Genomic DNA, 112,481 nt, shown 5'->3' with positions numbered 1-112,481 from the left:
CGTCACCGGCGACTCGGCGGATCCCGCCACGCTGCTCGCTCAGGCCAACGCCTATTTCAACGGCATCAACACCCTCACGGGCAGCTTCATGCAGATCGGCGCCGACGGGCGCCGGATCGGCGGCAAGCTGACGCTGGCCAAGCCCGGCCGCCTGCGCTTCGACTACGACCAGCCCTCGCCCCTGGAGGTCGTCGCCGACGGCACCTCGGTGGCGGTCCGCGACCGCAAGCTCAACACCCAGGACCTCTACTTCATCACCCAGACGCCGCTGAAATTCCTGCTGCGCGAGAAGATCGACCTCGCCCGCGACCTCACCGTGACCGACGTGGCCAACGATCCGGGCGGCGTGCGCATCAGCCTGGAGGACCGCGCCACCCTCGGGGGCACCTCGAAGATCCAGCTGTTCTTCGATTCCGAGATGAAGACCCTGTCGCAATGGCGGATCACCGATCCGCAGGGCTACATCACCACGGTGACGCTCTCGAACCTGCAGAAGGGCAAGAGTGTCGACGGCAGCCTGTTCTTCATCAATTACGGCCGCGCCGAGGACAAGGCGATGCAGCAGCAGATCCAGCAGACGAAGCAGTGACGGGCCGTCACGCCGCCTTGGCGTCGATCCCGCCGGGGGCGGCGCCGCGCCAGCGGTCGAGCTCCCGGTCGATCGCCCCTTCGGTGCAGCGCAGGAACTCCGCGGCCGGCAGGCCCGGGGCGACGGCGGCGAGGTAGCTCACCACCACCGTGCCGGACCGGGTCGCCGTGCCGCCGGGCCAGAACAGTCCGGAATTGAGCGCCACCGGCACCACCGGCAGCCCGAGCCGGCCGTAGAGCAGCTCGACGCCGCGCTTGAAGCGCAGCGGCGCGGCGATGCCGCCGCGGGTACCCTCGGGAAAGATCAGGATCGACCGGCCGGCATTCACGGCGGCGCGCCCCTCGTCGATCATGGTGCGCAGCGCCTGGGTGCCGTTGCCCCGGTCGATGACGATCATCGGCGAACGCCGCAGGAACCATCCGACCACCGGGATCGCCAGCAGCTCCCGCTTGGCGACGATCGCCACGTCCGGCACCAGCACCAGGAAGGCCAGCGTCTCCCAGGTCGATTGGTGATTGGCAACGATCAGGCAGGGCTCGGCCGGCAGGTGCTGGCGGCCCTCCTCGACGTAACGCAGCCCGACGATACGCCGCAGCCCGCCCAGGATCCCGCGCGCCCAGAGCCGCGTCGCCCGGCGGATCGGCCGCTGCGGCGAGCCGGACAGCAGGAAGATCGCCAGCGGCGCGAGGAACAGGGTCGTCCAGGCCGCCCAGTAGACGGCGAACAGGAGCGAACGGGCATGTGCCATGGCAGGGCCTCGTCGAGGGGCCCGGGACAGGGCAAGCCCCGGACATAGCGCCTGCGGGCCAAGCGCGCACGGCCTTTTGCCCCACCGACGGTGAGCGGACTGTCGCGGGCCGCGAAATCGGCTATCGGAACGCAACGCCGTCCGAACCCAAGCGCCGCCCGTGCAACTCACCGTCACCACCTGGAACATCAACTCGGTGCGCCTGCGCATCGACCTGGTGCTGCGCTTCCTGGCCGCGCACAAGCCGGACGTGCTCTGCCTCCAAGAGACCAAGTGCCCCGACGACGCCTTCCCGCTGAAGGCCCTGCGCGGCTCCGGCTACGAGCATGTGATGTTCGCCGGCCAGAAGGGCTACAACGGCGTCGCGATCCTGTCGCGCTTCCCCCTGCACACCCGCAGCGTGATGGGGTTCTGCGAGCGGGCGGATGCCCGCCACATCTCGGCGGTGCTCGGGCCGGAGGCCGGGGCGGCCTCGGGCATCGTGCTGCACGATTTCTACGTGCCGGCTGGCGGCGACGTGCCGGACCGCGACCTCAACCCGAAATTCGCCCACAAGCTCGACTTCCTGGCCGAGCTGCGCGCGTGGGGCGGCAAGCGCGTCTCCGGACCGGCGATCCTGATGGGCGACCTCAACGTCGCGCCGCTGGAGCACGATGTCTGGTCGCACAAGCAGCTCCTCGACGTGGTGAGCCACACCCCCGCGGAGACGGAGGCGCTCGAGATCCTGCGCGGGGAGGCGGGCTGGATCGACACGGCGCGCCATCTCACGCCGGAGCCGGAGAAGATCTACACGTGGTGGAGCTACCGCTCCCCCGACTGGTCGGGCGCCAACAAGGGACGGCGCCTCGATCACCTGTGGGTGTCGCCGGACCTCGTCGGGACCGTCCGCAAGGTCGAGGTGCTGCGCGAGGCCCGCGCCTGGGAGCGCCCATCCGACCACGCGCCGGTGACCCTGACGCTGGAACTCTGATCCTGCGCCCTACGCGGAACCGCGATGTATCCGGCGCATTGCCCGCTCACGAACCCGCGATGCGAGCCAGCCCCGATGCGCAAGATCCTGATCGCCTTCCTTCTCCCGAAGGTCGTGTCCTACCTGCGCCGCCGCTACGGCAACCCGCATCCGGCGCGTAACCGCGCCTTCTGAGCGGGCCGCGCGACAGGGCTGCAGGCGCGGCCGGGCTTCGGCTCCGGCCGCTCTTGAACGCCGGACGACCGAGCTGGCGTGGCGCGGTTTCCGCCCTGCCGATCGGCCGTTCTAGACTTGAGCGACCGGATGGTCGCCGAAGGCCGGAGCTTTATCCGCACGGAGCCGGAGGCGGGGTGCCCCAACTGGGCGTCGATCCGCCGGAAGGTCGCCAGGGCCTGCCCGACGATCTGGTCCATGTTGTAGTAGCGATCGGTCGCGAGCCGGCCGACGAACCACACGTTCCGCTCGGTGAGCGCGAGGCGCTCGCAGCGTTTGAACAGGGCTTGGTTCTCGGGCCTCGGAATCGGATAGTACGGATCACCCTCGGCGCTCGAATACTCGAACGTCAGCGACGTCAGCACGTGCTCCTGCCCGGTGAGATGCTTCGACTCGGTGATCCGCGTGTGGGCCTCGGTCTGCGGATAGTTCACCGCCGCCACCGGCTGGTGACGGGTGACGTCCGGGGTGGTGTGGACGAACCGGAGGCTGCGGTAGGGCAGGCGCACGAACCGGCCGTCGAAATACGCGTCGATCGGTCCGCTATAGATCAGCTGCCGGTGTGGGATGACGTCGCGGAACGCTGCATTTGCAGGCCGAAGGTCTCGCGGACGCGCCCGCCATGGATACCGCGTGAGACGCAACGCGAGTTCGCGCCCGAAGGAAATCCGGCGCCTCGCCCAATGAACATCGCGCGACGCCGGTGTTCCCGGCATCGCCGCCTGGTGCGCGACGGGCAGTTCACACCGTCGGTCCGGTCCCGGCGTCGGGAAGCTGCAGCGCTTCCGGGATGAGATTGATCGCGATAGCGCTCTCGCCGAAAGGCGGCGCCCGGCCCAGATCGGCACGGTCGCCAAGCACCCGGCGCGCCGACAGGATCTTCTGGAACGCCTGCCGGTCGGCCCCTGCGTGTCGCGCCAGATCCTCCAATCGACGCAGCTTCTCGATCGTCAGGGCCGTCGCCGCTTCGGCCGAGGCAGGCCCGTTGATGGCAAGGTGCTGGACGAGCCAAGCCGTCTGATCATCGAGGTCGATGATATCTGTGCTCATGGCGGCAATTCCATCGAACGTCATCTTCGATCCGGGCGTATGCCGAGATCGCGCGCCGCTCATTAACCTAACGAAACAACCGATCGGGATTTCAGGGCGCCGCCGCCGATTTCAGCTTGCCGAACCGCTTGAGGAGACGATCCCGCTTCAGGCGCGACAGGCGATCGATCCAGAACACGCCGTCGAGCTGATCGATCTCGTGCTGGATGACCGCGGCCTGGAAGCCGTCCGCCTCTTCCTCGTGGGCCGATCCGTCGAGGTCGCTGTAGCCGAACCGGACGCGCGCGGGCCGGGTGATCCGCTCGCGGACGCCCGGCATGCTGACGCTGCCCTCCTCATGCGTCGCCAGGTCGGAGGACGCCCAAAGGATCGTGGGGTTCACGTAGGCGCGCGGCTCCTGATCCGGCGACATCCGGATCACCATGACGCGCGCGGGCACGCCGATATGCGGGGCTGTCAGGCCGAGGGCGCTCGCGGTCCGGAGCGCGTCCCGTACATCGTCGGCCAGGACCTTCAGGTCCGGCCCGAAACTATCGACCGGGGAGGCCGGACAAGAGAGGCAGGGGTCCGGGAACAGGACCAGCGCGCGCGCCGACATGACGGGTCCTATTCCTGCGAGGCTCAACGGTCCCGCCACCCTTTATCGAAGCCCGGCGGCGCGGTGAACTGGGCTGTCCGTGCATCCGGCGGCGTCCGACGTGCCGGTCGCCAGGGCAGGGTCCTGGCGATACGGAGGCGGCGGGCAAGGGCAGCCGACGGATGGTCAGGCCAGTCCGTCAGAGGCCATTCCCGGTCTCACGACGGCTTTCATCCTGGCATCGTCTCGGCGCGACGGATCCTTCGGAAGCCATCGGCGCCGCGAGCGGACCGAAGCTCAGGAAGACCTCATAGGCCATCCCGGCGAGCGCGTGGCCGATCCAAGCCGTCGTATCCCTGATCGCGTTCATGGCGCGGTGTCCTCAGCGGGCTCAACCCCTGTGACGCCCGGAAGGCCGTGGCAAGACGGTCTCCCGGACGTGCGGCGTCAGGCGAAGTGCGCGGGTAGGCTCAGGGCCTGCGCATAGGTCACCAGCGCGATCGCGCCGCCGATCAGCGTGGCGGCAATGGTGATGCGGTTCGTCCAAGTCATCGTGGCCTCCATCGGGTTCGCGACTGTGTTCGCGTGGTGAAACCGATGTATGCCTAAGCTTTCAGGGCCGACGTGTTCTGGAACACGCGTGACACGACGGGACATCCGGACGGGCCGGGCCGCCGCTCGCTAGATCGTCTCGTAGGCGAACAGGATCGCGATGACCGACAGGCTGATCAGCCCGAGGACGAAGCCGATATCGGCGCAGCGCTCCAGGCGGATCGCGAGGTCGCTCTCGGATTCCAGGCGGATCGACAGGTAGGAGGCGATCGCGCTGACCAGGAACAGGATGGCCGTCAGTGCGGCAGCCTCGTCGACGTGGCTCGGACCGATGCGCCCCTCGACGATCTTCACCAGGCCGATCAACGTGGTGCACACGCCGACCATCGTCCCGGCATTGGGCAGGATGTGGCGCGACAGGCCTTCCTCGCCGGAACGCTTCCTCCATGAGTGCCTGGTCATGCGCCCCCGCGGGTGTCCACCGGCCGGTTATCGGCTCATCTTGGTCGCCTGAGGAGTCCAGCCATGAAGCGTCCGCTGACCACCGGTTTCACCGTCCCGCCGCCGAGCGGGCCGCGGCCAGTCGCGCCCGAAAACCCACCCGTGCCGACGTGGCGGGAGGTTGCACCGATCGTGGCGGCGCTGGTCGCGGTCCTGGAGGCGATCGAGACCGGCCCGAAGGCCGGGCCCGCGATGAAGGCCCATCGCTCCGCCATGCGCCGCCAGGGCGAGGCCGCCGCAGCCCTGGGTGGCCCCGAGGCGATGGCGGCGGTGCTCCAGCAGGTCGCCGGCACCGATCCCCTGCGGGCCGAACGCCGCCTCGCCTTCATCCGCGAGGCCTGGACGGGGCTGTCAGGCTGGCACCCCGACGCCCCGCCCGACGGCGACGGTCACCAGCCCCCGTAGGAGCGGCGCGGGCCGTCGTAGCCGCCGGGGCCACGCTCGTACCCGCCATATCCGTAGCCCGGCCGGCCGCCATAGGGGCCGCGCGGTCCGCCATAGCCCCAGCCGCGATCGTTGGGCCGGCAATGGCCCCACGGGTTCGGGTGGAAGCCGGGGCCGCAGCCGCCGGCCACGCGTTCGAACCGCACGCCGCCATCCGGCGGGCCGTATCCGAACGGCGCCGCATTGGCCGCCGTGGCGGTGGCAAACCCTGCCGCCAGCACCGCGGCCATCCCGAACATCCTGGAGCGCTTCATGACACGATCTCCTGACAACCCTGGCCCCGGGCTTACCGGGCCGGATGACAGGAGGATGCGACCGCGACCGTGAACCGGATCTGGTGCGGCTGTTCATCGATCCGACGGGCGGCGACGAGTCCGACAGACCCCATCGTAGCGGGGAGCGCCGAGACCGGCGCGGGCGGAGAAACCTTGCTCCGGAGCCCGACGTTCCTGGGCCAGGGCGCCGCTGCAGGAAACGTCCAGGCAATTTAGGGTTCGGGAGATGTGGATGACGGAGGTGGTGCGCGACAATGTCGACCGGAGCCGCTTCGAGCTGGCGGTCGGCGGCGAGGTCGCCTTCGCCACGTATCGCCGCGAAGTGGGGCAGCTCCTCATCAGCCACGTCTACGCCCCGCCCGTCCTCCGCGGCACCGGAGCGGCCGACAGGCTCATGGCGGGCGTCGTGGCGCGGGCCCGGGCCGGCGGTGAACGGATCGTGCCCCACTGCGGGTACGCCCGCGCGTGGCTGCGCCGGCACCCCGCGCATCACGATCTGCTCGCGTGAGGGGCGGCAGGGACGGGCCTCCGGTCGCGATCGGAGCCCGCCGGTGCTTGAGGCCTGGAGCGGTCCCGGACGGCGTCGGTCGAGGGCTCTGCCGCCGTCCTTGCGAGCAGAGCGACGAAGCGCGGTCGGTGCCACGACGGCCGATGGCGCGCTTCGGGGCCACTGCGCGGCACGCGTGATGACGGAGCGGCCCGCATCGACGGAAGGGTTCGACGGGATACCGGATCGGAAGCGACAGCCTGCGCGTGGCCAACATCTGACGCCTGGTACCCGCTGACGCGGTCGGCCTCGGACGAAGGCTTGCCCGTCCGTATCAAGGCATCTTCGAGACGAAGCGGACGATGCCGCCCCGTCCGCTCACGCTCCTTCCCAGAACTTGGAAGTATCCGCTGCTGGCTTCCACGATCTATTGCGACGCCTGCCCCATGCTCGCGGGGTCGTGCAGGATCTTTATCTTGCCGATCCCCCGCTGTTCCGGAGCGCTTCGGATCGAGGCCGCTACGCTGCCGCGCGAGGAGGCACCCTCGGCTCGATCGCGTATGCACTTAGCACTTTGCACCTGTCGTTACCAATTTGCCTAGACACTGCAGAACCGGCCTTCATTACTAAATATGTATCGGAGGGAGGGAAGAATGAAACGGCGTCGATTCCTTGCGGCGGGTGCGACGCTTTTCGCGTCGACATGCATGGTTCGGGCTCAGCCTCTCCGATCCTATAAGCTCGCGATTGTGCATCCTGATCGATCAACGAGCCTGATGACGAGGGAGAAAAGCCCTAATTTTCGAGCATTTTTCGACGAGCTTTCGAAATCTGGCTTCGAAGAGGGAAGCAGCTTGATCGTGGGTCGGTTCGACGGCGGTGGTATATCGGAAAACTACAAAGCAACTGCTGAGGAAGTCGTCAAATGGCGCCCCGATATCATAATGTCCATTTCAGATCGCATGACGAAATTGATTAAAGATGCGACCACAAGCATTCCGATCGTCGCTTTGACGAGTGACCCGGTATCGTACGGGCTGGCCCGCTCCCTGGCTCATCCTGGAGGCAACGTCACTGGAATTATGGTCAACTCTAGTCCTGAAATATTTGAAAAGCGCATCGAGTTTTTGAGAGAAATCGTTCCGGATACGCGAGGTGTTTTCCAGCTCACATCCCGTACCCTCTGGGAAAGTCCCTTGGGATCGAGTGTGCAAGCGGCTGTCGAGAAGGCCGGGCTTCAACTGATCGGTCCTCCTGTGGAAAGTCCGCATCGTGAGCCGCAGTACAGTGCAGCTGTGGCTGCTGCCGCTGAGAAAACGAAATCGGCCTTGGTCACGACGGCTGTCGAAAACTTCAACAACATGGATCTCATCATCAGACTGGTGAACGAGCACCGTATCGTCGCATTCTATCCGATGCGTGACTATGTCGTTCGAGGAGGACTTATAGGTCATGATATCGATCTCGTTGACCTGAATGCACATGTCGGGCAACAAGTTTCGCAAATCTTGAGAGGAACGGACGTCGGGAGCATCCCATTCTACCAGCCCCTGCGCCTGAAGATTTCGATAAATCTTGCCTCAGCGAATGCGGCGGGAATCAGCATACCGGCCAGCATCCTCGCCAGGGCTGACGAAGTGATCGAATGACCTCGATGGGACGAAGTCTGCCAGATGTGACCGTCTCATCGGCTGATGCGGCACCGGCATGCGGCGCGTGTTGCGCGCCCGTTCACAAGCCCGATTGAGACGAACGAGCTTGGACCCGCCCGACGGACACGGCCGGACGAGGGCGAGATCGGTCGAGAATGACGGTTCATCGCGAAGCCATTCACGGCCGACGAGGTGCAGGGCTGTCTCCGGGGATGCAGCTGTCGGGTAGAAACAGGCGTGGCAGTGCGAGTGGGGTTAGACGAAACAGGAGCGGATCAGGCGGCCTGTGAGTGCGGATGGAACGCTTGCTGTCCAATGCGATTCCGGAACCTGCTTGACCCCCCAGCCGAAGGAGCGGACGGCCGATCGATTGCCGCCATCGGTAGGCATCGATCGTCGGCCGAACGGCCGACCTGGATCGAAACCGGCTCCGCGCCGCGGGCACCAAGCGTCTGATCTTGATCCCTAGGCCGCCGCGCGACCGGCCATGTAGCCGCGCCAGCCGCCGAAGCGGGTGATGTCGGCCGCATCGACAAGGCCGGCGGCCTCGACCAGGAACCCCTTGGGCGCCGTCCCGTCGGCGAGCCGCAGAGTACCGATGCCGAGCGGCGCCGGGATCCCGGCCACGAAGGCCCCGAAGGCGGCGGGCGGCAGCGCCCACACCTCAGTCTCGATCGCGCCGCCCTCACCGGCAGCCACCCGGAGCAGCCCCGGGCGCTGCGGCGGCCCGCCGGGCAGGGCGTAGAGGCGATAGTCCGGCCCGGTTGGCGCCGTCCGCAGGTAACGGGCACCGCGTTCCGTCAACTCACGGTTCAGGGGCAGTCCGGACAGATGCGCGCCGACCACCGCCAGCTCGATCTCGCCGGGCAAGGCCCGCGCCGGGCCCGGCTCCGCCGCCGGCACGGGCGTCGGGCCCGCACCGATCCGGGCCGCCGTACGTGCGTGCAGGCGTGCGCCCAGGGCGGCGAGCAGCCCGTCCGATCCCCGCGGCGCCAGCAGGGTGACCCCCGCGGGGAAGCCGTCGGCGCGGGGCCGACCCGGGACCGCGAGGGCGCACCAGTCGAGCAGGTTGACGAAGTTGGTATAGGTTCCGAGCTCGCTGTTCGGCCCGATCGGGTCGGCGGCCAAGGCCGCGCAGGTCTGCGGGCGCGGATAGGTCGGCACGGCGAGCACGTCGACGCGCTCCCAGATCGCGTCCGCGGGGCGGCGCAGCTCCGTGAGGCTGTAGAGGCCCGCGAAGGCGTCGGCGGCGCTGTGGCGCCCGGCGTTGGCGATGACCGCCCGCGTCGTCGGGTGCAGGATCTCGGGGCGCGTCTCCATGACCGGCCGGATCGCCGCGTAGCGCTCGGCAACCCAGGGCCCGTCGTAGAGCAGGGCCGCGACGGCGAACATCGGCGCGCAATCGATGGGCGTTGCCGCACCGGCGAGGGCTTCGAGATCGGCGGCCGTCGCCGCGAAGGCCGCCTCCGAGAAATCGTCGCCGCCGAAGCGGAGGCTCGCCGCATCCGGCAGGCCCAGGCGTAGGCCCGGAGGGAGGCCGGCGGGCGTCGCGGCCACCGGTAGGGCCCGCGACCAGGGGTCGGCGCCGTCGAAGCCCAGCATGACCCGGAACGCCGCGTCGGCGTCGGCCACGGTCCCGGCGAAGACCGAGAGCGTATCGAGGGTCCGGCAGGCCGGCAGCATGCCGCGGCTGGAGATCGAGCCCAGGGACGGCTTCAACCCGACGACGTTGTTGAGCGCCGCCGGCACCCGGCCCGAGCCCGCCGTATCGGTCCCGAGGGCGAAGGCGACGATCCCGTGGGCGACCGCGACGGCCGAGCCGCTGCTGGAACCGCCGGGCACGTAGGCCGGATCGATCGCGTTGCGCGGGGCGGGGAAGGGAGTCCGCAGGCCCACGAGACCGGTGGCGAACTGGTCGAGGTTGGTCTTGCCGATCAGGATCGCCCCGGCCGCCACGAGGCGCATCACAGCGGGCGCGGTCTCGGTCGGCGTATAGGCGAAGTCCGGGCAGGCCGCGGTGGTCGGCAGGCCGGCGACGTCGATGTTGTCCTTGACGGCGAAGGGGACGCCCCAGAGCGGCATCGCCACGGGGTCGAAGGGCGGCAGCGCCCCCGCGGCGTCCCGCGCGTCGGCCTCCGGCACCAGCGCGAGGAAGATGCCGGGATCGCCGACCGCGGCGATCCGGCGATAGGCCTCAGCCACGACGGTGCGTGGGTCGAGGCCGTCGGAATAGGCCGCGTGCAGGAGCGGAATTGTCGGGAAGGGCGGCACGGCGTCTCCTCGGGGCGCGGCTCAGGATCCGTCGCCGGTGGCGCGATACCAGTCGAGGATCTCGACCCCCTGCATGACGGCCACGTCGCTGCGCGCCAGGATGGCGTCGAGCAGCCGCTCGAGCAGGGCGATCCGGTGCGGCACGCCGGTGATGTACGGATGGATCGCGAAGCCCATCACCTTGGCGCCGCCGAGCGGGCCGGGACCCGCGGCCTCGGCGGCAAGGCGGTCGAGATGGGCGAGCGCCCGCTCGACGAACTCGTCGGCGCGATGGTGCTGGATGGCGAGCAGCGGGATGTCGTTCAGCTCGACGGAGTAGGGGAGGGCAAAGAGGTCGCTCGTGCGCGTCGCCACCCGGCAGGGGCGATCGTCGACCACGAAGTCGCCGATATACTCGATGCCGGCCGCACGCAGGTGGTCGGGGGTGTCGAGGGTCTCGGTGAGGCCCGGGCCCAGCCAGCCGCGCGGCGGGCGCCCCGTGACCGCGGTGATGGCCGCGACCGTGCGGGCGATCATCTCGGGCTGGTCCGCGACCCGATGGGTCGGGACTTGGTGGAAGCCGTGGGCCATGAACTCCCAGCCGGCCGCGTGGGCGGCCTCGGCGATGCGCGGATAGGCCGTGCAGACCGAACCGTTGATCGACAGGGTCGGGCGGATGCCGCGGCTCTCGAACGCCTCCAGGAAGCGCCAGAACCCGACCCGCATCCCGTACTCGTGCCACGCCCAGTTCGGGATATCCGGCAGCAGGCTCGCGGCGGTCGGCGGCACCAGGATCTGGCGCGGCATCGGATGGTCGATCAGCCAGTGCTCGACATTGACCACCGGCCAGATTGCGACGTGCTTGCCCCCGGGCAGCGCCAGCCGCGGCCGGTCGATGGCGGCGCGGTAGGCGAGCCTGTTCTCAGGCCGGCGGGGATCGTCGAAGGCGGTCTCCATCAGGCGGCGGCCCGCGGCGCGTGGTGGCTGTGAAGCTGCGCCGCCAGCATCCGGCGCAGGTCGTTGAAGGCCGGGCTCGACACGTCGCGCCGCCGCTGCAGCTCGACCGGATGAATCGACTCGATCCGCCCGGGGCCGGGCGACATCATCACGATCCGGTCGGCCAGGAAGATCGCCTCCTCGATGGCGTGGGTGACGAACAGGATCGTCAGCCCCGTCCGCGACCACAGGTCGAGCAGCTCGTCCTGAAGCCGCTCGCGGGTCATGGCGTCGAGCGCCCCGAAGGGCTCATCCATCAGCACCACCTCGGCCTCGTTGGCGAGCACCCGGGCGATGGCGACGCGCTGCTTCATCCCGCCCGAGAGCTGGTGCGGGTAGGCGTCCGCGAAGGCCTGGAGGCCGACGAGGGCGATGTAGCGCTCGGCGATGTCGCGCACCTCGGCGGCGGGCCGCCCACAGGCCTTCGGGCCGAAGCCGATATTGTCGCGCACGGTGAGCCACGGGAACAGGCCGTAATCCTGGAAGACCATGCCGCGGCTCGGCCCCGGCCCCGCGATCGGCTTGCCCCACATCAGGGCCTGCCCGGCGGTCGGGGCCTCGAAGCCGGCGGCGACCCGCAGCAGCGTCGACTTCCCGCAGCCCGAGGCGCCGAGCAGGCAGACGAACTCGCCGCGCGCCACGGTGAGGTTCGCCTCGCGCAAGGCCTCGGTCCGGCGGCCGCCGGCCGTGTAGGTCTTGGAGACCGCCCGCATGTCGAGGATCGGGATCGTCGGATCAGCCATGATTGGGGCTCCAGGCGAGCAGCCGGCGGCCGAGCTGCATGACCAGCCAGTCGGAGACGAAGCCTGCGACCCCGATCACCGCCATGCCGCAGATCACGATCTCGGTGCGCGACAGCTGGCGCGCCTCCATGATGATCGCGCCGAGGCCGGTCTGGACGCCGGTCATCTCGCCGACCACGATCACCACCCAGGCAAAGCCCAGCCCCAGCCGCAGACCGGTGAAGATCGACGGCAGCGCCGCCGGCAGCACCACCCGGACGAACTGCGCCGGACCGGTGCAGCCCAGCATCGCCGCCGCCTCGAACAGGCGGGGCTCGACCGAGCGCACGCCGAACACGGTGTTGACCAGGATCGGGTAGAACGCCCCGAGGAAGACGAGGAAGAAGGCCGAGCGCGGCCCGAGGCCGAACAGGATCATCGCCAGCGGCAGCCACGCGGTGACCGGAACCGGCCTCAGGACCTGCAGGACCGGATCGAGGAGCGCCCGGATCAGCGGCACGCGGCCGATCAGCAGGCCGAGCGGCAGAGCTGCGGCCGCCGCCAGCGCGAAACCGCCGTAGACCCGGCTCAGCGAGGCCACGAGATGGGTCCAGAGGGTGCCGCTGAAGGCGTCGTCGTTGATGCCGCCGACCGCGAGGTCCTGCAGCTCGGCCCAGACCTCCGCGGGCGGCGGGATCAGGCTGTAGGGCCGGCCCGCGGTGGTGAACTGCCAGATTGCGACGAGCGCCGCTGGCACCACGCAGGCCAGCGCCAGCCGGCGGAGGCGGGCGAAGCCGGCACCGGCCCGGTCGGCCGCGGGGGCCGGCGCTACCGTCGCCGGCAGGGGGCCGGCCTCGATCCCGGTGCTCACGCCCGCCCCATCGCGTCGACGAAGCGGGTGTCGATGAAGCCGGGCTCGGGCAGCCGCTTGATCTGCTTGAGCGCCAGCATGTGCTGCGCGTAGGCTTGCGCCTGCCGGACCTCGTCCGGCCCGAGGCGCCAGGTCAGCTCGACATTCGGGGCCGACAGTTCCAGCGCCTCACGCTTCTGGCCGAGCTTGGCCACCGCCATGGCGATCATGGCGTCGCGGTCGCGGGCCGCGAAGTCCGTGGCCTTGCGGTGGATCTCCAGCATGGTCCGGACGAGGTCGGGCCGCTCGGCGAGCGTGTCGCGATGGGCACCGAACACCATGTTCAGGGCGCCCATCTCGGTGCCGTAGGGATACTCGACGAGCTGGCCGACGCCCGAGGCGAGGCTGACGCCCGGCCCCGGCTCGGCGCCGACATAGGCGTCGACGTCGCCGCGGGCGAGCGCGATGTGCATCTCCGAGAAGGAGATGCGCACGGGGGTGATGTCCTTCACGGACAGCCCCTCCATCCGCATCCGCTCCAGGACGAAGACCTCCTGGGTGCTACCGGGCCAGATCGCGACCCGCTTGCCGCGCAGGTCCTTGATGGCGTGGATGTCGGAGCCCTTCTTGGCGATCACCGCCATCCCGCGGTTGCAGGTCGAGGCGATCACCACGAGCGGCTCACCGGCGGCGGCACCCAGCGTCGCGGCGGCGATGCCGAAGGTGCCGAAATCCACCGACTTGGTGACGACGGCGTTCTTGCACTCGGTCGGGCTCTCGAACGGCACCACCTCCACGGTCACGCCCGCGGGGGTGAAGCGCTCGTAGAAGCTCGGCGCGATCGAGTGGATCAGCTTGAGCGAGCCCATCCGGATCGTCACGGGGGCGCCCTGGGCACGGGCGCCGGACAGGGGGCCGACGGCGAGGCCGGCCCCGAGACCGGCCAGGAGGGTGCGGCGGCGGATCATCGAACGGCTCCTGCAAGGTCACGATTGCCGTAACGCTAGGCGCGGACCCTGTTGCGAGGAAGTGCTATTTCCTGAGCGATCCGTTGCATTCTCGGCAACGGCGGTGGAGTGTGCACGTGTGAAGCATCTGCGCACCGTCACCTACGTTGCCGAGATCGCCCGTGCCGGCTCGATCCGGCGCGCCGCGGAGCGTCTCAACCTGACGCCATCGGCCCTGACGCGGCAGATCCAGGATCTCGAATACGAGCTCGGCACGCCGATCTTCGAGCGCCTGCCGCAGGGCATGCGGCTCAACGCGGCCGGTGAGCTGTTCGCCCGTCATATCCGCGACCAAGTGGCGGATCTCGACCGGGTGCGCTCCCAGATCGCCGACCTATCGGGGGTGCGGCGTGGCCACGTGGCCCTGGCCTGCAGCCAGGCATTCGTCACGCAGGTCGTGCCGGAGGAGGTCGAGGCCTACAGGGCCCGGTTTCCCCAGGTCGGCTTCACCGTGCAGGTCCGCGATCACGCGCAGGCGGTGACGGCGCTGGCGGCCTTCGAGGCGGATCTCGCCCTGATCCTGCAGCCGCCGCCCTCGGCGGAGCTGCACCTCCTCTATTCCGGCCACCAGACCCTGTGCGCGCTGATGCGCAGCGGCCACCCGCTGGCGGCGGAGGCGGGGCCGGTGCGGCTGCGCGACTGCCTCGCCCATGCCCTGGCGCTGCCCGACCACTCGCTCGCCATCCGCCATCACATCGAGCAGGCGCTTGCCCGGCGGGGGGTCGAGCTCCGGCCGTCCGTCGAGTCGGGCTCGCTGGAATTCCTCCGCAACCTGACCCTGCGGGAGGACGTGGTCAGCCTCCAGGTTCCCAGCGGCATCCCGGAGGATCCGCGCCTGCACAGCCGCCCGATCGACACGCGCGACCTCACGCCGATGACGCTTGTCCTGGCGCAACTGCGCGGACGGTCGCTGTCGGTGGCTGCGGCCAAGTTCGCCGATCAGCTCGTCGTTCGGCTTAATCGCGAGGGCGCCTGACGAAGATCGATACTGGGCCGGCGACAATCCCTGTCTCCGATCAGGTCTCGGCCCATTGCCGAAGCAGATTGTGGTAGGTGCCCGTCAGGGCAACGAGCGCCTCGTGCCCCGGGACGTCGCGGGTCAGGTGCCGGATCGAGGTGTCGAGGTCGAACAGCAGGGCCCGGCGCGTCCTGTCGCGGATCAGGCTCTGGATCCAGAAGAAGGACGCGACGCGCGAGCCGCGGGTGATCGGCGTGACGGTGTGCAGGCTGTCCGCAGGGTAGATCACCAGGTCGCCGGCCGGCAGCTTGACGGCGTGGGAGCCATAGGTGTCCTCCACCGTCAGCTCGCCGCCGTCGTACTCGTCCGGTCCGCTGAGAAACAGCGTCGCCGAGATATCCGTGCGGATGCGCTGGCCGTCCAGCGACTGGCGGATGGCGTTGTCGATATGGGCGCCGAACGTCATGCCGGAATCGTACCGGTTGAACAGCGGCGGGAAGACCGTGTGCGGCAGGGCGGCCGAGAGGAACAGCGGACTGCGCTTGAGCGCGAGCATCACCAGGCCGCCGAGTTCCTGGGCCTCGGGCGCGTCCTCCGGCAATTGCAGGTTCTTCTTGACCTGCGCCGACTGGAACCCGGCGGTCACCCGCCCGTCGGTCCAGGCCGCCTGGTCTATGACGGTTCGGCACCGGGCGACCTGATCCGCATTCAGGACCTGCGGGATGTGGACGAGCATCGGAGGGGCTCCCTTCGCCTAAGCGTTTTCAGCTGAGATGAGGCGCCGGTCGGAAAACGCGGCCGCGTCGCGCTGCAGCGCCGCTCTGTTGCGCCGCTTCCGCATCCACATCAGCACGCCGGTGATCGCCAGCAGCGTGGGCAGCGCCCCGCAGAGGCCGGCCAGCGCCGCCCAGACCGGGCCGTGCGCGCGGCCCTGGTGCACCCGCCGCATCCAGGCGCCGATCGCGTCGCCGCGGCTTTGCGCCGGCTCCGGCTTGGTCTGTCCGGTCGCATCATCGATGCTGACCGCGTGCCGGGTCCCGTCCGCGGCCTGGACCTCCAGGCGCCACGCCTTCGTGACGGTGCTGGGGACGGCGAGCAGGCGGGGCGTCTCCGGCGCGGCCGCGTCTGTCCCGAGCGCGAGGGCCCGGTCCGCGGTGAGCATCGGCTGCGGCATCAGCGGATCGCCGCCGGCTCGCCGGACGGGCGGCCGCGGCGCGTCGAACGCGTTCAGGACGGCGCTGGCCTGCGGCGGGAAGGCGAGCACGATGCCGGTGAGCGCCATCAGTCCGAGAGGAATGGAGATCCAGAAACCCGCGAGGTGGTGCAGGTTGATGCTCGTCGCCGGGCCGCGTCGCCAGGCCAGGGCGCGCACGAAGCGCCCGTTGCGCGGCAGCCAGAGGACAAGCCCGGTCACCGACAGCAGGAGCAGCGCCACGCCGGTCCAGCCGACGATGTCGCGGCCGGAATACGCCGGCACCATCAGGTTCTCGTGGAAGACGTGAACCTGCCCGATCGGCGAATTGCGCGGGTCCTTGACGCCCAGCACCGCGGCCGTCGGCGGGTCGAGATAGACGAGGCGGCTGGGCGGCCGCCTCGGGCCACCCGATTCCCCGGGTCCGCCGCTCCGGTTCGCGGCGCGGTCGCCGTCGGGTCGACGCGCCTCCACCGCCGCCGCGGTCTGGAGGCGGACCACGACCGTCACCGGATCGCCCTCCGCATGCGGCCAGCGCAGCACGGCCGCCTGGCCACCCACGGCCTCGCTCGCGCTGCGCAGATAGGCGTCCGCGGGACGCGCGACCGCCGCGCCGGTGGTCGCGTAGAGCCCCGGATTGAGAACCGCGTCGATCTCGTCGTCGAACACCAGGACGAGCCCGGTGAGGCTGATCGGCACGATCAGGAGCGTCAGGCCGATCCCGAGCCACAGGTGCACCGTCCGGAGCACCCGACGCCAGGAAGGAGATCGTCCGAAGGCCATCCGTCTCGCACCCGCTCGGTCACCGCTGGCCGCTCTTGGGTCAAGACGGCAACAAATGCAATCGCAGCATTTTAGAACTGGTCCAGTACATCCCTTCTTTCGAATTATTAAAATCTAAAAATAACAGATTTAATCCCATGATGTACGGATTTCTGTTGCTGTATGCGTCTGGACTAAGATACGCGCCGGAAACGTATCCGGATCGGAAGCCTAGAATTACTATGAACAAGCAGGAGCTGATCGCCGAGCTATTCTCGGTCCGGGACGATGGGGCCGGTTCCGCATTCGACAACGCACCCGGACCGCGCGCGCCGGGATTGGCGCGCCTGTCGCAGGCTGCGCTCGGCGCGGCGTCCCTGGCCTTCGTGGCGGCGCCCGCGGCCGCACAGGAGACCCTGTCGGTCGTGATGGATCAGCTCGACGTCACGACGTCGGGGCCCGCCACGGGTTCACCCTACAATCCCCGGCAGCTCCAGCTTCAGCGGTTGCCGACCCCGATCCTCGATACGCCCCAGAGCATCACGGTCGTCCCGCAGCAGCTCATCCAGGATCAGCGCGATTCGACGCTCGTGGAGACGCTGCGCAACGTGCCCGGCATCACGATGTTCGGCGGCGAGGGCGGCACGCAGGGCGACAACATCAACATCCGCGGCTACTCCGCCCGCAACGACTTCTATCGCGACGGCGTTCGCGATCCGGGCTGGTACACCCGCGACACGTTCAGCATCGAGAGCGTCGAGGTGCTGAAGGGGCCGTCCTCGTTCCTGTTCGGGCGCGGCTCGACCGGCGGCGTCGTCAACGTCACCAGCAAGCTGCCGTTCTTCGCCGCCGACAAGGTCCAGATCGACGCCTCGGGCTACAGCGCCCCGGGCGCGCGCGTCACCGGCGACATCAACTCGGTTCTCGGCGACTCGGCGGTCCGCCTCGCGTTCCTCGCCAACGACACCGATGTCGCCGGCCGCGACCACATCAACACCACGCGCTTCGGCGTCGCGCCGTCGATCCGCGCCAACCTGACGCCGGACGATCAGGTGACGGTCAGCTACATCTACCAGAAGGACAACAACATCCCCGATTACGGCATCCCGGTTCTGCCGGGCGCCTATTTCGGGACGTATTACGGGCAACCGGCGCCGGTCTCGAAGAACACCTATTTCGGCCGGCTCAGCCCGGGTTTCTCCGACACCGAGCGGGTGGACGCCCATATCGGCACCCTGCAGTACAAGCACACCTTCGATCAGGACTGGAGCATCACCAACACCACGCGTTACTCGCTGATCGACCGGTTCGTGCGCGTCCGCGGTGTCCAGGTCAACGCGACGAACCTGTACGGGCAGGCGACCGGCGGCGTGCCGCTGTCCGGGGCGGCGCTGTTCATGCGCCCGCTCGGCAATCTGTACGTGAACAACACGAACGATTTTCAGAACCACACCGTCAACACGCTGTTCACGAACCAGACCGATCTCGTCGGCCACGCCGAGACGTTCGGCCTCCAGCACACGCTGCTGAGCGGGATCGAGGTGAGCCAGGAGACTCGCGATCAGTATCGGACCAACATCGCGGGCGGCTCGCGCGTCAATGTCGGGTTTCCCAACCCGTATCCGGCCAGCCCGGGGACGATTCCGGCCACCAGCACCGACACGTACGCCGTCGGCGACACGGTCGGCGTGTATGCGAGCGATCAGGTCAAGATCAATCGCTACCTCGAGATCCTGGGCGGCCTGCGCTACGACGATCTCACGGTCCGCCAGCACGCCGCCACCGTCCGGTCGGGAACCTACAACGAGACCGGGCCGCTCAACGCGACCACGCCGTACGACGTCGTCAACAAGGTGCAGTTCGTCAGCTGGCGGACGGGCGCCGTCGTTCACCCCGTCGACAACGCAAGCGTCTACTTCATGTACGGGACCTCGTTCGATCCATCGAGCGAGTATCTGACGATTACGGGCGGACAGCAGAACCTCAATCCGACGACCAACGAGACCTACGAGGTCGGCGCGAAATACGATCTGTTCGACAATCAGCTCAGCCTGACCGGTGCCGTGTTCCAAGTGACCCAGCAGAACGCCATCGAGGCGGTCGATCAGACCAACGGCATCTACGCGACGGTCGGCACCACCCGGGTCCAGGGGTTCGAACTCGGCATCGCCGGCAAGATCACCGACGCCTGGAGCGTCTTCGGCGGCTACACCTATCTGGACGGCCGGGTCCTGAAGAGCGCCCGGAACACGGCCGGCGCCTTCGTGACGACGCCGGGCAATATTCTCGCCAACACGCCGCACAACACCTTCTCGCTGACCAGCACCTACGTCCTCCTGCCGGGCCTGACGGTCGGCGGCAGCGCGTATTACGTGGGTGAACGGTTCACCAGCGCGGCCAATACAGCTTTGGTGCCTGGCTACTGGCGCCTCGACGCGCTGGCCGTCTACAGGCTGACCGAGAGCGCGGCCCTGCAGCTCAACGTCTACAACATCGCCAATACGAAGAACTTCGAAACGGTGTCGGGCTTCGGGTCGGCCACGCCGGGTCCGGGCCGCACCTTCGTGCTCACGGCCCGCCTGACCTTCTGAATCAGTTTGCGTGTGAGCGGTCTGCTCCGTCATCGCGCGCGGAGCGAAGCGACCCAGCGTGCCGCGACGCCGGAAGTCGTGGCGCTCCTGGATTGCTGCGCTGCGCCCGCTAGGACGGGGGCGGGATGCAGCGACCGGAAGCCCATTGTCGCGCGCCGGCGATCCGACCGGCCGCGACCCGCATGGACGATGTTTCATCTTCCGGACATGCCACCAAGACGGGCCGGATCTATTGTCTGAACATCGGATGAAGAGCGCGAGTGTAGCGCAAATCATCTCATCCGACATTCAGATGGAGATCGGACGATGACTTATCGGAAGTCTATGGCCGCGGCGCTCGTGCTCACCACCATCCTGGGCGGATCGGCCTTCGCGGCCGAGCAGGCCGCCCAGCCGTCGGCGGCGAACCGGACGGCGGTCGACAGGGATGTCGGCAAGCTCTCCAAGGACGGGGCGCAGGGCTTCCGGGATCTCCAGCTCACCCGTCTGGCGATCTTCGAGGCCGATCCCGCCCAGGCCAAGGACATGATCGGCAAGGCGCAGGCGGCCTTCGCGAAGGCGAAGACCGACGACGCGGTGTTCACCAAGGCGGAGGCCGAGCTCAAGACGCAAGCCGGCAGCGCCGGCCAGAAGGCCACGGCGACCGGGAGCGAGGCCGCGCCGGCCTCCAAGGCGGCACTCGCCTGGGTGCCGGTCGATGCGCAGCTCGTGCTGGGCGACGACTTCGTGGCGACGCCCGAGAAGGCCTCGGCCGTCACCGAGGCCAACAAGAACCTCGCCAAGGGCGACCAGACCGGCGCGCTGGAGACGCTCAAGCTCGCCCATGTCGACGTGAACTTCACCATGGCGGTGCTCCCGCTCGACAAGACCGTGGCCGACATCGACCAGGCGGCGACGCTGATCGGGCAGGGCAAGTATTACGAGGCCAACGCGGTCCTGAAGACGGCGCAGGACGGCATTCGCTTCGACGTGATCGACGCGGTCGCCCTGCCGCAGAAGGCCACGACGGCCGCTGCCAAGACGGCTCCACAGGCCACTGGGACGAATGCCGGTGCCAAGAGCGGCCGATGAACAGCGGCCCGCGACCGGACGGCGTGGGCCGGCGCGCGGCCTGAATTCCTAATTGAAAATCAAATAGGAATTTACACTTGACACCGTCGCGCTGCTCGGCTATCAAGCAGGCACGGTCGAGACGTGTGCGGAGATGGGTGATGCCGAGAACCGGTCCCCGCCGCGCCGAGCCCCGCGCGGCGGCCCTGTGCCTCCTGCGCGAGACCGAACTCTCCGTCGCGGAGATCGCGGCCCGCGTCGGCGCGAGCGCCCGGACCGTCTGGCACTGGAACAGGCGAGGCGGCTGGCCGCGGCCGCCGCGGCGGCGCTGGCTGCTGACCGCGCGCTGGCCGGCGGCGCGCCGGGCCGCGTTGCTGCGCCTGCTCGGCGCGCCGGGCAACGATCCCGCCGACATCGCCGAGGTGCTGGGCCTCGGCCGCCCTGGCCCGAAGGCTCTGGTCTCGACCTTCGGGTCGGCCCTGGCACCGGCGGTGCGCGCGCGCCTGGACCAGCCTTTGGCCGATCCGGCGGTCCTGCGGGCGCATCTGTGCGGCCACATCGCCCGGCAGATCGCCACGTTCGACGCGGCTTTGAGCCGGGACGAGCCGGCCTTGCGCGACTCGGCCCGGGTGCTGCGCGATCTCGGGGGGCTCAAGCGGCTGCTCGACACGGTCGGGGCGGATGGCGGGCGGAATGGTGCGGGGGAGGGGAGCGATGACGGCATCGAGCCCGACCTGCCCGCCCTCCGCGCGGAGATCGCGGGACGCTATGCTGGCTTTGTCGGCGGCCGGGCGTCTGCCTGACTTCCTCGAGACCCTGCCGCCGGCGCTGCTCCGGGCGCTGGCCGGCGACTGGCTGCACCAGGCCCGGGCGGATCAGCTGCCGCCGGCCGCGTCCGAACCCTGGACCACCTGGGCGGTGATCGGCGGCCGCGGCAGCGGCAAGACCCGCACCGGGGCCGAATGGGTCGACGCGCTCACCCGCGGCGATCCGGCCTTCACGCCCGAGCCGGTCGGGCGCATCGCGCTGGTGGGCGAGACGCATCTCGACGTGCGCGACGTGATGGTGGAGGGGCCGTCGGGGCTCCTCGGCCTGCCGCGCCGCGGCCGGGCGCGGCCGGTCTGGTCGCCGAGCCGGCGGCGGCTCGAATGGGAGAACGGCGCAGTCGCGCTCGCCTTCTCGGCGGAGGAGCCCGACGCGCTCCGCGGCCCGCAATTCGGCGCCGCTTGGTGCGACGAGGCCGCCAAGTGGCGCCGGCCGGAGGCGACCTTCGACATGCTGCAATTCGGGCTGCGCCTCGGCGCCCGGCCGCGCAACCTCGTGACCACGACGCCGCGGCCGGTCCCGCTGATCCGCCGCCTGCTCGCCGATCCGCGCACCGTCGTGAGCCGGGCGCGCACGCAGGACAACGCGCAGAACCTCGCGCCGGACTTCCTGGAGCGGGTGGTCGGCCGCTACGCCGGCACCCGCCTCGGCCGCCAGGAACTCGACGGCGAGCTCATCGCCGACCGGGACGACGCCCTGTGGGACCGCGCCGCCCTGGAGGCCGCCCGGGTCGGGGCCGCACCGGATCTCGGCCGGATCGTCGTGGCGGTCGATCCGCCGGCCGGCTCGGGTGCGCGCTCGGATGCCTGCGGGATCGTCGCGGCCGGGCGGGCCGGCACCCACGCCTATGTGCTGGCCGATGCGAGCTTCGCCCGCGCCAGCCCGCAGGCCTGGGCGGGGACGGCGCTGGCGCTCTATCACCGGCTCCGGGCCGACGCCCTCGTGGTCGAGGTCAACCAGGGCGGCGAGATGGCCGCCGCCGTGCTGGCCCAGTGCGATCCCGCCGTGCCGGTGACGCGGGTGCACGCCACGCGCGGCAAGTATCTGCGGGCCGAGCCGGTGTCGCTGCTCTACGCCCGCGGGCTGGTCCACCATGTCGGCGCCTTGCCGGCGCTGGAGGACGAGCTGTGCGATTTCGGCCCCGACGGGCTGTCCGGTGGAGCCTCGCCCGACCGGCTCGACGCCCTGGTCTGGGCGCTCACCCACCTGATGCTCGAGACGCGCGCGGAGCCGCGGATCCGGCGTCTCTGATCCGAGGCGGCCGATCCTCTATCGACGTGCTTCCGGATTCCGGGCTCGCCTCCGGCGCCCCGGAAGGACGGTGGAAGCATGAACCCGAGGGGGCGCCCACACCCGGACTCAGCGCCGGCACGGCCCCAAAACAATACGGCGCGCCTCGCTGAGGCGCGCCGGGAGTCGGTTCGTGGTCTCTGGAACGAACTGCATCCTGTATACACGATTTCCCACGCCACGCTGTGGCGGACAGGTCACGGGATCACAATACTGGTATCGTTTTCCCAGTCCGACGGCGTCGGGGCCCAACACAGCCCGCGGGCTGTCATCGGCCGGTCGGACGATAACGCTGTTCCGGGTCGCCGCGCCCGTGATGGCGGCGCGGCCTCCAGCGATCGATGCTGTCGACCGGACGCGGAACCAGTCGCCGTCGGCGGCCCGTCACTCCGGCGCGGTCAGGCTCCGGAGGGCAGCGCGGATATCGGCCAGGGTCCCGATCAGGACGTAACAGGCGAAATCGTGGGCGCCCGAGGCGGCGTGCGCGACCGCGAAGGCGCAGCTCAGCCGGTTGGTGTCCGCACCGGGCCGGACCGCGAAGGCGGGGCGCGGCGCATCCGCCTCCTGCGCGGGCGGATTCGGGCTCCAGAAGGCCAGGGCGTGCGAGCCCTCGGGCATCGCCAGGATCACGGGACGCCGCGGATCGCCGTCGGCGGGATCGAGCCGGCTGACCGTTCCGGTGCCGCGGTCGAAGCTCCAGGCCTCGGAGAATTCCGCCGGCACGGAGGCCGCAAGGGCCTCGAAGCGCACGGCGTCGGCGGGTTCGGGCAGGACGAAGCGCGCCTGCACCTCGACCGCGTTGCCGAGACCCGGCAGGCCGAGGCCGACCCGCTTGTGCAGGATCACGGCCTTGGCCCCGGGCGGCGTCCCGGCGAGGCGGGTCTCGGTCTCGGCCCAGCTCCGGCCGAACCGCAGCCCCGTCAGCCGCTGCGCGGCCGGCACGCCGTCCTCCGGGCCGCCGCCCTCGCTCGCCGCGCGGCCGGCCTCGTCCGGGCCGACGGTGACGCGCGCCTGCAGGGCGTCCTCCGCCTCCGCGTCGGCGATGAAGGTGACGCCGTCCCAGGTCAGGCTGTCGACCGCTCCGGCGACGCGGCGGGCGAGGCGCAGGCTGAGATCCGACCGGCCGAAGGGCCGCGCCAGGACCAGGGTCCCGTTGGGCTCCGGCCAGACGGGCGCCTCCCCGGCTTCCGCCGCCGCGGCGACCAAGGCCGCGAGCGCCGCCGCGAGACACCCGTACCGGGCCGCGCGGGGGCGCGAGGGGGACCAGGGCTGCATCGCGAGACCATAGCGCAGGAACGGACCGGCATGTCGACTGTCCTCGAGAAGCTGGCGCGCCTCGCGCGCCGCGCCGCGCCCGGCGGCCCCGTCCTGGCCACCAAGGCCGCTGCGGCGCCCGCCTTCGCGCTCTACGCCGAGGGCCGGGCCAGCTGGACGCCCCGCGACCCGGCGGCGCTGGCCCGGGCGGGCTACCAGGGCAATCCGGTGGTCCACCGGGCCATCCGGCTGGTCGCCGAGAGCGCCGCGAGCCTGCCGCTGATCGCCACCGGGCCCGGCGGGCCGCGCGCGGCCGACCTGCTGGCGCTGCTGGCCCGGCCGAACCCGCGGGAGAGCGGCACGCAGCTGCTGGAGACCGTCTACGCTGACCTCCTGCTAACCGGCACGGCCTATCTGGAGGCGGTCGCCCTCGACGGGCGGGTCGCGGCGCTCCAGGCCCTGCGGCCGGGCCGGATGCGGATGCTGCCGGGGCCCGACGGCTGGCCGGCCGCCTATGTCTACAGCGCGGGCGGGCGCAACCGCCGGTTCGATCTGCCGGCCCCCGGCGAGCCGGCCGTGGCGCCGATCCTGGCGCTCGCCCTGTTCCACCCGGCCGACGAGACCGGCGGCCTCGCGCCGATCGAGGCCGCCGCCACCGCGCTCGACATTCACAACGCCGCGAGCGCCTGGAACAAGGCGCTCCTCGACAACGCCGCCCGGCCGTCCGGGGCGCTGGTCTTCGCGGGGGCGAGCCTGTCCGAGCCGCAATTCGAGCGCCTGAAGGCGGAGCTGGAGGCGAACTACCAGGGCGCGGCCAATGCCGGCCGGCCGCTTCTGCTCGAGGGTGGCCTCGACTGGAAGCCGCTCGCCCTGTCGCCGCGAGACATGGATTTCGTCGCGGCCAAGAACGCGGCGGCCCGGGAGATCGCCCTGGCCTTCGGGGTGCCGCCGCTCCTGCTGGGGCTCCCCGGCGACAGCACCCATTCCAACTACGCCGAGGCGAACCGCGCCCTCTACCGTCAGACCCTGATCCCCCTGGCTAGCCGCACCGCGCGGGCGCTGGCCGGCTGGCTGGAACCGGCCTTCGGCCCGGTGGACCTGGAGCCCGACCTCGACCGGATCGAGGCGCTCGCGGGCGAGCGGGAATCCCTCTGGCGCCGGGTCCAGGCCGCCGACTTCCTGACGGTCTCCGAGAAGCGCGAGGCGGTGGGCTACCCGCCGGAGCCGCCGGGGGGCTGAGGGGGATGCGCCTGCCAACGGGTTCGAACTACGATGCTTGCGCCCCGTCATTGCGGGCTCCGCTGCGCGGCGCCGAGATGACGGGGCGGGTCGTTATCAGCCCGTCCATCCCGACGGCGTCTCGTATAGATCCGACCAAGCCGGGTTCATCTCCTCGATGAGCCGGATCTTCCAGTCGCGGCGCCACGTCTTGAGCGCGTTCTCCCGCTCGATCGTCTCGACGATGCGGTCGTAGGGCTCGTACCAGACGAGCCGGGTCACCCCGTAGGTCGCGGCGAAGCCGGGGCTCAGCCGGCTGCGATGCTCGTGAACCCGCCGCGCGAGGTTGTTGGTCACGCCGAGATACAGCGTGCCGTGCCGCCGGCTGGCGAGCAGCGACACGTCATAGGCCGTCGCGGTCCGGGTCCCCGCCTCAGGACCAGAAGCCTAATCGTACCGGGTGGCGCATGGTGCCGACATTCCGGGACCGTCGTTACGGCCCGGCGCCGTCGCGCCCCCGGGACCGGCCGATCCGCTCCGCGGACCTCCGGCAAACTGCACCGCTCACGATCGCCCCATCCCCGAGGACCCCGCCATGGACGGCCATTTCACCGGCTACGCCAGCCTGTTCGGCGTGCCCGATCTGGGCCGCGACGTGGTGATGCCGGGCGCCTTCGCGGCGAGCCTTGCCCGGCGCGGGCCGGCCGGCGTGCGGCTGCTGTTCCAGCACGATCCGGCCGAGCCGATCGGCCGCTGGCTCACCCTCCGCGAGGATGCCCGCGGCCTCCGGGCCGAGGGTCAGCTCAACCTCGACGTTCAGCGCGCCCGGGAGGTCGACGCGCTGATGCGCCAGGGCGGCCTCGACGGGCTGTCGATCGGCTTCCGCACGCTGCGCGCTGGGCCGGGCGCGGGCGGCGCGCGCCGGCTCCATCAGGTCGATCTCTGGGAGATCTCGCTGGTGACCTTCCCGCTCCAGCCGGGGGCCCGGGCGAGCCCGGCTCCCGGCGAGGATCCCCTGGTGGCGGAGATCCGCGGCCTCGCCCGCCGGATCGCCCCGTCCCGCCGGCCGGTTCCGTCCCTCCGGCTCCGACACCCCTCCTGACGACGAGGTTTCGCCATGGATGCCAACACCCTGACGGCCAGCTCCGACCTCGAGACCAAGGGCGGCCTGCCCGATCTGGAGAACAAGGCCGCCCGGCCCGAGGGCGGGCCGATGCGCTCGGCCCTCGACGAGCTCGCCACCGCCTTCGCGGCGTTCAAGGAGACGAACGAGGTACGCCTCGGGGCGATCGAGGGCCGGCTCGGCGCCGACGTGCTCACCGAGGAGAAGCTCGCCCGCATCGACGCGGCGCTGGACGCCGCCCGCACCCGCCTCGACCGGATCGGCCTGGAGCAGGCCCGGCCGCCGCTGGGCCAGCCTGGGCCCCGGGGCGATGCGCTCGCCCAAGAGTACAAGGCGGCCTTCGACCTGTACGTGCGGGCCGGCGAGAGCGCCGGGCTCAAGCGCCTGGAGGCCAACGCGCTGTCGGCCGGCTCGGGGCCGGATGGCGGCTACCTCGTGCCGGACACGATCGAGCGCACCGTGCTGACGCGTCTCGCCCAGGTGTCCCCGATCCGGTCGATCGCCAGCGTGCAGCAGATCTCGGGCGCCCAGTACAAGCGCGCGATCTCGGTGGGGGCGCCGGTCACCGGCTGGGCGGCGGAGACGGCACCGCGGCCCGAAACCGCCGCGCCGGCGCTCTCGGAGATCGCGTTCCCCGCCATGGAACTCTACGCGATGCCGGCCGCCACGCAGACGCTCCTCGACGATTCCGTGGTCGATCTCGACGGGTGGCTCTCGGCCGAGGTCGAGACCGCCTTCGCCGAGCAGGAGGGCATCGCCTTCGTCACCGGCAACGGCGCCAGCCGCCCGCGCGGCGTCCTGAGCTACGACACGGTCGCCAACGCCGCCTGGGTGCCGGGCAAGCTCGGATTCGTCGCCACCGGGGCGGCGGGCGGGTTCCCGTCGACCAACCCGGCGGACGTGCTGTTCGACCTCGTCTACGGCCTGCGGGCGGGCTACCGCCAGAACGCCGGATTCGTCATGAACCGGCGCACCCAGAGCGCGATCCGGAAGTTCAAGGACGCAGAAGGCAACTACCTCTGGCAGCCGCCGCTCGCCGCCGGCCGGTCCGCGACGCTGATCGGCTTCCCTGTGACGGAGGCGGAGGCGATGCCGGATCTCGGAAAGGACAGCCTGTCGGTGGCCTTCGGCGACTTCCGCCGCGGCTACCTCGTGGTCGACCGCACCGGCATGCGGGTGCTGCGCGACCCGTACTCGGCCAAGCCCTACGTGCTGTTCTACACCACCAAGCGCGTCGGCGGCGGCGTGCAGGATTTCGACGCCATCAAGCTGTTGAAGTCCGGCTGAGCCGGGCCGGCCGGTGCGGTCTCCGGCGGCGCCCGTCCCGAGCTCGGCTCAATCCCGCCGTGACATCAGGGGCACGCTCTCCCGGATAGCCGCGACGGGGCTGTGCCGCCTCCCGAGACGGGGCGCCCCGACCGTGTGTTCAGGACGTGCCCGGCCGATCGGCTGGGCCCATTTCGTATACCGGTCTGCGCCCCGCCTGCTGGCGGGCGGGGCGGATCGGCCTAGCGCCCCGAATTGCCGTCGCGCAGGGTGCCGGTCGGCTCCTGCACGTGGGCCTCGAGGAACCACAGGTGCTTGTCCACGGCCCTTGAGATCTCGGTGAACAGGTCGGCCGTGTCCGGATCGCCCGCCTCGTCGGTCTCGTCGATGTTCTGCCGCACCGCGTTGGCGTAGGCGGCGTAGCTGTCGATCAGCGCGGCGATGTGGTCGGCGATGGCGTAGATGCCCGTCGGGTAGGCCGGGAGCTTCGTGCGCTCGGCGACGGCCTGGGTCGAGCCGAAGGCCGTCGCGCCGAGCTGCACCGCGCGCTCGGCGACCGTGTCGTTGAGCTCGTCGAGCTGGGTCCGGAACCCGTCGAGCATCTCGTGGACGCCGATGAACTGCGGTCCCTTGAGGTTCCAATGGGCCTGCTTGATCGCGAGCGCCAGATCGATGCCGTCCGCCAGCCGGGCGTTGAGCGCTTCGATCGAGACCTTCTTGGCGTTCGAATCCGTGTTGTTGCGGGTCTTGTGCGTCCGCGGGGTATTGCTGGTGCCGGTGTCGGCCATGCTCTCGCTCCGTGAGCCAGTGAGGTGGTGAGGTTCGGATTCGAAAGTGTCGATGCGGCCTCAGGTTCCCGCGGGGGCGACGGATCCCCGGACGATGAGCGCGGCCGCACATGCGGACGCGGTGGATTGGTGCCGCGGCGTGGGCGGGTCTCGCGGGCGCTTCTCAGGGCGCCGGGCAGCTGCGGTCCTGGCGAATCCGACCCGCATGCCTCACCCGAGATGCGCGTGCATCTCGGGTGAGGCATGCGGGCGGGTCGGGCCGGGGCCGGCGACGGCTCTAGCGGTGCCGGCCCGGGCGCGCCATCCAGTCGGAACGGTTGCCGCGCGGCAGCGCCTCGCCCACCTGGATCCGCGACAGCTCCGCCGATCGGGACGCGATCCAGCCGGCGTGCTCGGCCACCGGCGTCACGGCGGTGAAGCCGCCGCAGGCGGTCCGGCGCGCGCCCTGCTGCAGGGCGCCGCTCGACCAGCTCACCACGCCGACGATCCGGTAGCCACCGGGGCCGCCGGCCAGGATCGGGCCGCCGGAATCGCCGAGGCACGCCCCGGCCCCCGAGGTCTCGGCCATCCGCCGCCGGTCGGTCACCACGGTCACGCGATTGGCGACCTGCAGCGAGCCGATCGACACGAGATGCGCCAGCCGCAGGACGCGCGCCGAGTTCCGCCGGTTCTCCGCCACGACGCCGAAGCCCGCGATATCGACGGGCGCGCCGTTATCGATCGAGGCGGCCCCGCGGGGATCGAGGGGCATGTAGTCGGTGCCCAGCGGCTGCTCGAGCTTGAGCAGCGCCAGGTCGACGCCCGGCTGGTCCTCCGGCGTCGTGCCGGGGACGAAGTCGGGGTGCATGGTCGCGGCGATCACCGCGGTCCGCTGCTGGCGGAAGCCGCGGTCCACGCTGATCACCGTGTAGCCGGCCGGGCGCATCACGCAGTGGGCGGCGCTGAGCACGAGGTCGGGCGCGATCAGCGTGCCCGAGCAGATCTCGCCCTCCGTGCTCTCGATGCGCACCACGAAGCTGCGCGCCCCGTTCGGATCCCGCGTGGTGGTGCCGTTGATCACCGCCGCGGCGGGGGCCGGCATCAGGCCCGCGACCGTGCCGAGCAGCGCCGCGCCGAGGAGGCCGCCGCCCAATCGGCCCGCGAGGCCGCCGCGCAGGACACGCTCGCGCAGGACACGCTCGCGAAGGCCGGCCTTGCGGATCGGGCGAGGGGACATCGGGCACTCCGGGGGGGCGCGGGTGAGGGACGCCGTCCGAGGGAGCGCGGCGCCGGGTGAGCCTAGAGCAAGGCAATGTCCCGGCCAAGCTGAGGTTCCCCGCGGATGAGCTCGGGTTCTACTCCGCCCAGCGGGCGCTGCGGCCCCAGCCGCCGAGCCTTTCGTCGATCCAGCCGCGCTGCGGTCCCAGCAGGACGCCCTGCGTGAGGCCGCCGCAGCTGCCGCCGATCCAGGCGGACAGCGCCAGCACCGCGCCGTCCGGCGCCGCGATCGGTCCGCCGGAATCGCCCTGGCAGGCGCCGCCGGCTTCGCCCCGCAGCCAGACCAGGATCCGGCTCGGCCCGTAGGGCTCGATCACCGGCAGGGCGACGCTGCGGTAGGTGCCGGTCGAGCGCGGGTCGCCGGGCCTGGCGGCGCCGTAGCCCGACAGGGTCAGGCTGTCGCCGGCCCGCGGCATGGCGGCGCTCAGGGTCGCGGGCGCGAAGCGGGCCGGCAGCGGTGTCGCGGTGCGCAGGAGCGCGAGGTCGATGGAGCGGCGCCGGGCCTTCGCGGCGCCGGCATCGTAGCCCGGATGCACCGCCCGCGCGGCGATCTCGACGAGAACGGGCGCGCCGGCCGCGTCGCGGAAATGGACGCGGTGCTCGCCCGCGGCGGCGCAATGGCCGGCGGTCAGCACCGTGTCGGGGGCGAGCACCAACCCGGTGCAGACGCCGCCCTTCGACGACAGGACCATCACGGCCCCGCCGGGGGGTGCCTCCGTACCGCCGACGATGGCCCGCGCCGGCACGGCCGCGAGCAGCAGGCAAGCCGTCAGGGAAACCGTCGCGACGGCGAGGGCCGCCGGGCGGCGCTTCGAAACCAGCATCGACCACCCTTCGAGAGAGACGCGCGATGATCCCGTTACGCATCGACGCCGCCGCCGTCGAGCCGGTGAGCGTGGCCGACCTGCGCGCCTACCTGCGGTTCGAGTCCGACGACGACGGCGCCGAGGACGCGCTGCTCCAGGCCCTGATCACCGCGGTGCGGGCCAGCCTGGAGAGCGAGACGCGCCGGATCCTCGTCCCGGGCCGCTACCGGATCGCGCTCGCCGCCTGGCCGGCCGACGGGCAGGTGCCGCTGCCGCTGAGCCCGCTGGTGACGCTCCTGCGCGCCGGCTTCGCGGAGGCTGGGGGCGTCACCGACCTCGCCGCCGGGCTGGTGCGCCTCGGCCCCGACCCGGTCGAGGCGCCGGGCCTGCTGATCGATCCGGCCGCACCCGATCCCGCCGGACGCACGATCCTGATCGAGGTCGCGGCCGGGTACGGGGGCGACGGGCCGCCGGTGCCGGCGCCCCTGCGCCTCGCGATCCTGCGGCTCGCGGCCGCCCGCTACGAGCATCGCGGCGACGAGCCGGACGCCGCCCGCACCGACGCCGCCGACCTCGCGGCGCCGTTCCGCCGGATGCGGCTGTGATGGTCCGGTCCGGAGCCTCGGCGATGGCCGCATCGCGCCCGCCCCTCGGCGCCCGGCGGCGTCGCTTCGTCCTCGAGCGTCCCTTGGAGGAGCCCGACGGGTTCGGGGGCGTCCTGCGCTGCTACGTGGCCGGCCCGGTCCTGTGGGGCGCGCTGGCGCCGGCGAGCGTGGTCGACCGGACAGCCGGCGGCCGGACCGACGCGCGGCCCGTCTATCGGATCACCCTGCGGGGCCGGCCCCGCCTCGACCCGACGATGCGGCTCGTGGCCGGCCCCCGCCGCTTCGCGATCCGCGCCGTCACCGAGCCGGATGCGCGGGGCTGCGCTTGCGTCTGCCACGTCGAGGAACTGCCGCGGGAGAGCCTGCCGTGAGCGATCCGAGCCCGCTGCTGGCCTTGCGCGCCGGCCTGATCGCCCGCTTCTCCGCCGATGCCGGCCTCGCGGCCCTGCTCGGCGGACACGTGCGGCTCTACGACGAGCCGCCGCGGGGTGCGCCGCCGGTCTACGCCCTGTGGGAGGACGCGGCGATCGAGGACGATGCCGTGGACGGGGCCGAGCGCCACCGCCACAGCCACGCGATCGCGGTGATCGCGCAGGCCGGCTCGGTCCGGACCGCGCTCGACGCCGCCGCGCGCATGGCCGCGCTGCTGCGCGATACGGGCCTGCCGCTCGCCGGCTGCCGGCTCGTGACCCTGCGGGTGCGCGCCGTCAGGGCCCGCCGCGACGCCCGGACCGGCGAGGCCCGGGCGAGCCTGACGGTCGAGGCCGTCACCGAAATCCTGTGAGGGGAGGGAGCCGATGGGCGCGCAGATGGGCAAGGACCTGCTGATCCGGGCCGGGGACGGCGCGGGCGGCTTCGTGGCCGTGGCGGGCCTGCGGACCCGGCAGATCACGCTCAACGCCGAGACCGTGGACGTCACCAACGCCGATTCCACAGGGCGCTGGCGGGAGCTGCTCGCCGGCGCCGGCGTGCGCCGGGCCGCGATCGCGGGCTCCGGCGTTTTTCGCGATCAGGCCTCGGACGCGCGTCTGCGGCTGATCTTCTTCGAGGGGGCGATCGAGACCTTCCAGATCGTGGTGCCGGCCTTCGGGATCCTGGAGGGCCCGTTCCAGATCGCGAGCCTCGAATACCGCGGCGATCATGCCGGCGAGGTCACCTTCGACATGAGCCTCGATTCGGCGGGCGCGCTCGCCTTCGCGGCGGCCTGAGCCCAGGGGAGTCCCATGGTCAACCGGATCCGCGGCGCGGTGCCGCTCGATCTCGCCGGCGAGCGCTACACGCTCTGCCTCACCCTCGGGGCGCTGGCCGAGCTGGAAGCCGCGCTCCAAGCCGGCGACCTCGTGGGACTCGCCGCGCGCTTCGCGGGCGGGCGGGTCTCGGCGCGGGACTTGATCGCCCTGCTGGGGGTCGCCCTGCGGGGCGGCGGCCACGACCTCGACGACGCGGCGGTCGCCCGGCTGCCGCTGGCGGGCGGGCTCGACGCCGTCTCGGCGGCCCTCGGCGACGTGCTGGCGGCGGCCTTCGGGGAGGCGCAGGGTCCGGCAAACCCTCCGCGGAGCCGTCCGTGACCGCGCCGCGGTCGGGGGCGGCTCATGACCCGGCCGGCTTTCCGTGGGACGACGCCCTGGCGCTCGGCCTCGGGGTGCTGCGCTGGCGGCCGCAGGAATTCTGGGCGGCGACGCCCCGGGAGTTCGCCGCGGCCCTCGGCCGTCGCGCCGGTCCGGAGCCGCTGAGCCGCGCCGCCTTCGAGCGCCTGCTCGCCGCTTTTCCAGATCCGGACGCCGCTGAGCCCTGACATCTGAGCCGTCCACAAGCGTGGGCGCTCCCGCGCTCGACCTCAGGATCAGGGGGATGGGTGGGACGACCCGGATTAGAGCCTTCTCCACGACAGGGCCCGCCCGATGACCGAAACCGAATCCGACACCCCGGCTGCCGCGCGGATCGCGCAGCTCGAAACCCTCGACCGGCTCGCGCAGAATTTCGGCCGCAGCCTGGACGCGGCGCTGACCCGGGGCGCCGCCTCGGGGCGCAGCCTCGACGGCGTGCTGACCACCATCGGCACCCGGCTCGCCGGCGCGGCGGCCCGGGCGGCGGGCGGCTCGATCCAGTCGGGCCTCACGGGCCTGATCAACACCCTGATGGGTGCCGGATCCGAGACCGGCTTCGCCCGGGGCGGCGTGTTCCGGGGCGGGCGGGTCCAGCCCTTCGCGGCGGGCGGGGTCGTGGCCGCCCCGACCTACTTCCCGATGGCGGGCGGCACCGGCCTCATGGGCGAGGCCGGCCCCGAGGCGATCCTGCCGCTGGGGCGCGGCCCGGATGGCCGCCTCGGCGTCGCGGCCGGGGGCGCCTCGGCCCGCCCGGTCTCGGTGACCGTCCACATCGCGACTCCCGATCCGGCGGCCTTCCGCCGCTCGGAGGCGCAGGTGACTGCGAGCCTCGCCCGGGCCGTGGCGCGGGGCCAGCGGGCGACGTGAGGATCACGCCGCCTCCCGGGCCTCCATGTCCCGCGCGCGGCTGCGGCGGCCATCGACGCTCACCGGGGCCACGCCCTGGATCGTCACGCGCCGGACCACCCGGGGCTCGTCGCCGTAATCGTCCACCGCGCGGTGGACGGTCGCCCGGTTGTCCCAGATCGCCACGTCGCCTTTCCGCCAGGACCAGCGCACCGTGTTCTCGGGCCGGGTCGCGTGGTCGTGGAAGATCGCCAGCAGGTGCTGCGAATCCGCGGTGGTCAGCCCGAGAATGCGCCGGATGAAATGCCCGACGATCAGGGAGCGCTCGCCGGTCTCCGGATGCACGTGGACCAGCGGGTGCTCGGTCTCGAACACCGTCTTGGTGAAGACCTCGTCGTAGCGCCGCCGCCCGGCCTCCGAGACGTTCACCCGCCCGCCGACATAGTCGTAGACGTTGGAGTGCAGCGCCCAGAGCGTGTCGGCGAGGTCGCGCAGGGGCTCGGGCAGGTCGGAATAGGCCGCCGCCGTGTTCGCCCAGAGCGTGTCGCCGCCATAGGCCGGCAGCGTCACCGCGCGCAGGATCGAGATCGCCGGGTAGGCCGGCACGAAGGTCACGTCGGTGTGCCAGGAGTTCGCCCGCTCGCCGCGGCTGCCGTCGAGGTCGAGCACGCCCGCGGTGCCCGCGAGCGACGGCACGGTCGGGTGCGGGACAAGGTCGCCGAGGCGCCGGCCGAACGCCTCTTGCCCGGCCTCGTCGAGCGTCTGATCGCGGAAGAAGACGACCTTGTGGGTTGTCAGCGCCTGCCGGATCGCCGCCACGGTCCCTGCCTCGAGATCGCCCGAGAGGGCGACGCCGCGGATCTCCGCGCCGATGCGGCCGGCGACGCGGCGGATGTCGAGGGCGGATGCGTGGAGGGGCTGAAGGATGGCGCTCATCGGAAGGCTTTCCTGACAGAACGGCGTCGCGTCGTGCCGATCGCGCGCGATGAACCGGGATGTGCGGGCCGAAAGGACTTCGGAGGACATCCGCTTCGGCGTGACGATCTTCGATCGACCGCCGTCGTTTGTCGATAAACGACACTTTTGATTTTCCGCCTCCGCCCGGAAGACTTTTTTCAGCTGCTTCGATCCGGCAGCGACAGCATTCCCCGACGCCGCCGGGTCCAGCCGAGGCAGGACACCGCGATCGTCCTTGCGAGCGGAGCGAAGCAATCCAGGAGCGCCCCGTTCACCGATGGCGCGCAGCCCTGGGTCGCTGCGCTGCGCGCGAGGCCGGCGGTGGCGCGGATGATTGGCGCGGCCCTGTCGCGACGCGAACCGGAGGGCCCGCCATGGCCGACGACTTCCACGAGGTGCTGTTCCCCCTCGACGTGTCCCTGCGTGCCGGCGGCGGCCCGCAGCGGCTGACCGAGATCGTGACCCTGGCCTCGGGCCGGGAGCACCGGAACGGCCGCTGGGCCGATTCCCGCCGCCGCTACGATGCCGGCTTCGGCCTGCGCGGCCTCGACGCGCTGCACGCCGTGCTGGCCTTCTTCGAGGAGCGCCGCGGGCGTCTCTACGGATTCCGCTTCCGCGACCGGGTCGACGGCCGCTCCGGGCCGCCGGGCCGGCCGGTCGGCCCCCTCGACCAGCCGCTCGGCACGGGCGACGGGGTCACCGCCACCTTTCCGCTGGTGAAGACCTACGGCGCCGGCTTCGCACCCTATCGCCGCCGGATCGCCAAGCCGGTGGCCGGCAGCGTCCGGGTGGCGGTCGGCGGCCGGGAGGTCGGGCCCGACGCCTTCGCGTGCGATCCCGCCACCGGCCTCGTCGCCTTCGCGGCCGGCCACGCCCCGGAGCCGGGCGCCGCCGTGACGGCGGGCTTCGCCTTCGACGTGCCGGTCCGCTTCGACACCGACGACCTGACCATCGACCTCGCGGCCTTCACGGCGGGCGAGATCCCGAAGGTGCCCCTCGTCGAGATCGTGCCGTGAGATGAGGGTGGTCCGCCCTATCAACCGCGTCACCGCGCCGCGTGTTCGGCCTCGTCGTTCCGGGGCGCCGCAGGCGAGCCCGGACCCGGAGGCGGGCAACCCAGAGCCGCTGGTGGTGCCATGACCCGGCGCGTCGGCGGATCCGGATCCCGGGCTCCGCCGCGCGGCCCCGGGATGACGGCGACAGGCGGCCAAGGTGGTCGAGGCCGTCCTGCGCGGACGCGCGCCAAGCGGTCATGAAACGTCTGCTTCCTGCAATTCCGGGCCCTGAGGGGGGCGCCATGCGTGACATCCCGGAGGCCTTCGCGGCCCATCTCGCGGGGGGCGTGACCACCCTGTGCCGCTGCTGGTCCCTGCGGCGGCGGGACGGGGCCACCCTCGGCTTCACCGACCACGACCGCGACCTCACCGTCGCGGGCCTCGTCCACGAGGCCCGGACCGGGCTGGAGGCAGCCGAGGCCAGCGCCGAGCTCGGCTTCGCGATCTCGGGCGGCGACGTGGCCGGGGCGCTCAGCAGCCTCGGCCTCACCGAGGCCGACATCGCCGGCGGCCTCTACGACGGTGCCGCCGTCGAGACCTGGCTGGTCGACTGGACCCATCCCGAGACGCGGCTGCTCCTCGACCTCGCCACGATCGGCGAGATCCGCCGCGAGGGCGACGCCTTCGTGGCGGAGCTGCGCGGTCTCACGCACCGGCTCGACGCCGAGCGCGGCCGAACCTACCGGGCCACCTGCGGCGCCGAACTCGGCGATTCCCGCTGCCGGGTCGACCTCGTCCCGTGGCGCACCACCGGCCGCGTGACCGGTGTTCCGGAACCCGCAACGCTCTCGGTCGCGCTCTCCGGCGGATTCGCGGACGGCCTGTTCACCGGCGGCCGGCTGACCTGGACGGAGGGGGCCAATGCCGGGCACGCGGCGGATGTACGCCTCCAGCTCGGAGCCCTGCTCGAACTCTGGAGCGCGCCGCCCCGGCCGGTCGCGGCCGGCGACGCCTTCACCGTGACCGCCGGGTGCGACAAGCGCCTCGCCACCTGCCGCGACCGGTTCGCCAATGCGGTCAACTTCCAGGGCTTCCCGCACTTGCCCGGCAACGACGCGGTGATGCGGGCGGTGCCGGGCTCGGATCACGTCCTCGACGGCGGGAGTCTGTTCCGATGAGCGCGATGCGGCGGGATGTCGGCGCGGCGGCGCTCGGCGAGGCACGCCTCTGGCTGGGCACGCCCTACCGGCATCAGGCCTCGCTTCGCGGGGTCGGCTGCGACTGCCTCGGGCTGCTGCGCGGGGTGTGGCGCGGGCTCTACGGCGTCGAGCCGGAGGGGGTGCCGCCCTACAGCGCCACCTGGGCGGAATCGGTAGCGCCCGGCACCGACCCGCTCGGAGCGGCGGCGGCCCGCCACCTCGTGCCGGTGGCCGGTTCGCCCGCAGCCGGCGCGCAGCGCGCGGGCGACGTGCTGCTCTTCGCCTTCCGCCGCCACCTGCCGGCCCGGCACTGCGCCATCGCCACCGGCGACGGCGCGATGATCCATGCCCATGACGGCGCGGTGGTCGCCGAGGTGGCGCTGACCGCGTGGTGGCGGCGGCACCTGACGGGGGTGTTCCGGTTTCCGGGGAGCGGATCCGGCCGCAGCGATCCGGTCGCCACGGTCGGCTCGACGCCGAAGACGTCCATGACCTTGCGGCCGGTCGCGTCGCGAAGCTTCGATACGCGCCAATAACGCGATGGGGGAAACGGTGCGGACCGGCGCCGTCACGCCGCCCGCACCGTGGCCAGGAAACTCGCGACCTCGCCGCGCAGCGCCGCGAACTGCCGGGCGAGTTCGTCCGCCGCGCCGAGCACCTGACCGGATGCGGTCTCGGTTTCCCCGGCGGCTTCGGCGACGCCCGTGATGGTCCGGGTCACCGCGTCGGTGCCAGCGGCGGCCTGCGCCACGCTCTGGATGATTTCCCGGCTCGCCGCGCCCTGCTGGCTGATCGCCGTGGCCATCGCGGCGGTGACGGCGCGGACCGCGTGGATCCGCTCGCTGATCGTGGTGATCGACAGCACCGCCGCGTCGGTCGAGTTCCGGACCAATCCGATCCGTTGGCCGATCGTCTCGGTCGCCCGGGCGGTCTGGGCGGCGAGGTCCTTGACCGCGCCCGCCACCACCGCGAAGCCGCGGCCGGCCTCGCCGGCGCGGGCCGCCTCGATCGTTGCGTTGAGGGCCAGCAGGTTGGTCTGACCGGCGATCTGCGCGATCAGATGCACGACGTCGGCGATCTCCGCCACTGCCGCGCTGAGGGCGCCAACCTGGCCGGTGCTCTGCTCGGCCTCGGTCACCGCCGCCTGGGTCAGGCGCGCCGACTCGTCCGCGCTGCGGCCGATCTCGGCGGCCGAGACCCCGAGCTGCTCGGCCGCGACCGCTGCGGTGTTCACCGTGCGGGCGGTTTCCTCGGCTGCGCCCGCCACCATCGTGGATTGCTCGGCCGTGCCGCGGGCGGTGATGCTCATCGCCGACGCGGTCACCCGCAGCGCGGCTGCGGCGTCGCAGACCGTCCCGACGATCCCGCCCACCGTCGCCTCGAACGTGTCAGCCAGGGCCGCCATGGCGCGCCGCCGTTCCGCCGCGACCGTCGCGTCCACCACGCGCCGGCTCTCGGCCTCGGCGGCAGCGCGCTGGGCGACCAGGGCGCGGATGCGATCGACGGCGTGCGCGACGGCGCCGATCTCGTCGCGCCGCCGCTCTCCGGCGATCCGCGCCTCGGTATCCCCGGCGGCCATCCGCTCCAGGCTCGCGACGAGGCGGCCGAGCGGGCGGCCGATGCCGAAGATGCCGACCGCGACGGCGGTGGCGAGCCCGGCGAGCAGGCCGAGGCTCGTGTACGTCCAGAGGTCGCGGCGCATCCCCGCGATCTGCCCGGCGAGATCCTGCGCGCCGGCCCCCATGCGGTCGCTGATGCCCTCGCTGAGCGCGCTGGTGCTTCGACCCAGGTCCGCGACGATCGGATCGATCTTCTGGTGCATCAGGGTGAGGGCGTCGGCGTTGAGGTTAACTTCCCCGAGGATGCGCGCCTCCGACACGTCCGAGATGTAGCTTTCCACGCGGCCCCGTAGCGTGTCGACCTGGTCCCTCAACTCGGGCGCCTCCGCGATCAGGGCCGCGAAGGTCTGCCGGAGCCCGATCACCGCGACGTCGAATTCCTGGCTCGCCTGCTGGATCCGCTCGGCCTCGGTCTCGGCGATGACGCGATAGATCGCGTAATTGGTCTGATGGAACAGGCGGATGATCTGCCGCGCGCCCTCGGCCATCTTCGCATCGTGGTCGATGAAGCGCGTGTACTGCCGGCCGATCGCCTCCATGCGCCCGGTCTCGTGCCAGATGCAGCCGCCGACGATCGCCCCGATAACCAGGACAATCAGGACGATCTTGTGCAGTATCTTCGGTTTGATCCCGAGCTTTACGGTCATCGTTCTGCGACTTTCGGTACGGTTCGCCGCTGAGGTGTCGTCATTCGGAGTTGAGCGACGACGGATCATGGGTTGAATCGGTCAATCTGACTTGCGGTCTTGCTGCGATCCTCTCCATTTATCGGTGCAAAGTCTATTCCATCCGGAGCCTTGCCATGGCCACGCTGATCCTGTCCTCGGCCGGCACGGCCCTGGGCACCGCGCTGGGCGGCCCGATCGGCGGCATGCTCGGGCGGGCGCTCGGATCCGTGGCGGGCGCGGCGCTCGGCGGCGCGCTGTTCGGCTCCGGGCGGCACACCCGCTTCGTCGAGGGGCCGCGGCTCGCCGACGTGGCCGGGCTCACCTCGACCGAGGGCGACCCGATCCCCCGCATCTACGGCCGGGCCCGGATCGGCGGCACCCTGATCTGGGCGACGCGCCCGCTGGAGGTCGCCAACACCACGGTGGCGCGCGCCGCCGTTCCGGCCAAGAGCCTGGGCGGCCAGAAGACCGTGACCACGCGCTACGCCTATTTCGCCAACCTCGCGGTCGGCCTGTGCGAGGGCGAGATCGCCTGCGTCCGTCGGATCTGGGCGGACGGCAGGGAGATCGACCAGGCCGGCCTGACCCTGCGGGTCCATACCGGCGGCCCGGACCAGGCGCCCGACCCGTTGATCGTCGCCAAGGAGGGGCCCGAGAACGCGCCGGCCTATCGCGGCCTCGCCTACGTGGTGTTCGAGGCCCTGCCGCTCGCCGATTTCGGCAACCGGGTCCCGCAATTCGCCTTCGAGGTGATCCGCCCGGTCAACGGCCTGTGCGGCCGGATCCGCGCCGTCGACCTGATCCCCGGGGCGAGCGAGTTCGGCCTCGATCCGGACCGCGTCACCGTCGATCTCGGCCTCGGCCGGACCGAGGCCGCCAACCGGCACCAGCTCCAGCGCAGCACCGACGTGATCGCCTCCCTCGATGCGCTCCAGGCGCTCTGCCCGAACCTGCGGCGGGTCGCCGTGGTGGCGACGTGGTTCGGGTCGGACCTGCGGGCCGGGGCCTGTCGGGTGGTCCCGAAGGTAGAGGGCCGCAGCAAGCGCGCGCTGCCGGCCGATTGGCGCGTCGCCGGGATCGGCCGCGCCGAGGCCGAGATCGTCTCGCTCCTTCCGGACGGCAGCCCATCCTACGGCGGGACGCCCTCGGACGATGGGCTGACCCGGCTCGTGGCCGAGCTGGCCCGTCGCGGGCTTGAGGTGGTGCTCTACCCGTTCGTGATGATGGACGTGCCGGCCGGCAACGCGCGGCCCGATCCGCGCGTGCCCGGCGCGACCCAGCCGTCCTATCCCTGGCGCGGGCGCATCACCTGCGATCCGGCGCCCGGCCTGCCCGGGAGCCCGGACGGCACTGCTCTGGTCGACGCGCAGGTCGCGGCCTTCTTCGCGGGCGGCTACCGGGACGCGGTGCTGCACTACGCCGACCTCGCCGCAGGCTGGGCGTCGTCCGGCGTGCGGATCGCGGGCTTCATCCTCGGCAGCGAGTATGTCGGCCTGACCCGCCTGCGCGGCGCGGCCGGCTACCCGGCCGTGCAGGCGTTCCGCGATCTCGCCGCCGCCGTGCGCGACCGCCTCGGACCGGGGGCCGCCCTAGTCTACGGGGCCGACTGGACCGAATACGGCGCCGATGTCCGCGACGGCGGCGCCACGCTGCGCTTCCCGCTCGACGACCTGTTCGCCGATCCCGCCATCGCGGCGGTCGGGATCGACTGGTACCCCCCGGTCTCGGATTGGCGCGACGCGCCGGACCATGCCGACCTCGCGGTCGCGGGCGACATCACCGACCGCGCCTACCTCAAGGATCGGGGCGCCTCGGGCGAGGGCTTCGACTGGTACTACGCCGACGCGGCCGGTCGCGCCGCCCAGGACCGCAGGCCGATCGAGGACGGGGCCTACGGCAAGGCCTGGATCTACCGGCCGAAGGACCTCCTGGCGTGGTGGTCGAACCCGCATGTCGAGCGCGACGGCGGCGTCGAGACCCGGGCCACCGCCTGGGTGCCGATGGCTAAGCCGATCTGGCTCACCGAGATCGGGGTGCCGGCGGTGGACAAGGGCACGAACGGGCCGAACGTCTTCCCCGACCCGAAATCCATCGAGAGCGCCGTCCCGCCGGAATCCCGGGGTTTGCGCGACGAGCTGATCCAGCTCCGCGGCGTCGCCGCGGTGATCGCGCGCTTCGATCCCGCCGCGCCGGGCTTCCGCGAGGCCGACAATCCGGTCTCCCCGGTCTATGGCGGCCGGATGGTCGACCCGGCGGCGCTCCACGTCTGGGCCTGGGACGCGCGGCCGTTCCCGGCCTTCCCGACCGTGCGCGGGCCCTGGGCGGATGCCGGCAACTGGCGCATCGGCCACTGGATCACCGGGCGGATCGAGGGCTGCGACCTCGACCTGCTGGTCCGGCAGATCCTCGCCGAGTTCGGCTTCGACGCGCCGGTCTCCGTGGAGGCTGCGGCCTATCTCGACGGCTACGTCATCGACCGGCCGCTCACGGCCCGCGGCGCCCTGGAGACCCTGGCGCAGGTCTACGGCCTCGACGTCTCGGCGGTGGCCGGCACCCTGCGCCTGCGCGGGCCGCGCCGCGACCGGCCGGTGGTGCTCGCCGAGGCCGAGCTCGTCCGGCTTTCCGAGGACAGGCCCGTGCTCCGGCAGGTCCGCGCCGAGGAGAGCGCCCTGCCGCGCTCGGTGGAGCTCGGCATCACCGAGTCCGAGAGCCCGGATTACCGCCGCGCCGCGGCGGCGGCCGCGCGGCCGGCGGGCGACCGGCGGCGCGAGACCCGGATCGAGGCGGCGATCGTCACCCGCTGCGAGACCGGCGACGGGCTCGCCGAGGCGCTGCTCGACCGGATCATCGCGGCCCGCGACAGCGCGGTGTTCACGGTCAGCCCGCGCCGGGTCGCGCTGGAGCCCGGCGATCTCCTGGCGGTCCCGGCGGACGTGCCGGGCGGCACGGTGCTGCGCAAGATCGACCGGATCGACGACGCCCCCACCGGCCGCCGGATCGAGGCGAGCGGCGTGCCGCCGCGCGGCGGCCCCGGGCGGGCACTCGCCCGCAGCCCGGCCCTGCCGGCGCTCGCGCCGCCGGCTTTCCCGGGACCGCCGCTGGCGCTCGCCCTTGACCTGCCGGTGGATCGGGGCAGCCCCACGATCCTGCAATACCTCGCGGTGGCGGCCGAGCCCTGGCCGGGGGCGGCCGCGATCTGGCGCGCGGACGGCACGGGACCGCTCGCGCTCCACGGACGCGTCGACTACCCGGCCTGCCTGGGGCGCACCCGCGCGGCGCTCCCGGCCGGACCGCTCTGGCGCCTGCAGCGCGGCGTGACGCTCGACGTCACCCTGCGTCGGGGCAGCGCGCTCGCCTCGGTGGGCACGGCCGCAATGCTCGCCGGCGGCAACCTGTTCGCGCTGATCGGCCCGGACGGCGCCGTCGAGCTGCTCGGCGTCGCGCAGGCCGTGCTCACCGGAACCGACACCTACCGGCTGTCCGGGCTCCTGCGCGGGCTCGCGGGCAGCGAGGAGGCCGCCGGCCGGGACACCCCCCTGGGCAGCCTGATCGTGCGCCTCGACGACGGCGCGGTGGTCCCCCTGGTCGAGCGGCTCGACGAGGCCGGACGGGGTTTCCGCTACCGGATCGGCCCGGCGGGGAGCGACCCGGGCGATCCGGCCTTCACGGAACTCGCGGCCACCGCCGGCCTCGCGGCATTCCGGCCGCTGCGGCCCGTGCACCTGCGGGCGCGCCGGGAGGCGCAGGGCGTGCGGCTCTCTTGGATCCGCCGGGCACGCCGCGACGGCGATTCCTGGGAGCCGGCCGAGATCCCGCTGGACGAGCCGGAAGCCTACGCGGTGACGCTCTTCTCCGGGGACACGGCCGTCCGGACGCTCCGGGCCGAGGCCCAGAACCTCCTCTACGCCGACGAGGCGGCGGATTTCGGCGGGCCGCAAACCAGCCTCGACCTGGCCGTGGCGCAGATCGGCGCCGTCGCCGGCCCCGGGCCCGCCCGCCGTGTCCGCATCCCCGTCCGCTCGGCCTGAACGCCCGGGAGCCCGCCATGTCCGACACCACGCCCCATCTCGGCCTGCCGCTGATCGCCGCGAGCCAGGCCCAGAAGCACGTCACCCACAACGAGGCGCTCGGCCTGATCGACGCGCTCGCGCAGCTCGCCTGCCTCGACAAGGACCTGATCGCGCCGCCGCCGGGCCCCGCGGAGGGCGACCGCTACCTCGTGGCCGCGGCCGATCCCGGCGGCGCCTGGGCGGGCCTCGCGGGCCAGATGGTGCGCTACGCCGACGGCGTCTGGACTGGTGCGGCGCCCCGGGCCGGCTGGCTCGCCTACCTGATCGACGAGGCCGACCTCTACGTGTTCGACGGCGCCGCCTGGACGAGCTTCCGCCGCACCCTCACGGCCGTCCAGAGCATCAGCCGCCTCGGGATCAACACGGGTGCCGACGCGACCAACCGCCTCGCCGTCAAGGCGGACGCGGCGCTGCTGACCTGGGACGATGCGACGCCGGGCAGCGGCGACATGCGGATCTTCGTGAACAAGCGGGACGCGACCCGCGACGCCGCCCTGGTCCTCGAGACCGGCTACGCGGCGCGTGCGCTGCTCGGGCTACTGGGGAGCGACGATGTTTCCCTGAAGGTCTCACCCGACGGCGCCGCCTTCGCCACCGCGCTCACCGCCTCGGCCAGGACCGGCGGAATCGATTTCGCCTCCACCGAGACGTCGCTAGCCGCCGCTGCCACCACCGATCTCGGCGGCACCGGCACGCGGCGGGTGCTCGTGACCGACGCGGGACGGATCACGCGCTTCGGCACCGCGGCCGATCGCGAGCGGTTCGTGCGCTTCACGGGCGGCGCGACCCTGGTGCACGATGCGGAATCGCTGGTTCTGCCGACCCGGGCCGACATCGTGACGGCCGCGGACGACACGTGCATCGCGCTCTCGGATGCCGCTGGCCGCTGGCGTGTGTGGCACTATCAGCGGGCCGACGGGACACCCCTGGCGACCGGCGCGCGCCGCGCAGCCTGAGCGGTTTCGTGCCCCGTCATTCCGGGCTCGCCTTCGGCGCCCCGGAATGACGGGCCACGCTCGAGCGCTCCGCTCGCAGGGACGATATCGGTGCCCGAACGGGCTCACCCGGGAACGAGCGCCCGGAGCAGCGCCGGCTCGACCGCCGCGTAGCCCGCTTCGTTGAGGTGGATGCCGTCCTCGGTGAATCCGCGGGCCAGCGCCCCTGAGGCGTCGGCCAGCGGCGCCTGATAGTCGATCAGGCTGGCCGCGCCCGCGTCGCAGAGGGTGCGCAGCCACCCGTTCAGGACGCGGATGCGCGCCACCGGCCGCAGCTCGCGACGCCAGCCCCAGAAGTCGCTCGGCATCACGGTGCCGATCCAGAGCGGCAGCCCGGCCTCGAAGGCCAGCCGGGCCATGGCCAGGATGTTCGCGGCGATCTCCCGGTCCGGGACCGGGCCCCCGATCGCCGCGATGTCGTTGATCCCGCAGAGCAGGTGGATCCCCCGCGCGCCTTCGGCGTCCCGGAGGAACCGCGCCCGGATCTGCCCGCTCGTCTGGCCCGGGACGCCCCGGGCCACGAAGCCGTGCCGCGCGAAGGTCTCGGCCCGCACGACGCCCCAGGCGGCGGTGATCGAGTCGCCGATGAACACCAGCGGCCGGTCCTGTCGGCTTCCCACGCGTCCTCCCTCGGCGCCGCGCCCTTGCCGCCGCCATAGCCCGGTGCCGTCCCGGGCGCCACCGACCGGAGCACAGCCATGCCGACCACCGGAACGGCCCGGGCACCGGGCGACCTCTTCGCAACCGAATGCGCCCGCCTGGGCCCCCGCCTCATGCGCGATCTCGGCCTGACCGACCTGCAGGCCGCGGGGCTTCTGGGCAATCTCGGCCACGAGAGCGGCGGCTTCCGCCAGCTGCAGGAGATGGCGCCTGCGGTGGCGGGCTCCCGCGGGGGCTGGGGGCTCGCCCAGTGGACCGGCCCGCGGCGGGTGGCCATGGAGGCGTGGTGCCGGGCGCGCGGCCTCGATCCCGCCGACCCGGAGGCCGGCTACGGCTATCTCCGCGCGGAGCTGCGCGGCACCGAGGCCGCCGCGCTCGAAGCCCTGCGCGCCGCCGCGACCCTCGAAGCCGCCACCGCGGTGGTCTGCCGCCGCTTTGAGCGCCCCGGCGTCGTCGCGCTGCCGAGCCGGCTCGCCTGGGCGCGCCGGGCGCTCGCCGCCCTGCGCGCTGCCGCCGCGCCGATCGCCCTGGGCAAGCCGCCCGGCCGGCGCTGAGCCTCCACCCGTTCCCGAGCCGGCCGGGTCCGCCGCGCGATCAATCCTCGGAGATCGACCATGACGCACCGTTTCCGTGTGGCGCTGGCCCTTGCCTGCGTGGCCCTCCCGTTCGCCGCCCTGCTGTCGCCGGCGCACGCCGCCGGCGCGGTGTCTGCCCGGGGGGTGAGCCTGCCCTGGGGCGACTGGCTGACCGGCCTGCTCCAGCCGGTCTCGGCCTTCCTCGTGCCGCTCGCCGCCGCGGCCGTGACCGCCGGCATCGCCCGGGTGGCGCCCTGGGCCGCCTCGGTTCTGACCCGCGACCGGGTCGAAGCGGCGATCCGGGCGGGGGCCGAGTTCGGCCAGAACGCCGTGGCCGGCGCCGCCAGGGGCCGGACCGTCAGCGTCGATCTCGGCTCCGCGGTGGTCGCTGCCGGCGCCCGGCACGTGCTCGCCACAGCGCCCGCCCGCGTCGTCCGGTCGGCCGGCGGGGCGGAGGGGGTCGCAGCCCGGATCTTCCGGGCCCTGCCGCTCGACCCGCAGGCGAGTGCCGCAAGCGTGCTCGCCCCGGCGCTTGCCGAGCTGCGCGCGCACGACGGCCGGCAGGGGGCCGCGCGGCAGGGCTGAGGCCGCGTCCCGCGGGCGGAACGATCACGCCGGGCGGTCCCGCCCGGCGCCGGCCGGGAAAGGACGCGCCTGCCATGACCGATCTCCGCGCCCCTGCGCGCCGGGTTGCCAAGCCTGCTTCCAAGCCCGCCGCCATGTCTCCCCAGGACGGGGCGGGCCCCGGCATCGCCCTCGGGGGGAGGATGCGGGCGATCCGCTTCCCGCCCTTCTGGCACGCTTGGTTCGCCCGCCAGACCGAGCCGCGCCTCGCCGCGCTCGACGAGATGGTCGACGCGCATGTCGAGCGGCGGGCGCTGCGCCGCTATCTGAGTCGGCTGAAGCACGCGACGATGCTGGCCTTCCTCGGCGCCGCCGCGGCGGCGCACTGGTTCTCGGACCAGATCGCCTGGATCGTGGAGCGGATCCCCGCCCTGCGGTCACTCTGGAACCTCGTGGTGGGAGGGTGAGATGCGCCGGCTGTGCTGGGATCAAATCCTCGACCGCCTCTGGCTGGCCGCCTCCGGGGCGGCGGCTTTGGCCATCGCGCTCGATCTGGGCGCGCAGGTCGGGCTGCGTGGCTGGTCATCGGACGGCGCCGTCCTGACCGCGCAGGCCGCAGCGCCCGGCTCGCGGCCGACCTCGAACCGGCCCGACCGGGGATGTCGGGAGGCCACCGGGCGAACGTTTCCCTGAGCCGTCCTGCATCGCCTGTGTGAACCGGCGCCGGCGGTGGAACCGAGCCGGGCCGCGGGCCGTAGTGCCGGCACGATGCCGCCCGCCACCCTGACGCACAGAACAGAGTCTTCCGGTTGGCCCGCCGGCTCCGACGCGAGACGACAACAGCCACGTATTCAGGGCGCATTCAGTGCCCGCGGCCCACATCTCGTCCCAATGCGCTACGCCATCGCCCTGGTTGCCATCAGCCTGACCGCCGCGGCCCTCGCCGCGGGCGGCCTCGGCTCCATGGCCGACGACGGGCCGGCCCCGCAGACGGGCGCGGTCTCCAGCCAGGCACCCCTGCGGGTCGAGGCCTGCCTGTCGCCCGCCGACATGCGCGAGGAGGTCGGCGAGCGGCGGGTGATCCCGCCCGTGGCGGCGATCCGCGCGGCCCGCTCGGTGATCCCCCGGGCCGAGATTCAGCGGGCGAGCCTGTGCCGTTACGAAGACACGCTCGTCTACATGCTCACCGCCTTGCGCCGGGACGGGCATTTCGTGCACGTGATTGTCGATGCGCGCACCGGCACTGTCGCGGGACAATATTGAGCGGGCGCCCGACCCATCGTGAAATGGAGTGAGCCGTGCGTCTGCTCGTCGTGGAGGATGACAAGGACATCAACCGGCAGGTGGTCGCCGCGCTGGAGGAGGCCGGCTACGTCGCCGACAAGGCCTATGATGGCGAGGAGGGCGGCTATCTCGGCGAGAGCGAGCCCTACGATGCCATCATCCTCGACATGGGCCTGCCCAAGGCGGACGGCGTCACCGTGCTGCAGAAGTGGCGCCGGGCCGGGGTGAAGACCCCGGTGATCATCCTCACGGCCCGGGACCGCTGGTCCGACAAGGTCGACGGGTTCGATGCCGGGGCCGACGACTACGTCACCAAGCCCTTCCATATGGAGGAGCTCATGGCGCGCGTCCGCGCGCTCCTGCGCCGGGCCGCCGGGCACGCCTCCAGCCAGATCGCCTGTGGGCCGGTGACCCTCGACACGCGCTCCGGCAAGGTCTTCGTCGACGGCGCCCAGGTGAAGCTGACGAGCCACGAGTACCGGCTGCTCTCCTACCTGATGCACCATACCGGCCGGGTCGTGTCCCGGGCCGAGCTGACCGAGCACCTCTACGACCAGGATTTCGACCGCGACTCGAACACGATCGAGGTATTCGTCGGGCGCCTGCGCAAGAAGCTCGCGGTCGACCTGATCCAGACCGTGCGCGGCCTCGGCTACCTCGTGGATCCCAACCAGCCGCCGGCGCGGGTGTGACGGCCGTGGCGGGGCCGGGCACGCTGCCGGCCGTGTTCATGCGCGGCGGCACCAGCAAGGCGCTGATGCTGCACCGCCGGGACGTGCCGGGTGACCTCGCCGCCTGGGAGCCGGTCTTCCTCTCCGCCATGGACAGCCCCGACCCGTTCGGGCGGCAGCTCAACGGCATGGGCGGCGGCGTCTCGTCGGTGTCGAAGATCTGCGTGGTCGAGCGCTCCGCGCGGCCGGACGCCGATATCGACTACACCTTCGTGCAGGTGGTGGTCCGCGACGGCCGCATCGATCTCTCGGGCAATTGCGGCAACATGCTCGCCGCCGTGGGACCGTTCGCGGTCGACGAAGGACTCGTGCGCCTCGCTGACGGCCCGGCGCGGTTGCGGATCTACAACACCAACACCCGCAAGCTGATCGAGGCGCGCTTCGCCGTCCGGGGCGGCCGCGCGGTCTATGGCGGCGACCTCGCGATTCCCGGCGTGACCGGCACCGGCGCTCCGATCCAGCTCGACTTCCTGGATCCGGGCGGCGCCACGACCGGCCGGCTGCTGCCCACCGGCGCGGTCCGCCAGCGGCTCGACGTGCCGGGTCTCGGCGCGATCGAGGCGTCGCTGATCGATGCCGCCAATGCCTGCGTGTTCGTCCGCGCCGCCGATCTCGGCCTCGCCGGCACCGAGCTGCCCGCCGCCCTGGAGGCCGTGCCGGGCCTCCTCGACCGGCTGGCGCGGATCCGCCAAGCCGGCTCCGTGGCGATGGGCATCGCGCCCGACCTCGACGCGGCGGGGCGCGTCGTCCACGTGCCCTTCGTGGGCCTCGTCGCCCCGCCGCAGGAGTCCGGCAGCCTCTCCGGCGCCACGATCCGCGCCGCCGATGTCGACCTGGCCGCCCGGGTCATCTCCAACGGCGTGCCGCATCAGGCCCTGCCGCTCACCGCCACCCTGTGCCTCGCGGTGGCCGCCCGGATCGAGGGCAGCCTCGTCCACGAGGCCGCGCGGCCCACCGACGCCGCCCTGCGGGTCGGGATGCCGTCGGGCATCCTCACCGCCGACGCCGCCGTGACCCGCGACGCCGATGGCTGGCGGGCCGAGCGCGGCGCCTTCTTCCGCACGGCGCGCCCGCTGATGCGGGGCGCCGTGTTCTACGATGCGCCACCGCCCGTCTGAGCGACCGACGCATCCATGATCGACTTTATCGGCCTCTTCTCCCTGCGCCGCCGCTCCATCGCGGTGCGGCTCGCCGTGTCGGCGTTCCTGGCGAGCTCGGCGATCCTGCTCATTGCGGCCTGGATCCTCACCACCCTCTACCGCGAGAACACCGAGCGGTCGTTCGACAGCCGGCTGCTCGTCTTCGCCAACAATCTCGCCACCGATCTCGTCTCGCCCAACGATCCCGAGAGTCGCACCTTCTCGCTCGGCGACCCGCGCTTCGACCTGCCGCTGTCCGGCTGGTACTGGCAGGTCGGCAAGCCCGACGCGAAGCCGCGGGACGTGCGCACCTCCCGCTCGCTCGTCGGCGTGCCGCTCCCGCCCGCGACGGATTCGGACGGCAAGGTCGGGGTCGGTCAGATCCGCCAGGGCTACGGAAAGGGGCAGGACGGGCGTCTCCTGCGCATCATGGAGCGCGACGTCGATCTCGGCGAGGAGGGCCGCTACACGGTCCGGGTCGCCGGCCCGGCCGACGAGATCGTCAACGACGTCGACCGGTTCCGCAATTCCCTGACCATCACCTTCGGCCTGCTCGGCCTGTCGCTGGCGATCACCACCCTGCTGCAGATCCGGTTCGGCCTGGCGCCGCTCAAGAAGATGCGCGCCGCGCTGGGCGCCGTCCGCCGGGGCGAGGCCGACCGCATCACCGGCACCTATCCCCGCGACATCGCGCCGCTCACCGGCGAGGTGAACCTCCTGATCGAGACCAACCGCGAGATCCTGGAGCGCGCCCGCACCCAAGTCGGCAACCTCGCCCACGCCCTGAAGACGCCGCTCTCGATCATCGTCAACGAGGTCGGCGCCTCCGATGCCCCGGAGGAACTCGCCCAGAAGATCCGCGAGCAGGCCGCGGTGATGCGCGACCAGGTCAATTACCATCTGGACCGGGCCCGCGCCGCCGCGCTCGCCGGCACGCTCGGCACCTCGACCGAGGTCGAGCCGGCCTTGGCCGGCCTCGTGCGCACCTTCGGCAAGATCTATCGCGACAAGGACATCGCCTACGACGTCCACGTGCCGCCGGGCCTCCGCTTTCGGGGCGAGCGCCAGGATTTCGAGGAGATGGTCGGCAACCTCGTCGACAACGCCTCGAAATGGGCGCACGGGCGGGTCGCGATCCGGGCCGAGGCGGTGGCCAAGGACGATTATCCCCATCTCGTCGTCGCCATCGAGGATGACGGACCGGGCCTGCCGCCGGAGGCGCGCCAGGCTGTGCTCGGCCGCGGCCGGCGGCTCGACGAATCCAAGCCCGGCTCCGGCCTCGGCCTGTCGATCGTGGCCGATCTCGCCGCCCTGTACCGGGGTCACTTCACGCTGGAGCAGGCGGCTTTGGGCGGCCTGCGGGCCGTCCTGGAGGTTCCGGGCGACGCACCGGTGGGCGCGACGGCACATTGAGGGCCGGATGCTCCGGTGGCCGGGATCGCCGTGTTCAACAAGCTTTGACCGGGGTCGCCGGCGCACACGCCGAGGGGTGGTCCCCGCTCGGCCCTTGTCATCGCGGTGAAGTTGCGTGACACCGTGCCGCCGCCGGGGGGCGTCGTAGCGTCACGCTGTCCGCTCCACATGGCGTGGAGAGGGGCGGGCCGGTCCGGCCTGCTGGCGAAGGTTCGATGACGGCGATCTGGTTCATCCTGGCGGCCATGACCGCGGCGGCCGTGCTCGGCCTGCTCTGGCCGATGTCGCGGCGCGCCTCCGTGCCGACCGGGGAAGCCGGCGGAAGCGCCATCGCCACCGAGACCGCCTTCTACGAGGACCAGATCGCCGAGATCGGACGCGACCTGGAGCGCGGTTTGATTGCCCCGGAGGAGGCCGAGTCGGCCAAGGCCGAGGCGGCACGCCGCCTGCTGCGGGCGAGCCGTGAGTCGCAGCTCGAGGCCGAGGATGCCGGGGTGGCCGAAGCGGCACGCCCGGCCGAGCCGCGGCTCCGCCGCCGCCGGGCGGCCTCGGCCTTCGCGCTCTCCACCATCCCCCTCGTGGCGCTGATCGCCTACGGCCTCTACGGCTCGCCGGAGCTGCCGGCGCAGACCGCCGCCGACCGCGCGGCGGCCCGCGGCGGCACCGACGAGCTGATGAAGGCGGTGGGCCAGATCGAGGCACGCCTTGCCCGCGACCCGAACGACACCCGTGGCTGGGCGGTGCTGGCTCCGGTCTACATGCGCACCGGTCGCTTCGACGATGCCGCCCGCGCCTACGCGAACATCGCCCGGCTGAAGGGCGAGACCGCCGACCTCCTCGCCGACCAGGCCGAGGCCCTCACGGCGGCGGGCGACGGCACCGTCACGCCCGAGGCCAAGGCACTGTTCGAAAAGGCGCAAACCAAGGATCCCAACGCCCCGAAGCCCCGCTTCTATCTGGCGCGGGCGGCCGAGCAGGCCGGCGATACCGGCGAGGCGATCCGCCAGCTCACGACCCTCGAAGCCGCGAGCCCGCCGGAGGCCCCCTGGCTCGGGGTGGTTCGCCAGACGCTCGCCCGCCTGAAGGGTGAGCCGCTCCCGCCCGCGGCGGTGCCCAAGGAGGCCCCCCAGGTTCCGGCGGAGCAGCAGGCGGCGATCCGCGGCATGGTCGACGGCCTCGATGCCCGGCTGAAGGCCGGCGGCGGCACGCCCGACGAGTGGCTGCGGCTGATCCGGTCACGGACCGTGCTGGGCGACCGCGACCAGGCCGTCGCGGCCCTGGCCCGCGCCCGCGCCGCTTTGGCGAACGATCCACAGGGACTTGCCCAGGTGGAGCAGGGCGCCCGCGATCTCGGCTTGGAGGCCGGCGCATCCGCGGGGCCGCCCGCCGGGTCCGGACCGGTCGCCCAGGCCGAGACGGGGGCGGCGATGGCGACCGTGCGCGCCATGCCGCCGGCCGAGCGCGACGCCGCCATCCGCGGCATGGTCGAGAGCCTCGACCGGCGCCTCGCCGCCCGGGGCGGCACGCCGGACGAGTGGCTGCGCCTCGTGCGCTCCTACAGCGTCCTCGGCGAGCGCGATCAGGCGACGAAGGCCCTCAACCGCGCCCGGATGGCGCTCGCTGCCAATAGCGAAGCGGTGGCGCGGCTCGACGGGCTCGCCCGGGAGCTCGACTTGCCCGCCAAGTCCAATCCCTGATGGCGCCATCCGCGACGCCACAAAGTCGCGAGGTCTCTGCGGCGGCGTCGGCCGTACGACAATCGGTCTCGACCCCTGCCCTTGACCCGCGCCCGCGCGGAGCCGACACCCTGGAGCGTAGAATGAGAACGGTTCGGACCTGGGCGGATCCTCGCCCGCCGGATCGCGGGGTGGACGCATCGTGACGCGTAAGAAACGCCGCCTGATCCTGATCGCCGCCTGCGGCAGCGTGCTGGCGCTCGCCCTGGGCCTGATCCTGTACGCGATGAGCGGCTCGATCGTGTTCTTCCGCTCGCCGTCGGACATCGCCCAGCAGGGCATCGCCCCCGGCACCCGCCTGCGTCTCGGCGGCCTCGTGAAGGACGGCTCGGTGAAGCGCGGGCCGGACCAGATCGTGGACTTCGCCGTGACCGACACCAATGCCACCGTCGAGGTCCAGTACAAGGGCCTGCTGCCGGACCTGTTCCGCGAGGGACAGGGCGTGGTCACCGAGGGTGTCCTGGAGCCGGGCGGACGGTTCCGCGCCGACACGGTGCTCGCCAAGCACGACGAATCCTACATGCCCCGCGAGGTCGCCGACGCCCTGAAGGCGCAGGGGCGGTGGCAGGAGGGCGGCTCGAACAAGGGCGGGGCCGCCCCGAAGCCCGCGACCGCCTCGGCCGACGGGACGCTCGGCCCCCGCAGCGAGCGGTGAGGAAGCCGGCATGATCGTTGAGACCGGCCATTTCGCGCTCGCGCTCGCGCTCGCGATCTCCCTCGTCCAGATGGTGATGCCCATCTGGGCGGCACGCACCGGTGACCCGGCCCTGCGCCAGACCGCCTCACAGGCGGCTTTGGGCGCCTTCGCCTGCGTGCTCTTCGCCTTCGCGGCCCTGACCTGGGCGCATGTGACGTCCGACTTCTCGGTCCAGAACGTCGTCGAGAACTCGCACACGCAGAAGCCGCTGATCTACAAGATCTCCGGGGTCTGGGGGAACCACGAGGGCTCGATGCTCCTCTGGGTCCTGATCCTCACCCTGTTCGGCGCCTGCGTGGCGGTGGCGAAGAATTCCGTGCCGCCGCGGCTGCGGGCCAGCACGCTGGGCGTGCAGGGGCTGATCACCTTCGTCTTCCTGCTGTTCATCATCACGACCTCGAACCCGTTCAGCCGCGTGATCCCGGCGCCGGTCGAGGGCAACGACCTCAACCCGCTGCTGCAGGATGTCGGGTTGGCGATCCACCCGCCGCTCCTCTACGTCGGCTATGTCGGCTTCTCGATCAGCTTCGCCTTCGCGGTGGCCGCGCTGATCGACGGGCGCATCGATGCTGTCTGGGCGCGGGCGGTGCGCCCCTGGACGCTGACCGCGTGGTGCTTCCTGACCCTCGGCATCGCGATGGGTTCCTACTGGGCCTATTACGAGCTCGGCTGGGGCGGCTGGTGGTTCTGGGATCCGGTGGAGAACGCCTCCCTGATGCCGTGGATCGCCGGCACTGCGCTGCTGCACTCCACCGTGGTGATGGAGAAGCGCGACGCCCTGAAGGTCTGGACGGTCCTGCTCGCCATCCTGACCTTCTCGCTCTCGCTGATCGGGACCTTCCTGGTCCGCTCGGGCGTGATCACCTCGGTGCATTCCTTCGCCACCGATCCGACCCGCGGCGTGTTCATCCTGGCGATCCTGGTGCTGTTCATCGGCGGCTCGCTGACGCTGTTCGCGTGGCGGGCGCCGCTGCTGCGGCAGGGCGGCCTGTTCGCGCCGATTTCCCGCGAGGGCTCGCTCGTCCTCAACAACCTCTTCCTGGTGGCCGCCTGCGCCACCGTGCTGGTCGGCACCCTGTACCCGCTGCTGCTGGAGATGCTGACCGGCGAGAAGATCACGGTTGGGCCGCCCTTCTTCAATTCCACCTTCGTCCCGCTCGCGATCCCGCTCCTGCTGATCGTGCCCTTCGGGCAGGCGCTCGCCTGGAAGCGCGGCGACGTGCTCGCCGCGGCCCAGCGCCTGTTCGCCGCGCTCGCGGTGGCCCTGGTCGTCGGCTTCGCGGTGCTGGCCCTGACCTGGGGAGGCCCGGTCATGGCGCCGGTCGGGATCGGGCTCGGTGCCTACCTGTTGATCGGCTCCGCGCTGGAGGTCGTGTCGCGGGCCCGCGGCTACGGCGCCAGCCGGGCGCGCTCGCTCGGTCAGATCGGGCGCCGCGCCGTCGGCCTGCCGCGCTCGGCCTGGGGCACCGCGCTCGCCCATGCCGGCGTCGGCGTCGTGGTGCTGGGCATCGCCGCCCAGGGCTGGGCCACCGAGGGGCTGGCGACCCTCAAGCCCGGCCAGAGCCTGGCAACCGGGCCCTACGTGGCGACCCTCGACAGCGTCGGCCCCCGCCAGGGTCCCAACTACGAGGAGGCCGCCGCCAGCCTGACGATCCGGACCCGCTCCGGCGACGAGGTCGGGCACGTGGATACCGGCAAGCGCTTCTACCCGAGCCGCAAGATGGCGGTGACGGAATCCGGGCTGCTGACGATCGGTGCCAGTCAGGTCTATGCCAGCCTCGGCGAGATGAGCCAGGACGGCGGTGTCGGCCTGCGGCTGTACTACAAGCCGCTGGTGCTGCTGATCTGGCTGGGAGCCGTGGTCATGGCCGTGGGCGGCGGTCTCTCGCTCACCGATCGACGGATGCGCGTCGGCGTCCCCGCCAAGGCGAAGGCGCGGCCGCTCCCGGCCGCGGTGCCGGCCGAGTGACGACGGAGATGAAGGCTTCCGCAACTCTCCCTCACCCCTCTCCGGGGGAGGGTCGGGAGAAGGGCGCGACGGTTCCGGATATGTCGCGCCGGATGCCGAAACCCGTCGCGTCGCGCTGCCCCTCGTCCTCCCTGCTGCGCAGGGTACCCTCCCCCGCACAGGGGGTAGGGCAGGGGCGCGTCCGCGTCGGCGTCGCGTTCCTTCTGCTCGCCGCGCTCGCAGCCCCCGCCCAGGCCGTCCAGCCTGACGAAGTGCTGAAGGATCCGGCGCTGGAGCACCGCGCTCGGGAGATCTCGGCCGAGCTGCGCTGCCTGGTCTGCCAGAACCAGTCGATCGACGATTCCGATGCGCCGCTCGCCAAGGACCTGCGCCTGATCGTCCGCGAGCGGCTGGAGAAGGGCGATAGCGACACGGCGGTACGCGACTACGTCGTGGCCCGCTACGGCGAGTTCGTGCTGCTGCGCCCGGTCTTCGCGTTGCACACCCTTCTGCTGTGGCTGACCCCGGTGCTGGCAGTGCTGTTCGGCGGGTTCGGTATCTGGCGCCTCGCGCGCCGTCGGCCGGCGGCGCCGGTCCGGAACCTGTCGGCCTCCGAGGAGGCGGAGGTCGCGGCGCTGCTGCGACGGGAGTAGAATCGGGCGGGATGGTGATTCGCCCGCTTCATCCGGCACGAGTCTTGGATCGGGCACCGCAGACCGCATGATCGGCGACGCGCCCGGGGTTGGACGATGACGGCCGCTACGCTCACCATCTCGAGCCGCAACTATTCCTCCTGGTCCCTGCGAGGCTGGCTGATCTGTCGTATGGCGGGTCTCGACTTCGAGACCGAGGTCCTGTCGGGCGCGGACGCCACCAGCCGGGCCGAGCTGCTGCACCTGTCGCCGTCCTTCCTGGTGCCGCGCCTGCGCCACGGCGACGTGGTCGTCTGGGACACGCTGGCCATTGCCGAGTATCTTGCCGAGACATTCCCGGAGGCGGGCTTCCTGCCCGGCAACGTGGCGGAGCGCGCCCATTGCCGGTCCATCTCCGGCGAGATGCATTCCGGCTTCGTCAATTTGCGCTCGGCCCTGCCGATGAACCTGCGCGCCTTCCATCCTGATTTTCGGGTGTTCAACGGCGCGAAGGCCGATATCGAGCGCATCGTCACAATCTTCGACGATTGCCTGGACCGCTACGCCGGACCGTTCCTGTTCGGTGATCGCCCCTGCTTGGCGGATGCCATGTATGCGCCGGTCTGCACGCGCTTTCGCACCTACGACGTCGCGCTGCCGCCCCGCGCTGCCGCCTACCGCGACACGATCCTGCACTGGCCGCTGATGGTCGAGTGGGCCGAAGCTGCGGCCGACGAGCCGGATGAGATCGAGGAACTGGAAATGGAGTTCTGACGCGGCCGTGGCCCCGGTCTCGGTCTCGGTCTCGGTCTCGGAATGCGCCTCCGTCCTTGCGAGTGGAGCGAAGCGATCCAGCAACGCCAAGCTTGCCGAGGTTGCGCGACCCGCGGTTGCGTCGCTCCGTTCGCAAAGACGGCGAGCGCAGCCCGCACGGTCAGGCCTCGACAGGGCGGGATGCAATTTCTTGCAGGGCACAAATCTATGGTGCGGCGCACGCAAGACATTCTGAACGCCGGGAAGATCTGAAAAACTTTCCCGCATCAACGCTTTAATGGAACGTGCCTATCGCAGCCAGCGGCGAGTTACAGGGCGACAGACATCCTTTGTCGAGCGACCGGACTGCGCGATTGAAGCCATTCGGCATTTCTGTTCCTCTTTCCATTAGAACGGGAACAGACTGGGCTGGGAACCATGGCGCGTCACGAGCCCTGGAGCGCGGAACGCGCCACCGGGATCATCGCCGGACACACGCATCTCGAAGGGGCCACATTGCCGATCCTGCACGCGTTGCAGGAAACCTTCGGCTACGTGGATTCCGGCGCCGTGCCGCTGATCGCGGATGCGCTGAACCTGTCGCGTGCCGAGGTTCACGGCTGCATCACCTTCTACCATGACTTCCGTGCTCACCCCGCCGGCCGCCACGAGGTCAAGCTGTGCCGGGCCGAGGCCTGCCAGGCCATGGGCTCCGACGAGCTCCATCGCGAGATCCTCGGCCGCCTCGGCTGCGGCTGGCACGAGACCACCGCCGACGGCGGCGCCACGGTCGAGCCGGTCTACTGCCTCGGCCTCTGCGCCAACGGCCCCGCCGCGCTGGTCGATGGAGAGCCGGTCGCGCACCTGACCGCCGACGCCCTCGAAGCTGCCCTGGCGGAGGTGCGCCAGTGAGCGTCACGCTCTACGTTCCGCGCGACGCCGTCGCCCTCGGTCTCGGCGCCAACAAGGTCGCCCGCGCCCTGTTCGCCAGCGCCGAGCGCCGCGGCCTCGACGTCACCATCGTCCGCACCGGCTCCCGTGGCCTGTTCTGGCTGGAGCCGATGGTCGAGGTCGGCACGCCCGAGGGGCGCGTCGCCTACGGGCCGGTGACGGTCAAGGACGTCGACGCCCTGCTGGATGCCGGCCTCGCCACCGGCGGCGATCACCCGTTGCGACTCGGCGATCCTGAAAAAATCCCCTACCTCGCCCGGCAGCAGCGCCTGACTTTCCACCGCTGCGGCGTGGTCGATCCTGTCTCCGTCGACGATTACCGAACCCATGGAGGCTATCGCGGCCTCGAGGCCGCCCTCAGGCTCGATGCCGAGGGCATCGTCGCGGCAGTGCGCGATTCCGGCCTGCGCGGTCGGGGCGGCGCCGGCTTCCCGGCCGGCATCAAGTGGAACACCGTGATGCTCGCCAAGGCGGACCAGAAATACGTGGTCTGCAACGCCGACGAGGGCGATTCCGGCACCTTCGCCGACCGGATGATGATGGAGGGCGACCCCTTCAACCTCATCGAGGGCATGACCATCGCAGGCATGGCGACCGGCGCCACCCGCGGCTACATCTACCTGCGCTCCGAGTACCCGCAGGCCTTCGCGACCCTGAAGGAGGCGATCGCCAACGGCGTGACGGCCGGCGTGCTCGGCGACAACATCCTGGGCTCGGGCAAAAGCTTCCACCTGGAAGTGCGCCTCGGCGCCGGCGCCTATATCTGCGGCGAGGAGACCTCGCTGCTGGAGAGCCTGGAGGGCAAGCGCGGCATCGTGCGGGCCAAGCCGCCGATCCCGGCGCTCAAGGGGTTCCTCGGCAAGCCGACGCTCGTCAACAACGTCATGACCTTCACGGCCGTGCCGTGGATCCTGGAGAACGGCGCCAGGGCCTACGCCGATTACGGCATGGGCCGCTCGCTCGGCACCCTGCCGATCCAGCTCGCCGGCAACGTCAAGCACGGCGGCCTGATCGAGATGGCCTTCGGCATCACCCTGCGTCAGGTGATCGAGGATTTCGGCGGCGGCACCCGCTCCGGGAGGCCGGTGCGGGCCGTGCAGGTCGGCGGGCCGCTCGGGGCCTACTTCCCCGATCATCTCCTCGACACGCCCCTCGACTACGAGGCGATGGCGGCCAAGAAGGGCCTCGTCGGCCACGGCGGCATCGTGGTGTTCGACGACACCGTCGACATGGCCGCCCAGGCCCGCTTCGCCTTCGAGTTCTGCGCCACCGAGTCGTGCGGGAAGTGCACGCCCTGCCGGATCGGCGCCACCCGCGGCGTCGAGACCATGGACAAGGTGATCGCCGGTATCCGGCCGGAGGCGAACCTGAAGCTGGTCGAGGACCTCTGCGAGGTCATGACCGATGGGTCGCTCTGCGCCATGGGCGGGCTCACGCCGATGCCCGTGATGAGCGCGCTCACCCATTTCCCCGAGGATTTCAGGCGCGCCAGCGATTTGCCGGCCGCGGCCGAGTGAGGAGACGTCGATGGGCCTGATCAAGGAGATCGACTACGGCACGCCGATCCGGGTTGCGGAGCAGACCGTCACCCTGACGATCGACGGCATGTCGGTGACGGTGCCGGCCGGCACCTCTGTGATGGCGGCGGCGATGCATGCCGGGACGCAGATCCCGAAGCTCTGCGCCACCGATTCGCTGGAGCCCTTCGGCTCCTGCCGCCTCTGCCTCGTGGAAATCGAGGGACGGCGCGGCACCCCGGCCTCCTGCACGACACCGGCCGAGAACGGCATGGTGGTGCACACGCAGAACGAGAAGCTTGCCAAGCTCCGCAAGGGCGTGATGGAGCTCTACATTTCCGATCACCCCCTCGATTGCCTGACCTGCGCGGCGAACGGCGATTGCGAGCTGCAGACCCAGGCCGGCGTCGTCGGCCTGCGCGACGTACGCTACGGCTACGAGGGCGATAACCACGTCCGCCCGAGTTCGGAAAAGTACCTGCCGAAGGACGAGTCGAACCCGTACTTCACCTACGACCCGTCGAAGTGCATCGTCTGCAATCGCTGCGTCCGGGCGTGCGAGGAGGTGCAGGGCACCTTCGCGCTGACCATCGCGGGCCGCGGCTTCGACAGCCGCGTGGCGGCCGGCCCGACCAATTTCTTCGAATCCGAGTGTGTCTCGTGTGGAGCCTGCGTTCAGGCGTGTCCCACGGCCACGTTGCAAGAAAAATCGATCCACGAGTTCGGCCAGCCCGAGCACGCGGAGGTGACGACCTGCGCGTATTGCGGTGTCGGCTGCTCGTTCAAGGCCGAGATGCAGGGCGAGCGCGTCGTCCGCATGGTCCCCTACAAGGGCGGCAAGGCCAATGAGGGCCATTCCTGTGTGAAGGGCCGCTTCGCCTACGGCTACGCCACTCACAAGGACCGCATCACCAAGCCGATGATCCGCGAGAAGATCACGGATCCGTGGCGCGAGGTTTCTTGGGACGAAGCCATCGACCGGGCCGCGAGCGAGTTCAAGCGGATCCAGGCCAAGTACGGCAAGGACTCGGTCGGCGGCATCACCTCGTCGCGCTGCACCAACGAGGAGGCCTACCTCGTCCAGAAGCTGGTGCGCGCCGCCTTCGGCAACAACAACGTCGATACCTGCGCCCGCGTCTGCCACTCGCCGACCGGCTACGGCCTGATGTCGACGCTCGGCACCTCGGCCGGCACCCAGGACTTCAAGTCCGTCGAGAAGTCCGACGTGATCCTGGTGATCGGCGCCAACCCGACCGACGGCCACCCGGTCTTCGGCTCGCGCATGAAGAAGCGCCTGCGCGAAGGCGCCAAGCTCATCGTCGCCGATCCCCGCAAGATCGACCTCGTGAAGTCGCCCCACATCAAGGCCGACTATCACCTGCCGCTGAAGCCCGGCTCCAACGTCGCCTTCATCAACGCGCTGGCGCACGTGATCGTCACCGAGGGGCTGGTCGACGAGGCCTATGTCCGCGACCGCTGTGATCTCGCCGAGTTCGAGTCCTGGGCCCGCTTCATCGCCGACCAGCGTCACTCCCCGGAGGCGCAGCAGCAATTCACCGGCCTCGACCCGGCTGAGGTCCGCGGCGCAGCCCGGCTCTACGCCAAGGGCGGCGCGGCCGGCATCTATTACGGGCTGGGCGTCACCGAGCACAGCCAGGGCTCGACCATGGTCATGGGCATGGCCAACATCGCCATGGCCACCGGCAATATCGGCAAGCTCGGCGCCGGCGTGAACCCGCTGCGCGGCCAGAACAACGTCCAGGGCTCCTGCGACATGGGCTCGTTCCCGCACGAGCTCACGGGCTACCGCCACGTGTCGGACGACGCCACCCGCGAGAGCTTCGAGGCTCTGTGGGGCGCCAAGCTCGACAGCGCGCCGGGCCTGCGCATCACCAACATGCTCGACGAGGCCGTCGAGGGCTCGTTCAAGGGCATGTACATCCAGGGCGAGGACATCGCGCAATCCGACCCGGACACACACCACGTGACCTCGGGCCTGATGGCGATGGAGTGCATCGTCGTCCAGGACCTGTTCCTGAACGAGACCGCGAAATACGCCCACGTCTTCCTGCCGGGCGCCTCGTTCCTGGAGAAGGACGGGACCTTCACCAACGCCGAGCGCCGCATCTCGCGGGTCCGCAAGGTCATGGCCCCGATGGGCGGCTACGGCGACTGGGAGGGCACGGTGCTCCTCTCCAACGCCCTCGGCTACCCGATGAACTACAGCCACCCGTCCGAGATCATGGACGAGATCGCCTCGCTCACCCCGAGCTTCACCGGCGTGTCCTACGCCAAGCTCGACGAGCTCGGCTCGGTGCAGTGGCCCTGCAACGAGAACGCGCCGCTCGGCACGCCGATGATGCACGTGGACCGATTCGTCCGCGGCAAGGGCCGGTTCATGATCACCGAGTTCGTGGCCACCGAGGAGCGGACGGGGGCGAAGTTCCCGCTGATCCTCACCACGGGCCGGATCCTGTCCCAGTACAATGTCGGCGCGCAGACGCGGCGCACCGAGAACTCGCGCTGGCATGAGGAGGACGTGCTCGAGATCCACCCGTTCGACGCCGAGCTGCGCGGCATCGTCGACGGCGATCTCGTGGCCCTGGAGAGCCGCTCGGGCGACATCGCCCTGAAGGCCAGGATCTCCGAGCGGATGCAGCCCGGCGTAGTCTACACGACCTTCCACCACGCCAAGACCGGCGCCAACGTCATCACCACCGATTACTCGGACTGGGCGACCAACTGCCCCGAGTACAAGGTGACGGCGGTGCAGGTCCGGCGGACCAACCGGCCCTCCGACTGGCAGGCGAAGTTCTACGAAGAGGACTTCTCCCTGACCCGGATCGCCCAGACCCTGGACGCGGCAGAGTAAGAGTATCCGATGAGTGCCGTGACACAGGCGGACAAGCTCGTCCGCATGGCGAACCAGATCGCCACCTTCTTCCGGTCCTACCCGGAGGAGGAGGCGGTTGCCGGGATCCAGAAGCACATCAAGGCGTTCTGGACACCCAAGATGATCGCCCATCTCGAGGCCGCCTTGCCGGAGCAGGGCGACCGGGTCGACAGCTACGTGCGGCGGGCGCTGCACGGCGAGGAGCCGGCGGCCGACAGCCCTGTGCGTCCGGCAACCCGGGATCCGCAGCTCGCCGGGGCGGGCGCCAGCGACGCGGGTTGAGACCGGGGTCGAAGTGCGGAGAGTCTGAGACTTGGGCCCCTGCGGGGCCTCTTTCGTTCGGCACCGTGCATACAAAAGGTTGCAATCAGGATTAAAACTGTCGCCTCAGCGTGGAGTGGCGCTGGCACCCTGCACACAGATCGCGCATCATCCTTTCACGCGCGGCCCATCCACGTGGCCGCCGAAGAGGATGACGTCATGAGTCTTGGGGTCACGGGCGCGGTCGCGCCCGATGTCGCGCCGGGTCTGCTCTCGCGCGAGCGCATCGTCGCAAAACCGGGCTTCAACCGATGGTTGGTCCCGCCCGCCGCTCTCGCGATCCATCTCTGCATCGGCATGGCCTACGGCCTGTCGGTGTTCTGGCTGCCCCTGACGCGGGCGCTCTCCGTCGGGAAGCCGGCGGCCGCCGCCTGTGCCGATATGGGCGTGATGACGGCCCTGTTCACCACCACCTGCGATTGGCGCGTCAGCGACCTCGTGACGGTCTTCTCCATCGGCATCGTCGTGCTTGGCCTGTCGGCCGCCCTGTTCGGCGGCTGGCTGGAGCGCGCGGGCCCGCGCAAGGCCGGCATCGTGGCCGCCCTGTGCTGGGGCGGCGGCTTCCTGATCGGCGCCCTCGGAGTCTACGTCCACCAGCTCTGGCTGATCTGGCTCGGCATGGGCTTGATCGGCGGCATCGGGCTCGGCCTCGGCTACATCTCCCCGGTCTCGACGCTGATCAAGTGGTTCCCGGACCGGCGCGGCATGGCCACCGGCATGGCGATCATGGGCTTCGGCGGCGGCGCGATGATCGGCTCGCCCCTGGCCGACAGCCTGATCAAGAGCTTCCGGACCGCCGACTCGGCCGGCGTCTGGCAGACGCTCGCGGTGATGGGCGTCGGCTACATCCTGTTCATGCTGGGCGGCGCCTTCGGCTACCGGGTGCCGCCGGCCGGCTGGCGTCCGGACGGCTGGACGGCTCCGGCTGCCAAGAACGCCATGATCGCCTCCGGCCACGTCCACCTGCGGGACGCGCACAAGACCGTCCAGTTCTGGATGATCTGGCTCGTCCTGTTCCTCAACGTGTCCGCGGGCATCGGCGTGCTGGCGCTGGCCTCACCGATGCTTCAGGAGATCTTCGGCGGTGAGCTGATCGGCCTGCCCGGCACCGGCTTCTCCGCCCTCGACGCGAGCCAGAAGGCGCAGGTCGCGGCGATCGCCGCCGGCTTCGTCGGCCTGCTCTCCCTGTTCAACATCCTCGGCCGGTTCTTCTGGGCCTCGATGTCGGACCGGATCGGTCGCAAGGTCACCTACGCGATCTTCTTCGCGCTCGGCGGCGTGCTCTACGCGGCCGCGCCCTGGGCGGCCGGCATCGGCTCGCAGGCCCTGTTCGTCGCCTTCTTCTGCGTGATCCTGTCGATGTATGGCGGTGGCTTCGCGACGGTCCCGGCCTACCTCGCCGACGTGTTCGGCACGCAGTTCGTGGGCGCCATCCACGGACGCCTGCTCACCGCGTGGTCGATGGCCGGCATCGTCGGGCCCTTCGTGATCACCAAGATCCGCGAGGCGCAGATCGCTGCCGGTGTTCAGGGTGCGGATCTCTACGGCCGGACCATGTACGTGCTCGCGGGCTTCCTGGTGGCCGGATTCCTCTGCAACCTCCTGGTCCGTCCGCTGGCCCAAAGCTGGTTCATGTCGGATTCCGAGCGTGCCGCCCTCGATGTCCGGACGGGTGCAAACGTCTCCGGGCGATCCGGCTCGTTCGGCATCGGGCGCGGCGGGTTCAGCCTGGGCGCGGCCGTGGCCTGGGCGGTGGTCGGCATCCCGATCGTCTGGGGCATCGGCATCACCCTGTCGAAGGCCTTCATCCTGTTCCGGTGATGGTCCGGACCCGCCGGTTGTGGCGGGCGCGGCGGGTCGCTAGGTTTCGAGCGCCTCGCCGTGCCGGGATCCTTGCGTCGTGATCGACAAGCTGGACTTCCTGCTCGCGCTCGCCCGCGAGCAGCATTTCGGCCACGCCGCCGAAGCCTGCGGGGTGACGCAGCAGACGCTCTCGGCCGGTGTGAAGCAGCTGGAAAACCGGTTCGGTGTTCAGCTCGTGCTGCGCGGCTCGCGCTTCCAGGGCTTCACCCCGGAGGGCGAGCGGGTGCTCGAATGGGCGCGGCGGATCGTGGCCGATGCCCGGGCCATGCACGAGGAGGTGACGGGCCTGCGCCGGGGCCTGACGGGCCATCTGCGCATCGCCGCGATCCCCACGGCCCTGCCGATGATCGTGAACCTGACCACACCCTACCGCGAGCGGCACCCGGACGTACGACTCGCGGTCGAGTCCGCCACCTCGGCCGACATCTTCTCGCTGATCGAGAACCTGGAGGCGGATGCGGGCCTGACCTACCTCGACAATGAACCTCTCGGACGGGTGGTCTCCGTGCCGCTCTACCGGGAACGCTACCGTCTGGTGACGGCGATGGGCGGCCCGTTCGACGGCCGGGCCAGCGTCACGTGGGCGGAGACGGGCAGCCTGCCGCTCTGCCTGCTCACGCCGAACATGCAGAACCGGCGGATCATCGACCAGCAGATCCGGGAATCGGGTGCCGACCCTGCCGCTACCCTCGAATCGAACTCGATGATCGTGTTGCTGACCCATGTGCGTACCTTGCGCTGGGCCTCGATCATGCCGGAGATCCTCGTCGATGCGCTGGGACCGATGGCGGGCGTGCGCACCATCCCGATCACCGCCCCGGACCTTGAGCACACGATCGGCCTCGTCGCCCCGCGGCGCGAGCCCTCGACGCCGATGGTGACGGCTCTGGTCGCCGTCGCGCGGTCGCTGGCGCGCACGCTCGATCCGGACCTGGCGGGGTCGACACCCGCCTGACAGGGTGGGACCCGGGAGTCCCGTTCGAAGCGCCCATCTTCGCGTGCCCAGCGAAGCGACCCGGGGCCGCGCGAGATCGGAGGTCGTCGAGCCGACGGGATTGCCTCGCTGCGCTCCGAAGACGGGAGCCCAACAAAAAAGCCGCCCCGTCTCCGGAGCGGCTTCGCAAGGGCGCGGCCGGGACGCGGCCGGCGGCTCTTACTTGATCTTGGATTCCTTGAACTCGACGTGCTTGCGCGCGACCGGGTCGTACTTGCGCATCGTCAGCTTCTCAGTCTGCGTGCGAGAGTTCTTCTTGGTGACGTAGAAATAGCCCGTGTCGGCGGTGGAGACGAGCTTGATCTTGACGGTGACGGCCTTGGCCATGGCGCGGCGCTCCTGCAGGGTGCGGCATTCCGCGTGAGCGAAACGCAAATGGCCGGGAGGACCCGGCCGAATACGGGCGGGTGAATGCCCGATCGGGCCCGACAGGTCAAGAGTGAGCGCTCCACCGGCAGGTCAGGCCTGGAGCGTGTCGTGGCAGCTTCGGCGCGGTTTCGGGCATCCCTCCGTCATTCCGGGGCGCCGCAGGCGAGCCCGGAATCCGGAGCCGCCGACGGAGCTGGGCTGGACACGCGGCGTGGATCTGGATTCCGGGCCCTGCGCCGCAGTCCCGGAACGACGGGACTGGCAGATCGTGGCACGCGGCTACCTTTTCACCCCGCGCCCGAAGTCCGGCGCGGCCTCTCGGCCACGGCGAGCCATCCGGCGAAAGCCAGGAACAGGGCGAGCAGCGCCCACGCGAAGCCGTGCGGGGGCACGAGGTCGAGGCCCCCGCCGATCACCGGGGGCCCCAGCATCAGCCCGACATTGTAGAGCACCACGAAGGCCGCGTTGGCGCCCGCGAGGTCATTCGCCGGCGTGCGGTCGCCGAGCATCGCGAGGCCGACCGTGTAGAGGGTACCGGCGATGCCGCCCCAGACCAGAAGCAGCAGGCCGAACGCCATCGGGCTGCCGGCCGCGAACGGGATCAGGGCCGAGCCCGCGGCGCCCGCGAGGCTCGCGCCGAGCAGAACCGCGCCGCGATCGAGGCGGTCGGCGAGCCAGCCGAACGGGATCTGGAACAGCACGTTGCCCAGCGCGATCAGGCTGACGAGTCCCGCCGCGCCCTGCGCATCGTAGCCCAGCCGCAGGCCATAGAGGGGCAGGATCGCGAAGATCCCGGTCTCCACCGCCCCGTAGGCGAGGGCTGCCGCCAGCGCGCCGGGGGCGAGCCGGACATAGCCGAGGATGCCGCGGCCGGAGCCCGGCTCGATCGTCGGCGACAGCCCGCGCGCCAGCACGATCGGCAGGCCGCCGGCCAGCATCAGGGCGGCCCCGGTCGCGTAGGGCGCCAGCCCCGTCGTGCCGACCAGCGCCAGCAGGAGCGGTCCGACCGCGAAGCCCGCCGCCAGGACGGTGGCGTAGATGCCCATCACGAGGCCGCGGCGCTCCGGCGGGGCGGCGGCGTTGATCCAGTACTCCGAGAGGACGAACAGGGCGCCGAGCGTCATCGAGAAGACGAAGCGCAGGGGGAACCATAGGGCGATGCCCGGCAGGATCGGAAACAGCGCGAGGCTGATCGCCCCGACGACGAGCGCCAGGCCGAGCAGCGGTGCGACACCGATCCGCGCCGCGAGCCGCGGCACGAACGGCACGGTGCAGATGCTGGCCATGCCCGCCACCGCGGTGTTGAGCCCGATCAGCGTGCTCGACGCGCCGCGCCGCTCAAGCTCGATCGACAGGAGCGGGATCGACAGGCTCAGGCCGATGCCGACGACGGTGACGCAGGTCACGGCCGCCGAGATCGCCGCCACATCCTCCGAGCTGATCCCCCGCCGCGCGTCCCGTGCCCGTTCCTCCGGCCGGCTCACAAGGCCACCCGCTCGCGGCGCCCGTAGCGTTCGTAGTGGTAGGGGATCATCCGGTACGGGGCGAAATCGGCGGCGATCTGGGCTTCCAGGTCGTCCAGGATGGCGCGGGTTATGTACGGGAGGTCGAGCTTGCGCGCGGCGTCGAGCCGGACCCAGGCCAGTTCCGTGAACTCGGCGTCGGCGGTGATCCGCCCCGGCTCCTCGGCCGCCACCATTCGGCGGTCGATCGCGAAGAAGCGCGTATCGAAGCGGCGCACGCGCTTGGGCGGCGTGATCGCGCGGGCCACGAGGTGGAGCGCCTCGAGATCCGGCAGCACGCCGTGCCGGGCGAAGCCTTCCCAGCCCGCGGGGACATCCTCGGGCGCGCCGTGCTCGGTCGTGCCGAGGAGCAGGCCGGTCTCCTCGTAGGTCTCGCGGATGGCCGCCAGCGCCAGGGCGCGGCCGAGATGGTGCGGCGGCCGGGAGACCTGCCGGGTCAGCGCCGCCTCGGCATAATCGGGGAGCGCCCCGGCCACTGGCATGTGGCGGTCGCCGAGCTCGATCCGGCCGCCCGGGAAGACGAACTTGCCCGGCATGAAGGCGAGGTTCGGGTTCCGCCGCCCCATCAGGACCTTCGGGCCGCCTTTGCCGCGCCGGTCGATCACGATCAGGGTCGCCGCGTCCCGTGGGCGCAGCCGCGCCGCTGCGGGCTTCCGCTCAGGAGCTGTGGTGATCTGGGGCTCCTGCAGCGGCTGCGGCAAGGCGCGTCTCCTCCGGCCCCGGGGCGGGGCGGCTCCGCGGTAGCGTGGCGAAGCCGTGCATGCCAAGGGCGTATTGCAGCCCGACGACGGCCCCCTTGACGGGTTGGAGCAGGACCAGCGCGAACAGGAGCGTGAAGACCGGCCAGACCCCCATCTCGACCCAGAGAGGCACCTCGTAGGCGCTCTCGGTCTCCAGGATCAGGTAGCCCACGATGTGGGCGACGATGAAGATCACCACGTAGGGGGGCAGGTCGTCGGCCCGGTGGTGGTGCAGTTCGAGGCCGCACGCGTCGCATTCCGGCCGGACCTTGAGGAAGCGGCCGAAGATCCGGCCCTGGCCGCAATGCGGGCAGCGGCCGATGAAGCCCCTTGCCATCGCGGGGATCAGGCGGGTGCGGGCCGGGATCGCGTCGACGGTCATGGCAGGGGTGTACATCGGCCCGGTCAGCGGCGCGAGCCGCGGTGGCGCGACCCGGTGTTGCGGATGCCGGCGGGGCGGCCGGGCGGCGCGGCCTTGAAGGGTCGTCCGCCGGGCGATTTGCCTGCGCCCGCCGTGCGGGCGCCGGATCGGGTCCGGCCCTCGCTGAGCAATTCGAAGCGCAGCGCCCCGGCCACTGGCGCGGCCTCCACGAGCCGCACCTCGACCCGGTCGCCCAGCCGGAACGTCTCGCCGGTCCGCTCGCCGACCAGGGCGTGGCGGCCCTCCTCGTGGCGGAAATAGTCGGCGCCGAGCTGCGAGACCGGCACGAAGCCGTCCGCACCGGTCTCATCGAGCTTGATGAACAGGCCGGCCCGGGTGACGCCCGCGATCTGGCCCTCGAAGGTGGCTCCGACCTGATCGGCGAGGTGGTGAGCGATCAGCCGGTCGATGGTCTCGCGCTCGGCCGCCATGGCGCGGCGCTCGGCCGCCGAGATCTGCTCGCCGATCTGTGCCAGCTCGCCCATCGAGATCTCGGGCGCGAGCCCGTCGGCGCCCAGTTTGCACGCGGTGATCAGGGCCCGATGGACGATCAGATCGGCGTAGCGCCGGATCGGCGAGGTGAAATGCGCGTAGCGGCGCAGGTTCAAGCCGAAATGCCCGAGATTCTCGGCGGCATAGACGGCCTGGGCCTGGCTGCGCAGGATCACCTCGTTGAGGAAGACCCCGTGCTCGGTCTCGGCCGCCATGGCGAGGATCCGGTTGAACAGGGCGGGCCGCAGCGCCCCTTCCTTCGGCAGCTTGATGCCGACCGAGGCCAGAACCTCGCCAAGCGCTCGCATCTTCTCCAGGGCGGGCTCGTCATGGACGCGGTAGATCAGCGGCTGGCGCGCCTGCTCCAGGGTCTCGGCGGCGGCGACGTTCGCCTGGATCATGAACTCCTCGATCAGCCGGTGCGCGTCGAGGCGTTGCGGCACGATCACCCGGTCGACTGCGCCTTCGGGGCTGAGCAGAACCTTCCGTTCGGGCAGGTCCAGGGCGAGCGGCCCGCGCCGGTCTCGCGCCGCGCGCAGGGCCGCGTAGGCCGTCCAGAGCGGGCGGAGCGCCGTATCCAGCAGCGGTCCGGTCGTATCGTCCGGCTGCCCGTCGATGGCAGCTTGCGCCTGCGCGTAAGCGAGCTTGGCGCGGGACCGCATCATCACCCGGTGGAAGCTGTGACGGCGCTTCTCGCCATCGGCGGCGATGACCATCCGCACGGCGAGTGCCGGCCGATCCTCGCCCTCGCGGAGGGAGCACAGATCGTTGGAGATCCGCTCCGGCAGCATCGGCACGACGCGGTCCGGGAAGTAGACCGAGTTACCTCGCTCCAGCGCCTCCCGGTCGAGGCTCGATCCTGTCCGGACATAGGCCGCAACGTCGGCGATCGCGACGGTGAGAATGAAGCCGCCGGGATTGGCCGGGTCGGGATCGGCCTCGGCCATGACGGCGTCGTCGTGGTCCTTGGCATCGGGCGGGTCGATGGTCAGGAGCGGACGGTCGCGCCAATCCTCTCGGCCTTCCAGGCTGGCGGGCTCGGCGGAATCGGCCTCGGCCAGGGTCGCATCCGCGAAGACGTGCGGGATGTTGTGCAGGTGCAGCGCGATCAGGCTCACCGCCTTCTCGGAGCCCAGCGAGCCGAGCCGCTCCCGGACCCGGCCCCGGGGCAGGCCGAATCGGGTCTCGCGCTCCAGGGAGACGCTGACGAGATCACCGTCACGGGCCTGACCCTCCTCGCCGGGCGGGATCAGGATCTCGCGGCCCTGCGAGCGCTTCTCGACGGGCACGATCCGGCCGCCCTGTGCGCCGACGCGGTAGACGCCGATGATCTCGGCGCGGTTCTTTCCGATGACCTTGATGACCCGGCCGGCATAGCCGCCCTCGGCGTCACGCTCGACGCGCACCAGGGCGCGGTCGCCGATGCCCGCCGCCGGACGATTGCCCTTGCGGGGACCGCGCGGCTGCGTGAGCACGATGGACGGCGGCTTGCCCGCGCCGGTCCACTCCACCGGAAAGGCCAGGAAGTCGCCGTGTCGATCCCGCGAGCGGATATCGGCCAGCACCACCGGCGGTAGATGCCCGGCTGGAGCGAGTCCGCCGCGCCCGCGATCGAGGGCGCCGTCCTCCTCGATCTCCTTCAGGATGCGCTTCAACTCGATCTTGGCGGCGCCCTTGATGCCGAAGGCCTGGGCGATCTCGCGCTTGCCGACGCGCTCCTTAGACTCGGCGACGAAGGCGAGGATCTGCTCACGAGTGGGGAAGGGCGGCGGAGCGGCGGGCTCGGCCGCCGGGGCGGTGGTGCGTCGTGCCAAACGAGGGTGCCGGACAGTTCTCGGAAGACGGAGCCCGCGCGCGGGCCTCGGACCGAGGCTTCGGTCCTGTGATCGTAAGATGGGTGCCGGGGCCGCCCGCGGCAACGCCGCGGCAACCGTCCTCAACAGCTGCAATCAGCCGGTTGAGGCGATCTTCCGGATGTGATCGACCGCTCGATCGACGTCGAAGCCGGGTGCGACGATCTCCTCCAGGGTGAAGGGGCAGGCCCGCGGCAGCGTCAGGTTTACCTGCCCCTCCAGCGGTGCCAGATCCGGAGCCTCGGCATCGTGGATTGCCAGCGTCCAGGCGCCGTCCATGCGCAGGGTCGCCGGATCGGGCGGGTCGGCGGCGAGCGCCGCGAGCTTCGTCCGGCCCGCCTCGCGGCAGGTGAGGCTCAGGCTGTCGTCGGAGATGAGGGCAGCCTTGATCAGTTCGGTCAGGGCTTCCCTGACCCGTTCGACGCTCGCGTTCATGGGCATCCGTTCCGATCTCCGCGATCGCGTGGCAAGCGCGATGCCAGCGCGCCTCGGGCGTGCCGGCGAACGGAGCGGGGCCGCTCCGCCGGAGCAGGTTTTGCTGGACTGCGTGAGCCCGGAACGGGGCGAGGCATCGACAATACCGTGCCCGCACCGTCTGCCGCAGGTCCACCGATGGCCTCCGGCGATCCGCCGGGTGTAGAAGGCGCGCATGATCCCGGTCCTGACCCGCCATACCGAGGCCGTGCCGCTCTACGAGGCGGCCTGCGCGGAGCTGCACCTGCGCGGCTTCGAAGGCGACCTGACGCTCTCGGATGCCGACCGCACGGTCTTCGCCACCGACAACTCGATCTACCAGGTGGAGCCGGGGGCCGTGGCCTTTCCGCGCACGCGCGACGATCTGGTGCGCATCGCCAAGCTCCTGGATGACCCGCGCTTCGCCGAGATCGTGATCCGCCCCCGCGGCGGGGCAACGGGCACCAACGGCCAGTCGCTAGGCCACGGCCTCGTGGTCGACACCTCGCGGCACATGACCCGCATCCTGGAGATCGATGTCGCCAACCGCACGGTCCGGGTCGAGCCGGGGGTGGTGAAGGATCAGCTCAATCGGGAACTCGCCAGGCACGGCCTGTTCTTCGCGCCCGAGCTCTCGACCTCGAACCGCGCGACCCTCGGCGGCATGATCTCCACCGATGCCTGCGGGCAGGGTTCCTGCCTCTATGGCAAGACCCGGGACCATGTCCTGGCGCTGACCTGCGTGCTCACCGACGGCACGATCTGGACCGCCGAGCCCCTGGATGCGGAAGGCCTCGAAGCCGCCAAGGGCCGCAACGACCGGATCGGCGAGATCCACCGGATTGTCGATGCCGTCGTCGCCGAGAACGCCGCGCTCATCGCCGAGCGCTTCCCCAAGCTCAACCGCTGCCTCACCGGCTACGATCTCGCGCATCTGCGCGATCCGGAGGGCCGCTTCGACCTGAAAAGCGTGATCTGCGGATCCGAGGGGACGCTGGCGCTGATCGCCGAGGCGCGGCTCAACGTGCTCCCGATCCCGAAGGCCTCTGTCCTGGTGGCGCTGTCCTACGTCGATTTCGACGCGGCGCTCCGCGACGCGCAGGCGCTGCTGCCGTTCGGCGCCGCCTCGGTGGAGACCATCGACTCCACGGTCCTGGCGCTGGCCCGCAAGGACCCGATCTGGGCCGAGGTGCGGGCCTTCTTCCCCGACGATCCGGCCGGGCGCCCGGTGGACGGGATCAACCTCGTGGAGTTCGTCGGCGACGACGAAGCCGTCGTCGAGGCGGCCCTCGATCGGCTCACCGGGATGCTGGAGGCCGCGCGCGGCACCGACACGAAGCGCCTCGGCTTCACCATCGCCCGCGGCGACGCGATCGAGCGGCTTTGGACCATGCGGAAGAAGGCGGTGGGCCTCCTCGGCGCCGCCAAGGGCGATGCCCGCCCGATCCCCTTCGTGGAGGATACCGCGGTGCCGCCGGAGCGGCTCGCCGACTTCATCACGGAGTTCCGGGCGCTCCTCGACGCCAAGGGCCTGCGCTACGGCATGTTCGGCCACGTCGATGCCGGCGTGCTGCACGTCCGGCCGGCCATCGACCTGAAGGACCCGGACCAGAACCGCCTGATCCGCGAGGTGACGGAAGGTGTGGTCGCGCTGACCGCCAAATATGGCGGACTGCTCTGGGGCGAGCACGGCAAGGGCTTCCGCTCCGAGTTCGTGCCCGCGACCTTCGGGCCGCTGATGCCGGCGCTGGAAGCGGTCAAGCGCGCCTTCGACCCGGGCGACCGGATGAACCCGGGCAAGATCGCCTCGGCGAAAGGCCAGGGACTGACCCGGATCGACGGCGTGCCGCGCCGGGGCGAGCAGGACCGTACCATCCCGGCGCAGGTCCGCCGGGATTTCGACGAGGCGCTTCATTGCAACGGCAACGGCGCCTGTTTCAGCTTCGATGCGGACGAGGCCATGTGCCCGTCCTGGAAGGCGACCCGGGAGCGGCGCCACTCGCCCAAGGGCCGCGCCTCGCTGATGCGCGAGTGGCTACGGCGCGCGGCGGCGGAGGGCGTCGATCCGGCCGCCGTGCTGGCGCGTCAGCGCAGCGGCTGGCTGCGCGACGTGGCCGCCACCCTTCGGAGCGCCGTCCAGCCGCGAGACGAAGCGGAAGACTTCTCGCATGCCGTGAAGGAGGCGATGGACGGTTGCCTCGCCTGCAAGTCCTGCACGGGCTCCTGCCCCATCAAGGTCGACGTGCCGACCTTCCGGGCCAAGTTCCTGGCACTCTACCACACGCGCTACGCCCGGCCCCTGAAGGACCACCTCGTGGCGGCCCTCGAGCCGCTGCTGCCGCTGGCGGCCCGGGCGCCGCGCTTGAGCAACGCGCTCCTAGCCAATCCGGTCGTCCGCCGTCTCCTGGCCAGGGCCGGATTGGTGGAGATCCCGGGCCTGTCGCCCATCCATCTCAAGGCGCGGTTGGCACGTCTCGGCGTGCCCGTGGCCACTCCGGCGGCTCTGACCCGGCTGGATCCTCAGGATCGTGCGTCGGCGGTGCTCATCGTGCAGGACGCCTTCACCAGCCACTTCGACGCGGAGGTCGTCGCCGATGCCTGCGCGCTGCTCGTCGCCCTCGGCTTCAAGCCCTGGCTCGTGCCGTACCGACCGAACGGCAAGCCGCTGCACGTGCACGGCTTCCTGGCCCGGTTCGCGGCCGTCGCCGGGCAGAACGCCGCAATGCTCCGGGACTTCGCGCGGCAGGGCGTGCCCCTCGTCGGGATCGACCCGTCGATGACGCTGACCTACCGCTCCGAATACGCGCAGGCGCTCGGCGCCGGCGACCTGCCGAAGGTCCACCTTCTGCAGGAATGGCTGGCGACCCAGCTCGACCGGATCGCGCCGCGCCAGGGCGGCGGGACGATGCGCCTGCTGCCCCATTGCACCGAGCGCACCAACGCGCCTGGCGCGGTCCGCGACTGGCAGGCCCTGTTCGCGCATCTCGGGCTGCGTCTCGACGTGCCGGCCTCCGGCTGCTGCGGCATGGCCGGGACCTACGGTCACGAGGCCCGTCACCGCGTCACCTCGGAGACGATCTACCACGCGAGCTGGGCCCGCCACGTGTCCGAGGCCCCCGGCTGCACCCTCTTGGCCGACGGCTATTCCTGCCGGTCGCAGGCCAAGCTCGTCGACGGCGTGCGCCTGCGCCACCCGGCCCAGGCGCTGCTCGACCATGTCCGCAGGAGCGCCGTGGGAACCGCGCCGTTTCATCCGGAGCAAGCGGCAGCGGCCGCACCATGAGCGATGCCGTCCTGAACGTCGCCGTCGTGGGAGCCGGCGCGGTCGGGTGCTATTACGGGTTCCTTCTGGCGAGGGCCGGACACGCGGTCACGTTGATCGGCCGTCCCGCGCTGGTCGCGGCGGTGCGGTCGGACGGCCTGGTTCTGGAGAGCGCGGCGGGAGCCGGCTTCGCGCCCGTGCAGGCGACGACCGACGGCAACGGCGTCGCGGGAGCCGACCTCGTGCTGGTCTGCGTCAAGTCCGGCGACACCGAAGCAGCCGGCGCGCTGATCGCGCCGCATCTCGGCCGGTCCGCCACGATCCTCAGCCTCCAGAACGGTGTCGACAACGCCGAGCGGCTCGCCGCGGTTCTCGGACGGCCGGTCGTGCCGGTGGCGGTCTACGTCGCCACCGCGATGGCCGGGCCCGGTCGTGTGCGGCACAACGGCCGGGGCGATCTGATCCTGGGCGCATCCGAGACGAGCGAGCGGATCGCCGCCGCCCTCACGGCGGCCGGCGCCCCCACAACCGTCTCGGCGCGCGCTCTCGACGCGCTCTGGGGCAAGCTCATCATGAACTGCGCCTACAATGCCCTCTCGGCCCTGACGCAGCTGCCCTATGGCCGGCTGGTCCAGGGCGAAGGCGTCGTGGACTCGATGACCGACGTGGTGCGGGAATGCGTGGCCGTTGCCGAGGCGGCAGGCGTATCGGTGCCGCCCGACATCTTCGACAGCGTCATGGCGCTGAGCAGGACGATGGCCGACCAGCGCTCGTCCACCGCCCAGGATCTCGCCCGGGGCCGCCCCAGCGAGATCGACCACCTCAACGGCTACGTGGTGCGCAAAGGTGCGGCGCTCGGCGTCCCGACGCCGGCCAACCGGATGCTGCACACGCTGGTCAAGCTGGTCGAACAGCGGGGCGGAGTCTGAGCCGCGGGGTGGGGACTGGGTCACTTGGTGTTTCGATGCAGGTCGGCCGCAAGGAAGACCATCGGAGTCTCCGAGAAGCGGCCATCAGTGAGTGGCGGAACATCCCGCCAGGGATAAAAGCGGCGGATCCTGCCCCGGCGTCGCGCGGGGCCGCCTTTCGACAGGAAGAGGTTTTCTGAAAACCTGATTTCGCGAGGCATCTCGGCGGCGAGACCGCCGTATGGTACGAAGGAAAACAATACCAGGAGGAGCGCAGTGTCAGCGGACGCGCCGAGGGCGGTCACGGATCATCCGCAGGCCGAGCGCCGCCTCGCTGCCATCCTGGTCGCCGACATCGTCGGTTACAGCCGCATGATGGGTGCGGACGAAGCCGGCACGCTGCGCCGTCTGAAAGCGCTCCGCCGGGAGCTGATCAATCCTCAGATTGCCGTCGCCCGGGGCCGGATCGTCAAGACAATGGGCGATGGCCTGCTCGTCGAGTTCCCCAGCCCCGTGCGGGCCGTTGCCTGTGCCGTCCGGATCCAGCAGGCGATGCCTGGCCGTGAGCCGAACGTGCCGCCCGAAAACCAATTCCGCCTGCGCTTCGGCATCAACGTCGGGGATGTGATGGCCGATCCGGACGGTGACCTCTACGGCGACGGCGTCAACGTGGCGGCACGCCTTGAGCCCTTGGCCGAACCGGGCGGGCTGTGCGTTTCGCGCTCCGTCTATGATCAGGTGCGCGACAGGCTTCCTTATGTCTTCGAGGACCGTGGCAAGCTGGAGCTGAAGAACATCGCGCGGCCGATCGGTGTCTTTGCTCTCTCGTCCGCCGCCATAGCGGGCAGCCCCGGATTGCCCGAAGAGGTCAGCGCAGCTCACGCGGATGAGCCCGTCGTTGCAGCGGCAGGCCGGCAGCGGCCTTGGCGCGCGGTCACCGCCGGCCTGCTGGCGCTCGGTATGGCCGGGACTGGTCTCGGATGGTGGCTCGCAACTTCGCGTGCCCCCACGGCTGATCGCACCTTGGCGGTTCAAGCCGGATTGCCCGCGAAGCCGCTGCCGCCGCTCTCGCTCGTCGTCCTGCCATTCGCAAATTTAAGCCCTGATCCTGAGCAGGAATTCTTCGCTGATGGCATGACCGAAGACCTGACAACCGACGTTTCACGCCTCGCGGGCAGCTTTGTGATCGCCCGAAACACCGCCTTCACTTACAAGGGTAAGGCTATCGACGTGAAACAACTGGGGCGCGACCTGGGGGTGCGCTATGCCCTGGAAGGAAGCGTCCGCCGCACCGGCGAGCAGATCGTTCTCAATGCACAGCTGATCTCGACGGAGACAGGCGCCCATCTCTGGGCAGACCGATTTGAGGGCGAACGCAGCCAGCTCGGCGAGTTGCAAGCCCAGTTCGTCGCACGCCTTGCCCGCTCGCTCGATGTGCAACTGACCGAAGCTGAAACCGCGCGCATTCGGCTGGAACATCCCGACAACCCTGGTGCGGCCGATCTGGCGATGCTCGGTTGGGCTCATCTCAACAAGCCGAGGAACGCCGAGAGCACGCGTTCCGCGATCGAGTTCTTCAAGAAATCTTTGGCTCTGGAACCGGATAACCTGCGAGCTCTACAGGGTCTTGCGCGCGGGACAATTCAGCTTGTTACAAATCGCTGGAGCACCGATCGCCCAGCCGACATCAAGCGAGCAGAGGATCTGGCAGATCGGGTCATCGCGATTTCACCCAACTCGTCGATCGCTTATTTCGTCAAGGGCGATGTCTACGCCTCCAACCGCGATTTCAACTTAGCCATGGCGATGTATGGCGAAGCCATCAAGAATGATCCAAATTTCCCGGAATCTTACACGAAGTCCGGGAACACTCAGATCTTGATGGGTCACGCCGCGCGCGCATTCGATTACATCGATAAAGCGATTCGGATCAGTCCACGGGACGGTTTATTGAATGTTTGGTATTATAATATATGTCACGCCCATTCTCATTTGCAGCACTGGAGCGAAGCAATATCGTGGTGTTCGAAATCCCTTGCCCGGGGCCCATATTGGATCGCTTACGTTGATATCGCCGCCGCTTATGCTTGGACCGGCAAGGACGCCGAAGCCCATGATGCGGTTGAGAAACTCTTGAAACTCATGCCTGGCTATACGGTGCAAAAGTGGGCCACCGCGGGATGGTCCGAGAACCCCCGATTCCTTGAGGAGTATGCCTACCTCGTCCAGGGGCTGCGCCGGGCCGGCCTACCGGAAGGCGACACGGCCCAGCGTTAGAGCGCTCTCCGCCGATGGGTATGCCGGCTCCGCGCAAGAGAGCACGTGACGACAAGCCCTCAGAGCCAAGTCTGCGGCCGCGGATCGCAGGACACGGCACGCGTCAGGGGGCCCGGAGGTGGGCTTTCCCACCCATTCCCTCATCCTGGGATGCCGGAGCGCAGCGCGGGCCTCGGAGATGCCTTCCAGATGGCTCCGGGGTCCCTGCACCCCTCCTTCGAGGCCCGCTCACGGGCGCCGTACCGCGTTCGCGAGCAGGCCGTCTCGCATTCACCCGCCCCGACACCAAGAGCGACCGAAATCCGTCCGGCGCGGACTTGATCGGTCAGCCCCGCGCCGCAGCGTTGGCCTTCCGGGTCGCCGCGCCCTTCCTGGCGGAGGCGGAGCGCTCGGCGGCTGTCCGTCCGGCAGAGGCCTTGCCGCCGGTTGTGCCACCCTTGTGGGCGGCCGCATGGCCGGTGGACTTTCCCCGGCCCGAGCCGCCGGGCATCTTGCCTCCGCCGTCATCCTTGTTGACGGTGGCCCAGGCGCGGGCTTCGGCTTCCTTTTCCGGAACGCCGCGGGCCTCGTAGGAATCCGCGATGTGCTCGGCCTTGCGCTTCTGCTTGTCGGTGTATTTCGACTTGTCACCCTGAGACATCACCCGTCTCCTGTGCGATCAGCCCACCCCGGTCGGACCGTCGAGAATGGCTCGCACCCGGCGAACCAGCTCTGTGCGCCGATACGGCTTGTTGAGGAGATCAAACTCCGAGCCGCCAATATCGGTTCGCTCCAGGCTCGCCTCGGCGTAGCCGGTGGCGAGCAGGACCTTGAGCCGCGGCTGGCGGCGGCGGGCTTCCCGGGCGAGGAGCACCCCGTTCATTCCCCCCGGCATGATCAGGTCGGTGAACAGGAGGTCGACCCGCCCGCTGGAATCCAGGATCTCCAGCGCCTCGCGGGCATTGCTGGCCGTCAGGGTCGTGTAGCCGAAATCCCGCAGGATAGTCCGGGCGAGTTCGGCCACGTCCTCGCGGTCGTCGACGATCAGGATCGTCTCGGTGCCTTGCCGGTCCACGGCCCGGAGCGAGACCTTGGCGGGCGCATTCACGTCGCCGTCCGTCGCCGGGAACGACAGCCGCACGGTCGTGCCTTCGCCGGGAGTCGACTCGATCTGCGCGGCTCCGCCCGACTGCTTGGCGAAGCCATAGACCATCGACAGCCCGAGGCCGGTCCCCTTGCCCTCTTCCTTCGTGGTGAAGAACGGGTCCATCACCCGCGCGAGCACGGCGGGCGGGATGCCGGTGCCGGAATCCCGGATCGCGATGCTGACGTAGCGGCCGTCGCGCAGCGGGCCGATCTCGCCGCCCGAGGCAACCTCGCTGTTCTCGGTGGTGATCCGCACGGTGCCGCCGTCCGGCATCGCGTCGCGGGCGTTGATCAGCACATTGAGGATCGCGACCTCGGCCTGGGTCGGGTCGACGCGGCAGTTCCAGAGGTCCTTCGCGAGATCGAGCTCGATCTTCACCGCCTCGCCGACCGAGCGGGTGACCATCTCGCCCATGCCCTCGACCAGCGTGTTGAGATTGACCGCACGTCCATCCAGCCGCTGCTTGCGGGCGAAGGCCAGCAATTGCTGCGTCAGCGTCGTCGCGCGATCGGCGGCTTGCCGGATATTTTCGGTGGCGCGTCCCAGGCGGGCGCGGTCGGCGTCCGGCTTTTCCAGGCCGGCTGCCAGGATGTCGACGTAGCCGACGATCACCTGCAGCAGGTTGTTGAAATCGTGCGCGATTCCGCCGGTCAGCTGGCCGAGCGCCTCCATCTTCTGGGCTTGACCCAGCGCATCCTCGGCATCCCGCCGGCGCGAGACGTCGAGCTGCGAGCCGAAATAGTAAACCAGCTCGCCGTCGGCATTGTAGACAGGGGAGACGAACAAGGCGTTCCAGAACGTCGAGCCGTTCTTGCAGTAGTTCAGGATCTCGGTGGCGAACTCACGCTTGTCGGCGATCGCCGCGCGGACCTGCGCGATGCTCTCACGGTCGGTCTCAGGCCCCTGCAGGAACCGGCAATTGCGCCCGATCAGCTCCTCGGGCGTGTAGCCCGTCATCGCCAGGAAGGCGCGATTGGCGAAGATGATCGGGTTGTCCGGCTGGCGCGGATCGGTGACGATCATCGGCATCCGCGTTGTCTCGACCGCGGCGAAGAAGATGTCGCTCTTGCGGTCGGTGATGTCGCTCGGCGCGCCGTCCCTGACCGGCGGACTTGGCCCGACCGGCGGGGTCTCTGGAGTCTCAGACATGTAAGGCGGTCTTCATTCCCCGGGCCTTAGAAGCGGGCCGCGTCGGGCCGCTGCCGCTTGGCGCGCGCGACTGTAGTGGTCTCGAACGCGATGTCGACCGCACGGCCTCGTCGGCCGCATCGCGACTGTCGAGGCGGAAGAGGTCCGGCCTCTCATGCCGCTGCCGTCCGGGAAGGCGCGGGCAGGGGTGGAGCCGGCGCCGGGGCGACCTGCGCGGGAACTGGCTCGTGGCAGGCATCCAGGACCGCCGAGAGCGCCTCGTTGAGCGACGTCACCAAGAGGTCCGCGGAGGTCGCGCGGCGCAGCCGATCCAGGGTCGCCGGATCGCGCTCGCGCCAGAAGCCCACGAGGATTTTGACCCCCGGCACCGCGGCACGGGCCTGCCGGACCGTGAAGCGGATCTGCGACAGGCTCACCGGCTCCAGGTACGAGAAGCAGATCAGCGCCAAGCTCTCCGGGTTCTCGGGCCGCTCGCCGGCGCGGATGGCGGCCATCGACAGGATCTGCGAGGCCAAGCCGTGCCGGGCGAGGATCTGGCTCAGCATCAGCGTCGCCGCCTCATCGAACGGGCCGCGGCTCGACACGCACAGGACCGGCGTCTCGCTCCGCCAGTTCGGTGCAAGATCCTCCCGGGCAAGGACGATGCCCGCCACCTGTCGGTCGGGCCCGACGGCGGCCAGCGCAGCCGCGGTCTCGATGTCCGGTCCCCGCGCGGAGCCCCGCCGGCTCCGCCGCGCGACCGGGGCCGTCCCGAGGCGGTCGACCACCGTGCGGATCGCCGCGCCGACCTCCTCCTGCCGTTCGCGATCGAGCGTTCCGCGCGAGAGATCCTCCTGGGCGAGCAGCAGACCCGCGAAGGCGACCTCGTCGTAATAGGTGACGAGGGCGCGTTCCTTGAGGAACTGCCAGCCCTGGTCGATCGCCTCGATCGGATCGCCTGCCAGCATGCGCTGGTAGAAGATCTCGGGTGGCGACAGGGCCGGCTGGTCGCCCAGCAACACGTCGAGATACCAGAGCCGCTCCACGTGCCGCCCGAGCACCACGAGGCAGACCGTCAGCGGCGTGGCGAGCACGAGGCCGATCGGACCCCACAGGAACGTCCAGATCGTCGCCGCCAGGATGACGGCGACCGGCGATAGGCCCGTCGAATGGCCGTACAGCAGCGGTTCGATCACGTGGCCGCAGATGGGTTCGACCACGAGGAACAGGGCGGCCGTGGCGATCACCATGGTCCAGCCGGGATCGACCGCGGCGGCCAGGATCAGCGGCAGCAGCGCGCTGATCGCGGCGCCGATATAGGGCACGAAGCGCAGGATCGCCGCCAGCACGCCGAACAGCGTCGGACTCGGCACGCCGATGATCCAGAGGCCGAAGCCGATCACCACGCCGAAGGCGATGTTGAGCGCGAGCTGGGCCAGGAAGAACCGGCTGAGCCGGCTCGTGGCATCGTCGATCGCGGCCGTCGTGCGGCGCAGGTCGCCCGAGCCGCCGGCGAGCTTGATCGCGCGGTTCCGCAGATCCTCGCGCTGGAGCAAGATGAAGATCGTGAAGATCAGGATCAGGCCGGTCGTGGCCAGCGGATGGACGAGGGGTCCCGCGAAGGTCTGGAGGGTTTCAACGACGCTGGCGCGGGCGGGCGTGATCTCCACCGCGAGGGGATGCGTGCGCGTGCCGGGCTCGCCGCGGAGTTCGGCGGCCGGCGGCGGCTGCAGGGTCGCGCTCAGATCCTGGACCATGTCGACGATTCGCGACAGGGTCCCGGTTCCGGCAGTCGCCCCGCGCAGATCCTTGATCTTGGTGCGCATCACCTGCGTGTAGCGCGGCAGGTCGGAGGCGAGCTGGGACGCCTCGCTGGCGATGAGGCTGCCGATCCCGAACAGGCCCCCGAACACGATCACCACCACGAGAAGCACTGCGGCGGCCCGAGGGACGTGGAGCCGCCTCAGCATCCGGACCGCCGGCACTAGGACGAAGCTCAGGAGGATCGCCAGCGTCACCGGCACGAGGATCTCGCGCCCGAGAGACAGCGCCGCCATCGTCGCCACGACGAGGAGGATCGAGGCCAGTGCCACGAAGACCGGCAGCCCCTGACGCAGGCGCTGGGCGGTGACGGGATCCTCGATCACGGACAGGCTCCACTCTACTCAAGTCAGGAGACAACCGCGGCCGCGGCGTCGGAAGGGGCGGCTCGCGCGTCCGGAGCCACGTCAGCCCGCCGGTGCGGTCTCGCCCAGGGCGGCGCTGATCTGGCTGAGCAGCTTCGAGAAATCGACCGGCTTCGGGTGGTAGTCGTCGCAGCCGGCTTGAATCGCCTTGTCCCGGTCCCCCGACATCGCGTGGGCGGTGAGCGCGATGATCGGGATCGCCCGGGTGTCGGTTCCGGACTTCAGGGTGCGGGCGACCGACCAGCCGTCGAGGATGGGGAGGTTCATGTCGAGGAGGATGACGTCGGGCTGTGCCGAACGGGCCTGGCGGACGCCGGCCTCGCCGTCATGGGCCAGGACGACTTCGTAGCCGCGACGCTTGAGGCGCCGGGACAGGAAGTCCCAGATCTCTTCGTGGTCCTCGACCAGCAATATCTTCGCCATCAGAACTCGCACCCCCGGCTCGCGTCGTGCCGGCCGGCATCCCAACGCGCGGCAACGCACAATCGCCCAACGCACCTGCCGCGATTCCGGTCCGTGGAGAAGTGGCCGCCCGGCGCGCTGTTGACCCGGCCTGCGCGCGGTATGAGCGTGCGCCGCGCGAATCAACAATCCCGGGGAGGAATGCCGTGACGGAAAACGCTGACATCGAGTTCTATCATGCGCCGAATACCCGCTCGTCCGGGGTGCGCGTGCTCCTCGAAGAGCTGGGCGTTCCCTACCGGCTCCACGCGCTCAACATGCGCGCCGGCGAACATCTCCAAGAGGCCTACCGTGCCATCAACCCGATGGCGAAGGTGCCGGCGATCCGCCACGGCGAGGCTCTGGTGACCGAGCAGGCGGCCGTCTACCTCTACCTCGCCGATCTCTTCCCGGAGGCCGGCCTCGCTCCGGCGGTAACCGACCCGGACCGGGCCGCCTATCTGCGCTGGATGGTGTTCTACGGATCCTGCTTCGAGCCTGCGGTCATCGACCGCCACCTGAAGCGGGAGCCGGGACCGCGCGCCATGTCGGCCTATGCCGATTATGACAGCGTGATCGCGCGGGTCGTCGAGGCGCTGACCCCCGGCCCGTATCTGCTCGGTGATCGCTTCAGCGCGGCCGATGTCCTGTGGGGCGGCGCGCTCGGATGGACGACAGGCTTCGGTCTCGTCGCACCGGACCCAGTGCTGACCGCCTATGTCGAGCGGATCCGGGCGCGGCCGGCCTCCCGGAAAGTCGCAGCCGCGGACGCGCAGCTCGCCGCGGAGCATGAGGCGGCCGCCGCGCGCCAGGCCGCGGCCGCAACCGGAGCGGCCTGAGCGCGCCTCAGGCCGTCGGCTCCCAGGTGTCGGTGCGCGCGAGCTGCGGCGCCGGCTCCGGAGCGCTCCAGCGCAGGGGGATCGCGCCCCGGCGGCGCCAACCGCCCTCCACCGTGAAGGTCCAGGTGCGCTGCGCCCCCGAAAGGCCGGCCGCGGCCGTGCCGGCCCAGTCGATCGCGGTGCGGCCCTGCAGAACCAGGAGATCACCGCGTTCGAAGTCGAGAAACAGCAGCGCTGCCCGCCTTTCGCCGATCAGGTTGCCCAGGGTGTTGAAGTACCGGTTGCCGGAGAAGTCCGGTACCGTCAGCACGTCACCTTCGAGCCGGACGAAGCCCGGCCGGCCGCCCCGGTGCGAGATGTCGGCGCCGCCGTCGGCCAGCCCATCCCGGGCGCGGCTCGCCACGAACAGCGTGTCCGCGCCTCGGATCAGCGCCGCGGCCTCCGGATCCAGAGCCGCGAGGTGTTCGATCGGACCGACCGAGCGCCGGAATGGCTCGGCGGTGCGGCGCTGGATATATTGTGGGCAGTTGCCGAAGCTCTGAGCGACGGCGATCGTCAGGCCGTTCCGGACCCGGCGGACGACGCGGCCATTGGCCCTGTTGCGCCGCCGCGTCGCGAGATCGAGGCCCAGGATCCCCACCTCGGCACCGGGAACCAGGGCTTGAGCCGCCGGATCGGCGGGATCGAGGGCCGCCGCGATGTCGAGATGGATCGCATCGGGGGCCTGCACGAAGCCGGGCTGTCCGGTCAGCAGGGTGGCGACGGGCGCGCCGGCCGGGTCGACGGTGCCGACGAACAGGTAGGGCAGGCCCGCGAAGAAGGTCCGGTGCTGCTCGGGCATGAACGGACGGATCGCCGGGGTCTCACCGAGGACGTGGCCGGCCCGCGCCTGGGCCACGAGCTCGTCGGCATGGAAGCTGGCCATGATGCACCTCACACCGTTTCGGGGATGGGAGAAGCCGGCATCGGGATGAAGTCCGGCAGCGCCTCGACTCGCGCGATCCAGGCCCGGACAGCTGCGTAGGGTGCCAGCGACACGCCGCCCTCGGGCGCGTGCGCCACGTAGGAATAGCAGGCGATGTCGGCGAGCGTCGGCCGGTTCGCCGCGAGATAGGTCTGATCGGCCAGATGCGTGTTCATGAAAGTCAGAATCCGGGCCGCCGCGGCATGAACTGTCGTCCGATCGCCCGGCGCCCCGAACACGACCATCAGCCGGGCTTGGCCCGGCCCGTGCCGCACCTCGCCGGCCGCGATCGACAGCCAGCGCTGCACCTGCGCGGCCCCGAGCGGATCCGTCGGCATCCAGCCTCCGTCGGGAGCGTAGCGCGCCGCCAGATAGACGAGGATGGCGTTGCTGTCGGGCACCACCGCCTCGCCGTCGGTCAGCACCGGGATCTGGCCGAGCGGGTTGAGCCGCCGGAAGGCGTCCGCGCCCCGTTGGGCGGCGCTCCCCACCTCGACGAAACGGTACGGCAGTCCCAGCAGGGACAGGAACAGCTCCGCCCGGTGCGAATGGCCCGAGAGGCGCAGGCCGTAGAGGGTCAGGTCGGCATCGGTCATCGTGCGTGTCTCCTGCGATGGGTCCGATATCGCCCTTGCGCGGCTCGGTGAAAATCCGGAGAGATTGACAGTCAGAATTTCAGCGGTTGCAACAATCGATGGATCGTCTGGACGAGCTCGCTATCTTCGTCGCAATCATCGAGGCCGGCAGCCTCGCGGGCGCGGCACGGAGGCTGCGCCGCTCGGCCGCCGCCGTGACCCGGGCGCTCGCCAGCCTCGAGTCCCGCGCCGGAAGCCGGCTCGTCGAGCGCACGACCCGGCGCCTGGCGCCGACCCCCGCCGGGCTGGAACTCGCCGAGCGCGCCCGCGGCCTGCTGGCGGGCTACGAGACGGCTGTCTCGGGCGCAGCGCGTGACGCCGTCCGCGGCCTCGTGCGGGTCACGGCCCCGGTCCTGTTCGGGCGCAAGCACGTGGCGCCAATCGTGTCGGGCTTCCTCGACGCCTATGCGGAGACGCAGGTCGAGCTGGTGCTCGCCGACCGCAACCTCGATCTGGTGGAGGAGGGCATCGACGTTGCCCTGCGGATCGGGCAACTCGCGGAGTCGCGGCTCGTCGCGCGCCGGGTCGGGCAGGTGCGCCAGATCGTAGTGGCCAGCCCGGATTACCTCGCCGCGCGCGGCACGCCGCACCAGCCGGCCGACCTGAGCGACCACGACACCATCCTGGGCGTTGTGCGCTCGGGCGTTCGGGAATGGCGCTTCGGGGTGAATCGCGTGCGCCTCGCGCCGCGGCTCATCGTCAACGAGGTTGAGGCTGCGCTGATCGCCGCCCGCAGCGGGCGCGGCATCGCGCGGATCCTGTCCTATCAGGCGGCGGACGATCTGGCGGCTGGCCGCCTCGTCCGCCTGCTCGCCGCCCACGAGCCGCCGCCGGTCCCGGTCCAGCTGGTGACGCCGAGCCAGGATTTCCGGGCCGCGCGCGTCAATGCCTTCCTCGACTTCGCCGCCGAGGCCCTGCGGGCGCTGGCCGTCCTGCGCCCCGCCGCGGCCGAGGACAAGCCGGTTTCATAGCGGATCCGGCCTACTCCTGCCGCGGGCCTCACCCGCTCCGTCATCACGAGCGGAGCGAAGTGACCCAGAGCAGCGGGACGTCTGAAATCGTGGGGCCGACGGAATTGCTGCGCTCCACTCGCAAAGACGGCGAGACTGAAGCACGCAATGGGGACCCGTCTGACCGGCCATATCGGCATCCGACGCGATCTCCGGTCCGCTGAGCGCGTCCCCGCGGCCGGACTCTTGCTGAGACGGTTGCCGGGGCACCGATTCGGCGCGCGGTCGGCCCCCCGCCGGCTCCGACGGGCCGCGCGACCGACGCGCGATGATCGGATCAAGCCAGCCCATGCGTCTCCTCATTCCGCTCCTCGCCGCGCTCGTCTTCACGCTGCCCCAGCCGGCTGCGGCACAGGCCGAAAAGCTGACTGGCACCCTGAAGAAGATTCAGGACAGCAACCGGCTGGTGCTCGGCGTCCGCGATACCGCGCCTCCGTTCAGCTACATCGACCAGAACCAGAAGGTGGTCGGCTTCGCCGTCGACATCTGCCTGAAGGTCGCCGACGCTGTGAAGCGCGAGCTGAAGATGCCAGGTCTCGAAGTCGGGATGGAGTTCGTCAATTCCTCATCACGGATCCCGCTGGTCACCAACGGAACCGTCGACCTCGAATGCGGGACGACCACCAACAACGCCGACCGCAAGAAGCAGGTCGGCTTCACCAACACCCACTTCCTGACGGCGACCCGCTTCGTTTCGAAGAAGGATCAGAATATCGCCAGCCTCGACGACCTGCGCGGCAAGACGGTCTCGTCGGTGGCCGGCTCGACCAACATCCTGATGCTGATCAAGGCCAACAATGACCGCAAGCTCGGTATCACGGTCATCGCCGCCAAGGACGTGCCTGAGGCCTTCCTCCTGGTCGAGACCGGACGGGCGGCGGCTTTCGTGATGGATGACGTGCAGCTCAGCGTGGTCGCGGCTCAGTCCAAGGATCCGTCGGCCTACGTGGTCAGCCAGGAAACCCTGTCGAACCCGGAGCCCTACGGGATCATGCTGCGCCGGGACGATCCGGCCTTCAAGGCGGTGGTCGACCGCGCGACCGCCGAGCTCTACCGGAGCCCCGAGATCATGACGATCTACGATCGCTGGTTCCTGAAGCCGGTCCCGCCGCGCGGCCTCAACTACAACGTGCCGCTCTCCTCGGCCCTGCGCTGGGCCTTCGCGCATCCGACCGACGATTCCGATCCGGCATTCTACGCGCACTGATCTGTCGCCCGGCGGGGTTCCGCTCGGGCGAGGGAGATGCGATGGCGCGGGTCTGGATCAGCCCGCGTCGCGAAGCGTCACCATGACCGACAGCACAGAGCCGGCTCTCACACCCGCTGCGACGCGTCCCGCGCCGCCGGCCACGTCGATCCCGCGCCTGATCGTGGTGCTGGCCTGCGCGGGGTTCGGGAGCACCTTCGCGCTCCGCTCGGTCGAGCCCCTGGTCGGCGTGCTCGCCCGGGACCTCGCGAGCGACGCTCACACGGTGGCGCTGCTCTCCACCGCCTTCGCGCTGCCCTACGCGTTCATCCAGCCCGTGCTCGGCCCGATCGGCGACGCGCTCGGCAAGGAGCGGGTGATGAGCACCTGCCTGGCGGTGCTCGCGGTCGCGCTCACCCTGTGCTGCGTCGCCCCCGACATCGGCAGCCTGTTCGGCCTGCGCATGCTGGCCGGCGCGGCGGCCGGCGGCTGCATTCCGCTCTCGCTGGCGCTGCTCGGCGACCGCGTGCCGATGGAGAGCCGGCAGGTGGCGATCGGGCGCTTCCTGGTGGCGGTGATCCTCGGCCAGCTCTCGGGCTCGACCTTCGCGGGCCTGATCGAGGCGGCGATCGGCTGGCGCGGCGTCTTCGCGGTCACGGCGGCGGTGGCGGCGTTTGCCTGCGCGGCGACCGTGTTCGGGTTCGACCGGTCCGGCCGGGCCGCCGCGCGCCGCCCGGCCTTCGGCGAGGCGGTGACGCGCTACCGGACGATCCTGCGCAATCCCCGGGCACGGGTGCTGTTCTCGGCGGTGTTCATCGAGGCCATCGCGATCTTCGGCGTGTTCCCGCACCTCGCCCCCCTGATCGAGGCCCGCGGGGAGGGGGGACCGCGCGAGGCCGGGCTCGTGCTGGCGGGGTTCGCGGTCGGCGGCCTGGCCTACTCGGCGCTCGTCGGGCTGCTGGTACGGCTGCTCGGCCTGCCGCGCATGCTCATCGGCGGCGGCCTGATCTGCGGCGCGTCGCTCACGGTGGTCGGGCTCGCCGGAACGTGGCAGGTCGACTGCGCCGCGCTCACCGCCATGGGCCTCGGCTTCTACATGCTGCACAACACCTATCAGACCCAGGTCACCGAGGTCGCGCCGACGGCCCGCGCCTCCGCGGTGGCGCTCCACGCATTCTCGTTCTTCTGCGGGCAGGCGCTCGGCGTTGCGGTGATCGGGCAGGCGCTGATCCGGTTCGGCCAGTTCGGGGCGCTCGCCGGCTGCGCCGTCACCATCCTGGCGCTCGGGATCGGCACCGCCATCGCCCTGCGGCAGAAGCCGGCGCCGGTCGCGTTCCCGGGCTGAGGTCAGGGCCGCCGCAGAGCCAGGGCCTTGAGGTCGAAGCCCAGATCGGCCGCCTGATCGGGGGCGAGCGGCGTCCCGGCGGCGAGCAGGCGCCGGGCGATCATGTGGTCGCCCGCCCGGTCGACGGATTCCACCGCGCTCAAGCGCCCCTCCCGGAAGCGGAAGACCGAGAAGGCGTCGCCGGAGCCGCGGACCACGCTGTCGTCTCCAGGGCCCGACAGCCCGGCGATCTGCAGCTTGTGCGGACCCTGGTCGCTCCAGAACCAGGGCAGCGCGCCGTAGGCCGCGGGCTTGCCGACGAGCCGGGCCGCGAGGCAACGTCCCTGGTCGATGGCATTCTGCACGGACTCGATCCGCACGGTGCCGTCCGCGTTGAGCCCGCGGGCGAAGGGGGTCGGGAACCGGGCGCAGTCGCCGATCGCCGAGATCGCGGGATCGGGCGTGCCCAGGAACGCATCGACCTGGACACCGTCCGCGGCCGGCAGGTCGGCCTCCGCGGCAAGGTCCCGGTTCGGCAGCACGCCGATCCCGACGAGGACGAGGTCGGCGGGCAGTTCCCGGCCGTCCGCCAGGGCGACGCCGGTAGCGCGGCCGTCCCGCCCGGAGATCGCCGTCACGCCCGCCCCGAACACGAAGCGGACGCCCAGGGCCTCCTGAGCCTCCCGGAAGAAGTCCCCCATCTCCGCCGAGACGGCCCGCGCCATCGGTCGCTCGGCCGCCTCGATCACCGTCACCGCGAGTCCGCGCGCGGCCGCGACGGCGGCAAATTCGAGCCCGATGAAGCCGGCGCCCACCACCACGACGCTGCGGGCCGCGGCAATATCCGCCTTCAGCGCGTCGGCATCCACGAGACCGCGGAGCTGACGCACGCCCTCCAGATCGGCGCCCGGAACGGGCAACGGCCGGTTGCGGGCGCCGGTGGCGAGCACAAGGTGGTCGTAGGGCAAACTGCCGCCATCCGAGAGCTGCAGGCGGTGGTCCGCCCGTTCGATCGCGACGGCGCGGAGTCCCGGCCGGTGTGTGATCGCATGCTCGGCGAAGAAGCCCGGCGGTCGCAGGAACAGACCCTCTTGGTCGGTCTTGCCGGCGAGATAAGCCTTCGACAAAGGCGGGCGCTGGTAGGGGAGGGCGGCCTCGTCGCCCACCAGGGTGATCGGGTCCGCGAACCCGCCCTCGCGCAAGGAGGCGGCCAGCTGGAAGCCGGCCTGGCCCGCGCCCACGACGACGATTCCCGCGTTCATGCCTTGGCCCCCGCCTGGGCCAGGCCGCTCTGCGCGACGCCGGGCAGGCTGCGCGCGCCCTCCGCCATCAGGAACGACCAGACCGCGGAGGCCGCCGGGCCCAGCACCTTGTCGGCGCGGCGGACCGCGTACCAGTCGCGCCGGATCGGCAGGCCTTTCACGTCGAGGAGCACGAGGCGGCCGCTATCCAGCTCGGCCGCCACCGAGTGCACCGAGAGCAGCGCGATGCCGAGACCGGCCATCACCGCCTGCTTGATCGTCTCGTTCGAGCCGGTGTCGATGTCCAGCGGCGCCCGCTTCACCAGCACGCCGGCCATGAATTCCTCGAACACCATGCGGGTGCCCGACCCCTCCTCGCGCAGGAAGAACGGCTGGTCGGCCAGATCCTCGCGGTTCAGGCCGGCCTTGCCAGCCAACGGGTGCCCCGGAGGCGCGATGAGCACGATCGGGTGCGGCCCAAACGTGGCGGCCTCGATCGGGAAATCCCGGGGCGGGCGGCCCATCAGGGCGAAGTCGATCTCGTAACCGCGCAGCGCCTCCACGGTCTGGCCGCGGTTGCGCACCGACAGGCTGATCTCCACGCCGGGATGCTTCTTGACGAAGCCGGCGATCACCTGCGGGGCGAAGTACTTGGCGGTCGAGACGACGCCCAGCGCCACGCGTCCACCCTCGGCACCTCGGAGCGTGCGCAGCCGGTCGGTGCAGGTCTCCAGCACGGTGTTGATGCTGTCGATCGCCCAGAGCATCTCGCGGCCCGCATCGGTCGGCTTGAGGCCGCCGGGCGTCCGGTCGAACAGCAGCAGCCCGGCCTCCTCCTCCAACTGGCGGATGCGCGCGTAGAGCGCGGCCGAGGTGACGTTCAGCTCCTGCGCCGCCCGGGTCATGGTGCCGAGGCGGGCGACCGCAGCGACCGCCTGGAGCTGCTTGAGGGAGAGATTGCGCATGGCGGATTTCTCGGCGGACATCCCGTTTTTTTCGTCCTATGGCACAAGATCGCACAGAAATCTTGAAGGCCGCGCCGCGGGTTCCTGTCGATCCGGAGACAGAGACCGCTATCTTGGCAGCCAAGCGGCCGCTACAGAGCCGGCGCGGAACGCGCGATCCCGACGGACGGGATCCGAGCAGGAGGAGTAGGCCGATGGCAATTTCAGCGGCGATCGGGACGCCTCTCGAGACCTGCCTGGCGCAGGCCGTGGGCGCCAATCCGGCGCTGAAGGACGCCGCCGCGGTGATCGCGGCCGTGGCGCGCTCGGCGGCGGAGATCAGCGAGCGGATCGGGCGCGGTGCGCTTGGCGGCGACCTCGCTGCCGCGGGCGAGCACAACAGCGACGGCGACGTCCAGAAGGCGCTGGACGTCATCGCTCACGAGAGTGTGACGGCAGCTTTGCGCGGTGCTCCGGTGGCCGAGGTCGCCTCCGAGGAAGCCGAAGAGGTGATGCGGCTCGATCCGGACGCGCCGCTGGCGGTCGCCATCGACCCCCTCGACGGCTCATCCAACATCGGGGTGAACATGGCCGTCGGCATGATCTTCGGCATCCGGCCGTCGATCAAGGATCCGGCCAACCCGCTCACCTCGTTCACGACGCCCGGCTCGACGCAGATCGCCGCCGGCTTCGTCACCTACGGCCCGGCCACCGCGTTGATCCTGACGCTTGGCGAGGGCACCCAATCCTACGTGCTCGACCGCGCCGTGGGGACGTTCAAGCTGACGAACCCCGCCCTGTCGGTGCCGGCCTCGACCAAGGAATTCGCGATCAACGCCTCGAACGCCCGGCATTGGGACGCTCCGGTGAAAGCCTATATCGAGGATTGCCAGCGCGGCACCGAGGGCCCGCGCGACAAGGACTACAACATGCGCTGGCTCGCCTCCCTGGTGGCCGACATCCAGCGCGTGCTGACCCGTGGCGGCGTGTTCCTCTATCCGGGGGATGCCCGGAAGAACTACGCCCGCGGCCGCCTGCGGCTGCTCTACGAGGTCGCGCCCGTGGCGATGCTGGTCGAGCAGGCCGGGGGCGCCGCCACCGACGGCCAGACGCGGATCCTCGATCTCGTGGCCACCGGCATCCACGAGCGGGCGCCGCTGGTCTGCGGCTCCACCGAGGAGGTGGACTGCGTCGCGACCTACTATGCGGGCGGCAAGCCCGATGCCGGCCGCTCGCCGCTCTTCGGCCAGCGCGGCCTCATGCGGTCGTAGGCGCAACACGAAGGCCGAACAGAATGTCGGCGCGGCACCCCATCATCTCGGTCACCGGCTCCTCCGGGGCCGGCACCACCTCGGTGCGCAACACCTTCGAGCAGATCTTCCGCCGGGAGGATGTGCTGGCGGTGTTCATCGAGGGCGACGGCTTCCACGCCTTCGACCGGGACACGATGCGGGCCATGATGGCGCGGGAGCCGACGCTGTCGCACTTCGCGCCCCGGGCGAACCTGCTACCGGAGCTGGAGGCCGTGTTCCGCAGCTACGCGGAATCCGGGACCGGCCGCACCCGCCACTACGCCCATGACGCCCACGACGCGCTGGCCTACGGCATCCCGGAGGGCAGCTTCTCGGACTGGGAGGCGTTTCCGCCGGATTCCGACCTGCTGTTCTACGAGGGGCTGCACGGCTGCGTCGCCGATCAGGACGTCGACATCGCGCGTTATGCCGACCTGAAGATCGGCGTGGTGCCGGTGATCAACCTGGAGTGGATCCAGAAGCTGCACCGCGACCGCTCGTTCCGCGGCTATTCCACCGAGGCGGTCACCGACGTGATCCTGCGGCGCATGCCCGATTACGTGCAGACCATCTGCCCGCAATTCTCATTCACCGACATCAACTTCCAGCGGGTGCCGACGGTCGACACCTCGAACCCGTTCATCGCCCGCTGGATCCCCACGGCCGACGAGTCGATGGTGGTGATCCGCTTCAAGGACCCGAAGGGGATCGACTTCTCGTATCTCGTCTCGATGATCCACGACAGCTTCATGAGCCGGGCGAATTCCATCGTGATCCCCGGCGGCAAGCTCGATCTTGCGATGCAGCTGATTCTGACGCCGATGATCATGCAGCTCGTCGAGCGCCGCCGCAGGCTGGCGTGAGCCAATCCCGAAAGCCTCCTATGCTTCCTCCCATCCTCGCCCCCTCCATTCTGTCCGCCGACTTCTCGAAGCTCGCGGAAGAAACCCGCGCCATCGATGCGGCCGGGGCCGACTGGATCCACCTCGACGTGATGGACGGCCATTTCGTGCCCAACATCACCTTCGGGCCGCCGGTCGTGAAGGCGCTCCGCCCGCACACGCAGAAATACTTCGACGTGCATCTGATGATCGCCCCGGCGGATCCGTACCTCGCGGCCTTCGCGCAGGCAGGCGCCGACGGCATCACGGTCCATGCTGAGGCCGGCCCGCACATCCATCGCTCGCTCCAGACCATCCGCGACCTCGGCAAGCGCGCCGGGATTGCGATCAATCCCGGCACGCCGGCCGCGATGGTCGAGCCGGTGCTTGACCTTGTCGACCTCGTGCTGGTGATGACCGTCAATCCCGGCTTCGGCGGCCAGAGCTTCCTCAAGAGCTGCATGGAATCGGTTGCGCGGGTGCGGGCCATGGTGGCGGGGCGCGATATCCGCATCCAGGTCGACGGCGGCATCGATGCGGAGACCGTGAGAGCGGCGAGCCGCGCGGGTGCCGATACCTTCGTGGCCGGCAACGCCGTCTTCTCGGGCGGTCCGGCCGCCTACGCGGAGCGCATCGCGGCGATCCGCGAGGGCGCGGAGGGCGCATCCGGCCGCGACCTGTCGTGTTGAAGGCGCTGATCTTCGACGTCGACGGCACCCTCGCCGAGACCGAGGACCTGCATCGGCAGGCCTTCAACCGCGCCTTCGTGGAACTCGGCCTGCCCTGGCACTGGGACGCGGCGCTCTACGCCGACCTGCTCACCGTGATGGGCGGCAAGGAGCGGCTCGCCTACTACATCGACACGCAGCATGCGCCTGACGCGAAGGCGCTTCACGCGCTCGCTCCCGAGATTCACGCCCGCAAGACGGCGGCCTACGGCGCGCTCGTGGTGGAGAGCCGATTGCCTCTGCGGCCCGGTATCGCCCGGCTCATCGCCGAGGCCCGGGCGGCTGGCATCCGGCTCGCCGTCGCCACCACCACCAGCCGGCCGAACGTCGACCGACTGCTGGCCATCAACTTTCCGCCAGGCGACGCGCCCTTCGACGTGATCGCGGCGGGCGACGAGGCGGATCGCAAGAAGCCCGCCCCGGACGTGTATCTTCTGGCGCTCGCCGGCCTTGACGTCGCCGCCTGGGAGGCCGTCGCATTCGAGGATTCGGCCGCCGGGATCAGCTCGGCGCGCGCCGCCGGCCTCCCGGTCCTGGCGACCCGCAGCCGCTACACCGGCAGCCACAAGCTCGACGGAGCTTTCTCGGCGGTCTCGGATCTTGGAGAGCCCGGGAGCCCGCACCGACACATCGCGGGTCTTGAGTGGCCGCACCACGTGGTGACGCTGGCTGACTTGAAGGACTGGCACGCGGGACGTCGCTAGGCGGGTCTTGCAAGAGCCGCCGCTGCGAACCCGGTCCTGGATCGATCTCAGCGGTGCCGGCACCGCCAACGTGGTGGTGATTGAGTTCTTTGCGAGCGGTCGGGCTGCGAAGCCCGAGGAATGGCTGCGGCTGAACACGTTGGAGACACAGGCGGCCGCGGCCTGGAAGCTGGCGCAGCGATCGATCGAGATCGCGGGGGCTGAGGCATCCGTCAGAGCGATCTATGCCCGGGCGGACGCAGCCTACTTCACCGGCCAACTGGCCGAAATGCGGCAGGCCGCCCTCGACGCCCTCATGAAGGGGCGTCCCATTCCCACCTCGGCCGCCGAGTGGGATGCCAAGGCCCTGATCGGCCTGAATGCGATCTCCGAGGCGGCGATCGCGGCCATCGACTCCGCGGTCGGGAAAGCGGGCGCCTCCGCGGCGGCGGCGCGGCGGGAACTCGCGATCGCCGTCGCCGCGATGATGTTCGCGACCAGCTTTGCGGCTGCGGCGATCATTATCGTGCAGGCCCGCGTTGTGCGGGGGATTCTCGACCTGGTCGATGCGATGCGGCGCCTCGCCGAGGGGCAGCGCCAGGCGGCCATGAACCAGATCGCCGACGCGTTCGAGCGGACGGCCGGCGGAATCGTCGGCCGGGTCGCGTCCTCGGCCGACGCGCTGCAGGCCACCGCGAAGACCATGGCGACCACCGCCGCCGGGACGGCGGAGCGGTCCTTCACCGTGGCGGCTGCGGCCGATGAGGCCGCGGCCAACGCCGGCACGGTGGCGGCGACCTCCGAGGAGCTCGGCACGTTGGTGCGGGAGATCGGCCGGCAGGTTACCGGCTCGGCCGATCTAGCCCGGGCCGCGGTAGACGAAGCGGACCGGGCGGCCGAGCTGGTGGAGGCCCTGACGGCGAGCGTCGCCCGGATCGACGAAGTTGTGGGATTGATCTCGGGCATCGCCGCGCAGACCAACCTGCTGGCGCTCAACGCCACGATCGAGGCGGGCCCGCGCCGGCGAGGCCGGCAAGGGTTTCGCGGTGGTGGCCGCCGAAGTGAAGGCGCTGGCCGACCAGACCGCCAGGGCGACCGACGAGATCGGCCGGCAGATCCGGCAGGTGCAAGGGGCGACGGGTCAGGCGGTATCGGCGATCGAACGCATCGCCGGCCGCATCCGCGCGATCGACGGTGCTGCGGCCTCGACCGCGGCCGCGGTCGAGGAGCAGGGGGCGGCGACGCAGGAGATCGTGCGGAACGTCGGCCAGGCGGCCGCCGGCACTGGTGAGGTGACCAGCAACATCACGGGCGTCGCCGGGGCGGCGGAGAAGACCGGCGCCGCGGCGGACCGGGTGCTGGCCTCCGCCTTCGAGCTTGCGCGCCAATCGGACGAACTCACCGAGGAGGTTCACCGCTTCCTCGCGACTGTGCGGGCAGCCTGATCGACGCGAGCTGCTCCGCCGCGCTTCAGCGGGCCGGCCGCGTTTCCGGATCCCGGTGCGGGCAGGCCCGCGAAGGGGCTGGTCGAGGCGCTTACCCCACGAGCCGGGCCCGTACGGGGGTGCGCCGCCGGTTGCGCGCCGCCGTGCGCCCCTCGCTGCGCCCGTGCGCCTCGGTGGCGAACAGCATCGTGCCCGCAACCACGCCGAGCGCCGCCGCGATCCCGAGCTTGAGCCAGCGCGGATCGGCGGCGGCTACAGGGCTGGTCGCGTGGGCGTCGAGGCGCCCGTGTGCCCCGGGATCGGTGTCGACCGGGTCGTAGAGGTTGTCGGGGCAGTTCGTCTGGGTCTTCACGCTGGTGATCTCCCCGCGATAGCCGTGCCGGGCCAGACTTCCGTCGACCCAGCCCGGGATCAGCATGTTTCCGATGATCGCCTTCCCGGCCGAGGCGCCGATCCACAATTGCCGCGGCGCATCGTGGGCCGCCCGGAATATGCGCCGGGCGATTGCAGCGGGCTGATAGATCGCGTGCCGGGCACAGTCGTGCGCGACGGCCCGGCCGACACCGGCGCTCGCGTAAGCTACCATGTCCGTCTTGCGCCTGTTACGACCCGATATCCGACATCCGGCCTAGGAGGTTTCCTGCAGCAACGCCTGGACGCGGCGATCTTTCCGCCGCAAGCCGATCACCGACACCGTGACCGGCCGCGTTGCTTCGCCGGAAGGCGGCGGCCTATAACGCGGCGACCTCACAGCCGCGACGGCGGGGTCCCGGATGCCCGCCCTCGCCAACGAACAAAAGTCTGAACCGTCATGGCAGGCCATTCGCAGTTCAAGAACATCATGCACCGGAAGGGCCGGGTGGACGCGGTCCGCTCGAAGGTGTTCGGCAAGCTCGCCCGCGAGATCACCGTGGCGGCCAAGCTCGGCACGCCCGACCCGGCGATGAATCCGCGCCTGCGGGCGGCGATCCTGGCGGCCCGCGCCGAGAACATGCCCAAGGACAACATCGAGCGCGCCATCAAGAAGGCCGCCGGCGCCGACGGCGAGAATTACGAGGATATCCGCTACGAGGGATACGGGCCGGGCGGGGCCGCGCTGATCGTCGAGGCGCAGACCGACAACCGCAACCGCACCGCCTCGGATGTGCGCTCGGCCTTCACCAAGTCCGGCGGGAGCCTGGCCGAGACCGGGGCCGTCGCCTTCATGTTCGACCGCGTCGGCGTCATCGCCTACCCGGCCGCCGTGGCCGATGCCGACACGATGCTGGAGGCTGCGATCGAGGCCGGCGCCGACGATGTCAGCTCCGGTGAGGACGGGCACGAGGTGATCTGCGCCCAGGATTCCTACGGCGAAGTCGCCAAGGCGCTGGAGGCCCGCTTCGGCGAGCCGAGCCGCACCGGCCTGATCTGGAAGGCGCAGAACACGATCGATGTGGACGATGAGACCGGCGAAAAGCTGATCCGCCTCGTCGAGGTGATCGAGGACCAGGACGACGTTCAGAACGTCTACGTCAACTTCGCCTTGTCGGACGCGCTGGTGGCGAAGCTGCAGGCGTAAGCGTTCACCCCATGGGCCAAGACACCGGAGCCCCGCGTTGCGACGTGCCCGATGTCTGCTGCCCGCCTGACATCGAACCCCGTTATTCCGGGGCGCTGCAGGCGAACCCGGAATCCAGGGCCGCCAATAGAGCCGGTCCGCGCACGCGTTGAGGGGCTGGTTCCCGGGCCTTGCTGCGCAGTCCCGGGATGACGGCGCTCAGGCATCCGCGGCTGCGAGTTCTGTGCCGAAGCGGTCCTGCGCGTAGCGCTCCACCGAGAAGGTGTCGTCGGGCAGCTGAACCATGAAGCGCTCGGCCACCTCGGTCAGCACGATGTCGGGCCTGACGCGCTCGATATACGGCCAGTCGAGCGAGGTGCTCCAGATGAAGTGCACCTCGCGGAACGTCTCGGCCAGCATGATCGTCAGCATGTACGGCATGATGTGCGAGAAGGAATCGCCGAACAGCGCCAGACGGCGCGGGTCGGTCGCCTTGGCATTGCCGTAGACGACATGGGCGCCGACATGCAGCGTGTGCAGGAGGCCGGCCTTCTCCCGCGCCTCCACGATCGGGCTGCCATAGGTCCGCACCGCATCCTGCTGCATCAGGACGGTGCGTGAGCGCGCCCGACGGGGCGGATCGAACGCGCTCCCCAGATCGCCATCGTGATCGGTCTCGAAGGAGGGCCGGTCCCGGAGATCCGCCCGGGGCTCGGCCCCCAGCGCCCGGCAGATCTCCGCGTAGGCGAGATAGCAGCCGTCGGGAGACCAGTGGGTATCGGTCCGGCAGTAAAGGTCGGACCTGTCGCGCTGGGCGCGCATCGGCGTCACCAGATCGATGCAGGTCTCCCGCCAGCGTTTCCGCCGACGCCACGCGGTATAGAGGCCGAGCGGCCCACGACGGCCGACCAGCGGAGGCTCGCTATGGAGCAGCCGGTAGGCCGGCGAGGCGGTCGGCCGGATCGTGATGCCGTCGAGCCGGTGGTCGTAGATCATCAGTTTCTCCGGCGCTACCACATGCCGGTACAGGATGCCCATGGCCCGCAGCCGCCGCTCGCGGGTCGCCAAGAGGCTCCGCCATTGCCAGACAAGCTCGGTGGTCTCCTCCGGCCGCTCGTACTGGCCGAGGACGTCGTTGGTCCCGGTCTTGAGGAACAGCCAACCGTCCTTGCCGACATGGATGTGGTCGGGCGTGCTCGAAGCCATGGCGCACTCGTGAGACTGATCGGCTGCTCAGGTTGCGTCCGCCCAGGAGTGCGGATTCGGCAGCAAGGAGTGGGATGCCGGGATTGTGGCGAACGGGCAGGGTGGCGGGAACGTCCGCTCCCGCCCGTCAGGTTCCGTCATGCCCCTCCCCATCGCCTGCGCCAAGACGCATAGTGCTGCCGCCATGAGCAACCGCCCCAAGATCGACACCGCCGAGGCCGCCCGATGGGCTGCCCTGGCCGATCGCGACGTGCGGGCGGACGGCACCTTCGTGTACGCGGTCCGCTCCACCGGCGTGTATTGCCGCCCGAGCTGCGCGTCCCGCGCGGCCCGGCCCGAGAATGTGAGCTTCCACGCGACCTGCGCGGAAGCGGAGGCCGCCGGCTTCCGGCCATGCCGGCGTTGCTGGCCGAACGAGGCCGGCTTGGCCGAACGTCGCGCCGAGGCGGTGGCCCGGGCCTGCCGGGCCATCGAGGCGGCCGAGACGATGCCACCACTCGCGGAACTCGCTCGTGACGCCGGCCTGAGCGCCTTCCACTTCCACCGGATCTTCAAGGCCGCCACGGGAGTCACCCCGAAGACCTACGCCGCCTCCTGCCGCGCCGCGGTGCTTACGGCCCGGTTGCCGGGCGCCGAAACCGTAACGGAGGCGCTCTACGAGGCCGGCTACGGCACCGCGAGCCGGTTCTATGCCGGGGGCGCCCCGCGCCTCGGCATGGCGCCCGACCAATACCGGAAGGGGGCCGCCGGCATCCCCATGCGATTCGGCGTCGGGGCCTGCTCCCTCGGGGCGATCCTCGTCGCCGCCACCGCCACAGGCGTCTGCGCGATCCTGCTCGGAGACGAGCCCGATGCCCTAGTGCGGGATCTCCAGGATCGCTTCCCGAGGGCGGAGATCGAGGGCGGCGATCCGGCCTTCGAAACCTGGATGGCGCGGGTCATCGGCCTCGTCGAGGCGCCGGGCGGCGGCCTCGATCTGCCGCTGGACATTCGCGGCACCGCCTTTCAGCAGCGGGTCTGGGAGGCGCTGAGGAAGATCCCGGTCGGCTCGACAGCGAGCTATGCCGAGATCGCCCGCGCGATCGGCGCGCCGGCCGCGATGCGGGCGGTCGCCCAGGCCTGCGGCGCAAACCCCCTCGCGATCGCGATCCCCTGCCACCGGGTGGTGCGCTCGGACGGTGCCCTGTCGGGGTATCGCTGGGGCGTTGCGCGCAAGCGCGCCCTGCTCGCCCGCGAGACGGACGCCTGACGGCCGTCATCCTAGCGCCGACCGCCCCCCGGTCCGCCGAAACCGCCGCCTAAGCCGCCGCCACTGGGGCCAGGGCCAGGACCACCGGGCGGTCCGCCAAATCCGCCCGGGCCGCCCGGGAACGCTCCGGGACCTGCCGGCGGTGCGCCGCCGAAGCCGCCGTGGGGCGCCCTAAATCCGCCAGCACCGTCCGCCCCGGGGACGACCGCGGCACCCGGCCGGGTATCGATCGCGGGGCCGTGCAGCTCGCCGATGCCGCCCGGACCGCCCTGCCGACCGCCGGGCTCGGCGCCGAAGCGGCCGGGAATCTCGTCGGGCAGGTTGCGCAAGTCGAGGCGGTCGCGTTCCCGCTCGAACCGGGGCGTGTCCGGCTGCGGAGGCTCGGGCGCGATGCGGTTCTCGACCCGCAGCCGCTCGACGGTCAGATCGCCGTCCCGCGCGACGGTCGCGGTCAGCACGGCCCGCGCACTTCCCGTGTGAGGCACGAGGGCGTTCGGACGTCCCGCGACGGCGTAGCCGGAGCCGACATCCAGGCGGGTGCCGGTCCGGCCGATATAGGCTTCGATGGAGACCTGCTTCAGGCCTGGCGGAAACGGCAGCCCGACCTGCGCGGCGTTCGTCACGCGCAGCGCGCCGTCCGCCTCGGTGCCGGTCACCAGGGCGCGTCGGCCCGGCGGCAGGGCCTCCGCGCCCGTCAGGCGCAGGCGCCCGATGGTGAGGGCACCCCCGGACTCGCGCCGCACCGGCCCGGCGACGCGGTCCGGCCCGGACGCGCGCGGCTCGATCAGGCTCGCGACGATCACGCCGTCAGGCCGGCGCAGGCCGCTCACAGCGACCCGGGTGCCCGGCTGCCAGGCGCCAGCCAGACCCGCGGTGGAGACCCTTTGCCCAAGCACGATCATCCGTCCCGGCGCGACCGACTCGACCCGTCCGACCACCTCGCTCGTCACGTCGATCCGGCGTGTGGCGAGGCCGCCGCCGTCGGGCCGCGCGACCACATGGACGACTTGGCCGATCTTCAGATCGGCCGCCGTCCCGGCTTCGCCGTCGATCCGGACCTCGACCCCTGGGGGGTAGGCGATGCGCAGGTCGTTGACGATGATCGAGCCGAAGCGGCGGATCGTCCCGATCACGCCGGTGCCGCCGATGCCGCGGTCGCCTTCCCCCAGCGCGCCGTCGCGCGGCTCGTCGGTCCTCATCATGCCGGTGCCGCCGATGCCCTGGTCGCGCGGGGCCTCCTGCGGGCGCACGGCAACCGGGCTCAGGGCTGCGGCGCCCGCGAGCAGGCGAAGGACGAACCGGCGGTTCGGCAAGGATCGCACCGGCCGGCTCCTCAGCGCCCGTCCGTGGGGGGCGCCGAGGCGGCGGCTTCCGTGTAGATGTAGAGCCCGAAGTTCCAGCGGTGGTCGCCGCCCGGATCGGTCTGGCAGGCGGCGTGCGCTTCCCGATTGGCCTGCTGCAGAGCCTCCATGGCGATCTCGCGCGCTCGCGCCTCGAGCTTGATCGCGAGTTCCCTGGAGAGCCCGTCGTAGTGGACGGCCCGCTCAAGGAAGCGCGGCCTGTCGCCGACGATGTTGGCCACGGCGGCCGCGATGTGGTCGTGCAGGTTGCGGCCGAAATAGTAGAGCTGCGGCCCCTCCGCGCCGTCGCCCCGCGGTACATAGGCCGCTTCCGCCAGCACGATCCGGTCCTGCGCGTCCGTGAAGGCGAGGCCGCGGTCGAGCCATTCGTCGAGGACGGCGCGCGGCCGCACGTCCCGGGTGATGCCCGAGACCAGGGTCTCGAAGGAGGACGCGCTGCCCTCGGCGGTCCGCGGCAGCGGCAGGGGGTGCCCCTGCGGATCGGTGTAGGCCGGGTCGGCGATCCACCGGGCGATGATGCGGCTCGTGCGCGAGACGACGGCCGGCACCACGCTGACCGGTGCGCCGGCACCGCGCAGCCGCCGCACCTCCTTGCGATGGATGCCGGTGAGAAGCGAGACGCGGCTGTCCGTCTGTTCCTTGCCGGCGAGGGCAAAATCGTACTCGGCGACGTTCACGTAGAGTTCGCGCAGCAGATCCGTGAGAGCCGGGAAGGTGATGCCCCGTGCCACCAGCAGGCGCACGAGCGGGCGCAACAGCCGCGCCAGGGGCGCGTGCAGACTGGCGCCCTCGCGCGGGGTATCGACAGACTCGGACATGGCCTCATCGTTAGCGCATGTGCCGTGGGAGACAATCCCACAACGTGCGGCGCCGCACATCGGTGCGCGTTTTCCCAATTGACGTGGGAAATTTGCACACATAAATTTCGGACGTGTTCAATTTTCCCACGGGTCGCCGGAGCGCGCAGATGAAGGTGGTTCCTCGCAGGCTCGTCGATGACGCGTTGCCGCCTCTCACGCTCACCACGACGTCCACCTGCCGAAGCCGGCAGGAAAACCCCATGCTGCGGCTTGGACGCATCGCCTGCGTCCTCGCCGCCCTCGCGCTGCCCGCCATTGGTATCGCTGTCGCGGATACGGTCCACCGCGGCAACGGATCGAAGGCGCCGCAGGCCGCCGCTCCCGTCTCCCCCTCAGGCGGGGCGGCGGTATCCTCGGGTACCGTTACGCCTACACGTGCCCACCGGGCCATGCGGACCGCCGCAATCGCTCTTCGCCAAGGGGGGATCCGGTCGTGATCGTTCTGTCGGAGACAGGCCTGGAGCGGGAGCGACCGGTAGCCAGCTGCGGCGGAGGCCCGATCCTCGATCTGGCGCTCTGCCTGATCCTCTCCGTGACCATCGTCGGCTTGCTCATGCTGGCCCTGTGAGCCCGCGGCTCTGCCGCTCCACGCATGGGACCCCCATGAGGCTATCGTTCCGTGCCGCGCTCCGCGACGCAGCGGCAGGCTGCTTCTCGCGCAGCGCCAAGCCGTGGGTCAGCCCCGCAGCGTACCGCGGCCTCTGCTGCCGGTATTCACCTGGACCGCGTTCTACGCCGGTCTGAGTGCCGACTGGGCCTTCGCCCACAGGCAGCACCGGCCCCGCGGTGGCCGGCAGCATCGAGTATGCCGTCAGCGAGAGGCCCTCCGCCAAAGTGAAACCACTGTACATCCATCTTGGTCGTGACTGCACCGGATGGACCTATTACAACGCCAGCCGTCCCGCGTATTACGGTGCCGGCAAACAAGATTCGGGGTTTGCTCTTGTCGGGGCTGAGGTAAATTGCCGATCCAAGTCAATATTGACCCCATCAGATCTTGACGGCTTGGCCGTGGTGAGGCGCTATGGATGGCGTTCGGCACCGCGATCCTTCAGCCCGTCGATCGTGTCCACGGGCTGATTCGGGTCGTCGGTGCCGGATGCCGCACGGGTATCGCCGCGCGGTGTCAGGAGACATTTCCGACAGGATCGGCCGTGATCGCTGCCAGCCCGACCTTCACCAAGTTGGCGTTTCTCGTCCTCGGACTCGCAGCCTATGCGGCGGGGGCGCGGGCGCAGGACATCGTTCCGCCGAGCGCATCCGGCCGAGGCGCGATCCTGATCTACGGCAATTATTGTGGGCCGGGGAACCGCGGCCCCGGCTATGGGCCGATCGACGCGCTGGATCTCGCCTGCGCGCATCACGACGCCTGCTCGACCGACCCTGATTCGGGCGTCCTGACGAGCTGTGCCTGCAACCGGCGCCTCGAGGTGGAGGCGGGTCGGGTGGCGCGCGATCAACGGGCGCCGATTCAGACCCGCCAGACGGCGCAGTTCATCGCGAGCTTCGCCACGGCGCTGCCCTGCCAGTAGGCCAGCGCCGCGGTTCCGATCAGGGGGGCCGCGATCAGGCGGCGTCGGCCGGGTTGGCGGCCGCCTTCGGACCGCCCTTGGCCACGCCGACCAGGGCGGGGCGCAGCACGCGCTCGCCGATGACGTAGCCGGCCTGCACGACCTGAACGACGGTGCCGGCGGGCACCTCCGGGTTCGGCACCTCGAACATGGCCTGATGCCGGTTCGGGTCGAACTTCTGGCCCTGGGGCTCGACGATTTTTACCCCGTGCCGCTCCAGGGTCTTGCCGAGGTCGCGTTCGGTGAGCTCGATCCCGTCGATCAAGCCTTTCAGCGCGCCGTCGGCCGTAGCCTTCGCGTCAGCCGGGACGCTGTCGAGGGCGCGGCGGATGTTGTCGGCGACGTTGAGCACGTCGCGGGCGAAGTTCGTCACCGCGTAGCTGCGCGCATCCGCGACCTCGCGCTCGGTCCGGCGGCGCAGGTTCTCCATCTCGGCAAGCGTCCGCAGCATCCGGTCCTTCAACTCGTCGCGCTCGGCGGTGAGCAGGGCCAGGGCCTCCGCGACAGGATCGACGGAGGCCGCCTCGGCACCCTGACCTGCGGGCGCCGTATCCTGGGTCGCGCCGGCACCGGCTTCGACCGTGGTCTGGCGCTGGTCATCCTGGGGCATGTCGTTGCTCGTCATCGTGTTTCAGTCATCAGGGCAGGGTGGTTCGCGGCAATCGGAGCCGGCGCTGATATCTGGCCCGGCGGCGGCGAAATCAACCCGGCGCTCACGCCTCGCGCGGTGGGGGGGCGGCGACCAGGGCCTCCAGACCCTCCGCCTTGAGGGCGGCGACATCGCCGGCGAACACATCCATCACGGCGCCGCGGATCGCGGCCTGCCGATCGGGCTGGGTTACCCGGGTGCCGGTGAGGTCGGTGACGTAGAAGACGTCGACCGCCCGTTCGCCGAAGGTCGCTACATGCGCCGAGGTGATGTTGAGCGACAGCCGGCCGAAGGCGGTGGTCAGCTCGTAGAGCAGGCCGGGCCGGTCGAGGCCCGTGACCTCGACGACGGTCTCCCGGCTCGACAGCGCGTTGTCGATGATCACGTCCGGCGGCACCGGGAAGGTCTTGGCGCGCGTGCTGGTCGGCGGGTGTTTGTCGGCGACGAGGTCGGCGATCTTGATCTCGCCCTTGAGCGCCCGCTCGATCGCCGCCGTGATGCGCTTGGTCCGGCGCAGCTCGTCCTCGTCGCGCTCGAAGGCGCGGGAGATGAAGATCGTGTCGAGGGCGAAGCCGTCCGTCGTGGTGAAGATCTGCGCGTCGACGATGTTGCTGCCGGCGGCCGCGCAGGCCCCGGTGACGATCGCCAGAAGCCGCGGGTGGTCGGGCGAGTAGACGGTGATCTCGGTCACCCCCCGCACGGGGTCGAGGGCCACGTCGGTCGCGCTGGTGCGGCCATCGGCCAGCGCATCGCGCAGGAACCCGGCATTCTTGAACTGGCGCGTGCTGTCGACCTTGAGCCAGTAGGCTTGGCCGTGGCGGGCCGCGTAGGCGTCGAACTCCTCCGACGCCCAGCCGGGCAGCTGCTCGCGCAGGCTCATCTGGACGAGGCGGACCCGGTCTGTGCGGGCGATCTCGGAATGGCCGCCCGACAGGTAGACTTCGGTCTCGTCGTAGAGCGTGCGGAGCAGCGTGCCCTTCCAGGCCGTCCAGACGCCGGGGCCGACCGCCGTGATGTCGGCCACCGTCAGGATCGTCAGGAGCTTCAGGCGTTCCAGGCTCTGCACGCTCGCGGCGAAGCGCTCGATCGTCTTCGCGTCCGAGAGGTCGCGGCTCTGCGCGGTCATGGACATCAGCAGGTGATGCTCGACCAGCCAGCACACCGTCTCGGTCTCGGCCTGATTCAGGCCGAAGCGGGGGCAGAGTTTTTCCGCGATGGCGGCGCCCGCGATCGAGTGGTCCTCCGGCCGGCCCTTGGCGATGTCGTGCAGCAGGATCGCGACGTAGAGCGCCGTGCGGTTGTGGATCGAGTGCACGAGGCGCGAGACCAGCGGGTAGGTCTCCTGGACCCGGCCCGATTCGATGTCGGCCAGCACGCCGACGGTGCGCAGCAGATGCTCGTCCACCGTGAAGTGGTGGTACATGTTGAACTGCATCATCGCGACGATGCGGCCGAAATCCGGAATGAACCGGCCGAGCACGCCCGCCTCGTTCATCTCGCGCAGGGCCTCCTCCGGGGCGTTCCGGGAGGTCAGGATGTCGAGGAACAGGCGGTTCGCCTCCGTGTCCCCGCGCAGCGATGGATTGATGAGGCGCAAGGAGCGGCTGGCCAGCCGCTTAGCGTCCGGATGGATCGCGAGGTTGTGCCGGTCGGCGAGCCAGAACAGGCGGATCAGGTTGACGGGATCGCGCTCGAAGGCATCCTCCGCCCGCAGGTTCACCCGGCCGTGGTCGATCCAGAAATCCTCGGCCTCGATGGCGGTAGCGCGGAACCGGTCGCGGAACCGGCCGATCCAGCGGTCGAGCACCGGCGTTCGCTTGGCGTGGCGCGCTTCCAGCTCGGCGCAGACGATCGCGGTGAGATCACCCACATCCTTGGCGATGCGGAAATACGCCTTCATGAAGCGCTCGACGCCCGACAGGCCACCCCGCGCCTCGTAGCCGAAACGCTCGGCGATCCGCGGCTGCAGGCCGAAGGACAGACGCTCCTCGGCGCGCTTCGTCGCGAAATGCATGTGGCAGCGGACCCGCCACAGGAATTCGTCGCAGCGCTCGAACAGCGCGTATTCCTCCGGTGTGAACAGTCCGGCACTGACGAGTTCGATCTGATCGCGCACCCGGTAGGTGTATTTGGCGATCCAGAACAGCGTGTTCAGGTCGCGCAGGCCGCCCTTGCCGTCCTTGACGTTCGGCTCGACGAGGTAGCGCGAGGAGCCGGCCTTCGAGACGCGCAGGTCGCGCTCGCGCAGTTTCGCGTCCACGAACTCGGCGGCCGAGCCGACCACAAGCTCGGCGTCGAAGCGCGTCACCAGCTCCTCGTACAGGACCCGCGTGCCGAACAGGTAACGCGCCTCGAGCAGGGCCGTACGGATCGTCATGTCGGCCCGCGCCTCGCGCAGGCACTCCTCGACCGAGCGCGTGGCGTGGCCGACCTTCAGCTTCAAGTCCCACAGGACATAGAGCATCCCCTCGACGACGCTCTCGGACCACGCGGTCTGCTTGTAGGGAAGCAGGAACAGCAGATCGATGTCCGAGCCCGGCGCCATCGTGCCCCGGCCGTAGCCGCCGGTGGCGACCACCGCGAGCTGCTCGCCGGTGGAGGGGTTGTCGTTCGGATAAAGCCGCCAGACCACCGCATCGTGGATCGCCCGGACCACCGCGTCGGTGAGCGCCGAGAGGCTCTGGGCGCAACGCAGGCCGTTGCGGTCTTCGAGCAGCTGCGCCTCGGCGGCGCGATGGCCCTCCTCGATCACCCGGCGCAGCTGCGGCACCAGGGCGGCACGGAGCTTGGTCGGCTCGCGGGCCTCGCGGTCGAGGTTCTCCAGGACCGTATTGAGGGCGGCGACGGGATCGAACATGGCCCCCGTTAGCATGATATGCCTACGCCGCCAGCCATGCGGCGATAAGTCCCGCTTCGCCGAAGCCGCGTACCGGAGCCCGTACGGTTGGCGCTGCCCCCGCCACTATTCCGCCGCCGGGAGATCGAGGGCCAGCAACCGCGCGGTCCGCCTGCGTGTGGCCGCCGGCGGCTCCGCCTCGCCGGTCTGCCGCCGCGCGTCGGCGATGGCCGCGTGGACCCCGTCGACGGCCAGGATCAGGGCGCTCACCGTCCGGGCATCGATGCTGCGCTCCCGGGCGTAACAGACCACGTCGGCCACCAGCCCGTCGGTCTCGATCGCGATGGCGTCGAGCTCGGCGCTGGTCGTCGCGGCGCGGACCTCGCGCATGATGTCGAGCAGGCGATCGAGGACGAAATCGACACGCTCCCTGCGCTTGCGGGCGAGCCGTTGCCCGATCCAGGCGAAGCCCGAGCCGATCGTGCCGCCGAAAAACGCGAAGAGGTAGATGTAATCCTCGTAGCGGTCGAGGAAGGTCTGCTGCTCGCGCTCGAAATAGTCGACGGCACCGGGATGGTTCGGAAGGCGCGCGGAGGTCGCCGCCACCGTCGTGTCGAAGTCCGGCGCCTTCATCAGCTTGGCCACCGGAGCCGCGGAGGCGAGGCGCGAGCGCCACTCGAACAGGTGCTGCGTCGCCGAGGCGACCGCGACCCGGCTCACCGTGCCGCGCGCCATCAGCCGGTACGAGGCCCCGACGGTCTTGACCTCCTCGTCGGGCCGCTTGGGCCGCCCGCCGAAGGTCCCGGCCGGGATGGTGACCGATTGCAGTTCCGGGAAGCGCTGCAGGATCGCGTCGCCGTCAGGGATCGAGACGAAGCCGACCTTGTGCTCCGGCGCGCCGAGTTCGACGGCCCGCACTACGGCGCCCGCGACCTTGGAGGCCGGGCTGGCGATCACCGCCACCGCGTCGACACGCTTCTCGTTGAGCGCGGCCGTGACCTCGCCCACCTTCAGGGGCACGACGACGACGTGGCCGGCTTCCGCCTCGAGGGCGTGGCCATCCTCCGGCGCGTCCTCGCCGGGGTTGTCGGGCACGAGGTCGTAGAAGGACAACAGGTTCGTGAGAAAGGGCAGGTCGGCGCTGTGGCGCACGACGATGCCGAGGCGCTTGCGCGCCAGAGCGGGGACGTCGTCGATATCGGCGGCCTCGGGCGCGGCGATGACGAGGGCCTCGTCATGCAGGATCGCCAGCGTCAGGCCGTTCTCGGGCAGCAAGACGTCCGGCCGCACTACCGCGAGGTCGGCCTTGTTTCGCTGGAGGGCCATGGCGCTGTCGCGGACGTCGCCATAGCGCACGACCTTGAGGCGGACATCCTCGCGAGCCCGGTCGAGGGCGCCGGCATAGGCCTCGATCAGCGCGGCTTCCGGCCCGTCCTGGGGGCCGACCGCCACGGTGAGCGTGTTCGGACGCGACAGGTACACGATCGCGGCCGCAGCAGCGGCCAGCCCCACAGCCACCAGGACCAAGAGCCACTCGCGGCGCATCAGAGATGCCGCCAAGGCGTGAAGGCGCCGCCGCCCCGGGGGGCGCGGGTGATCGGGCGAAGGACGGGGGTTCGGGCCATAGCCGAGCCTGTCGCGTTGCGCGCGTTCCATACCCAAGTCATGGAACGCAAACCTGTCGAGATCGTGAAGAACCGGTGAAGCGAACAATCGTTGCAGGATCCGGGCCGGGACGCCGGGATACCGATGCCCCGCCCCCGAAGCCGATCAGCCCGAGCTGGCTCGAACGCGCGGCGCTGCACTACCTCGAGCGCTACAGTGCGTCCACCGAGATGCTGCGCCGGACCCTGGCGCGGCGGGTGGAGAAGCGGGCGCGCCTGCGTGGGGAAGATCCGGCGGCCTTCGCCGAGATGATCGCCGCGACCGTGGCGCGGGCGGTTTCGGCCGGTCTCGTGGACGACGCGCGCTTCACCGACACCCGCCTCGCCACGCTCCGCCGCCGCGGCACGTCGAGTCGGGGTGTTTCGGCCAAGCTTGCCGCAAAGGGCGTCTCGCGGGACGTGGTCGAGGCTGCCATGCAGGCGGAGCGCGAGGCGATGCCGGATGGAGCGGCGGAAGCGATCGAAGATCAGGCCGCTCAGGCTTACGCCAAGCGGCGGCGACTCGGCCCGTATCGCCGGCCGGACCTGCGGGCCGCGCACCGCGACAGGGACCTTGCCGCGCTGGCGCGGGCCGGGTTCGCCTACGGTCTCGCCCGGCGGGTGATCGACATGGAACTCGAATCGGAGACCGAGGAGGCGGAGTGACGGGTGCGGCATCGCGGCTCGGGGCGAAACGCCGGGCGGCCTTGCACCTTCGACCGCGTCGTTCATTGTCTGTTCGATGGACGAGACCCTCGCCAAGAAGCTGCGCATCCTGGCCGATGCCGCGAAGTATGACGCCTCCTGCGCCTCGTCGGCCGCGCCGAAACGAGCAGCCGGCAAGGACGGTCTTGGCTCCACGACCGGGGCCGGGATCTGCCATGCCTACACGCCGGACGGGCGCTGCGTATCGCTGCTCAAGATCCTGCTGACCAACTGGTGCCTGTTCGACTGCGCCTATTGCGTCAACCGGCGCTCCTCGAACGTCCGGCGGGCGAAGTTCACCGTCGAGGAGGTCGTGAACCTCACCCTCAACTTCTACCGGCGCAACTACATCGAAGGCCTGTTCCTCTCCTCCGGCATCATCAAGTCGCCGGATCACACGATGGAGTTGCTGACCCGGGTTGCGAAGTCGCTCCGGCGCGATCACGGATTCGCCGGCTACATCCACCTCAAGTCGATCCCGGAGGCGAGCCCCTGGCTGATTGAGGAGGCCGGCCTCTACGCCGACCGGCTGTCGATCAACGTCGAGCTGCCCACAGAGGCGAGCCTGGAGCGCCTCGCCCCCGAGAAGGACGGCGCCGCAATCCAGAGCGCCATGGCGCAGATCGGCGAGCGGATCGTGCAGGCCAAGGCCGAGAAGCGGCGCTTCTCGCCGGCCGGGCACTCGACGCAGGTGATCGTGGGCGCGGATGCCACGACCGACGAGGCGCTGATCCGCAAGAGCGCGCTGCTCTACGGCAGCGTCGGCCTGAAGCGGGTCTACTATTCCGCCTTCAGCCCGATCCCGGACGGGTCGGCGATCCTTCCGCCGAAGCCGCCGCCGCTCCAGCGCGAGCACCGGCTTTACCAAGCGGATTGGCTGCTGCGGTACTACGAATTCACCCCCGACGAGGTCGCCGACGCCTCCGAGGGGGGGATGCTCGCCCTCGACATCGACCCGAAGCTCGCCTGGGCGCTGAAGCACCGCGAGAAATTCCCCGTGGACGTGAACAAGGCCGACCGGGAATGGCTGTTGCGGGTGCCGGGGCTCGGCGCGCGGGCGGTCGACAAGATCATCGCGGCCCGCCGCCACGCGACCCTGCGGCTGAATGATGTCGCCCGGCTGACATCGGGCTTGAAGCGGGCGCGGCCGTTCCTCGTCGCCGCGGATCACCGTCCGGTAGGCCTGACGGATCGGCTCGATCTGCGCGCGCGGTTGGTCGAGCCCGCGACGCAGCTGAGTTTGTTTTGATGAAGCTCGGAGCCACGACCCGCCCGCCCCCCTCTGCGGGGGGAGGAGGCCCTCGCGTCGGCGAGGGTCGGGAGAGGGGAGCGACGGTGCAGCAGGAGGTTCTGGCCTTCAAACCTGCTCGGCTCGATTCGGAAGCCGTGCTCCCCTCTGCCGACCCGCTTCGCGGGCCACGCTCCCCCGCAGAGGGCGGAGGGGATCCGCGTCGACCGCGCGCCATTGCCTTGCATCCCGGCGCCGATCTCGATGGATTCCGCAAAGCTGCCCGCAGCCTCGTCGCGCAAGATGTCCCGCCCGAGGCCGTGACGTGGTCGGTGATGGACGCGCCCGGCCTGTTCGGCGCCGATGCGGATCATACTTCCGCCGCGCCGCTCGCCCTGCCTAAACCCGTTGCCGCCCTGATCCCACAGGTGATCCCCCACCGCGATCCGGAACGCTACGGCCTGCTCTACGCGCTGATCTGGCGTGTCTGCCACGGCGAACGGCATCTAATGGAGGTGGGCAGCGATCCGCTGGTCCATCGCCTGCACCGGATGGCGAAGGCGATCGGGCGCGACCTGCACAAAATGCACGCGTTCCTGCGCTTCCGCCGGGCCGAGGATAGCGATGGCGAGCACTACGTCGCGTGGTTCGAGCCGGACCACCACATTCTCGAGGCCGCCGCGCCGTTCTTCGTCGGCCGCTTCCGCGGCATGCGCTGGTCGATCCTGACGCCTGACGGCTCCGCTCGCTGGGACACCGACACGCTGACCTTCGGGCCGCCCGGCGACCGGACGCAGCTCCCCGAAGGCGACGGGTTCGAGGCCGGCTGGCAGACCTATTACGAGAGCACGTTCAACCCGGCCCGGACCAACCTGAAGGCCATGCGGGCCGAGATGCCCAAGAAATACTGGCACAACATGCCGGAGACCGCCGCGATCCCCGCCCTGGTGAGGGCGGCCGCCGGGCGCACCGAAGCCATGATCGAGAGAGAGCCGACCGTGCCCACACGCCGCGAACCCGCCCGCGCCGTCGCCGCGATGGCCGATCAGGATCCCAAGACCCTGGAAGAGCTGAACGCCATCATCCGGCGGACCGAGCCCCTCGTCCCTGGCGCGACCCAGGCCGTGCTCGGCGAGGGCGCGGTCGGCGCGACCATCGCCTTCGTGGGCGAGCAGCCCGGCGATCAGGAGGATCGCCAGGGCCGCCCGTTCGTCGGTCCGGCGGGGCAGTTGCTGTCCCGCGCTATGGCGGAGGCCGGGATCGACCGCGGGGCGAGCTACCTCACGAATGCGGTCAAGCACTTCAAGTTCGAGGAACGCGGCAAGCGCCGCATCCACCAGAAGCCGACGGCCGGCGAGGTCAGCCATTATCGCTGGTGGCTCGATCGGGAGCTGGAATTCGTGGCCCCGAAGCTCGTCGTGGCGCTCGGCGCGACCGCCGTGCTGGCGCTGACCGGCAAGGCCGTGCCGATCACCCGCGCGCGCGGCCCGTTCCGGTTCGAGCGGCACGACAACCGCTTCCAGGGCTTCATCACAGTTCACCCGTCCTACCTGCTGCGCCTGCCCGACGAGGCGAAGGAGGAGGCCTACGCGGCCTTCGTCGACGATCTCCGCCGGGTGGAGGCGCTCGGGCGAGAACTCGCGGCGTGATCCGCCAACGCCGCGTGCCTGCTATGCTGCCGGCCGCCGATTCCCTCTGGTCTTACCGCCATGGACAAGCTCGCCGCCCTCGACATCCTGCGCGCCAACGAGGCGGGGCTGCCCCGCCGCGGGAAGCTTCACGCGGCTTTGTTTGGTTCTGTCGCCCGGGGCGATGCGCGGGCCGACAGTGATCTCGACGTCACGATCGAGATCGACGCGCCCGTCGTCGGCGGAGTCTGCGGCGATGTCGGGCTGTGTCACTTCATCGATGACCTGTTCCCGATTCGGGTCGATGTGGCGAACCGGGCGGGCCTGAAGGATCGGGTCCGAAAGCACGCAGAGCGCGATGCCGTTTTCGCCTTCCGAGCGCGAACGGGCTGCCTGCTCTGACATGATCGCCCACGCGGAGCGCGCCGCCTGCTGCGTGGCGGGATTCACGCTCGGGACCTTCGAGGCAGACGAGCGCACCCATTTCGCGGTGGTGCGCGGCCTGGAGATCGTCTCGGAGGCGAGCCGTCGTTTCAAGTGCCGAGACGAAGGCTCGGTATCCTGCCGTGCCGTGGCGACAGATCGCGGATGCGGGCAACGTCCATCGCCACAGCTATCACCGGGTGACGCTGGACATCGTCTGGCTCACCGTTCACCACGAGTTGCCCGTTCGCGTCGCGGCCTTCCGCGCCGAACTGGACCGCGCGCCCGAATCCCGATCGCCCCGAGCCGCCTGAGCCCATGACCGACGCGAAGCCCGACGCGAGCCCCGAGACCAAACCCGTCGGCCCCGGCGATCAGGTGATCCTGGTCGATGGTTCGTCGTTCATTTTCCGGGCTTATTTCCAGTCGATCAACCAGGACCAGAAGTACAATTCCCGTCCCTCCGACGGGCTGCCCACCGGCGCCGTGCGGCTGTTCTGCACCAAGATCGCGCAGTTCCTGCAGGAGGGCGCGGCCGGCACGATGCCGACCCATCTCGGCATCGTCTTCGACAAGTCGGAGGGCTCGTTCCGCAAGGAGATGTTCCGCGACTACAAGGGCCACCGCCCCGACGCGCCCGACGATCTCAAGCGCCAGATGCCGCTGATGCGCGACGCGGTCCGCGCCTTCGGCCTGCATGCGGTGGAGCTGGAGCGCTACGAGGCGGACGACCTGATCG

General features: G+C 70.8%; 107 protein-coding genes and 2 pseudogenes (2 of these 109 only partly in view). 66 read left to right on the top strand and 43 right to left on the bottom strand.

Annotation, left to right across the window (positions count from 1 at the left end; genetic code table 11):
• Positions 1-589, top strand: partial view of a LolA family protein gene (locus tag JOE48_RS11870; protein WP_210029995.1) — the 3' portion only. 308 nt of this gene lie to the left of the window's left edge; the window shows 589 of its 897 coding nt (coding positions 309-897); its start codon lies off the left edge, out of view; the stop codon is at positions 587-589.
• A gap of 7 nt (positions 590-596) precedes the next feature.
• Here JOE48_RS11870 and JOE48_RS11865 read toward each other — a convergent pair whose 3' ends face one another.
• On the bottom strand, positions 597-1,337 hold the full coding sequence (locus JOE48_RS11865) for a lysophospholipid acyltransferase family protein (protein WP_210029994.1): 741 nt from the start codon (positions 1,335-1,337) through the stop codon (positions 597-599).
• A 160-nt stretch (positions 1,338-1,497) separates the two neighbouring features.
• Here JOE48_RS11865 and xth point away from each other — a divergent pair, with 160 nt between their 5' ends.
• A complete protein-coding gene (gene xth, locus JOE48_RS11860) occupies positions 1,498-2,307 on the top strand; it encodes an exodeoxyribonuclease III (RefSeq protein ID WP_210029993.1) in 810 nt (269 codons plus the stop codon).
• Positions 2,308-2,669: 362 nt separating this feature from the next.
• Here the strand turns inward: xth and JOE48_RS30265 are convergent.
• From JOE48_RS30265 to JOE48_RS11835, 5 genes and pseudogenes are all read right to left on the bottom strand, one after another.
• Positions 2,670-3,098: pseudogene (locus JOE48_RS30265) on the bottom strand (UDP-galactopyranose mutase); the annotation flags it as partial.
• Between the two features lie 163 nt (positions 3,099-3,261).
• The gene (locus tag JOE48_RS11850) at positions 3,262-3,633 is read right to left on the bottom strand and encodes a hypothetical protein (protein ID WP_210029989.1); all 372 of its coding nucleotides are present in this window, start codon (positions 3,631-3,633) and stop codon (positions 3,262-3,264) included.
• Positions 3,634-3,661: 28 nt separating this feature from the next.
• Complete coding sequence (locus JOE48_RS11845; RefSeq protein ID WP_210029988.1) at positions 3,662-4,168, bottom strand: peptide deformylase; 507 nt, start codon at positions 4,166-4,168, stop codon at positions 3,662-3,664.
• A gap of 178 nt (positions 4,169-4,346) precedes the next feature.
• On the bottom strand, positions 4,347-4,517 hold the full coding sequence (locus JOE48_RS11840) for a hypothetical protein (RefSeq protein WP_210029987.1): 171 nt from the start codon (positions 4,515-4,517) through the stop codon (positions 4,347-4,349).
• A 311-nt stretch (positions 4,518-4,828) separates the two neighbouring features.
• Positions 4,829-5,161, bottom strand: a complete 333-nt coding sequence (locus JOE48_RS11835) for a hypothetical protein (protein WP_210029986.1) — start codon at positions 5,159-5,161, stop codon at positions 4,829-4,831.
• Positions 5,162-5,224: 63 nt separating this feature from the next.
• On the opposite strand from JOE48_RS11835, the gene JOE48_RS11830 reads away from it, so the two are divergent.
• Positions 5,225-5,605 carry a hypothetical protein gene (locus JOE48_RS11830; RefSeq protein ID WP_210029985.1) on the top strand — a complete coding sequence of 127 codons (381 nt, stop codon included), beginning with the start codon at positions 5,225-5,227 and terminating at the stop codon, positions 5,603-5,605.
• On the opposite strand, the gene JOE48_RS11825 is transcribed toward JOE48_RS11830, so the two are convergent.
• Positions 5,590-5,898 (bottom strand): GCG_CRPN prefix-to-repeats domain-containing protein, encoded by a 309-nt coding sequence (locus JOE48_RS11825; RefSeq protein ID WP_210029984.1) that lies wholly within the window; start codon positions 5,896-5,898, stop codon positions 5,590-5,592. The two genes, JOE48_RS11830 and JOE48_RS11825, sit on opposite strands and share 16 nt — an antisense overlap.
• A 253-nt stretch (positions 5,899-6,151) precedes the next feature.
• On the opposite strand from JOE48_RS11825, the gene JOE48_RS11820 reads away from it, so the two are divergent.
• Together JOE48_RS11820 and JOE48_RS11815 are read left to right on the top strand one after the other, a co-directional pair.
• Positions 6,152-6,427, top strand: coding sequence for a GNAT family N-acetyltransferase (locus tag JOE48_RS11820; RefSeq protein ID WP_210029983.1), 276 nt, complete (start codon positions 6,152-6,154; stop codon positions 6,425-6,427).
• A gap of 755 nt (positions 6,428-7,182) precedes the next feature.
• Positions 7,183-8,055: an ABC transporter substrate-binding protein gene (locus JOE48_RS11815; protein WP_210029982.1), complete on the top strand. Its 873-nt coding sequence runs from the start codon at positions 7,183-7,185 to the stop codon at positions 8,053-8,055.
• 468 nt (positions 8,056-8,523) lie between these two features.
• On the opposite strand, the gene atzF is transcribed toward JOE48_RS11815, so the two are convergent.
• The 5 genes from atzF to JOE48_RS11790 are packed head-to-tail and all read right to left on the bottom strand — an operon-like array spanning position 8,524 to position 13,844.
• Positions 8,524-10,329 (bottom strand): allophanate hydrolase, encoded by a 1,806-nt coding sequence (gene atzF / locus JOE48_RS11810; RefSeq protein ID WP_210029981.1) that lies wholly within the window; start codon positions 10,327-10,329, stop codon positions 8,524-8,526.
• A 21-nt stretch (positions 10,330-10,350) separates the two neighbouring features.
• Positions 10,351-11,265, bottom strand: a complete 915-nt coding sequence (locus tag JOE48_RS11805; RefSeq protein ID WP_210029979.1) for a polysaccharide deacetylase family protein — start codon at positions 11,263-11,265, stop codon at positions 10,351-10,353.
• On the bottom strand, positions 11,265-12,047 hold the full coding sequence (locus JOE48_RS11800; RefSeq protein WP_210029977.1) for an ABC transporter ATP-binding protein: 783 nt from the start codon (positions 12,045-12,047) through the stop codon (positions 11,265-11,267). The genes JOE48_RS11805 and JOE48_RS11800 overlap by 1 nt, the downstream gene beginning before the upstream one ends.
• Positions 12,040-12,897, bottom strand: a complete 858-nt coding sequence (locus JOE48_RS11795) for an ABC transporter permease (RefSeq protein ID WP_210029975.1) — start codon at positions 12,895-12,897, stop codon at positions 12,040-12,042. The genes JOE48_RS11800 and JOE48_RS11795 overlap by 8 nt, the downstream gene beginning before the upstream one ends.
• Positions 12,894-13,844: an ABC transporter substrate-binding protein gene (locus tag JOE48_RS11790; RefSeq protein WP_210029973.1), complete on the bottom strand. Its 951-nt coding sequence runs from the start codon at positions 13,842-13,844 to the stop codon at positions 12,894-12,896. Before JOE48_RS11790 ends, JOE48_RS11795 begins: the two co-directional genes overlap by 4 nt.
• Before the next feature lie 118 nt (positions 13,845-13,962).
• Here JOE48_RS11790 and JOE48_RS11785 point away from each other — a divergent pair, with 118 nt between their 5' ends.
• Complete coding sequence (locus JOE48_RS11785) at positions 13,963-14,859, top strand: LysR family transcriptional regulator (RefSeq protein WP_210029972.1); 897 nt, start codon at positions 13,963-13,965, stop codon at positions 14,857-14,859.
• Between the two features lie 40 nt (positions 14,860-14,899).
• Here JOE48_RS11785 and JOE48_RS11780 read toward each other — a convergent pair whose 3' ends face one another.
• The gene (locus JOE48_RS11780) at positions 14,900-15,577 is read right to left on the bottom strand and encodes a Fe2+-dependent dioxygenase (RefSeq protein WP_210029971.1); all 678 of its coding nucleotides are present in this window, start codon (positions 15,575-15,577) and stop codon (positions 14,900-14,902) included.
• 18 nt (positions 15,578-15,595) lie between these two features.
• A complete protein-coding gene (locus JOE48_RS11775) occupies positions 15,596-16,816 on the bottom strand; it encodes a PepSY domain-containing protein (protein WP_210029970.1) in 1,221 nt (406 codons plus the stop codon).
• 221 nt (positions 16,817-17,037) lie between these two features.
• On the opposite strand from JOE48_RS11775, the gene JOE48_RS11770 reads away from it, so the two are divergent.
• From JOE48_RS11770 to JOE48_RS11755, 4 genes are all read left to right on the top strand, one after another.
• Positions 17,038-19,386, top strand: coding sequence for a TonB-dependent receptor (locus tag JOE48_RS11770; RefSeq protein WP_210029969.1), 2,349 nt, complete (start codon positions 17,038-17,040; stop codon positions 19,384-19,386).
• 306 nt (positions 19,387-19,692) lie between these two features.
• The gene (locus JOE48_RS11765) at positions 19,693-20,457 is read left to right on the top strand and encodes a YfdX family protein (protein WP_210029968.1); all 765 of its coding nucleotides are present in this window, start codon (positions 19,693-19,695) and stop codon (positions 20,455-20,457) included.
• A 140-nt stretch (positions 20,458-20,597) separates the two neighbouring features.
• The gene (locus JOE48_RS11760) at positions 20,598-21,239 is read left to right on the top strand and encodes a hypothetical protein (RefSeq protein ID WP_210029967.1); all 642 of its coding nucleotides are present in this window, start codon (positions 20,598-20,600) and stop codon (positions 21,237-21,239) included.
• On the top strand, positions 21,205-22,512 hold the full coding sequence (locus JOE48_RS11755; protein WP_210029965.1) for a DNA-packaging protein: 1,308 nt from the start codon (positions 21,205-21,207) through the stop codon (positions 22,510-22,512). The genes JOE48_RS11760 and JOE48_RS11755 overlap by 35 nt, the downstream gene beginning before the upstream one ends.
• Positions 22,513-22,935: 423 nt before the next feature.
• Here the strand turns inward: JOE48_RS11755 and JOE48_RS11750 are convergent, their stop codons facing one another.
• Positions 22,936-23,826 (bottom strand): hypothetical protein, encoded by an 891-nt coding sequence (locus tag JOE48_RS11750; protein WP_210029963.1) that lies wholly within the window; start codon positions 23,824-23,826, stop codon positions 22,936-22,938.
• A 30-nt stretch (positions 23,827-23,856) separates the two neighbouring features.
• Between JOE48_RS11750 and JOE48_RS11745 the strand changes: the two genes are divergently transcribed.
• Positions 23,857-25,044, top strand: a complete 1,188-nt coding sequence (locus JOE48_RS11745) for a phage portal protein (protein WP_210029961.1) — start codon at positions 23,857-23,859, stop codon at positions 25,042-25,044.
• Between the two features lie 96 nt (positions 25,045-25,140).
• Here the strand turns inward: JOE48_RS11745 and JOE48_RS11740 are convergent, their stop codons facing one another.
• Positions 25,141-25,425 (bottom strand): GIY-YIG nuclease family protein, encoded by a 285-nt coding sequence (locus tag JOE48_RS11740; RefSeq protein ID WP_210029960.1) that lies wholly within the window; start codon positions 25,423-25,425, stop codon positions 25,141-25,143.
• A gap of 193 nt (positions 25,426-25,618) precedes the next feature.
• On the opposite strand from JOE48_RS11740, the gene JOE48_RS11735 reads away from it, so the two are divergent.
• Together JOE48_RS11735 and JOE48_RS11730 are read left to right on the top strand one after the other, a co-directional pair.
• A complete protein-coding gene (locus JOE48_RS11735) occupies positions 25,619-26,125 on the top strand; it encodes an HK97 family phage prohead protease (protein ID WP_210029958.1) in 507 nt (168 codons plus the stop codon).
• A gap of 15 nt (positions 26,126-26,140) precedes the next feature.
• Positions 26,141-27,433 carry a phage major capsid protein gene (locus JOE48_RS11730; RefSeq protein WP_210029956.1) on the top strand — a complete coding sequence of 431 codons (1,293 nt, stop codon included), beginning with the start codon at positions 26,141-26,143 and terminating at the stop codon, positions 27,431-27,433.
• 221 nt (positions 27,434-27,654) lie between these two features.
• Here the strand turns inward: JOE48_RS11730 and dps are convergent, their stop codons facing one another.
• The 3 genes from dps to JOE48_RS11715 all read right to left on the bottom strand — a co-directional run bounded on the left by dps (position 27,655) and on the right by JOE48_RS11715 (position 30,281).
• The gene (gene dps, locus JOE48_RS11725) at positions 27,655-28,200 is read right to left on the bottom strand and encodes a DNA starvation/stationary phase protection protein Dps (protein ID WP_210029954.1); all 546 of its coding nucleotides are present in this window, start codon (positions 28,198-28,200) and stop codon (positions 27,655-27,657) included.
• Positions 28,201-28,477: 277 nt separating this feature from the next.
• On the bottom strand, positions 28,478-29,416 hold the full coding sequence (locus JOE48_RS11720) for a S1 family peptidase (RefSeq protein WP_210029953.1): 939 nt from the start codon (positions 29,414-29,416) through the stop codon (positions 28,478-28,480).
• A 118-nt stretch (positions 29,417-29,534) separates the two neighbouring features.
• A complete protein-coding gene (locus tag JOE48_RS11715; RefSeq protein ID WP_210029951.1) occupies positions 29,535-30,281 on the bottom strand; it encodes a S1 family peptidase in 747 nt (248 codons plus the stop codon).
• A gap of 26 nt (positions 30,282-30,307) precedes the next feature.
• On the opposite strand from JOE48_RS11715, the gene JOE48_RS11710 reads away from it, so the two are divergent.
• From JOE48_RS11710 to JOE48_RS11680, 7 genes are all read left to right on the top strand, one after another.
• The gene (locus tag JOE48_RS11710; RefSeq protein ID WP_210029949.1) at positions 30,308-30,868 is read left to right on the top strand and encodes a hypothetical protein; all 561 of its coding nucleotides are present in this window, start codon (positions 30,308-30,310) and stop codon (positions 30,866-30,868) included.
• A gap of 23 nt (positions 30,869-30,891) precedes the next feature.
• On the top strand, positions 30,892-31,239 hold the full coding sequence (locus tag JOE48_RS11705) for a head-tail adaptor protein (RefSeq protein ID WP_210029947.1): 348 nt from the start codon (positions 30,892-30,894) through the stop codon (positions 31,237-31,239).
• Positions 31,236-31,652: a DUF3168 domain-containing protein gene (locus JOE48_RS11700; RefSeq protein ID WP_210029946.1), complete on the top strand. Its 417-nt coding sequence runs from the start codon at positions 31,236-31,238 to the stop codon at positions 31,650-31,652. The genes JOE48_RS11705 and JOE48_RS11700 overlap by 4 nt, the downstream gene beginning before the upstream one ends.
• A gap of 13 nt (positions 31,653-31,665) precedes the next feature.
• A complete protein-coding gene (locus JOE48_RS11695; RefSeq protein ID WP_210029945.1) occupies positions 31,666-32,076 on the top strand; it encodes a phage major tail protein, TP901-1 family in 411 nt (136 codons plus the stop codon).
• Positions 32,077-32,091: 15 nt separating this feature from the next.
• Positions 32,092-32,436, top strand: coding sequence for a gene transfer agent family protein (locus JOE48_RS11690; RefSeq protein ID WP_210029944.1), 345 nt, complete (start codon positions 32,092-32,094; stop codon positions 32,434-32,436).
• Positions 32,433-32,663 carry a rcc01693 family protein gene (locus JOE48_RS11685; protein WP_210029943.1) on the top strand — a complete coding sequence of 77 codons (231 nt, stop codon included), beginning with the start codon at positions 32,433-32,435 and terminating at the stop codon, positions 32,661-32,663. Before JOE48_RS11690 ends, JOE48_RS11685 begins: the two co-directional genes overlap by 4 nt.
• Positions 32,664-32,769: 106 nt before the next feature.
• Positions 32,770-33,342, top strand: coding sequence for a phage tail tape measure protein (locus tag JOE48_RS11680; protein WP_210029942.1), 573 nt, complete (start codon positions 32,770-32,772; stop codon positions 33,340-33,342).
• A gap of 3 nt (positions 33,343-33,345) precedes the next feature.
• On the opposite strand, the gene JOE48_RS11675 is transcribed toward JOE48_RS11680, so the two are convergent.
• Entirely contained in the window at positions 33,346-34,257 is a 912-nt protein-coding gene (locus tag JOE48_RS11675; RefSeq protein ID WP_210029941.1) for a TauD/TfdA family dioxygenase, read from the bottom strand.
• A gap of 395 nt (positions 34,258-34,652) precedes the next feature.
• On the opposite strand from JOE48_RS11675, the gene JOE48_RS11670 reads away from it, so the two are divergent.
• The 3 genes from JOE48_RS11670 (at position 34,653) to JOE48_RS11660 (ending at position 37,008) form a co-directional block, all read left to right on the top strand.
• Positions 34,653-35,294 (top strand): DUF2460 domain-containing protein, encoded by a 642-nt coding sequence (locus JOE48_RS11670; RefSeq protein WP_210029940.1) that lies wholly within the window; start codon positions 34,653-34,655, stop codon positions 35,292-35,294.
• Between the two features lie 281 nt (positions 35,295-35,575).
• Complete coding sequence (locus JOE48_RS11665) at positions 35,576-36,451, top strand: DUF2163 domain-containing protein (RefSeq protein ID WP_210029939.1); 876 nt, start codon at positions 35,576-35,578, stop codon at positions 36,449-36,451.
• A complete protein-coding gene (locus tag JOE48_RS11660; RefSeq protein WP_210029938.1) occupies positions 36,448-37,008 on the top strand; it encodes an NlpC/P60 family protein in 561 nt (186 codons plus the stop codon). The genes JOE48_RS11665 and JOE48_RS11660 overlap by 4 nt, the downstream gene beginning before the upstream one ends.
• A gap of 32 nt (positions 37,009-37,040) precedes the next feature.
• On the opposite strand, the gene JOE48_RS11655 is transcribed toward JOE48_RS11660, so the two are convergent.
• Positions 37,041-38,738, bottom strand: coding sequence for a methyl-accepting chemotaxis protein (locus JOE48_RS11655; protein ID WP_245252801.1), 1,698 nt, complete (start codon positions 38,736-38,738; stop codon positions 37,041-37,043).
• A 155-nt stretch (positions 38,739-38,893) separates the two neighbouring features.
• Between JOE48_RS11655 and JOE48_RS11650 the strand changes: the two genes are divergently transcribed.
• Together JOE48_RS11650 and JOE48_RS11645 are read left to right on the top strand one after the other, a co-directional pair.
• On the top strand, positions 38,894-42,787 hold the full coding sequence (locus JOE48_RS11650) for a glycoside hydrolase/phage tail family protein (protein ID WP_210029937.1): 3,894 nt from the start codon (positions 38,894-38,896) through the stop codon (positions 42,785-42,787).
• Positions 42,788-42,804: 17 nt separating this feature from the next.
• Complete coding sequence (locus JOE48_RS11645; protein WP_210029936.1) at positions 42,805-43,785, top strand: DUF2793 domain-containing protein; 981 nt, start codon at positions 42,805-42,807, stop codon at positions 43,783-43,785.
• A 104-nt stretch (positions 43,786-43,889) separates the two neighbouring features.
• On the opposite strand, the gene JOE48_RS11640 is transcribed toward JOE48_RS11645, so the two are convergent.
• Entirely contained in the window at positions 43,890-44,444 is a 555-nt protein-coding gene (locus JOE48_RS11640; RefSeq protein ID WP_312893172.1) for a GDSL-type esterase/lipase family protein, read from the bottom strand.
• Positions 44,445-44,522: 78 nt separating this feature from the next.
• On the opposite strand from JOE48_RS11640, the gene JOE48_RS11635 reads away from it, so the two are divergent.
• From JOE48_RS11635 to JOE48_RS11545, 19 genes are all read left to right on the top strand, one after another.
• A complete protein-coding gene (locus JOE48_RS11635; protein WP_210029935.1) occupies positions 44,523-45,038 on the top strand; it encodes a phage tail tip lysozyme in 516 nt (171 codons plus the stop codon).
• Between the two features lie 60 nt (positions 45,039-45,098).
• Entirely contained in the window at positions 45,099-45,644 is a 546-nt protein-coding gene (locus JOE48_RS11630) for a hypothetical protein (protein ID WP_210029934.1), read from the top strand.
• 74 nt (positions 45,645-45,718) lie between these two features.
• Entirely contained in the window at positions 45,719-46,090 is a 372-nt protein-coding gene (locus JOE48_RS11625) for a hypothetical protein (protein ID WP_210029933.1), read from the top strand.
• A 1-nt stretch (position 46,091) separates the two neighbouring features.
• Positions 46,092-46,316, top strand: coding sequence for a hypothetical protein (locus tag JOE48_RS11620; protein ID WP_210029931.1), 225 nt, complete (start codon positions 46,092-46,094; stop codon positions 46,314-46,316).
• A gap of 198 nt (positions 46,317-46,514) precedes the next feature.
• Complete coding sequence (locus tag JOE48_RS11615; protein WP_210029929.1) at positions 46,515-46,886, top strand: PepSY domain-containing protein; 372 nt, start codon at positions 46,515-46,517, stop codon at positions 46,884-46,886.
• A 35-nt stretch (positions 46,887-46,921) separates the two neighbouring features.
• Positions 46,922-47,599, top strand: coding sequence for a response regulator transcription factor (locus JOE48_RS11610; RefSeq protein ID WP_091717324.1), 678 nt, complete (start codon positions 46,922-46,924; stop codon positions 47,597-47,599).
• Positions 47,600-47,604: 5 nt separating this feature from the next.
• Positions 47,605-48,756 (top strand): 2-methylaconitate cis-trans isomerase PrpF family protein, encoded by a 1,152-nt coding sequence (locus JOE48_RS11605; protein ID WP_409518632.1) that lies wholly within the window; start codon positions 47,605-47,607, stop codon positions 48,754-48,756.
• Positions 48,757-48,771: 15 nt separating this feature from the next.
• Positions 48,772-50,190, top strand: coding sequence for a sensor histidine kinase (locus tag JOE48_RS11600; RefSeq protein ID WP_210029925.1), 1,419 nt, complete (start codon positions 48,772-48,774; stop codon positions 50,188-50,190).
• A gap of 215 nt (positions 50,191-50,405) precedes the next feature.
• Positions 50,406-51,887, top strand: coding sequence for a c-type cytochrome biogenesis protein CcmI (ccmI, locus tag JOE48_RS11595; protein ID WP_210029923.1), 1,482 nt, complete (start codon positions 50,406-50,408; stop codon positions 51,885-51,887).
• A 181-nt stretch (positions 51,888-52,068) separates the two neighbouring features.
• On the top strand, positions 52,069-52,581 hold the full coding sequence (gene ccmE / locus JOE48_RS11590; protein WP_210029921.1) for a cytochrome c maturation protein CcmE: 513 nt from the start codon (positions 52,069-52,071) through the stop codon (positions 52,579-52,581).
• Between the two features lie 10 nt (positions 52,582-52,591).
• Positions 52,592-54,592, top strand: a complete 2,001-nt coding sequence (locus tag JOE48_RS11585) for a heme lyase CcmF/NrfE family subunit (protein WP_210029919.1) — start codon at positions 52,592-52,594, stop codon at positions 54,590-54,592.
• Positions 54,593-54,684: 92 nt separating this feature from the next.
• Positions 54,685-55,224: a cytochrome c-type biogenesis protein gene (locus tag JOE48_RS11580; RefSeq protein ID WP_245252800.1), complete on the top strand. Its 540-nt coding sequence runs from the start codon at positions 54,685-54,687 to the stop codon at positions 55,222-55,224.
• A gap of 96 nt (positions 55,225-55,320) precedes the next feature.
• Positions 55,321-55,977 carry a glutathione S-transferase family protein gene (locus tag JOE48_RS11575; protein ID WP_210029917.1) on the top strand — a complete coding sequence of 219 codons (657 nt, stop codon included), beginning with the start codon at positions 55,321-55,323 and terminating at the stop codon, positions 55,975-55,977.
• A gap of 417 nt (positions 55,978-56,394) precedes the next feature.
• On the top strand, positions 56,395-56,868 hold the full coding sequence (locus tag JOE48_RS11570; RefSeq protein ID WP_210029915.1) for a formate dehydrogenase subunit gamma: 474 nt from the start codon (positions 56,395-56,397) through the stop codon (positions 56,866-56,868).
• On the top strand, positions 56,865-58,424 hold the full coding sequence (locus tag JOE48_RS11565; protein WP_210029913.1) for a formate dehydrogenase beta subunit: 1,560 nt from the start codon (positions 56,865-56,867) through the stop codon (positions 58,422-58,424). Before JOE48_RS11570 ends, JOE48_RS11565 begins: the two co-directional genes overlap by 4 nt.
• Before the next feature lie 10 nt (positions 58,425-58,434).
• Entirely contained in the window at positions 58,435-61,296 is a 2,862-nt protein-coding gene (gene fdhF / locus JOE48_RS11560) for a formate dehydrogenase subunit alpha (protein ID WP_210029911.1), read from the top strand.
• Positions 61,297-61,305: 9 nt separating this feature from the next.
• Positions 61,306-61,599, top strand: coding sequence for a formate dehydrogenase subunit delta (locus tag JOE48_RS11555; protein ID WP_210029909.1), 294 nt, complete (start codon positions 61,306-61,308; stop codon positions 61,597-61,599).
• Positions 61,600-61,797: 198 nt separating this feature from the next.
• Positions 61,798-63,459, top strand: coding sequence for an OFA family MFS transporter (locus tag JOE48_RS11550; RefSeq protein WP_210029908.1), 1,662 nt, complete (start codon positions 61,798-61,800; stop codon positions 63,457-63,459).
• 79 nt (positions 63,460-63,538) lie between these two features.
• Positions 63,539-64,456: a LysR family transcriptional regulator gene (locus JOE48_RS11545; protein WP_210029907.1), complete on the top strand. Its 918-nt coding sequence runs from the start codon at positions 63,539-63,541 to the stop codon at positions 64,454-64,456.
• Positions 64,457-64,654: 198 nt separating this feature from the next.
• Here the strand turns inward: JOE48_RS11545 and rpmG are convergent, their stop codons facing one another.
• From rpmG to JOE48_RS11515, 6 genes are all read right to left on the bottom strand, one after another.
• Positions 64,655-64,822 carry a 50S ribosomal protein L33 gene (gene rpmG / locus JOE48_RS11540; protein WP_210029906.1) on the bottom strand — a complete coding sequence of 56 codons (168 nt, stop codon included), beginning with the start codon at positions 64,820-64,822 and terminating at the stop codon, positions 64,655-64,657.
• A 329-nt stretch (positions 64,823-65,151) separates the two neighbouring features.
• Complete coding sequence (locus tag JOE48_RS11535) at positions 65,152-66,291, bottom strand: MFS transporter (protein WP_210029905.1); 1,140 nt, start codon at positions 66,289-66,291, stop codon at positions 65,152-65,154.
• A 53-nt stretch (positions 66,292-66,344) separates the two neighbouring features.
• Positions 66,345-67,088, bottom strand: coding sequence for an NUDIX domain-containing protein (locus tag JOE48_RS11530; RefSeq protein ID WP_210029904.1), 744 nt, complete (start codon positions 67,086-67,088; stop codon positions 66,345-66,347).
• A complete protein-coding gene (locus tag JOE48_RS11525; protein ID WP_210035706.1) occupies positions 67,045-67,509 on the bottom strand; it encodes a DUF983 domain-containing protein in 465 nt (154 codons plus the stop codon). Before JOE48_RS11525 ends, JOE48_RS11530 begins: the two co-directional genes overlap by 44 nt.
• 23 nt (positions 67,510-67,532) lie before the next feature.
• On the bottom strand, positions 67,533-69,854 hold the full coding sequence (gene rnr / locus JOE48_RS11520) for a ribonuclease R (RefSeq protein WP_210029903.1): 2,322 nt from the start codon (positions 69,852-69,854) through the stop codon (positions 67,533-67,535).
• A gap of 135 nt (positions 69,855-69,989) precedes the next feature.
• Positions 69,990-70,328 (bottom strand): hypothetical protein, encoded by a 339-nt coding sequence (locus tag JOE48_RS11515; RefSeq protein ID WP_210035705.1) that lies wholly within the window; start codon positions 70,326-70,328, stop codon positions 69,990-69,992.
• Positions 70,329-70,542: 214 nt separating this feature from the next.
• Here JOE48_RS11515 and JOE48_RS11510 point away from each other — a divergent pair, with 214 nt between their 5' ends.
• The 3 genes from JOE48_RS11510 to JOE48_RS11500 all read left to right on the top strand — a co-directional run bounded on the left by JOE48_RS11510 (position 70,543) and on the right by JOE48_RS11500 (position 76,793).
• Positions 70,543-73,629: an FAD-binding and (Fe-S)-binding domain-containing protein gene (locus tag JOE48_RS11510; RefSeq protein ID WP_210029901.1), complete on the top strand. Its 3,087-nt coding sequence runs from the start codon at positions 70,543-70,545 to the stop codon at positions 73,627-73,629.
• An 11-nt stretch (positions 73,630-73,640) separates the two neighbouring features.
• Positions 73,641-74,537 carry a ketopantoate reductase family protein gene (locus JOE48_RS11505; RefSeq protein ID WP_210035704.1) on the top strand — a complete coding sequence of 299 codons (897 nt, stop codon included), beginning with the start codon at positions 73,641-73,643 and terminating at the stop codon, positions 74,535-74,537.
• Between the two features lie 255 nt (positions 74,538-74,792).
• On the top strand, positions 74,793-76,793 hold the full coding sequence (locus JOE48_RS11500; RefSeq protein ID WP_312893170.1) for an adenylate/guanylate cyclase domain-containing protein: 2,001 nt from the start codon (positions 74,793-74,795) through the stop codon (positions 76,791-76,793).
• Positions 76,794-77,118: 325 nt separating this feature from the next.
• Here the strand turns inward: JOE48_RS11500 and JOE48_RS11495 are convergent, their stop codons facing one another.
• The 4 genes from JOE48_RS11495 to JOE48_RS11480 form a co-directional block, all read right to left on the bottom strand.
• The gene (locus JOE48_RS11495) at positions 77,119-77,433 is read right to left on the bottom strand and encodes a plasmid stabilization protein (protein ID WP_210029899.1); all 315 of its coding nucleotides are present in this window, start codon (positions 77,431-77,433) and stop codon (positions 77,119-77,121) included.
• Positions 77,434-77,451: 18 nt separating this feature from the next.
• Positions 77,452-79,068 (bottom strand): hybrid sensor histidine kinase/response regulator, encoded by a 1,617-nt coding sequence (locus JOE48_RS11490; RefSeq protein WP_210029897.1) that lies wholly within the window; start codon positions 79,066-79,068, stop codon positions 77,452-77,454.
• A 152-nt stretch (positions 79,069-79,220) separates the two neighbouring features.
• On the bottom strand, positions 79,221-81,194 hold the full coding sequence (locus JOE48_RS11485; RefSeq protein WP_210029896.1) for an AI-2E family transporter: 1,974 nt from the start codon (positions 81,192-81,194) through the stop codon (positions 79,221-79,223).
• An 81-nt stretch (positions 81,195-81,275) separates the two neighbouring features.
• The gene (locus JOE48_RS11480; RefSeq protein WP_210029895.1) at positions 81,276-81,656 is read right to left on the bottom strand and encodes a response regulator; all 381 of its coding nucleotides are present in this window, start codon (positions 81,654-81,656) and stop codon (positions 81,276-81,278) included.
• A 185-nt stretch (positions 81,657-81,841) separates the two neighbouring features.
• Between JOE48_RS11480 and JOE48_RS11475 the strand changes: the two genes are divergently transcribed.
• On the top strand, positions 81,842-82,513 hold the full coding sequence (locus JOE48_RS11475; protein WP_210029894.1) for a glutathione S-transferase family protein: 672 nt from the start codon (positions 81,842-81,844) through the stop codon (positions 82,511-82,513).
• Positions 82,514-82,520: 7 nt separating this feature from the next.
• On the opposite strand, the gene JOE48_RS11470 is transcribed toward JOE48_RS11475, so the two are convergent.
• Both JOE48_RS11470 and JOE48_RS11465 read right to left on the bottom strand, forming a co-directional pair.
• Positions 82,521-83,438 (bottom strand): pyridoxamine 5'-phosphate oxidase family protein, encoded by a 918-nt coding sequence (locus JOE48_RS11470; RefSeq protein WP_210029893.1) that lies wholly within the window; start codon positions 83,436-83,438, stop codon positions 82,521-82,523.
• A gap of 8 nt (positions 83,439-83,446) precedes the next feature.
• Positions 83,447-84,073: a glutathione S-transferase family protein gene (locus JOE48_RS11465; protein WP_210029892.1), complete on the bottom strand. Its 627-nt coding sequence runs from the start codon at positions 84,071-84,073 to the stop codon at positions 83,447-83,449.
• Between the two features lie 98 nt (positions 84,074-84,171).
• Between JOE48_RS11465 and JOE48_RS11460 the strand changes: the two genes are divergently transcribed.
• The 3 genes from JOE48_RS11460 to JOE48_RS11450 all read left to right on the top strand — a co-directional run bounded on the left by JOE48_RS11460 (position 84,172) and on the right by JOE48_RS11450 (position 87,653).
• Entirely contained in the window at positions 84,172-85,083 is a 912-nt protein-coding gene (locus tag JOE48_RS11460) for a LysR family transcriptional regulator (RefSeq protein WP_210029891.1), read from the top strand.
• A gap of 328 nt (positions 85,084-85,411) precedes the next feature.
• On the top strand, positions 85,412-86,329 hold the full coding sequence (locus tag JOE48_RS11455) for an amino acid ABC transporter substrate-binding protein (RefSeq protein WP_210029889.1): 918 nt from the start codon (positions 85,412-85,414) through the stop codon (positions 86,327-86,329).
• An 82-nt stretch (positions 86,330-86,411) separates the two neighbouring features.
• Positions 86,412-87,653, top strand: a complete 1,242-nt coding sequence (locus JOE48_RS11450) for an MFS transporter (RefSeq protein ID WP_210029888.1) — start codon at positions 86,412-86,414, stop codon at positions 87,651-87,653.
• Between the two features lie 2 nt (positions 87,654-87,655).
• On the opposite strand, the gene JOE48_RS11445 is transcribed toward JOE48_RS11450, so the two are convergent.
• Both JOE48_RS11445 and JOE48_RS11440 read right to left on the bottom strand, forming a co-directional pair.
• Positions 87,656-88,894: an NAD(P)/FAD-dependent oxidoreductase gene (locus tag JOE48_RS11445; RefSeq protein WP_210029887.1), complete on the bottom strand. Its 1,239-nt coding sequence runs from the start codon at positions 88,892-88,894 to the stop codon at positions 87,656-87,658.
• Complete coding sequence (locus JOE48_RS11440) at positions 88,891-89,838, bottom strand: LysR family transcriptional regulator (RefSeq protein ID WP_210029886.1); 948 nt, start codon at positions 89,836-89,838, stop codon at positions 88,891-88,893. Before JOE48_RS11440 ends, JOE48_RS11445 begins: the two co-directional genes overlap by 4 nt.
• Before the next feature lie 194 nt (positions 89,839-90,032).
• Between JOE48_RS11440 and JOE48_RS11435 the strand changes: the two genes are divergently transcribed.
• From JOE48_RS11435 to JOE48_RS11415, 5 genes and pseudogenes are all read left to right on the top strand, one after another.
• Complete coding sequence (locus JOE48_RS11435) at positions 90,033-91,088, top strand: class 1 fructose-bisphosphatase (RefSeq protein ID WP_210029885.1); 1,056 nt, start codon at positions 90,033-90,035, stop codon at positions 91,086-91,088.
• A 23-nt stretch (positions 91,089-91,111) separates the two neighbouring features.
• Positions 91,112-91,972, top strand: a complete 861-nt coding sequence (locus JOE48_RS11430) for a phosphoribulokinase (protein ID WP_210029884.1) — start codon at positions 91,112-91,114, stop codon at positions 91,970-91,972.
• Positions 91,973-91,992: 20 nt separating this feature from the next.
• Entirely contained in the window at positions 91,993-92,679 is a 687-nt protein-coding gene (gene rpe / locus JOE48_RS11425) for a ribulose-phosphate 3-epimerase (protein WP_210029883.1), read from the top strand.
• Positions 92,673-93,422, top strand: a complete 750-nt coding sequence (locus tag JOE48_RS11420; protein ID WP_210029881.1) for an HAD-IA family hydrolase — start codon at positions 92,673-92,675, stop codon at positions 93,420-93,422. Before rpe ends, JOE48_RS11420 begins: the two co-directional genes overlap by 7 nt.
• Before the next feature lie 268 nt (positions 93,423-93,690).
• Positions 93,691-94,846: pseudogene (locus tag JOE48_RS11415) on the top strand (methyl-accepting chemotaxis protein).
• Positions 94,847-94,937: 91 nt separating this feature from the next.
• Here the strand turns inward: JOE48_RS11415 and JOE48_RS11410 are convergent.
• Positions 94,938-95,432: a hypothetical protein gene (locus JOE48_RS11410; RefSeq protein ID WP_245252799.1), complete on the bottom strand. Its 495-nt coding sequence runs from the start codon at positions 95,430-95,432 to the stop codon at positions 94,938-94,940.
• Positions 95,433-95,657: 225 nt separating this feature from the next.
• Here JOE48_RS11410 and JOE48_RS11405 point away from each other — a divergent pair, with 225 nt between their 5' ends.
• Complete coding sequence (locus JOE48_RS11405; RefSeq protein ID WP_210029879.1) at positions 95,658-96,404, top strand: YebC/PmpR family DNA-binding transcriptional regulator; 747 nt, start codon at positions 95,658-95,660, stop codon at positions 96,402-96,404.
• 198 nt (positions 96,405-96,602) lie between these two features.
• Here the strand turns inward: JOE48_RS11405 and JOE48_RS11400 are convergent, their stop codons facing one another.
• Complete coding sequence (locus JOE48_RS11400) at positions 96,603-97,589, bottom strand: alginate O-acetyltransferase AlgX-related protein (RefSeq protein WP_210029877.1); 987 nt, start codon at positions 97,587-97,589, stop codon at positions 96,603-96,605.
• Between the two features lie 184 nt (positions 97,590-97,773).
• On the opposite strand from JOE48_RS11400, the gene ada reads away from it, so the two are divergent.
• Complete coding sequence (ada, locus tag JOE48_RS11395; protein WP_245253245.1) at positions 97,774-98,838, top strand: bifunctional DNA-binding transcriptional regulator/O6-methylguanine-DNA methyltransferase Ada; 1,065 nt, start codon at positions 97,774-97,776, stop codon at positions 98,836-98,838.
• A gap of 11 nt (positions 98,839-98,849) precedes the next feature.
• On the opposite strand, the gene JOE48_RS11390 is transcribed toward ada, so the two are convergent.
• A complete protein-coding gene (locus JOE48_RS11390) occupies positions 98,850-100,160 on the bottom strand; it encodes a DUF5666 domain-containing protein (protein ID WP_210029873.1) in 1,311 nt (436 codons plus the stop codon).
• 11 nt (positions 100,161-100,171) lie between these two features.
• Complete coding sequence (locus JOE48_RS11385; protein ID WP_210029871.1) at positions 100,172-101,017, bottom strand: DUF6502 family protein; 846 nt, start codon at positions 101,015-101,017, stop codon at positions 100,172-100,174.
• 475 nt (positions 101,018-101,492) lie between these two features.
• On the opposite strand from JOE48_RS11385, the gene JOE48_RS30810 reads away from it, so the two are divergent.
• A complete protein-coding gene (locus JOE48_RS30810; RefSeq protein ID WP_280921310.1) occupies positions 101,493-101,627 on the top strand; it encodes a hypothetical protein in 135 nt (44 codons plus the stop codon).
• A 586-nt stretch (positions 101,628-102,213) separates the two neighbouring features.
• Positions 102,214-102,591, top strand: coding sequence for a hypothetical protein (locus tag JOE48_RS11380; protein ID WP_210029869.1), 378 nt, complete (start codon positions 102,214-102,216; stop codon positions 102,589-102,591).
• A gap of 34 nt (positions 102,592-102,625) precedes the next feature.
• Here the strand turns inward: JOE48_RS11380 and grpE are convergent, their stop codons facing one another.
• From grpE to JOE48_RS11365, 3 genes are all read right to left on the bottom strand, one after another.
• The gene (gene grpE / locus JOE48_RS11375; protein ID WP_210029867.1) at positions 102,626-103,240 is read right to left on the bottom strand and encodes a nucleotide exchange factor GrpE; all 615 of its coding nucleotides are present in this window, start codon (positions 103,238-103,240) and stop codon (positions 102,626-102,628) included.
• Between the two features lie 103 nt (positions 103,241-103,343).
• Positions 103,344-106,136, bottom strand: coding sequence for a [protein-PII] uridylyltransferase (locus JOE48_RS11370; protein ID WP_245252798.1), 2,793 nt, complete (start codon positions 106,134-106,136; stop codon positions 103,344-103,346).
• A 105-nt stretch (positions 106,137-106,241) separates the two neighbouring features.
• The gene (locus JOE48_RS11365; protein WP_210035702.1) at positions 106,242-107,660 is read right to left on the bottom strand and encodes a TAXI family TRAP transporter solute-binding subunit; all 1,419 of its coding nucleotides are present in this window, start codon (positions 107,658-107,660) and stop codon (positions 106,242-106,244) included.
• Positions 107,661-107,884: 224 nt separating this feature from the next.
• On the opposite strand from JOE48_RS11365, the gene JOE48_RS11360 reads away from it, so the two are divergent.
• The 6 genes from JOE48_RS11360 to polA form a co-directional block, all read left to right on the top strand.
• Positions 107,885-108,424: a regulatory protein RecX gene (locus JOE48_RS11360; RefSeq protein WP_210035701.1), complete on the top strand. Its 540-nt coding sequence runs from the start codon at positions 107,885-107,887 to the stop codon at positions 108,422-108,424.
• Positions 108,425-108,500: 76 nt separating this feature from the next.
• Positions 108,501-109,712: a putative DNA modification/repair radical SAM protein gene (locus JOE48_RS11355; protein WP_210029864.1), complete on the top strand. Its 1,212-nt coding sequence runs from the start codon at positions 108,501-108,503 to the stop codon at positions 109,710-109,712.
• 137 nt (positions 109,713-109,849) lie between these two features.
• Positions 109,850-111,340 (top strand): UdgX family uracil-DNA binding protein, encoded by a 1,491-nt coding sequence (locus JOE48_RS11350; protein WP_210035699.1) that lies wholly within the window; start codon positions 109,850-109,852, stop codon positions 111,338-111,340.
• A 60-nt stretch (positions 111,341-111,400) separates the two neighbouring features.
• Positions 111,401-111,721, top strand: a complete 321-nt coding sequence (locus JOE48_RS11345) for a nucleotidyltransferase family protein (RefSeq protein ID WP_210029862.1) — start codon at positions 111,401-111,403, stop codon at positions 111,719-111,721.
• Positions 111,722-111,885: 164 nt separating this feature from the next.
• The gene (locus JOE48_RS30260; protein WP_312893169.1) at positions 111,886-112,056 is read left to right on the top strand and encodes a HepT-like ribonuclease domain-containing protein; all 171 of its coding nucleotides are present in this window, start codon (positions 111,886-111,888) and stop codon (positions 112,054-112,056) included.
• A 4-nt stretch (positions 112,057-112,060) separates the two neighbouring features.
• On the top strand, positions 112,061-112,481 hold the 5' end (the start) of the coding sequence (gene polA / locus JOE48_RS11335; protein ID WP_210029861.1) for a DNA polymerase I. The gene runs 2,738 nt beyond the window's last position; 421 of the gene's 3,159 nt are visible here — the first part of the coding sequence; it begins with the start codon at positions 112,061-112,063; its stop codon lies off the right edge, out of view.

This window comes from Methylobacterium sp. PvR107 (assembly GCF_017833295.1).
In the GTDB taxonomy this organism is placed as follows: Bacteria; Pseudomonadota; Alphaproteobacteria; order Rhizobiales; family Beijerinckiaceae; genus Methylobacterium.
Note: the sequence above shows the minus strand (reverse complement) of the source record. Positions and strands in the feature narration are given on the sequence as shown.

Bases quoted from the DNA above. Each gene is read 5' to 3' on its own strand.
- JOE48_RS11865 (WP_210029994.1), bottom strand. From the start codon at position 1,337: ATGGCACATGCCCGTTCGCTCCTGTTCGCCGTCTACTGGGCGGCCTGG.
- JOE48_RS11850 (WP_210029989.1), bottom strand. From the start codon at position 3,633: ATGAGCGGCGCGCGATCTCGGCATACGCCCGGATCGAAGATGACGTTC.
- JOE48_RS11845 (WP_210029988.1), bottom strand. From the start codon at position 4,168: ATGTCGGCGCGCGCGCTGGTCCTGTTCCCGGACCCCTGCCTCTCTTGT.
- JOE48_RS11840 (WP_210029987.1), bottom strand. From the start codon at position 4,517: ATGAACGCGATCAGGGATACGACGGCTTGGATCGGCCACGCGCTCGCC.
- JOE48_RS11835 (WP_210029986.1), bottom strand. From the start codon at position 5,161: ATGACCAGGCACTCATGGAGGAAGCGTTCCGGCGAGGAAGGCCTGTCG.
- JOE48_RS11830 (WP_210029985.1), top strand. From the start codon at position 5,225: ATGAAGCGTCCGCTGACCACCGGTTTCACCGTCCCGCCGCCGAGCGGG.
- JOE48_RS11825 (WP_210029984.1), bottom strand. From the start codon at position 5,898: ATGAAGCGCTCCAGGATGTTCGGGATGGCCGCGGTGCTGGCGGCAGGG.
- JOE48_RS11820 (WP_210029983.1), top strand. From the start codon at position 6,152: ATGACGGAGGTGGTGCGCGACAATGTCGACCGGAGCCGCTTCGAGCTG.
- JOE48_RS11815 (WP_210029982.1), top strand. From the start codon at position 7,183: ATGACGAGGGAGAAAAGCCCTAATTTTCGAGCATTTTTCGACGAGCTT.
- JOE48_RS11805 (WP_210029979.1), bottom strand. From the start codon at position 11,265: ATGGAGACCGCCTTCGACGATCCCCGCCGGCCTGAGAACAGGCTCGCC.
- JOE48_RS11800 (WP_210029977.1), bottom strand. From the start codon at position 12,047: ATGGCTGATCCGACGATCCCGATCCTCGACATGCGGGCGGTCTCCAAG.
- JOE48_RS11790 (WP_210029973.1), bottom strand. From the start codon at position 13,844: ATGATCCGCCGCCGCACCCTCCTGGCCGGTCTCGGGGCCGGCCTCGCC.
- JOE48_RS11780 (WP_210029971.1), bottom strand. From the start codon at position 15,577: ATGCTCGTCCACATCCCGCAGGTCCTGAATGCGGATCAGGTCGCCCGG.
- JOE48_RS11775 (WP_210029970.1), bottom strand. From the start codon at position 16,816: ATGGCCTTCGGACGATCTCCTTCCTGGCGTCGGGTGCTCCGGACGGTG.
- JOE48_RS11770 (WP_210029969.1), top strand. From the start codon at position 17,038: ATGAACAAGCAGGAGCTGATCGCCGAGCTATTCTCGGTCCGGGACGAT.
- JOE48_RS11765 (WP_210029968.1), top strand. From the start codon at position 19,693: ATGACTTATCGGAAGTCTATGGCCGCGGCGCTCGTGCTCACCACCATC.
- JOE48_RS11760 (WP_210029967.1), top strand. From the start codon at position 20,598: ATGCCGAGAACCGGTCCCCGCCGCGCCGAGCCCCGCGCGGCGGCCCTG.
- JOE48_RS11755 (WP_210029965.1), top strand. From the start codon at position 21,205: ATGCTGGCTTTGTCGGCGGCCGGGCGTCTGCCTGACTTCCTCGAGACC.
- JOE48_RS11750 (WP_210029963.1), bottom strand. From the start codon at position 23,826: ATGCAGCCCTGGTCCCCCTCGCGCCCCCGCGCGGCCCGGTACGGGTGT.
- JOE48_RS11745 (WP_210029961.1), top strand. From the start codon at position 23,857: ATGTCGACTGTCCTCGAGAAGCTGGCGCGCCTCGCGCGCCGCGCCGCG.
- JOE48_RS11735 (WP_210029958.1), top strand. From the start codon at position 25,619: ATGGACGGCCATTTCACCGGCTACGCCAGCCTGTTCGGCGTGCCCGAT.
- JOE48_RS11730 (WP_210029956.1), top strand. From the start codon at position 26,141: ATGGATGCCAACACCCTGACGGCCAGCTCCGACCTCGAGACCAAGGGC.
- dps (WP_210029954.1), bottom strand. From the start codon at position 28,200: ATGGCCGACACCGGCACCAGCAATACCCCGCGGACGCACAAGACCCGC.
- JOE48_RS11720 (WP_210029953.1), bottom strand. From the start codon at position 29,416: ATGTCCCCTCGCCCGATCCGCAAGGCCGGCCTTCGCGAGCGTGTCCTG.
- JOE48_RS11715 (WP_210029951.1), bottom strand. From the start codon at position 30,281: ATGCTGGTTTCGAAGCGCCGCCCGGCGGCCCTCGCCGTCGCGACGGTT.
- JOE48_RS11710 (WP_210029949.1), top strand. From the start codon at position 30,308: ATGATCCCGTTACGCATCGACGCCGCCGCCGTCGAGCCGGTGAGCGTG.
- JOE48_RS11705 (WP_210029947.1), top strand. From the start codon at position 30,892: ATGGCCGCATCGCGCCCGCCCCTCGGCGCCCGGCGGCGTCGCTTCGTC.
- JOE48_RS11695 (WP_210029945.1), top strand. From the start codon at position 31,666: ATGGGCGCGCAGATGGGCAAGGACCTGCTGATCCGGGCCGGGGACGGC.
- JOE48_RS11690 (WP_210029944.1), top strand. From the start codon at position 32,092: ATGGTCAACCGGATCCGCGGCGCGGTGCCGCTCGATCTCGCCGGCGAG.
- JOE48_RS11680 (WP_210029942.1), top strand. From the start codon at position 32,770: ATGACCGAAACCGAATCCGACACCCCGGCTGCCGCGCGGATCGCGCAG.
- JOE48_RS11675 (WP_210029941.1), bottom strand. From the start codon at position 34,257: ATGAGCGCCATCCTTCAGCCCCTCCACGCATCCGCCCTCGACATCCGC.
- JOE48_RS11670 (WP_210029940.1), top strand. From the start codon at position 34,653: ATGGCCGACGACTTCCACGAGGTGCTGTTCCCCCTCGACGTGTCCCTG.
- JOE48_RS11665 (WP_210029939.1), top strand. From the start codon at position 35,576: ATGCGTGACATCCCGGAGGCCTTCGCGGCCCATCTCGCGGGGGGCGTG.
- JOE48_RS11660 (WP_210029938.1), top strand. From the start codon at position 36,448: ATGAGCGCGATGCGGCGGGATGTCGGCGCGGCGGCGCTCGGCGAGGCA.
- JOE48_RS11655 (WP_245252801.1), bottom strand. From the start codon at position 38,738: ATGACCGTAAAGCTCGGGATCAAACCGAAGATACTGCACAAGATCGTC.
- JOE48_RS11650 (WP_210029937.1), top strand. From the start codon at position 38,894: ATGGCCACGCTGATCCTGTCCTCGGCCGGCACGGCCCTGGGCACCGCG.
- JOE48_RS11645 (WP_210029936.1), top strand. From the start codon at position 42,805: ATGTCCGACACCACGCCCCATCTCGGCCTGCCGCTGATCGCCGCGAGC.
- JOE48_RS11635 (WP_210029935.1), top strand. From the start codon at position 44,523: ATGCCGACCACCGGAACGGCCCGGGCACCGGGCGACCTCTTCGCAACC.
- JOE48_RS11630 (WP_210029934.1), top strand. From the start codon at position 45,099: ATGACGCACCGTTTCCGTGTGGCGCTGGCCCTTGCCTGCGTGGCCCTC.
- JOE48_RS11625 (WP_210029933.1), top strand. From the start codon at position 45,719: ATGACCGATCTCCGCGCCCCTGCGCGCCGGGTTGCCAAGCCTGCTTCC.
- JOE48_RS11620 (WP_210029931.1), top strand. From the start codon at position 46,092: ATGCGCCGGCTGTGCTGGGATCAAATCCTCGACCGCCTCTGGCTGGCC.
- JOE48_RS11615 (WP_210029929.1), top strand. From the start codon at position 46,515: ATGCGCTACGCCATCGCCCTGGTTGCCATCAGCCTGACCGCCGCGGCC.
- JOE48_RS11600 (WP_210029925.1), top strand. From the start codon at position 48,772: ATGATCGACTTTATCGGCCTCTTCTCCCTGCGCCGCCGCTCCATCGCG.
- ccmI (WP_210029923.1), top strand. From the start codon at position 50,406: ATGACGGCGATCTGGTTCATCCTGGCGGCCATGACCGCGGCGGCCGTG.
- JOE48_RS11585 (WP_210029919.1), top strand. From the start codon at position 52,592: ATGATCGTTGAGACCGGCCATTTCGCGCTCGCGCTCGCGCTCGCGATC.
- JOE48_RS11580 (WP_245252800.1), top strand. From the start codon at position 54,685: ATGCCGAAACCCGTCGCGTCGCGCTGCCCCTCGTCCTCCCTGCTGCGC.
- JOE48_RS11575 (WP_210029917.1), top strand. From the start codon at position 55,321: ATGACGGCCGCTACGCTCACCATCTCGAGCCGCAACTATTCCTCCTGG.
- JOE48_RS11570 (WP_210029915.1), top strand. From the start codon at position 56,395: ATGGCGCGTCACGAGCCCTGGAGCGCGGAACGCGCCACCGGGATCATC.
- fdhF (WP_210029911.1), top strand. From the start codon at position 58,435: ATGGGCCTGATCAAGGAGATCGACTACGGCACGCCGATCCGGGTTGCG.
- JOE48_RS11555 (WP_210029909.1), top strand. From the start codon at position 61,306: ATGAGTGCCGTGACACAGGCGGACAAGCTCGTCCGCATGGCGAACCAG.
- JOE48_RS11550 (WP_210029908.1), top strand. From the start codon at position 61,798: ATGAGTCTTGGGGTCACGGGCGCGGTCGCGCCCGATGTCGCGCCGGGT.
- rpmG (WP_210029906.1), bottom strand. From the start codon at position 64,822: ATGGCCAAGGCCGTCACCGTCAAGATCAAGCTCGTCTCCACCGCCGAC.
- JOE48_RS11525 (WP_210035706.1), bottom strand. From the start codon at position 67,509: ATGACCGTCGACGCGATCCCGGCCCGCACCCGCCTGATCCCCGCGATG.
- JOE48_RS11515 (WP_210035705.1), bottom strand. From the start codon at position 70,328: ATGAACGCGAGCGTCGAACGGGTCAGGGAAGCCCTGACCGAACTGATC.
- JOE48_RS11510 (WP_210029901.1), top strand. From the start codon at position 70,543: ATGATCCCGGTCCTGACCCGCCATACCGAGGCCGTGCCGCTCTACGAG.
- JOE48_RS11495 (WP_210029899.1), bottom strand. From the start codon at position 77,433: ATGTCTCAGGGTGACAAGTCGAAATACACCGACAAGCAGAAGCGCAAG.
- JOE48_RS11490 (WP_210029897.1), bottom strand. From the start codon at position 79,068: ATGTCTGAGACTCCAGAGACCCCGCCGGTCGGGCCAAGTCCGCCGGTC.
- JOE48_RS11480 (WP_210029895.1), bottom strand. From the start codon at position 81,656: ATGGCGAAGATATTGCTGGTCGAGGACCACGAAGAGATCTGGGACTTC.
- JOE48_RS11470 (WP_210029893.1), bottom strand. From the start codon at position 83,438: ATGGCCAGCTTCCATGCCGACGAGCTCGTGGCCCAGGCGCGGGCCGGC.
- JOE48_RS11465 (WP_210029892.1), bottom strand. From the start codon at position 84,073: ATGACCGATGCCGACCTGACCCTCTACGGCCTGCGCCTCTCGGGCCAT.
- JOE48_RS11460 (WP_210029891.1), top strand. From the start codon at position 84,172: ATGGATCGTCTGGACGAGCTCGCTATCTTCGTCGCAATCATCGAGGCC.
- JOE48_RS11455 (WP_210029889.1), top strand. From the start codon at position 85,412: ATGCGTCTCCTCATTCCGCTCCTCGCCGCGCTCGTCTTCACGCTGCCC.
- JOE48_RS11450 (WP_210029888.1), top strand. From the start codon at position 86,412: ATGACCGACAGCACAGAGCCGGCTCTCACACCCGCTGCGACGCGTCCC.
- JOE48_RS11445 (WP_210029887.1), bottom strand. From the start codon at position 88,894: ATGAACGCGGGAATCGTCGTCGTGGGCGCGGGCCAGGCCGGCTTCCAG.
- JOE48_RS11440 (WP_210029886.1), bottom strand. From the start codon at position 89,838: ATGCGCAATCTCTCCCTCAAGCAGCTCCAGGCGGTCGCTGCGGTCGCC.
- JOE48_RS11435 (WP_210029885.1), top strand. From the start codon at position 90,033: ATGGCAATTTCAGCGGCGATCGGGACGCCTCTCGAGACCTGCCTGGCG.
- JOE48_RS11430 (WP_210029884.1), top strand. From the start codon at position 91,112: ATGTCGGCGCGGCACCCCATCATCTCGGTCACCGGCTCCTCCGGGGCC.
- rpe (WP_210029883.1), top strand. From the start codon at position 91,993: ATGCTTCCTCCCATCCTCGCCCCCTCCATTCTGTCCGCCGACTTCTCG.
- JOE48_RS11410 (WP_245252799.1), bottom strand. From the start codon at position 95,432: ATGGTAGCTTACGCGAGCGCCGGTGTCGGCCGGGCCGTCGCGCACGAC.
- JOE48_RS11405 (WP_210029879.1), top strand. From the start codon at position 95,658: ATGGCAGGCCATTCGCAGTTCAAGAACATCATGCACCGGAAGGGCCGG.
- JOE48_RS11400 (WP_210029877.1), bottom strand. From the start codon at position 97,589: ATGGCTTCGAGCACGCCCGACCACATCCATGTCGGCAAGGACGGTTGG.
- ada (WP_245253245.1), top strand. From the start codon at position 97,774: ATGAGCAACCGCCCCAAGATCGACACCGCCGAGGCCGCCCGATGGGCT.
- JOE48_RS11385 (WP_210029871.1), bottom strand. From the start codon at position 101,017: ATGTCCGAGTCTGTCGATACCCCGCGCGAGGGCGCCAGTCTGCACGCG.
- grpE (WP_210029867.1), bottom strand. From the start codon at position 103,240: ATGCCCCAGGATGACCAGCGCCAGACCACGGTCGAAGCCGGTGCCGGC.
- JOE48_RS11370 (WP_245252798.1), bottom strand. From the start codon at position 106,136: ATGTTCGATCCCGTCGCCGCCCTCAATACGGTCCTGGAGAACCTCGAC.
- JOE48_RS11365 (WP_210035702.1), bottom strand. From the start codon at position 107,660: ATGCGCCGCGAGTGGCTCTTGGTCCTGGTGGCTGTGGGGCTGGCCGCT.
- JOE48_RS11355 (WP_210029864.1), top strand. From the start codon at position 108,501: ATGGACGAGACCCTCGCCAAGAAGCTGCGCATCCTGGCCGATGCCGCG.
- JOE48_RS11345 (WP_210029862.1), top strand. From the start codon at position 111,401: ATGGACAAGCTCGCCGCCCTCGACATCCTGCGCGCCAACGAGGCGGGG.